General features: G+C 60.8%; 95 protein-coding genes and 6 tRNA genes (1 of these 101 running past the window's edge). 32 read left to right on the top strand and 69 right to left on the bottom strand.

The window, feature by feature from the left end:
- The 16 genes from rpoC to rsmD form a co-directional block, all read right to left on the bottom strand.
- Positions 1 to 941 carry the start of a DNA-directed RNA polymerase subunit beta' gene (rpoC, locus tag PQU96_RS10095; protein ID WP_272772218.1) on the bottom strand. Its footprint begins 3,253 nt before the window's first position, so the window shows 941 of its 4,194 coding nt (coding positions 1-941); its start codon is at positions 939 to 941; its stop codon lies beyond the left edge, outside the window.
- A 58-nt stretch (positions 942 to 999) separates the two neighbouring features.
- Entirely contained in the window at positions 1,000 to 5,175 is a 4,176-nt protein-coding gene (rpoB, locus tag PQU96_RS10090) for a DNA-directed RNA polymerase subunit beta (protein ID WP_272772216.1), read from the bottom strand.
- Between the two features lie 150 nt (positions 5,176 to 5,325).
- Positions 5,326 to 5,697, bottom strand: a complete 372-nt coding sequence (gene rplL, locus PQU96_RS10085; protein WP_047968372.1) for a 50S ribosomal protein L7/L12 — start codon at positions 5,695 to 5,697, stop codon at positions 5,326 to 5,328.
- A gap of 36 nt (positions 5,698 to 5,733) precedes the next feature.
- On the bottom strand, positions 5,734 to 6,231 hold the full coding sequence (gene rplJ / locus PQU96_RS10080) for a 50S ribosomal protein L10 (protein ID WP_272766814.1): 498 nt from the start codon (positions 6,229 to 6,231) through the stop codon (positions 5,734 to 5,736).
- Between the two features lie 83 nt (positions 6,232 to 6,314).
- Positions 6,315 to 6,389, bottom strand: a tRNA-Thr gene (locus PQU96_RS10075).
- 146 nt (positions 6,390 to 6,535) lie between these two features.
- The gene (rplA, locus tag PQU96_RS10070) at positions 6,536 to 7,231 is read right to left on the bottom strand and encodes a 50S ribosomal protein L1 (RefSeq protein WP_047968374.1); all 696 of its coding nucleotides are present in this window, start codon (positions 7,229 to 7,231) and stop codon (positions 6,536 to 6,538) included.
- Position 7,232: 1 nt separating this feature from the next.
- Entirely contained in the window at positions 7,233 to 7,664 is a 432-nt protein-coding gene (rplK, locus tag PQU96_RS10065; RefSeq protein ID WP_047968375.1) for a 50S ribosomal protein L11, read from the bottom strand.
- A 91-nt stretch (positions 7,665 to 7,755) separates the two neighbouring features.
- Complete coding sequence (gene nusG / locus PQU96_RS10060) at positions 7,756 to 8,289, bottom strand: transcription termination/antitermination protein NusG (protein WP_189375622.1); 534 nt, start codon at positions 8,287 to 8,289, stop codon at positions 7,756 to 7,758.
- 2 nt (positions 8,290 to 8,291) lie between these two features.
- Entirely contained in the window at positions 8,292 to 8,645 is a 354-nt protein-coding gene (gene secE, locus PQU96_RS10055) for a preprotein translocase subunit SecE (protein ID WP_272772215.1), read from the bottom strand.
- 67 nt (positions 8,646 to 8,712) lie between these two features.
- Positions 8,713 to 8,788 (bottom strand) — tRNA-Trp (locus PQU96_RS10050).
- Positions 8,789 to 8,800: 12 nt separating this feature from the next.
- On the bottom strand, positions 8,801 to 9,991 hold the full coding sequence (gene tuf, locus PQU96_RS10045) for an elongation factor Tu (RefSeq protein ID WP_272772214.1): 1,191 nt from the start codon (positions 9,989 to 9,991) through the stop codon (positions 8,801 to 8,803).
- 31 nt (positions 9,992 to 10,022) lie between these two features.
- A tRNA-Thr gene (locus tag PQU96_RS10040) sits at positions 10,023 to 10,097 on the bottom strand.
- A gap of 26 nt (positions 10,098 to 10,123) precedes the next feature.
- Positions 10,124 to 10,197: transfer RNA gene (locus tag PQU96_RS10035), tRNA-Gly, on the bottom strand.
- Positions 10,198 to 10,250: 53 nt separating this feature from the next.
- A tRNA-Tyr gene (locus tag PQU96_RS10030) sits at positions 10,251 to 10,335 on the bottom strand.
- Between the two features lie 138 nt (positions 10,336 to 10,473).
- A complete protein-coding gene (locus PQU96_RS10025; protein WP_189375302.1) occupies positions 10,474 to 10,725 on the bottom strand; it encodes a YfhL family 4Fe-4S dicluster ferredoxin in 252 nt (83 codons plus the stop codon).
- A gap of 76 nt (positions 10,726 to 10,801) precedes the next feature.
- Positions 10,802 to 11,353: a 16S rRNA (guanine(966)-N(2))-methyltransferase RsmD gene (gene rsmD, locus PQU96_RS10020; protein ID WP_272772212.1), complete on the bottom strand. Its 552-nt coding sequence runs from the start codon at positions 11,351 to 11,353 to the stop codon at positions 10,802 to 10,804.
- Between the two features lie 177 nt (positions 11,354 to 11,530).
- Between rsmD and ftsY the strand changes: the two genes are divergently transcribed.
- The 4 genes from ftsY to rpoH all read left to right on the top strand — a co-directional run bounded on the left by ftsY (position 11,531) and on the right by rpoH (position 15,206).
- Complete coding sequence (gene ftsY, locus PQU96_RS10015) at positions 11,531 to 12,607, top strand: signal recognition particle-docking protein FtsY (protein WP_272772210.1); 1,077 nt, start codon at positions 11,531 to 11,533, stop codon at positions 12,605 to 12,607.
- A gap of 61 nt (positions 12,608 to 12,668) precedes the next feature.
- Entirely contained in the window at positions 12,669 to 13,322 is a 654-nt protein-coding gene (gene ftsE, locus PQU96_RS10010) for a cell division ATP-binding protein FtsE (protein ID WP_120812561.1), read from the top strand.
- Positions 13,319 to 14,227 carry a permease-like cell division protein FtsX gene (gene ftsX, locus PQU96_RS10005; RefSeq protein WP_272772209.1) on the top strand — a complete coding sequence of 303 codons (909 nt, stop codon included), beginning with the start codon at positions 13,319 to 13,321 and terminating at the stop codon, positions 14,225 to 14,227. Before ftsE ends, ftsX begins: the two co-directional genes overlap by 4 nt.
- A gap of 118 nt (positions 14,228 to 14,345) precedes the next feature.
- A complete protein-coding gene (gene rpoH, locus PQU96_RS10000; protein WP_272772208.1) occupies positions 14,346 to 15,206 on the top strand; it encodes an RNA polymerase sigma factor RpoH in 861 nt (286 codons plus the stop codon).
- Positions 15,207 to 15,275: 69 nt separating this feature from the next.
- Here rpoH and PQU96_RS09995 read toward each other — a convergent pair whose 3' ends face one another.
- The 3 genes from PQU96_RS09995 to PQU96_RS09985 all read right to left on the bottom strand — a co-directional run bounded on the left by PQU96_RS09995 (position 15,276) and on the right by PQU96_RS09985 (position 19,392).
- Complete coding sequence (locus tag PQU96_RS09995) at positions 15,276 to 17,012, bottom strand: PglL family O-oligosaccharyltransferase (protein ID WP_272772207.1); 1,737 nt, start codon at positions 17,010 to 17,012, stop codon at positions 15,276 to 15,278.
- Positions 17,013 to 17,086: 74 nt separating this feature from the next.
- A complete protein-coding gene (locus PQU96_RS09990; RefSeq protein ID WP_272772206.1) occupies positions 17,087 to 19,027 on the bottom strand; it encodes a PglL family O-oligosaccharyltransferase in 1,941 nt (646 codons plus the stop codon).
- Complete coding sequence (locus tag PQU96_RS09985; protein WP_272772204.1) at positions 18,967 to 19,392, bottom strand: pilin; 426 nt, start codon at positions 19,390 to 19,392, stop codon at positions 18,967 to 18,969. The genes PQU96_RS09990 and PQU96_RS09985 overlap by 61 nt, the downstream gene beginning before the upstream one ends.
- Before the next feature lie 348 nt (positions 19,393 to 19,740).
- Between PQU96_RS09985 and PQU96_RS09980 the strand changes: the two genes are divergently transcribed.
- A complete protein-coding gene (locus tag PQU96_RS09980) occupies positions 19,741 to 21,099 on the top strand; it encodes an adenosylmethionine--8-amino-7-oxononanoate transaminase (protein ID WP_272772202.1) in 1,359 nt (452 codons plus the stop codon).
- An 81-nt stretch (positions 21,100 to 21,180) separates the two neighbouring features.
- Positions 21,181 to 22,299 carry a glutamate 5-kinase gene (proB, locus tag PQU96_RS09975; RefSeq protein ID WP_272772200.1) on the top strand — a complete coding sequence of 373 codons (1,119 nt, stop codon included), beginning with the start codon at positions 21,181 to 21,183 and terminating at the stop codon, positions 22,297 to 22,299.
- Between the two features lie 222 nt (positions 22,300 to 22,521).
- Here proB and PQU96_RS09970 read toward each other — a convergent pair whose 3' ends face one another.
- The 8 genes from PQU96_RS09970 to PQU96_RS09935 all read right to left on the bottom strand — a co-directional run bounded on the left by PQU96_RS09970 (position 22,522) and on the right by PQU96_RS09935 (position 28,664).
- A complete protein-coding gene (locus tag PQU96_RS09970) occupies positions 22,522 to 22,926 on the bottom strand; it encodes a hypothetical protein (RefSeq protein WP_047968027.1) in 405 nt (134 codons plus the stop codon).
- A 65-nt stretch (positions 22,927 to 22,991) separates the two neighbouring features.
- Entirely contained in the window at positions 22,992 to 23,714 is a 723-nt protein-coding gene (locus tag PQU96_RS09965) for a glutamine amidotransferase (RefSeq protein ID WP_272772198.1), read from the bottom strand.
- Between the two features lie 29 nt (positions 23,715 to 23,743).
- Positions 23,744 to 24,778, bottom strand: coding sequence for a Holliday junction branch migration DNA helicase RuvB (gene ruvB / locus PQU96_RS09960; RefSeq protein WP_047968029.1), 1,035 nt, complete (start codon positions 24,776 to 24,778; stop codon positions 23,744 to 23,746).
- 193 nt (positions 24,779 to 24,971) lie between these two features.
- Positions 24,972 to 25,754, bottom strand: coding sequence for an NYN domain-containing protein (locus tag PQU96_RS09955; protein WP_272772196.1), 783 nt, complete (start codon positions 25,752 to 25,754; stop codon positions 24,972 to 24,974).
- A gap of 33 nt (positions 25,755 to 25,787) precedes the next feature.
- Complete coding sequence (locus tag PQU96_RS09950) at positions 25,788 to 26,534, bottom strand: SDR family oxidoreductase (RefSeq protein WP_272772195.1); 747 nt, start codon at positions 26,532 to 26,534, stop codon at positions 25,788 to 25,790.
- A 3-nt stretch (positions 26,535 to 26,537) separates the two neighbouring features.
- Positions 26,538 to 27,131: a Holliday junction branch migration protein RuvA gene (gene ruvA / locus PQU96_RS09945; protein WP_047968033.1), complete on the bottom strand. Its 594-nt coding sequence runs from the start codon at positions 27,129 to 27,131 to the stop codon at positions 26,538 to 26,540.
- A 36-nt stretch (positions 27,132 to 27,167) separates the two neighbouring features.
- Positions 27,168 to 28,142, bottom strand: a complete 975-nt coding sequence (locus tag PQU96_RS09940; RefSeq protein ID WP_272772194.1) for a prenyltransferase — start codon at positions 28,140 to 28,142, stop codon at positions 27,168 to 27,170.
- A 48-nt stretch (positions 28,143 to 28,190) separates the two neighbouring features.
- Complete coding sequence (locus PQU96_RS09935) at positions 28,191 to 28,664, bottom strand: hypothetical protein (RefSeq protein WP_272772193.1); 474 nt, start codon at positions 28,662 to 28,664, stop codon at positions 28,191 to 28,193.
- A 218-nt stretch (positions 28,665 to 28,882) separates the two neighbouring features.
- On the opposite strand from PQU96_RS09935, the gene PQU96_RS09930 reads away from it, so the two are divergent.
- A complete protein-coding gene (locus tag PQU96_RS09930; protein WP_272772192.1) occupies positions 28,883 to 29,926 on the top strand; it encodes a GGDEF domain-containing protein in 1,044 nt (347 codons plus the stop codon).
- Between the two features lie 128 nt (positions 29,927 to 30,054).
- On the opposite strand, the gene ruvC is transcribed toward PQU96_RS09930, so the two are convergent.
- The 3 genes from ruvC to amgK form a co-directional block, all read right to left on the bottom strand.
- Entirely contained in the window at positions 30,055 to 30,585 is a 531-nt protein-coding gene (gene ruvC / locus PQU96_RS09925) for a crossover junction endodeoxyribonuclease RuvC (protein WP_272772191.1), read from the bottom strand.
- On the bottom strand, positions 30,582 to 31,283 hold the full coding sequence (murU, locus tag PQU96_RS09920; protein ID WP_272772189.1) for an N-acetylmuramate alpha-1-phosphate uridylyltransferase MurU: 702 nt from the start codon (positions 31,281 to 31,283) through the stop codon (positions 30,582 to 30,584). Before murU ends, ruvC begins: the two co-directional genes overlap by 4 nt.
- 144 nt (positions 31,284 to 31,427) lie before the next feature.
- Positions 31,428 to 32,474 carry an N-acetylmuramate/N-acetylglucosamine kinase AmgK gene (amgK, locus tag PQU96_RS09915; RefSeq protein ID WP_272772188.1) on the bottom strand — a complete coding sequence of 349 codons (1,047 nt, stop codon included), beginning with the start codon at positions 32,472 to 32,474 and terminating at the stop codon, positions 31,428 to 31,430.
- 86 nt (positions 32,475 to 32,560) lie between these two features.
- On the opposite strand from amgK, the gene PQU96_RS09910 reads away from it, so the two are divergent.
- From PQU96_RS09910 to PQU96_RS09880, 7 genes are all read left to right on the top strand, one after another.
- Positions 32,561 to 34,753: an LPS-assembly protein LptD gene (locus PQU96_RS09910; protein WP_272772186.1), complete on the top strand. Its 2,193-nt coding sequence runs from the start codon at positions 32,561 to 32,563 to the stop codon at positions 34,751 to 34,753.
- A complete protein-coding gene (locus PQU96_RS09905) occupies positions 34,753 to 36,033 on the top strand; it encodes a peptidylprolyl isomerase (protein ID WP_272772185.1) in 1,281 nt (426 codons plus the stop codon). Before PQU96_RS09910 ends, PQU96_RS09905 begins: the two co-directional genes overlap by 1 nt.
- 63 nt (positions 36,034 to 36,096) lie before the next feature.
- Complete coding sequence (pdxA, locus tag PQU96_RS09900) at positions 36,097 to 37,071, top strand: 4-hydroxythreonine-4-phosphate dehydrogenase PdxA (protein WP_272772184.1); 975 nt, start codon at positions 36,097 to 36,099, stop codon at positions 37,069 to 37,071.
- 240 nt (positions 37,072 to 37,311) lie between these two features.
- Complete coding sequence (locus tag PQU96_RS09895; protein WP_272772183.1) at positions 37,312 to 41,157, top strand: DUF3683 domain-containing protein; 3,846 nt, start codon at positions 37,312 to 37,314, stop codon at positions 41,155 to 41,157.
- Positions 41,158 to 41,307: 150 nt separating this feature from the next.
- Positions 41,308 to 41,784 (top strand): GyrI-like domain-containing protein, encoded by a 477-nt coding sequence (locus tag PQU96_RS09890; protein ID WP_272772182.1) that lies wholly within the window; start codon positions 41,308 to 41,310, stop codon positions 41,782 to 41,784.
- A 120-nt stretch (positions 41,785 to 41,904) separates the two neighbouring features.
- Entirely contained in the window at positions 41,905 to 42,450 is a 546-nt protein-coding gene (locus PQU96_RS09885) for a cysteine hydrolase family protein (RefSeq protein WP_272772181.1), read from the top strand.
- Complete coding sequence (locus PQU96_RS09880) at positions 42,440 to 43,069, top strand: VC0807 family protein (RefSeq protein ID WP_272772179.1); 630 nt, start codon at positions 42,440 to 42,442, stop codon at positions 43,067 to 43,069. Before PQU96_RS09885 ends, PQU96_RS09880 begins: the two co-directional genes overlap by 11 nt.
- A 60-nt stretch (positions 43,070 to 43,129) precedes the next feature.
- Here PQU96_RS09880 and PQU96_RS09875 read toward each other — a convergent pair whose 3' ends face one another.
- The 3 genes from PQU96_RS09875 to PQU96_RS09865 form a co-directional block, all read right to left on the bottom strand.
- Positions 43,130 to 44,515, bottom strand: a complete 1,386-nt coding sequence (locus tag PQU96_RS09875; protein ID WP_272772178.1) for a nicotinate phosphoribosyltransferase — start codon at positions 44,513 to 44,515, stop codon at positions 43,130 to 43,132.
- A gap of 54 nt (positions 44,516 to 44,569) precedes the next feature.
- Positions 44,570 to 46,303 carry a diguanylate cyclase domain-containing protein gene (locus PQU96_RS09870; protein ID WP_272772177.1) on the bottom strand — a complete coding sequence of 578 codons (1,734 nt, stop codon included), beginning with the start codon at positions 46,301 to 46,303 and terminating at the stop codon, positions 44,570 to 44,572.
- Positions 46,304 to 46,552: 249 nt separating this feature from the next.
- Positions 46,553 to 47,434, bottom strand: coding sequence for a helix-turn-helix transcriptional regulator (locus PQU96_RS09865; RefSeq protein ID WP_272772176.1), 882 nt, complete (start codon positions 47,432 to 47,434; stop codon positions 46,553 to 46,555).
- Between the two features lie 235 nt (positions 47,435 to 47,669).
- Between PQU96_RS09865 and PQU96_RS09860 the strand changes: the two genes are divergently transcribed.
- Positions 47,670 to 48,479 carry a ThuA domain-containing protein gene (locus tag PQU96_RS09860; protein WP_272772175.1) on the top strand — a complete coding sequence of 270 codons (810 nt, stop codon included), beginning with the start codon at positions 47,670 to 47,672 and terminating at the stop codon, positions 48,477 to 48,479.
- On the top strand, positions 48,476 to 49,564 hold the full coding sequence (locus PQU96_RS09855) for a Gfo/Idh/MocA family protein (protein WP_272772173.1): 1,089 nt from the start codon (positions 48,476 to 48,478) through the stop codon (positions 49,562 to 49,564). Before PQU96_RS09860 ends, PQU96_RS09855 begins: the two co-directional genes overlap by 4 nt.
- Before the next feature lie 112 nt (positions 49,565 to 49,676).
- Here PQU96_RS09855 and PQU96_RS09850 read toward each other — a convergent pair whose 3' ends face one another.
- A complete protein-coding gene (locus PQU96_RS09850; protein ID WP_272772172.1) occupies positions 49,677 to 50,153 on the bottom strand; it encodes an FKBP-type peptidyl-prolyl cis-trans isomerase in 477 nt (158 codons plus the stop codon).
- A gap of 1,061 nt (positions 50,154 to 51,214) precedes the next feature.
- On the opposite strand from PQU96_RS09850, the gene PQU96_RS09845 reads away from it, so the two are divergent.
- Entirely contained in the window at positions 51,215 to 53,461 is a 2,247-nt protein-coding gene (locus tag PQU96_RS09845) for an ankyrin repeat domain-containing protein (protein ID WP_272772171.1), read from the top strand.
- Between the two features lie 201 nt (positions 53,462 to 53,662).
- Here the strand turns inward: PQU96_RS09845 and PQU96_RS09840 are convergent, their stop codons facing one another.
- The 7 genes from PQU96_RS09840 to PQU96_RS09810 form a co-directional block, all read right to left on the bottom strand.
- On the bottom strand, positions 53,663 to 55,942 hold the full coding sequence (locus tag PQU96_RS09840) for an nSTAND3 domain-containing NTPase (RefSeq protein WP_272772169.1): 2,280 nt from the start codon (positions 55,940 to 55,942) through the stop codon (positions 53,663 to 53,665).
- Positions 55,943 to 56,074: 132 nt separating this feature from the next.
- Positions 56,075 to 56,413 carry a hypothetical protein gene (locus PQU96_RS09835; RefSeq protein WP_272772167.1) on the bottom strand — a complete coding sequence of 113 codons (339 nt, stop codon included), beginning with the start codon at positions 56,411 to 56,413 and terminating at the stop codon, positions 56,075 to 56,077.
- A gap of 130 nt (positions 56,414 to 56,543) precedes the next feature.
- Entirely contained in the window at positions 56,544 to 56,903 is a 360-nt protein-coding gene (locus tag PQU96_RS09830) for a hypothetical protein (protein WP_272772166.1), read from the bottom strand.
- A 63-nt stretch (positions 56,904 to 56,966) separates the two neighbouring features.
- The gene (locus PQU96_RS09825) at positions 56,967 to 58,349 is read right to left on the bottom strand and encodes a hypothetical protein (protein ID WP_272772164.1); all 1,383 of its coding nucleotides are present in this window, start codon (positions 58,347 to 58,349) and stop codon (positions 56,967 to 56,969) included.
- Between the two features lie 25 nt (positions 58,350 to 58,374).
- Entirely contained in the window at positions 58,375 to 61,665 is a 3,291-nt protein-coding gene (locus tag PQU96_RS09820; RefSeq protein ID WP_272772163.1) for a hypothetical protein, read from the bottom strand.
- Positions 61,666 to 61,871: 206 nt separating this feature from the next.
- Positions 61,872 to 63,638: an ATP-binding protein gene (locus tag PQU96_RS09815; protein WP_272772162.1), complete on the bottom strand. Its 1,767-nt coding sequence runs from the start codon at positions 63,636 to 63,638 to the stop codon at positions 61,872 to 61,874.
- A 9-nt stretch (positions 63,639 to 63,647) separates the two neighbouring features.
- Entirely contained in the window at positions 63,648 to 64,574 is a 927-nt protein-coding gene (locus PQU96_RS09810; RefSeq protein WP_272772268.1) for an SIR2 family protein, read from the bottom strand.
- 355 nt (positions 64,575 to 64,929) lie between these two features.
- Here PQU96_RS09810 and PQU96_RS09805 point away from each other — a divergent pair, with 355 nt between their 5' ends.
- Positions 64,930 to 65,841, top strand: coding sequence for a TniQ family protein (locus PQU96_RS09805; RefSeq protein WP_272772161.1), 912 nt, complete (start codon positions 64,930 to 64,932; stop codon positions 65,839 to 65,841).
- A 271-nt stretch (positions 65,842 to 66,112) separates the two neighbouring features.
- Here the strand turns inward: PQU96_RS09805 and PQU96_RS09800 are convergent, their stop codons facing one another.
- From PQU96_RS09800 to PQU96_RS15960, 5 genes are all read right to left on the bottom strand, one after another.
- Positions 66,113 to 67,822 carry a TnsD family Tn7-like transposition protein gene (locus tag PQU96_RS09800; protein ID WP_272772159.1) on the bottom strand — a complete coding sequence of 570 codons (1,710 nt, stop codon included), beginning with the start codon at positions 67,820 to 67,822 and terminating at the stop codon, positions 66,113 to 66,115.
- Complete coding sequence (locus PQU96_RS09795) at positions 67,806 to 69,248, bottom strand: hypothetical protein (protein WP_272772158.1); 1,443 nt, start codon at positions 69,246 to 69,248, stop codon at positions 67,806 to 67,808. Before PQU96_RS09795 ends, PQU96_RS09800 begins: the two co-directional genes overlap by 17 nt.
- Positions 69,245 to 71,377, bottom strand: a complete 2,133-nt coding sequence (locus PQU96_RS09790; RefSeq protein ID WP_272772157.1) for a TnsB C-terminal domain-containing protein — start codon at positions 71,375 to 71,377, stop codon at positions 69,245 to 69,247. The genes PQU96_RS09795 and PQU96_RS09790 overlap by 4 nt, the downstream gene beginning before the upstream one ends.
- Before the next feature lie 9 nt (positions 71,378 to 71,386).
- Positions 71,387 to 72,373 carry a PDDEXK family nuclease gene (locus PQU96_RS09785; protein ID WP_272772156.1) on the bottom strand — a complete coding sequence of 329 codons (987 nt, stop codon included), beginning with the start codon at positions 72,371 to 72,373 and terminating at the stop codon, positions 71,387 to 71,389.
- Between the two features lie 310 nt (positions 72,374 to 72,683).
- Positions 72,684 to 72,821, bottom strand: a complete 138-nt coding sequence (locus PQU96_RS15960) for a FitA-like ribbon-helix-helix domain-containing protein (protein ID WP_373316289.1) — start codon at positions 72,819 to 72,821, stop codon at positions 72,684 to 72,686.
- Positions 72,822 to 72,991: 170 nt separating this feature from the next.
- On the opposite strand from PQU96_RS15960, the gene PQU96_RS09780 reads away from it, so the two are divergent.
- The 6 genes from PQU96_RS09780 to PQU96_RS09760 all read left to right on the top strand — a co-directional run bounded on the left by PQU96_RS09780 (position 72,992) and on the right by PQU96_RS09760 (position 79,378).
- Positions 72,992 to 73,771: an Arc family DNA-binding protein gene (locus PQU96_RS09780; protein ID WP_272772155.1), complete on the top strand. Its 780-nt coding sequence runs from the start codon at positions 72,992 to 72,994 to the stop codon at positions 73,769 to 73,771.
- Between the two features lie 46 nt (positions 73,772 to 73,817).
- On the top strand, positions 73,818 to 73,883 hold the full coding sequence (locus PQU96_RS15930; RefSeq protein ID WP_308446624.1) for a DUF4113 domain-containing protein: 66 nt from the start codon (positions 73,818 to 73,820) through the stop codon (positions 73,881 to 73,883).
- A gap of 455 nt (positions 73,884 to 74,338) precedes the next feature.
- Positions 74,339 to 75,076: a hypothetical protein gene (locus PQU96_RS09775; protein WP_272772154.1), complete on the top strand. Its 738-nt coding sequence runs from the start codon at positions 74,339 to 74,341 to the stop codon at positions 75,074 to 75,076.
- On the top strand, positions 75,073 to 75,885 hold the full coding sequence (locus PQU96_RS09770; RefSeq protein ID WP_272772153.1) for a hypothetical protein: 813 nt from the start codon (positions 75,073 to 75,075) through the stop codon (positions 75,883 to 75,885). The genes PQU96_RS09775 and PQU96_RS09770 overlap by 4 nt, the downstream gene beginning before the upstream one ends.
- An 89-nt stretch (positions 75,886 to 75,974) precedes the next feature.
- Positions 75,975 to 76,868, top strand: a complete 894-nt coding sequence (locus PQU96_RS09765; RefSeq protein WP_272772152.1) for a hypothetical protein — start codon at positions 75,975 to 75,977, stop codon at positions 76,866 to 76,868.
- Between the two features lie 545 nt (positions 76,869 to 77,413).
- Entirely contained in the window at positions 77,414 to 79,378 is a 1,965-nt protein-coding gene (locus tag PQU96_RS09760; RefSeq protein ID WP_272772151.1) for a hypothetical protein, read from the top strand.
- Between the two features lie 263 nt (positions 79,379 to 79,641).
- Here the strand turns inward: PQU96_RS09760 and glmS are convergent, their stop codons facing one another.
- The 16 genes from glmS to mnmG all read right to left on the bottom strand — a co-directional run bounded on the left by glmS (position 79,642) and on the right by mnmG (position 95,228).
- Entirely contained in the window at positions 79,642 to 81,471 is a 1,830-nt protein-coding gene (glmS, locus tag PQU96_RS09755) for a glutamine--fructose-6-phosphate transaminase (isomerizing) (RefSeq protein ID WP_272772150.1), read from the bottom strand.
- A 3-nt stretch (positions 81,472 to 81,474) separates the two neighbouring features.
- Entirely contained in the window at positions 81,475 to 82,275 is an 801-nt protein-coding gene (locus PQU96_RS09750; RefSeq protein ID WP_272772148.1) for a DeoR/GlpR family DNA-binding transcription regulator, read from the bottom strand.
- Positions 82,276 to 82,449: 174 nt separating this feature from the next.
- Positions 82,450 to 83,814, bottom strand: coding sequence for a bifunctional UDP-N-acetylglucosamine diphosphorylase/glucosamine-1-phosphate N-acetyltransferase GlmU (gene glmU / locus PQU96_RS09745; RefSeq protein ID WP_272772147.1), 1,365 nt, complete (start codon positions 83,812 to 83,814; stop codon positions 82,450 to 82,452).
- Positions 83,815 to 83,926: 112 nt separating this feature from the next.
- Entirely contained in the window at positions 83,927 to 84,349 is a 423-nt protein-coding gene (locus PQU96_RS09740; RefSeq protein ID WP_047968188.1) for a F0F1 ATP synthase subunit epsilon, read from the bottom strand.
- 15 nt (positions 84,350 to 84,364) lie between these two features.
- On the bottom strand, positions 84,365 to 85,759 hold the full coding sequence (atpD, locus tag PQU96_RS09735) for a F0F1 ATP synthase subunit beta (RefSeq protein WP_047968189.1): 1,395 nt from the start codon (positions 85,757 to 85,759) through the stop codon (positions 84,365 to 84,367).
- A 42-nt stretch (positions 85,760 to 85,801) separates the two neighbouring features.
- Positions 85,802 to 86,668: a F0F1 ATP synthase subunit gamma gene (gene atpG, locus PQU96_RS09730; protein WP_047968190.1), complete on the bottom strand. Its 867-nt coding sequence runs from the start codon at positions 86,666 to 86,668 to the stop codon at positions 85,802 to 85,804.
- Positions 86,669 to 86,712: 44 nt separating this feature from the next.
- Complete coding sequence (gene atpA, locus PQU96_RS09725) at positions 86,713 to 88,254, bottom strand: F0F1 ATP synthase subunit alpha (RefSeq protein ID WP_272772146.1); 1,542 nt, start codon at positions 88,252 to 88,254, stop codon at positions 86,713 to 86,715.
- A gap of 8 nt (positions 88,255 to 88,262) precedes the next feature.
- The gene (locus PQU96_RS09720) at positions 88,263 to 88,799 is read right to left on the bottom strand and encodes a F0F1 ATP synthase subunit delta (protein WP_272772145.1); all 537 of its coding nucleotides are present in this window, start codon (positions 88,797 to 88,799) and stop codon (positions 88,263 to 88,265) included.
- A 7-nt stretch (positions 88,800 to 88,806) separates the two neighbouring features.
- Positions 88,807 to 89,277: a F0F1 ATP synthase subunit B gene (locus PQU96_RS09715; protein ID WP_272772143.1), complete on the bottom strand. Its 471-nt coding sequence runs from the start codon at positions 89,275 to 89,277 to the stop codon at positions 88,807 to 88,809.
- Positions 89,278 to 89,326: 49 nt separating this feature from the next.
- Positions 89,327 to 89,614, bottom strand: a complete 288-nt coding sequence (gene atpE / locus PQU96_RS09710; RefSeq protein WP_047968194.1) for a F0F1 ATP synthase subunit C — start codon at positions 89,612 to 89,614, stop codon at positions 89,327 to 89,329.
- A gap of 63 nt (positions 89,615 to 89,677) precedes the next feature.
- The gene (gene atpB / locus PQU96_RS09705) at positions 89,678 to 90,490 is read right to left on the bottom strand and encodes a F0F1 ATP synthase subunit A (RefSeq protein WP_272772142.1); all 813 of its coding nucleotides are present in this window, start codon (positions 90,488 to 90,490) and stop codon (positions 89,678 to 89,680) included.
- 10 nt (positions 90,491 to 90,500) lie between these two features.
- Positions 90,501 to 91,004, bottom strand: coding sequence for an ATP synthase subunit I (locus PQU96_RS09700; RefSeq protein WP_272772141.1), 504 nt, complete (start codon positions 91,002 to 91,004; stop codon positions 90,501 to 90,503).
- Positions 90,955 to 91,812 carry a ParB/RepB/Spo0J family partition protein gene (locus PQU96_RS09695; RefSeq protein WP_272772140.1) on the bottom strand — a complete coding sequence of 286 codons (858 nt, stop codon included), beginning with the start codon at positions 91,810 to 91,812 and terminating at the stop codon, positions 90,955 to 90,957. The genes PQU96_RS09700 and PQU96_RS09695 overlap by 50 nt, the downstream gene beginning before the upstream one ends.
- A 2-nt stretch (positions 91,813 to 91,814) precedes the next feature.
- Positions 91,815 to 92,606: a ParA family protein gene (locus PQU96_RS09690; RefSeq protein WP_272772139.1), complete on the bottom strand. Its 792-nt coding sequence runs from the start codon at positions 92,604 to 92,606 to the stop codon at positions 91,815 to 91,817.
- A complete protein-coding gene (gene rsmG, locus PQU96_RS09685; RefSeq protein WP_272772138.1) occupies positions 92,603 to 93,229 on the bottom strand; it encodes a 16S rRNA (guanine(527)-N(7))-methyltransferase RsmG in 627 nt (208 codons plus the stop codon). The genes PQU96_RS09690 and rsmG overlap by 4 nt, the downstream gene beginning before the upstream one ends.
- A 106-nt stretch (positions 93,230 to 93,335) precedes the next feature.
- Positions 93,336 to 95,228: a tRNA uridine-5-carboxymethylaminomethyl(34) synthesis enzyme MnmG gene (mnmG, locus tag PQU96_RS09680; protein ID WP_272772137.1), complete on the bottom strand. Its 1,893-nt coding sequence runs from the start codon at positions 95,226 to 95,228 to the stop codon at positions 93,336 to 93,338.
- 268 nt (positions 95,229 to 95,496) lie between these two features.
- Here mnmG and PQU96_RS09675 point away from each other — a divergent pair, with 268 nt between their 5' ends.
- The 3 genes from PQU96_RS09675 to PQU96_RS09665 all read left to right on the top strand — a co-directional run bounded on the left by PQU96_RS09675 (position 95,497) and on the right by PQU96_RS09665 (position 97,991).
- Positions 95,497 to 96,249: a GNAT family N-acetyltransferase gene (locus tag PQU96_RS09675; protein WP_272772135.1), complete on the top strand. Its 753-nt coding sequence runs from the start codon at positions 95,497 to 95,499 to the stop codon at positions 96,247 to 96,249.
- A 68-nt stretch (positions 96,250 to 96,317) separates the two neighbouring features.
- A complete protein-coding gene (tsaA, locus tag PQU96_RS09670; protein ID WP_272772134.1) occupies positions 96,318 to 97,019 on the top strand; it encodes a tRNA (N6-threonylcarbamoyladenosine(37)-N6)-methyltransferase TrmO in 702 nt (233 codons plus the stop codon).
- A 249-nt stretch (positions 97,020 to 97,268) separates the two neighbouring features.
- The gene (locus tag PQU96_RS09665) at positions 97,269 to 97,991 is read left to right on the top strand and encodes a Tim44 domain-containing protein (RefSeq protein ID WP_272772133.1); all 723 of its coding nucleotides are present in this window, start codon (positions 97,269 to 97,271) and stop codon (positions 97,989 to 97,991) included.
- Between the two features lie 148 nt (positions 97,992 to 98,139).
- Here PQU96_RS09665 and PQU96_RS09660 read toward each other — a convergent pair whose 3' ends face one another.
- Both PQU96_RS09660 and PQU96_RS09655 read right to left on the bottom strand, forming a co-directional pair.
- Positions 98,140 to 100,053 carry a bifunctional diguanylate cyclase/phosphodiesterase gene (locus PQU96_RS09660; protein ID WP_272772132.1) on the bottom strand — a complete coding sequence of 638 codons (1,914 nt, stop codon included), beginning with the start codon at positions 100,051 to 100,053 and terminating at the stop codon, positions 98,140 to 98,142.
- A gap of 11 nt (positions 100,054 to 100,064) precedes the next feature.
- A complete protein-coding gene (locus tag PQU96_RS09655) occupies positions 100,065 to 100,691 on the bottom strand; it encodes a transglutaminase-like cysteine peptidase (RefSeq protein ID WP_272772267.1) in 627 nt (208 codons plus the stop codon).
- A gap of 285 nt (positions 100,692 to 100,976) precedes the next feature.
- Here PQU96_RS09655 and PQU96_RS09650 point away from each other — a divergent pair, with 285 nt between their 5' ends.
- A complete protein-coding gene (locus PQU96_RS09650) occupies positions 100,977 to 102,785 on the top strand; it encodes a TolC family outer membrane protein (RefSeq protein ID WP_272772131.1) in 1,809 nt (602 codons plus the stop codon).
- Positions 102,786 to 102,864: 79 nt separating this feature from the next.
- On the opposite strand, the gene PQU96_RS09645 is transcribed toward PQU96_RS09650, so the two are convergent.
- From PQU96_RS09645 to rsmI, 3 genes are all read right to left on the bottom strand, one after another.
- Positions 102,865 to 103,635, bottom strand: a complete 771-nt coding sequence (locus PQU96_RS09645) for a TatD family hydrolase (protein WP_272772130.1) — start codon at positions 103,633 to 103,635, stop codon at positions 102,865 to 102,867.
- Positions 103,636 to 103,870: 235 nt separating this feature from the next.
- Positions 103,871 to 103,955: transfer RNA gene (locus PQU96_RS09640), tRNA-Leu, on the bottom strand.
- A 50-nt stretch (positions 103,956 to 104,005) separates the two neighbouring features.
- The gene (rsmI, locus tag PQU96_RS09635) at positions 104,006 to 104,893 is read right to left on the bottom strand and encodes a 16S rRNA (cytidine(1402)-2'-O)-methyltransferase (protein WP_373316287.1); all 888 of its coding nucleotides are present in this window, start codon (positions 104,891 to 104,893) and stop codon (positions 104,006 to 104,008) included.
- A gap of 45 nt (positions 104,894 to 104,938) precedes the next feature.
- On the opposite strand from rsmI, the gene PQU96_RS09630 reads away from it, so the two are divergent.
- Genes PQU96_RS09630 through PQU96_RS09615 form a run of 4 tightly spaced genes read left to right on the top strand, consistent with a single transcriptional unit; the run spans position 104,939 to position 107,563 of the window.
- A complete protein-coding gene (locus PQU96_RS09630; protein WP_272772128.1) occupies positions 104,939 to 106,012 on the top strand; it encodes a penicillin-binding protein activator in 1,074 nt (357 codons plus the stop codon).
- Positions 106,009 to 106,347, top strand: a complete 339-nt coding sequence (locus tag PQU96_RS09625; RefSeq protein ID WP_272772127.1) for a YraN family protein — start codon at positions 106,009 to 106,011, stop codon at positions 106,345 to 106,347. Before PQU96_RS09630 ends, PQU96_RS09625 begins: the two co-directional genes overlap by 4 nt.
- A 23-nt stretch (positions 106,348 to 106,370) precedes the next feature.
- The gene (locus PQU96_RS09620; RefSeq protein ID WP_189375420.1) at positions 106,371 to 106,961 is read left to right on the top strand and encodes a phosphoheptose isomerase; all 591 of its coding nucleotides are present in this window, start codon (positions 106,371 to 106,373) and stop codon (positions 106,959 to 106,961) included.
- On the top strand, positions 106,958 to 107,563 hold the full coding sequence (locus tag PQU96_RS09615) for a BON domain-containing protein (protein WP_272772125.1): 606 nt from the start codon (positions 106,958 to 106,960) through the stop codon (positions 107,561 to 107,563). Before PQU96_RS09620 ends, PQU96_RS09615 begins: the two co-directional genes overlap by 4 nt.
- Before the next feature lie 63 nt (positions 107,564 to 107,626).
- Here the strand turns inward: PQU96_RS09615 and PQU96_RS09610 are convergent, their stop codons facing one another.
- On the bottom strand, positions 107,627 to 108,817 hold the full coding sequence (locus PQU96_RS09610; protein ID WP_272772124.1) for a sensor domain-containing phosphodiesterase: 1,191 nt from the start codon (positions 108,815 to 108,817) through the stop codon (positions 107,627 to 107,629).
- A 172-nt stretch (positions 108,818 to 108,989) separates the two neighbouring features.
- Positions 108,990 to 115,343: type I secretion C-terminal target domain-containing protein (locus PQU96_RS09605; protein ID WP_272772123.1), on the bottom strand; the 6,354-nt coding region annotated here is incomplete at its 5' end.

The following is a 115,343-nucleotide window of genomic DNA, read 5'->3' as shown; positions in this document are numbered from 1 at the left end:
TTGCCACGACGGCCGTTATCCAGCAGCGAGTCAACCGATTCCTGCAGCATGCGCTTCTCGTTGCGCACAATGATGTCCGGTGCACGCAGTTCCAGCAGGCGCTTCAGACGGTTGTTACGGTTGATGACGCGGCGGTACAGGTCGTTCAGGTCGGAGGTCGCGAAGCGGCCACCGTCCAGCGGTACCAGCGGACGCAGCTCCGGCGGCAGCACCGGCAGCACTTCCATGATCATCCATTCCGGCTTCATGCCGGAACGCTGGAATGCCTCCAGCACCTTCAGGCGCTTGGCGATCTTCTTGATCTTGGTATCGGAGCTAGTGGATTGCAGCTCGCTGCGCAGGGTTTCGACTTCGGAAGTCAGGTCCAGACGCTTGAGCAGTTCGCGAACGGCCTCGGCACCCATCAGGGCGACGAATTCTTCACCGTACTCGTCCAGCTTGTCGAGGTAGTCTTCCTCGGTCAGCAGCTGACGTGGCTGCAGGCTGGTCAGGCCAGGCTCGGTTACCACGAAGGCTTCGAAGTACAGTACGCGTTCGATATCGCGCAGGGTCATGTCCAGCACCATGCCCAGACGGGATGGCAGCGACTTCAGGAACCAGATATGCGCAACCGGCGACGCCAGTTCGATATGGCCCATGCGCTCGCGACGCACCTTGGACAGGGTAACTTCAACGCCGCACTTCTCGCAGATCACGCCGCGATGCTTCAGGCGCTTGTACTTGCCGCACAGGCACTCGTAGTCTTTTACCGGCCCGAAAATACGGGCGCAGAACAGGCCATCACGCTCCGGCTTGAATGTCCGGTAGTTGATGGTTTCCGGTTTCTTGACTTCACCGAACGACCAGGAACGGATCTTGTCCGGGGAGGCGATGCCGATCTTAATCGCATCAAACTCTTCTTCTTGCGTAACTTGCTTAAAGAGATCGAGCAGAGCTTTCATTGCGTCTCCATTCAGGAGGAGCCTGCGGCCAACGTTGGCCGCAGGCAACCTTGCCTAATTAATAACGTTCCAGGTCGATATCCAGGCCCAGCGAGCGGATTTCTTTAACGAGTACGTTAAAGGATTCCGGCATGCCGGCGTCGATCTTGTGTTCGCCCTTGACGATGTTTTCGTAAATCTTGGTACGGCCGGTGACATCGTCCGACTTCACGGTCAGCATTTCCTGCAGCGTGTAGGCGGCGCCGTAGGCTTCCAGTGCCCACACTTCCATCTCACCGAAACGCTGGCCACCGAACTGCGCCTTACCACCCAGCGGCTGCTGGGTAACCAGCGAGTACGGACCGGTGGAACGGGCGTGCATCTTGTCGTCAACCAAGTGATGCAGCTTCAGGTAGTGCATCACGCCGACGGTGACGCGGCGGTCGAAGGCTTCGCCGGAGCGGCCATCGTACAGCGTCATCTGCGTCTTGCTGCCATTGAAGCCCAGTTGCGCGGTGTGCTCGTCTTCATCCGGGTATGCCAGTTGCAGCATGTGCATGATTTCGGATTCTTTCGCACCGTCGAATACCGGCGTCGCGAACGGCATGCCCTTGCGCAGGTTTTGCGCCAAGGTCAGGATCTCGTCATCCGACATCTCCGCCAACGATTCCTGCTTGCCGGTATCGTTGTAGATGCGCTCCAGGTAGGCACGCAGCTCGCCGATGCCCTGCTGCTGCTTCAGCATGCGGTCGATACGCTCGCCGATACCCTTCGCCGCCCAGCCCAGATGCACTTCCAGAATCTGACCGATGTTCATACGCGACGGAACGCCCAGCGGGTTCAGCACGATGTCGACCGGACGACCGTCGGCCATGTACGGCATGTCTTCCACCGGCAGGATGCGCGATACCACACCCTTGTTACCGTGACGACCGGCCATCTTGTCACCGGCCTGCAGACGGCGCTTCACGGCGATGTAGACCTTGACCATCTTCTGCACGCCAGGCGGCAGTTCGTCGCCCTGGGTCAGCTTGCGCTTCTTGTCTTCGAACTTGAGGTCGAATTCTTCACGCTTCTGCGCCAGACTTTCCTTGATCAGTTCCAGCTGCTTGGCGATGTCTTCATCGGCCATGCGGATGTCGAACCATTCGTGCTTGGACGGCAGGCCGTCCAGGTAGGCGACGTCGATCTCGGTGCCCTTGGCCAGACGCTTAGGACCGCCGTTGGCAACCTTGCCCAGAATCAGGCGTTCGATACGGCTGAAGGCATCGTTTTCGAAAATACGCAGCTGGTCGTTCAGGTCCAGACGATAGCGCTTCAGTTCGGCATCGATGATGGACTGGGCACGCTTGTCGCGCTCGATACCCTCGCGGGTGAACACCTGCACGTCGATCACGGTGCCGACCATGCCGGTCGGTACGCGCAGCGAGGTGTCTTTCACGTCGGACGCTTTTTCACCGAAGATCGCGCGCAGCAGCTTCTCTTCCGGCGTCAGCTGGGTTTCGCCCTTCGGCGTCACCTTGCCGACCAGCACGTCACCGGCGGTCACTTCGGCGCCGATGTAGACGATGCCGGAGTCATCCAGACGGTTGGACATGCGCTCGGACAGGTTCGGGATATCGCGGGAGATTTCTTCCGGCCCCAGCTTGGTGTCACGGGCAACGACCGACAATTCTTCGATGTGGATCGAGGTGTAGCGATCGTCGGCTACCACCTTCTCCGAGATCAGGATCGAGTCCTCGAAGTTGTAGCCGTTCCACGGCATGAAGGCGATGGTCATGTTCTGACCCAGCGCCAGCTCGCCCATATCGGTCGAGGCACCATCCGCCACCACGTCACCGCGGGCGATATGGTCACCAACGCTGACTACCGGGCGCTGGTTGATGTTGGTGTTCTGGTTGGAACGGGTGAACTTGGTCAGGTTGTAGATATCGACACCGACTTCACCGGCCAGCGCTTCTTCGTCGTTGACGCGCACCACGACACGGGTTGCGTCGACGTAATCCACCACACCGCCACGGCGAGCCACTACGGTGGTGCCGGAGTCGGTCGCCACGGCGCGCTCGATACCGGTACCGACGAAGGATTTCTCCGGACGCAGGCAAGGTACCGCCTGACGTTGCATGTTGGCACCCATCAAGGCACGGTTCGCGTCATCGTGTTCCAGGAACGGAATCAGCGAGGCCGCCACCGACACCACCTGACCGGTCGCCACATCCATGTACTGCACGCGGTCCGGCGTCGACAGGATGGTTTCGCCTTTTTCACGGCAGGTCACCAGCTCGTCGATCAGGCTGCCATCTTCCGCCAGCTCGGCGTTGGCCTGGGCGATGATGTAGCGGCCTTCTTCGATCGCGGACAGGTAGTCGATCTCGTTGGTCACCTTGCCGTCGATCACCTTGCGGTACGGCGTCTCGAGGAAGCCGTACTCGTTGGTGCGGGCATACACCGACAGCGAGTTGATCAGACCGATGTTCGGACCTTCCGGCGTTTCGATCGGGCACACGCGGCCGTAGTGGGTCGGGTGTACGTCACGCACTTCGAAGCCGGCGCGTTCGCGGGTCAGACCGCCCGGGCCCAGGGCCGATACGCGGCGCTTGTGGGTCACTTCGGACAGCGGGTTGGTCTGGTCCATGAACTGCGACAGCTGGCTGGAGCCGAAGAATTCCTTGATCGCGGCCGATACCGGCTTGGCATTGATCAGGTCGTGCGGCATCAGGTTGTCGGATTCGGCCTGGTTCAGGCGTTCCTTCACCGCGCGCTCGACGCGCACCAGACCGGCACGGAACTGGTTCTCGGCCAGTTCGCCGACGGAACGGACACGACGGTTACCCAGGTGATCGATATCGTCCACTTCGCCACGGCCGTTGCGCAGCTCGACCAGGATGGCGATCACGGACACGATGTCTTCAGTCGACAGCACGCCGTCCATCACGTCGCGGCGATGCGCGAAGGTTTCGGACAGCATGGTCTTGAACCACTCCGGCGACTTGTCGTCCAGCTTGTACTGGTAAGTGCGGGTGTTGAACTTCATGCGGCCAACACGGGACAGGTCGTAGCTGTCCTCGTTGAAGAACAGGCGCTGGAACAGTTGCTCGACAGCGTCTTCTGTTGGCGGCTCGCCTGGGCGCATCATGCGGTAGATGGCTACGCGTGCCTGCAGCTGGTCGGCGATGTCGTCGCCGCGCAGGGTGTGCGCGATGTAGCCGCCGTGGTCCAGGTCGTTGATGAACAGCACGTCGACTTCGGCGACGTCATGGATGTCCATCTTGGCCAGCAGGTCGTCGGTGATTTCCTCATTGGCGCGCGCGATCACTTCGCCGGTTTCAGGGGCGATTACGTTGCGGGCCAGGATCTTGCCCACCAGCACGTCGAACGGCACTTCGATACGGTCAAGGTTGGCCGCAGCGATGTCACGGATGTGCTTGGCAGTAATACGCTTGTCCTTGGCGACGATCAGCTTGCCGTCTTCGCCAACGATGTCCAGCTTGGCCACTTCGCCCTTCAGGCGGTCGGCAACCACTTTCTGGAAAACGCCGTTCTTGGTCAGGTAGAAGGTGTCGCAGCTGTAGAACTCGGACAGGATCCGCTCGCTGGTATAACCCAGTGCCTTCAGCAGGATCGACACCGGCATCTTGCGACGGCGGTCGATACGGAAGAACAGCTGGTCCTTGGCGTCGAACTCGAAGTCCAGCCAGGAGCCGCGGTAAGGAATCACGCGGGCGGAGAACAGCAGCTTGCCGGAAGAGTGGGTCTTGCCGCGATCGTGCTCGAAGAACACGCCTGGCGAACGGTGCAGCTGGGAAACGATGACGCGCTCGGTACCGTTGATGATGAACGAACCGTTCGAGGTCATCAGCGGGATTTCACCCATGTAGACTTCGTTCTCGCGCACTTCCTTCACCACCGGCTTGGAAGACTCGCGATCGAGAATGGTCAAACGGATTCGTGCACGCAGGGGCGATGCGAAGGTAATGCCGCGCAGCTGACATTCCTGAACGTCAAACGGTGGCTCACCCAGGACATAGTGTACAAAGTCGAGGCGGGCAAAGCCGTTGTGACTTACGATCGGGAAAATCGACTTGAATGCAGCCTGCAGGCCCGCATCCTTACGCTGATCGTACGGCACACCCAACTGGAGGAACTCAGTGTACGAATCAATCTGCGTTGCCAACAGGAATGGGACGTCGAGAACGGTTTGACGCTTCGCAAAGCTTTTACGAATACGTTTTTTCTCAGTAAACGAATAACTCATAGAGTCTCCATTGTGGGGGGTGGCGCAAGAAACCAAACGTCAGCAGCCACAAAACTTGAATGCTGACCTTTAGCGACTTGTTAGAGCATTACAAGCGCAACAAGGCTGGCGGATTTCTCCACCAGCCTCACTAATCTTCCCTAGGGAAGATTATTTTACTTCAGCCTTGGCACCAGCTTCGATCAGCTGCTTGGCAACGTCGTCAGCTTCAGCTTTGGACACGCCTTCTTTAACAGCTTTAGGAGCGCCGTCTACCAGGTCTTTGGCTTCTTTCAGGCCCAGACCGGTGATTGCACGAACAACCTTGATCACGTTAACTTTGCTTTCGCCAGCAGCAGTCAGGATCACGTCGAATTCGGTTTGCTCTTCAGCAGCAGCAGCGCCAGCGCCGGCAGGGCCAGCAACAGCAACAGCAGCGGCGGAAACGCCGAACTTCTCTTCGAACGCCTTAACCAGGTCGTTCAGTTCCATAACAGTCAGACCAGCAACTGCGTCGAGGATATCTTCTTTGGTGATAGCCATTTGTAAAACTCCTGAATACGGTATGAATCGAATAAATTAAGCGGCTTCGGCTTGCTTCTGCTCGGCCAGAGCGGCCAGAGCGCGAGCGAAACCAGATACCGGAGCCTGCATAACGTAGAGCAGCTTGGACAGCAGCTCTTCGCGGCTCGGGATAGAAGCCAGTTCGGCTACTTCGGCAGCACTCAGTACTTTGCCGTTGTAGGAACCTGCCTTGACAACGATTTTGCTGTCGTCTTTGGCAAATTGTTGCAGCACCTTGGCAGCAGCTACCGGATCAGCAGATACAGCGTAAACCAGCGGGCCAACCATTTGGTCAGCCAGTGCTTCGAACGATGTACCAGCAACGGCGCGACGTACCAGAGTGTTCTTCAGAACACGCAGGTACACGCCGTTCTCACGCGCCTTGGCGCGGAGTTTGGTCATGCTACTAACCTCGATGCCCCGATATTCAGCGATAACGAGAGTCTGTGCATCTGCCAGTTGGGCAGATACCGCAGCTACAACCGCCTTTTTATCTTCAATATTGAGACTCAAGGTCCACCTCCTAGACTGAAATGAAGCAGGATATTCTGCTTCGCTTTGCAGCGGCGACCTAATCAGGAGACATAACAAACGGATGGTGCTCATGGGCGGAATTGAACCGCCGACCTCTCCCTTACCAAGGGAGTGCTCTACCCCTGAGCTACATGAGCCAAATACGTTGAAAGCCTTCTAAGGGTTCACCATCTGCGTAGGCTACTCTTGCGAGCATTAAGTCAATCGACACCTACGGTCTTTGACAATCTGGCAGGCAAAGCCTGCCAGCCCAAAGCCTTTGCGAAACTGCTAAACCAGCGAATTAAACGCCAGTAGTTGCAGTGTCAACGCGCACACCAACACCCATGGTGCTGGATACGGCGATTTTCTTCAGGTATACGCCTTTGGATGCAGCTGGCTTGGCTTTAACCAGAGCGTCAACCAGAGCAACAAAGTTCTCGCGCAGGGCTTCAACTTCGAACGAAGCACGGCCCAGAGTGGCGTGAATGATACCAGCCTTGTCGGTACGGTACTGAACCTGACCGGCCTTGGCGTTCTTCACGGCTTCGGCAACGTTAGGGGTAACGGTACCAACCTTCGGGTTAGGCATCAGGCCACGTGGACCCAGAATCTGACCCAGTTGACCAACAACGCGCATTGCATCCGGGGAAGCAATCACAACGTCGAAGTCCAGGTTACCGGCCTTGACTTGCTCGGCCAGATCTTCGAAACCAACCACTTCTGCACCGGCAGCCTTGGCGGCTTCGGCGTTTGCACCTTGTGCAAACACGGCAACGCGTACCGACTTGCCGGTACCACGTGGCAGCACAACCGAACCACGGACAACCTGGTCGGATTTACGTGGATCCACGCCCAGATTCACGGCAACGTCGATGGACTCATCGAATTTTGCAGTAGCAGCACCCTTAACCAGAGCGATGGCTTCTTCAACAGCGTACAGCTTGTTACGATCAACCTGAGCTTTCAGGGCTTGAACGCGCTTGGACAGTTTTGCCATGTTACACACCCTCCACTTCCAGACCCATGGAGCGGGCGGAACCAGCAATCGTACGAACGGCAGCGTCAAGGTCAGCAGCGGTCAGATCCGGCTGCTTGGCTTTGGCGATGTCTTCCAGTTGTGCACGGGTCACTTTGCCGACTTTGTCAGCGTGAGCCTTGGCGCTACCCTTCTGGATACCAGCTGCTTTTTTCAGCAGGATGGTAGCAGGAGGCGTCTTCATCACGAAGGTGAAGGACTTGTCTGCGTAAGCAGTGATCACCACCGGAATCGGCAGACCTGGCTCGACGCCTTGAGTCTGGGCGTTGAACGCCTTGCAGAATTCCATGATGTTCAGACCGCGCTGACCCAGCGCTGGACCGATAGGAGGCGATGGGTTGGCTTTACCAGCTGGCACTTGCAGCTTGATGTAGCCGATGATTTTCTTTGCCACGATGTAGACTCCGTGTATGGGTTAAGCGCGGACTAACCGCTCCCCAAGTGAAAGGAGCAAGATTATACCTGCCCCACAAAAAAACAACAACTTAAAGTTTTTCGACCTGACTGAACTCAAGTTCAACCGGGGTATCACGACCGAAAATCTGCACCGAAACGCGCAGCTTGTTACGCTCGTAATTGACTTCATCGACGGTGCCGTTGAAATCATTGAACGGACCTTCGTTGACGCGAACGCGCTCACCCACCTCGAACAGCACCTTAGGCTTGGGTTTCTCCACCCCTTCCTGCATCTGCTGCATGATGGACTCGACCTCTTTCACCGAGATCGGCGCCGGGCGGTTAGCGGTACCACCCACGAAACCGGTCACCTTGGGCGTACTCTTCACCAGGTGCCATGTCTCATCGGTCATTTCCATCTCGACCAGCACATAACCAGGGAAGAACTTGCGCTCGGTAATGGAGCGGCGACCATTCTTGATATCAACCACTTCTTCAACCGGCACCAACACCTGGCCGAACAAATCCTGCAAGCCGTCGCGCTCGATGCGCTCACGCAGCGCTTTTTGCACACTCTTCTCGAAACCGGAGTACGCGTGCACCACATACCAACGCTTTGCCATGATTAACCTCTATTAAGCAATACGTCGTAGAACAGCCACGACAGGGAGGAGTCAACCAGCCACATGAACAAGGAGAGCACCAGCACGAAGACAAAAACCATCAACGTCATCTGGGTCGCTTCTTTTCTTGTCGGCCACACCACCTTTTTAGCTTCGACGAGCGACTCTTGGGCGTAAAGCACAAACTGCTTGCCCGGCGTCGACAACCACACCACGCCGGCCGCAATCGCAATCGAGACGACAAAAAGCAGCGCGCGCAGCACACCCTGGTCTGCCGGCAACAGGTAGAAACCAACCACCCCTGCCACCAACACCAGAATTGCCGCAACCAGCTTCAGCCTATCTTGCATTTCCATCTGTCGTTTCCACCATTTACATGCGTCAAAAAGACTAACCGGCGCATAAGCGCCGGTTAGTCTTAATTGGCAGGCCAGGAGGGTCTCGAACCCCCAACCCTCGGTTTTGGAGACCGATACTCTACCAATTGAGCTACTGGCCTAAAACCTATTTATCAGGCGATGATTTTTGCAACCACGCCAGCACCAACGGTGCGACCACCTTCACGGATGGCGAAACGCAGACCTTCTTCCATCGCGATCGGAGCAATCAGCTCAACCTTGATTTCCACGTTATCGCCTGGCATAACCATTTCCACGCCTTCTGGCAGGCTAACCGCGCCAGTCACGTCAGTCGTACGGAAGTAGAACTGTGGACGGTAGTTAGCGAAGAATGGAGTGTGACGACCGCCTTCTTCTTTGGACAGAACGTACACGGAACCGGTGAAGGTGGTGTGCGGCTTGATCGAGCCCGGCTTAACCAGAACCTGACCACGCTCAACGTCTTCACGCTTGGTACCGCGCAGCAGCACGCCCACGTTGTCGCCAGCCTGACCTTGGTCCAGCAGCTTACGGAACATTTCCACGCCGGTGCAAGTAGTCTTGGCAGTAGCCTTCAGGCCAACGATTTCCAGTTCTTCACCAACTTTAACGATACCGCGCTCTACACGACCGGTCACAACAGTACCACGGCCGGAGATCGAGAATACGTCTTCGATTGGCAGCAGGAACGGCTTGTCAACAGCACGCTCCGGAGTCGGGATGTAGCTGTCCAGCGCGTCGGCCAGACGGAAGATTGCTGGCTCACCGTATTCGGACTGGTCACCTTCCAGCGCCAGACGAGCGGAACCGGTGATGATCGGAGTGTCATCGCCCGGGAAGTCGTAGGACGACAGCAGGTCACGCACTTCCATTTCAACCAATTCCAGCAGCTCAGCGTCGTCAACCAGGTCAGCCTTGTTCAGGAAGACGATGATGTACGGCACGCCAACCTGACGGGACAGCAGGATGTGTTCGCGAGTCTGTGGCATTGGGCCGTCAGCTGCGGAGCAAACCAGGATCGCGCCGTCCATCTGCGCAGCACCAGTAATCATGTTCTTCACGTAGTCAGCGTGACCTGGGCAGTCAACGTGAGCGTAGTGACGAGTTTCGGTCTCGTACTCTACGTGAGCAGTGTTAATGGTGATACCACGTGCTTTTTCTTCTGGCGCGCTGTCGATCTGCGAGTAATCTTTCGCTTCGCCACCGAACTTCTTCGACAGAATGGTGGTGATCGCTGCAGTCAGAGTGGTTTTACCATGGTCCACGTGACCGATGGTACCAACGTTTACGTGCGGCTTGGTCCGCGCAAACTTTTCCTTAGCCATGGCAAATTCCCTGAATACAATAAAATGAGTTTGGTGCTCATGGGCGGAATTGAACCGCCGACCTCTCCCTTACCAAGGGAGTGCTCTACCCCTGAGCTACATGAGCCAAAAAACTTTACAACTTGCTGCACTTGGAGCGGGTGAAGGGAATCGAACCCTCGTCGTAAGCTTGGAAGGCTTCTGCTCTACCATTGAGCTACACCCGCCTTACGATCCCGGCCAACTCTAACTGCTTTCGCCGCCAAGATGCTGGTAACTTTGGTGGGGGGAGAAGGATTCGAACCTTCGAAGGCTGAGCCGTCAGATTTACAGTCTGATCCCTTTGACCGCTCGGGAATCCCCCCTGAAGAAGCCCGAATATTATAGACAGATCTGGCGACCGTCAACAGCTTTTCCGCATTTTTTTGGTTTTTCTGCGGCCAAAATACAAACGGCCGCCACACTACGTGGCGGCCGTCCGGCAAATCAAGCACTTAGCCCGATCAGGCCTTGCCGGTGATCACCAGGTACTTCTGATACAGCTGGTCGTGAGTCTCCGGATTGGAGGCATCCAGCGGGATGCAGTCTACCGGACAGACTTGCTGACACTGCGGCTCGTCGTAGTGGCCGACACACTGGGTGCACAGGTTAGGGTCGATCTCGTAGATCTCTTCACCTTGCGAAATGGCGTTGTTCGGGCACTCCGGCTCACAGACATCGCAGTTGATGCATTCGTCGGTAATGATCAAAGACATAGTAATTTCCTCAGGTATTTCACTAGTGAATTCTGGCACCGCCGGCACACCATCGCAAGCCCATGCCGTTATATGTTTATTCGCTGGACCCGGCCACCAGCAGCGCAAAGCGCACCGCCCCCGCCTTGCCCTCTTTCAGCACCTGCCAACCGGCAAACTGCTCCGGCCGATCTGATTCTATATATATGCATCCGCCCGCCTTCAGCATGCGGCCAACCTTGGGCAGCAATGCCGGCAGCAGGTTCAGCGCATATGGCGGATCGAGGAAGATCAGGTCGAAGCGCTCCGCGCTACGCGCCAGGTAGTCCTCTGCGGCACCGGAATGCAGCTGCACCTCCGCAGCCCCCAGTAAAGTCTTGCTGTCGCGCAGGCATTGCAATGCCGTGCGGCTTTTCTCGACCAGCACCACCTTGCGCGCACCGCGCGATGCCGCCTCGAAGCCCATCGCCCCGCTGCCGGCGAACAGATCAAGACAGTCGGCGCTCTCGACGCGATCGGCCAGCCAGTTGAAAACGGTTTCGCGCACCCGGTCTGGGGTTGGCCGCAAGCCTTCGGCATCCGGGAAAGGCAGCAGGCGCCGGCGGTACTTGCCGGCGATGATCCGCACCCTGTTGCGTTGCTGCGCCATGCCATGTCCTGCCTTGTTCAAAGAAGGGCAGGATTTTACTCCATTTCCCGCCCTGTAACTTCTGTCATGAATCAATCCGTTAACGCCATGTCGCGCTTTATACTCAGGTTTGCCCCCGCTCCGGCTTTTGCCGGTACAATCCAGCGCTAATCACTTACTTCGACTCAGCCATTTCGCATGTTCAGCTTTTTCAAGAAAAAACCCGCTCCCGAGACTACTCCGACCCCGCCGACCGCCCCCGTCGCGCCGGTAGCCGACACCCCTGTCGTGCCGGCGACAAGCACCAGCCCGGCCCCTGAAGCCCCGGCCATCTCCACGCCGGCAAGCAGCAATGCCGCACCGGCAAAGCCGAGCTGGGCCGAGCGCCTGAAATCCGGCCTCGCCAAAACCCGCGACAAGCTGGGCAAGCAGCTGGCCGGCCTGTTCGGCGGCGGCAAGATCGACGAAGACCTGTACGAAGAGCTGGAGTCGGTACTGCTGACCTCGGACATGGGCATGGACGCCACCAGCCACCTGCTGCGCGACGTGCGTGAGCGGGTATCGCTGAAAGGCCTGAAAGACGCCAGCGAACTGAAGGGCGCGCTGAAGGAAGCGCTGGTCGAACTGATCCAGCCGCTGGAGCAGCCGCTGCAGACCCATGGCAAGAAGCCTTACGTGATCATGCTCGCCGGCGTCAACGGCGCCGGCAAGACCACCTCGATCGGCAAGCTGGCCAAGTACTTCCAGAGCCAGGGCAAGTCGGTGCTGCTCGCCGCCGGCGACACCTTCCGTGCCGCCGCGCGCGAACAGCTGATCGCCTGGGGCGAGCGCAACAACGTCACCGTGATCGCGCAGCAAAGCGGCGATGCCGCCGCCGTCTGCTACGACGCGCTGCAGGCCGCCATGGCTCGCGGCATCGACATCGTGATTGCCGATACTGCCGGCCGCCTGCCGACGCAGCTGCACTTGATGGAAGAAATCAAGAAGGTGAAGCGCGTGATCCAGAAGGCGATTCCGGACGCCCCGCACGAGGTGGTGCTGGTACTGGACGCCAACATCGGCCAGAACGCGATCAACCAGGTGCTCGCCTTCGATCAGGCGCTGGGCCTCACCGGCCTGATCCTCACCAAGCTGGACGGCACGGCCAAGGGTGGCGTCATCGCCGGCATCGCCAAACAGCATCCGGTGCCGCTGCGCTTCATCGGCGTTGGCGAAGGTATCGACGACCTGCGTCCGTTCTCGACCCGCGACTTTGTCGACGCGCTGTTCGACTGAGCAACTGATCCACTTGCGGTCACAGTACTTGCGGCCAACCTTTAGTGCGGAATGATTGCCGATGATCCGATTTGACCAAGTCACCAAGCGCTACCCCGGCGGACACGAGGCCTTGCGCAACCTGTCCTTCACCGTGGAAAGCGGCGAGATGGTGTTCCTTGCCGGTCACTCCGGCGCCGGGAAAAGCACGCTGCTGAAACTGGTTTCCGGTATCGAGCGCGCCACCAGCGGCAACGTACTGGTCAACAACCAGAACCTGAGCAAGCTGCGCGCCAGCCAGCTGCCCTACGTCCGTCAGCACATCGGCGTGGTGTTCCAGGATCACAAGATCCTGTTCGACCGCACGGTATTCGACAACGTGATGCTGCCGCTGGACATCATCGGTTTCGACCGCCGCGATGCGCAACGCCGCGTGCGGGCGGCCCTGGACAAGGTTGGCCTCGCCGGCAAGGAAAAGGTGATGCCGATCCGCCTGTCCGGCGGCGAACAGCAACGGCTGTGCATTGCCCGTGCCGTGGTGCACCGCCCCAGCATCCTGCTGGCGGATGAGCCGTCGGCCAACCTCGACCGTGCCTACGCGCTGGACATCATGGAGCTGTTCAAGTCCTTCCACCAGGTTGGCGTCACGGTGCTGATCTCGGCCCACGACGAAACGCTGATGGAAGACTACGGCCGCCGTATCATCCGGCTTCGTGAAGGACAATTCGCCGCATGAAACACTACCTCTACCTGCACGCGCAGAGCGCCCGCAGCGCGCTGCTGAAGATCCTGCGCCAGCCGTTCGGCAACTTGCTCAACCTGCTGATGCTGGCCATCGCGCTAGCGCTGCCGGTGTCGCTGTACCTCGGCGTCAGCAGCTTGCAGCAGTGGACCGCCAGACTGAACACCACGCCGCAGATCACGCTGTTCATGGAACTGTCCAGCGAACAGGCCGATCTGGCCGCGGTAGAGAGCAGCCTCAAGCACCATCCGCGGGTCGCCTCCTTCCGCTTCGTGCACAAGGACGCCGCGCTGAAAGAGCTGGAGCAGCGCAGCGGCCTGAATGCGATCAGCGAGGGCCTCGGCAGCAATCCGCTGCCGCACGCCTTCATCGTCACCCCGCAAGCGCTGGAGCCGGCGATGCTCGACCTGCTGCAGAAGGAGCTGTCCGGCCTGCCGATGGTGGAACTGGCGCAGTTCGATGCCGCCTGGGCGCGCAAGCTGCACGCGATGATCACCCTCGCCGGCCAGCTCGCCTGGCTTCTGGCGGTGGTGTTTGCGTTGGCGATGGTGCTGATCAACCACAACACCATCCGCATGCAGATCCTGGCGCGCCAGGAAGAAATCGCGGTCTCGAAACTGATCGGCGCCACCGACAGCTTCATTCGCCGCCCCTTCCTCTATCACGCGGCGTGGCAGGGCGGGCTGTCGGCGCTGCTGTGCTGGGGTCTGAGCAGCTGGCTGGCCTACCAGGCCAATCCGGCGCTGGCCGAGTTCGCCAGCCTGTACGGCATCGACGCCCAGTTGCGCAGCCTGCAGCCGCTGGAGGTGCTGGCCATGCTGCTGGGCGCCATGCTGCTGAGCATGCTCGGCGCAAGGTTGGCCGCAGACCATCATCTGCGCAAAAGCCAGCCAGCCTGACATCGGGCGAGACAATCGGTCTGATTGAAATTTGCCATTGGCAGGAACTCCTGTCGTCTGGCACTCTCATAATCCGAGTGCTAAGATAAGTCGGTCCATCTAGGAGGATTGCGAATACATGTCCACTTTTGCCCTGCCCGTGCTTTCTTCCAACGGTAGCCTGGAACAATACATCCAGACCGTTAACAGCATCCCGATGCTGACCCAGGAAGAGGAGATCGAGCTTGCCACGCGTCATCAGCAACACGAAGACCTGGAAGCGGCAAAACGCCTGGTGATGTCTCACCTGCGCGTGGTGGTATCCATCGCCCGCGGTTATGCCGGTTACGGCCTGCCACAGGCCGACCTGATCCAGGAAGGCAATATCGGCCTGATGAAGGCGGTCAAGCGCTTCGAGCCGAACCGCGGCGTGCGCCTGTTCTCGTTCGCGGTGCACTGGATCAAGGCCGAGATGCATGAATTCATCCTGCGCAACTGGCGCCTGGTGCGCATCGCCACCACCAAACCGCAGCGCAAGCTGTTTTTCAACCTGCGCAGCATGAAGAAGGGCTTTGCCGCGCTCAGCGACAGCGAAGCCCGCGCCATCGCCGAGGATCTCGGTGTCAAGCCGGAAGAAGTACGCGAAATGGAAACGCGCATGAGCGGCCAGGACGTGTCGCTGCTGGCCGACGACAACGACGACGACGCCTACGCCCCGATCGACTGGCTGGCCGATGCCCACAACGAGCCGACCGTGACGCTGGAGCGCCGCGCGGTGGATCGCCTGCAGAGCGAAGGCCTGCTGGAAGCGTTGTCGACACTCGACCCGCGCAGCCGCCGCATCATCGAAGCGCGCTGGCTGGCCGACGACAGCGGCGCCACGCTGCATGACCTGGCTGCCGAGTTCGGCGTCTCCGCCGAGCGCATCCGCCAGATCGAAGCCAAGGCGCTGAGCAAGATGAAGGCGGCGCTGCACAGCGGCGTGGTCATCGACGGCTGAACCATCTGCGCCGGCCTCCAGACACAAAAAATCCCTGCCAAGCGCAGGGATTTTTCATTGCCGCATCAATCATTCACGGCTTGCCATCGCCGCCTCCACCTGCTGCCGCAGCGGCTGCCATGCCGGCTCTTCCGGCGACAGCGCGCGCAGGAAGAACGGCGCGTAGGTCGGGAACGAGCCCAGCGCCAGCCGCATGGTGTAGGCGGCCTCCTGCGGGCGCCCTTCCAGCGCCAGGAACTGCGCTTCCTTGCGCAATACATCCGGATACGGCCGCATCTTCGCCAGCTGTGCGACCCACTGCCGCTGCACTGGCGGTGTATCACGGCCCGGCGTCACCACATCATCCAGCAGACCCAGCGCGTGGAAGGCAAACAGCGGCTCATTGCGCATGATCTGCTGCAGCCTCTGCTGTTGCTGCGCGGTGCGCGGGCTGTACAGGCCCTGCATCTCGACGTAGCGATAGCTGCCATACCCCGCCAGCAACAGCATCAGCAGCGCGCCGAACTGTACCGGCCGGAACGGGCGACGCTTGCCGCCCTCCGCCACCGGCGCCAGCGCCAGCAGCATCACCAGTACCGCAGGGAAATACAGGTACCACAGCGGGTACTCCAGCATGCTGTGCAACAGCGAGATGGCCAGCATGGCCAGCGGCAGCAGATGCACCGCCCGCGCCTGCCGGCCGCACCATGGCAGCAGCAACCACACCAGCCCCAGCAGTACCGCCAGGGTGCCGATCAGGCCGACCTCGGCCAGCAGCTGGAACACCAGATTATGCGCATTGCTGAACAGGCCGCTGTTGACACCGCTATCGGCAAACTGCGGCAGCAGTTGCAGCTGCACGCTGTGGTACGCGTACTGCGACCAGCCGGCACCGAACCAGGGCGCCTCGCGGAACACCAGCCACGCCTTGCCCCACTCCGCCAGCCGGCGGGCGCCCATGCCGTCGGAGTTGGCCGCCAGCCGCTCGACACCACTGGCCACCAGCTCACCATGCAGTAGCGGCCGCAGCAGCCACTCGCCCAGCGGCAACGCGAACTGCATCAGCAGCAGCAAGCCCGCCGCCAGCATCAGCCACTGCATCAGGCGCTTGCTGGCCTCGTCGCGCACGTGCCAGTACCAGGCCGGTGCCAGCAGCAGCAAGGCGGCCGCGTACAGCAACACGGTGCGGGAGCCGGCAAAGGCGATCGACAGCGCCAGCCACAAAAGCACGACGATGGCCACGCCACGCGACAGTACACGCGCAACGGCCAGCCAGCTGACCGCCACCAGCCCCCAGCTCAGGTAGTGCGCATACTGGTTGCGCTGCCCGATGTGACCGAAAATATTGGAAGTCGGATGCGCGCCATCGTAGAACAGCACGCCACCCAGCAGCGGCGCCAGGCCGGTGAGCTGCGCCAGCCCGATCAGCGACTGCAGCAGCGCACCGACCAGCAGCCCTTTGGCCAGCACCGTCATCACCGTTTCGGCGTCGCTCAGCGCCTGCCAGCGCGCGACGGCCAGCGCCAGCAGCGCCAGGGCGAGAAAGGCCAGCCCCGTCGCCGCATTGAGGCCGGGAAACAGCAGTTCGACAAACCATGGCTGGCTCAGCCACAGCAGCGCCAGCAGCACCAGCCACGGCACCACACGCGGCAGCCGCAGACTGCCCTGCGGCAGGCACAGGCAGGCCAGCGCGCCGAGCACCACGGCCGTGATCTCGCCCCACCACTGCGGTAGCGGCAGGTAGTGGAACGGCGACAGGAAGGGCAGGACGGTTACTGCCGCCAGCAGCAATGCGGCCAACCTTGGCCGCGCAAGAGAAGCAAACATCATCAATCCGCGTTTCGGCAAAGGCGGAAGCATACCGCACCGCCGCTTTGGCTGTCAGATCGGGAGCCCAATGCTCAGTCCCGTGGCGTAGCCAGCACGCTGGCAGCGGCGGCTTCCGCACCACCGTTACGACTGGCTTGCAATGCCGCATTGGCGATCGTCTGCAGCGGCCGCAGCTCCGGATCGTGGCGCGACATCAACTCGGCGGTAAAAGCCGGCGTATAAGCCGGATAAGCGGCGATGGCAAAGCGTAGCGCCTGTTCCGCATCAACACGATCACCATCCAGCGCCCGCAGGATCGCGACATTGATCAGCATGCTGGCATGCGGCCGATATTCGGTCAGGCGCTCGAACAGTGCCCGCTTCTCCTGCAGCTGGCGTTTGTCCACGATCAGGTAGTTGGCCAACACCATGTCGGCCTCATAAGTCCACAGCGGATTACGCGCGATATGCCAGATTTCCTCGACATGCTTCACATTCTCCTGTGGATTTGGACCCGGCATATACCAGCGCGCCAGTTTGTGATAACTCTGTAGCCCCGCCAGTGACTGCCACAGCAGCAGTGCACAAAAGCCCCACGTCAGCACGCGCCGCATCGACAGGCGGATATCCAGCACGAAACGACGCGCCGGCGACAGCCCCAAAAGAACGGCAAACAGGCTGAGAAAAGTCATGTACCACAGCGGATATTCGACCATGCTGTGCAGCAGCAGCACCATCGCCAGCAACACCACCAGCAGCGAGTGCACATCGGCCTGCTGCTTGCGGAAAAACGGCAGGAATGCCCAGCCCAAGCCGGCCACCACCACCGCAGTGCCAAGCAACCCCGTTTCCGCCAGCAACTGCAGGATCAGGTTATGACAATGTGCAAACAGCCAGCTCTCCGACCACTGTCCGGCAAAACCCATCGCCACTTCCAGGCGCACGCTCTCTGCCGCATAGCCGCCCAGCCCGACACCGAATAACGGGTGATCCAGGAACACCTGCCACGCCTTCTGCCACTCCACCCAGCGTCGGGCACCGAAACCGCCGGCCAGCATACGGTCGACACCGGAACCGATATCACCCAGCGGCAGGCCCAGCCAGGACAGCAGCGCGACCAGCTCCTTGTTGAACAACTGACAGCACACCAGCCAGCACGTCGCCAGCGCCAAAGCCATAGCCAGACGCCCGGTCTCGGCCTGCCGGCCACTGCGCCGGTAAAACAGCCACGCCAGCACCATGGCGGCGCCGGCATAGCCGATCGCCAGCCGCGAACCGGACCAGCTGATGAGCAAGCCGAACACCAGTACCAACGGCAACAGCAGCCAGCCACGTAACTTGCCGACGGCAAACAGGTAGCAGCCAGCAAATAGCGACAGCGTCAGATAATTGGCGTACTGGTTACGCTGCGCGATCTGGCCGAACAGATTGGCCGGATTGGTCTTGTCGTAGAACACCCACCACCACTGCACGGTCAACACCCACTGCGTCACCTGCAGCACGCCGACCAGCGCCTGCACCACCCCGCCCAACAACAGTCCCCAGGCCAGCGTCGTCAGTACCTCGGTGCGCTGATAGCCAGAGATGACATGGGCCAGAACCAGAGACAGCAGTATGGCCATACTGGCCGCCAGTCCCTGCCCCGGATACGGAGACGTCAGGGCGGTGACCAAAGTGAGCAGTGGCAGCAAGGTCAGCAGCAATACCGGGCCACCAGCTTCTACATCGCGCCGTCTTGCCGGCGACAGCAGCAAGACTGCCACCGCCAGCAATACCGCAACGGCACTGCTGACGTAATCTCCGGATGGCTGAAAACGCACCCAGTTGAGAAAAGGCATGGTCACCAGCAAAAACAGCATGTTCAGTGCCAAACGTTCCATGGCGATGATTCTTCTCGTTCCGCTTGCAAAAATAAAAAGCCCTTGCTGGGCAAGGGCTGGGTGAGACATCCAACTAACTGTAAGCCATACAGTTACGAGCAATTCTTCGGCAGGTAGTCTGTGGAGACGGCACTCGCAGCCGGCACTGTGCATGTCCATGTTGTGGAGTTGGAACCAAATGCTGGCACCAGCGTTACAGAGCGACCTTGCAATTCGGCATGAGCCTTAGAACCAAATGTTGCCGTGATAGTACAACCTGCCTCAACCGTGGCGCCGGAACCAGTGACTGCAATGTTTGCATAAGTACCGGAAGCAGCCAGTGCAGTACAAGTACCGGTTTCACCCTGCGTTTCCGCTACCTTCACCTTGATACCATCCGCCAGCGAGAACGCTTCCGAAACCTGCGCGCGCTTGGTGTAGTTGGAGTACGCCGGGATCGCGATCGCGGCCAGAATGCCGATGATCGCGACCACGATCATCAGTTCGATCAGGGTAAAACCTTGTTGTGCACGTTTCATGTGTAGCGCTCCTGTTTGAAAATAAAAACGGCAAACGACCAGTGTCGGGTAACAATCCGCTTGCGGTCTGCTGCCGCTGCACGCCTTGATGGCAGTTGCCGCGAGAATAACCGACCGTGCCGTGGCGCGTCTTGATTGCCGACAACACCCAGCAAGAACAGCGCCAGCGCGTGCCTGCCGCGCATTCTCTCCGCATAGCGCCAGCGCTGGCAAACTTTCCGTGCGATGGCGGGCTGTTGCGCACGGCGCGCGTCGGCGCAAAATCGGCATACTACTGACAATTTTCGTCACTCTTGCGCGGTGCGGCGCCATGTTACGATGCCCGCCTTGCCTTACGGAGCACTCGCCATGCATGACTCGCAAGCACAACACTGGCTGGCGCGCAGCCGCGCCTCGGTGTGGCACCCCTGCACCCAGATGAAGCGCCACGAAACCCTGCCCATCATCCCGATTGCCCGCGCCGACGGCATCTGGCTAGAGGATTTCGACGGCCAGCGCTACATCGACGGCGTCAGCTCGTGGTGGGTGAACCTGTTCGGCCACAACCAGCCGCGCATCAAGCAGGCGTTGAAGGATCAGCTCGACACCCTGGAGCACGTGATCCTCGCCGGCTTCACCCACCAGCCGGTGGTGGAGCTGTCGGAAAGGTTGGCCGCACTCACCGGCCTCGGCCACGCCTTCTACGGCTCGGACGGCGCCAGCGCCACCGAGATCGCGCTGAAAATGAGCTTCCACTACTGGCGCAACCACGGCCAGACGCAGAAGACCCGCTTCCTCAGTCTGGAAAACAGCTACCACGGCGAAACCGTCGGCGCGCTGGCGGTCACCGACGTGCCGCTGTTCTCCGACACCTACGCGCCGCTGCTCCAGCACAACCTGCGCGCGCCCAGCCCCGACGCCCGTCTCGCCGCAGCGGGGGAGACGGCCGCCGATGTCGCGCGCCGCGCCGCTGCCGCGCTGGAGACCCTGCTGCAACAGCACGGCCACGAGATTGCCGCCTTCATCATCGAACCGCTGGTGCAAGGCGCCGCCGGTATGGTGATGTACGACCCGCTGTATCTGGCCGAAGCGCGCCGCCTGTGCGACCAGTACCAGGTGCACCTGATCGCCGACGAGATCGCGGTCGGCTTCGGCCGCACCGGCACGCTGTTCGCCTGCGAACAGGCGGCGATCCGCGCCGACTTCCTGTGCCTGTCAAAAGGCATCACCGGCGGCTACCTGCCGCTGTCCTGCGTGCTGACCACCGACGACATCTACGCCGCGTTCTACGACGACGACGTCAGCCGCGGCTTCCTTCACTCGCACAGCTACACCGGCAACGCACTGGCCTGCCGCGCGGCGCTGACCGTGCTCGACATCTTCGAGGACGAACAGGTGATTGCGGCCAACCTTGCCACCGCCGCGCTGTTCAGCCGCCACCTGGCCGAGATCGCCGCTCACCCGGCGGTGCGCCACTTCCGCCAGCGCGGCATGATCTGGGCGTTCGACGTCGACTGCCAGCGCGCCGACTTTGGCCCCGCCTTCTTCAGCCTGATGCTGCAGCAGGGCTGCCTGGTGCGCCCGATCGGCAAGACGGTGTACTTCATGCCGCCCTACATCATCGAGGAAAGCCACATGCGGCAGCTGGTCGACGCCACGCTCATGGCGCTGACGCAACTGCTGGCCGGCGACCGGCCATCGTCGCGGCCGGAAACCGCGCTGCCGTAAGCCCCCCGCCGCGTGACGCACTGCGGCATGGCGGCGGAATCGGGTAAACTGACGGCTTTGCTTCTGACGGGATTCGGCGACATGCAATCGGTGATTCACAACGCCACGCGCATCGTGGTGAAAGTAGGCTCCAGCCTGGTGACCAATGACGGCAAGGGCCTGGACATGGGCGCGCTGGCGCGCTGGGCCGCCGAGATCGCCGACCTGAAACGCCGCGGCAAGCAGGTGGTTCTGGTCTCCAGCGGCGCCATCGCCGAAGGCTGCCAGCGCCTGGGCTGGGCCAAACGGCCGAAGGCGGTGCACGAGCTGCAGGCCGCCGCCGCCGTCGGCCAGATGGGGCTGTGCCAGGCGTACGAGAGCGCCTTTCGCGAACACGGCCTGCAGACCGCGCAGGTGCTGCTGACCCACGAAGACCTGTCCGACCGCCTGCGCTACCTCAACGCCCGTACCACGCTGTCGACGCTGCTGGCGCTGAACGTGGTGCCCATCATCAACGAGAACGACACCGTGGTCACCGACGAGATCCGCTTCGGAGACAACGACACCCTCGGCGCGCTGGTGACCAACCTGATCGAGGCCGACAGCCTGGTGATCCTCACCGACCAGCAGGGCCTTTACACCGCCGACCCGCGCAGGCACCCCGACGCCGCCTTCGTGCACGAGGCCGAGGCTGGCGACAGCAAGCTGGAAGAAATGGCCGGCGGTGCCGGCTCCAGTGTCGGCACCGGCGGCATGTACACCAAGATCATCGCCGCCAAGCGCGCCGCGCGCAGCGGTGCCGCCACCGTGATCGCCTGCGGTCGCGAGACCAACGTGCTGTCGCGGCTGGCCGACGGCGAGGCGATCGGCACCCAGCTCAATGCGCCGACCACCAGGTTGGCCGCACGCAAGCAGTGGCTGGCCGATCACCTGCAGCTGTCCGGCAAGGTGGTGCTGGACGCCGGCGCCGCGCTGGCGGTACGAGAAAAAGGCACCAGCCTGCTGCCGATCGGCGTCATCGCGGTGGAAGGCAGCTTCCTGCGCGGCGACGCGGTGGTCTGCGTCGACGAACAGCACGTCGAGGTGGCGCGCGGGCTGGTCAACTACAGCTCGGAAGAGGCGCGGCTGATCATGCGCAAGGCCACCCGCGACATCGAGGGTGTGCTCGGCTACCTGATCGAGCCGGAACTGATCCACCGCGACAATATGGTCGCGCTGTAAGAACCTGTTCACGATCTGCTGCGCTTCGGCGATACCGCGTTAAAAACGGCTTCGGAATGCTCATTTACCCCATGTAAATTCCGCTTTCTCAGCCGTTTTCGCCTTGTCTCGCGTGAGCGGGCGGGATCGTGAAGACGTTCTAAACGGCGCATACAAAACAACAGGGCTGCCGCGGCAGCCCTGTTTGCATGATGGCCCGACCCGAACGGCCGGAACGAACGCTTACTCCGGCGCCTTGCCGCCGCGCTCGCTGGCGCGAGCCTCCACCGCGCGCATGATCACGTAGGCGACCATGGTGCACAGGAAGAACAGCAGCATCACCCACGCGATCTGCGACAGGGTGTCGATCACGGTGCGGTAGATCTGGATGGTCCAGCGCACGCCGTTCAGCTCCAGCGCCGATTCGCGGCCGTTGGGCACGAACTTCTCCAGATCCCAGATGCGCACACCGCCGGACACGCCGACCACCACGATGGCGAAGCTCATGTACTTGCGCCAGGCCTCGGCCAGATCATCGCCGACGATGCGCGACAGGATTTTCTTGACTGCCTCGTTGAAAAAACGGACCACCAGTATCGAGGTCACCAGGGCGACCGCCAGTGTCACCAGCAAAATGGCGTAAAACATGCCTGCATACTCCCTGAGCAATCATGAGCAAATAAAACATCCGGCGCGCATTGTACGCCGGGTAGTCAGCCTTGCGCAGCCACCGGCAGCAAGGCGGCGAAACGCTGCAATAAAGCCGCCGCATGTGGTGTCGCCGCAACATTCTGCTGCAGCACCGGCAAGGACAGCTGCGCCCGTGCCAGCGGCTCGGCCAGCTGTGCGAGGTAGCGCGTCATCGCCTCGGCGTTGAATTCCGGGTGGAACTGCACGCCCCACGCCGAACCATGGCGGAAGGCGTGATGCGGCTCGAAGGCGTTGTGCGCCAGGCACACCGCGCCCGGCGGCAGCCGCTGCACGCTCTGCCAGTGGATCACGTTGGCGGCAAAGCTCTCCGGCAACGCCGACAACAGCGGGTCGCTGGCGGCAGCAGCGGTGGTCTGCACCGTCACCGTGCCGGCCTCCGGCCCCTGCGGGTGGTAGTCCACCTCGCCGCCCAGCGCCGATGCCAGCAGCTGGTGGCCGAAGCAGATGCCCAAGAGCGGCACGTTGGCCGCATGCGCGCTGCGCAGCCAGGCTGCGGTGGCCTCACTCCACGGCGCGCGCTCGCTGACCATCGCCGCCGACCCGGTAATCACCGCGCCGGCCACCTCTGTCACCGCCGGTAGCGCCTCGCCGGCCTGCACGTCGATCACCTGCCAGCGCTCGCCACCGGCGCCCAGCTCGCGGCGGATCCAGTCGTCAAAATCGCCCAGCTCGCTACGCAACTCGGCATAGACGCGGCCGGTACGGATAATCAGCTTTTTCTGCATCGTGTTCGCTCGTGAATCGGTGCCGCCGCTTACTCCCGGGTCGGCAGCCCGAAGTGGGTATAGGCCAGCGCCGTCGCCATCCGCCCGCGCGGCGTGCGCTGCAGATAGCCCTGCTGGATCAGGAACGGTTCGATCACGTCCTCGATGGTGTCGGTCGACTCGCCGATGGCGGCGCCGACGTTGTCCAGCCCCACCGGGCCGCCACCGAACTTGTCCAGGATGGCCTGAAGCAATTTGCGGTCCATCACGTCCAGGCCGGCCGGGTCCACGTCCAGCATCGCCAGCGCGGCGTCGGCCACCGCCGCCGTCACCGTGCCGTCGGCACGCACCTCGGCGTAGTCGCGCACGCGGCGCAGCAGGCGGTTGGCGATGCGCGGCGTGCCGCGCGAACGGCGCGCGACTTCAAACGCGCCATCGTCGGCCAGCGGCACGTTCAGCAGGCCGGCGGAGCGCACCACGATGCGCTGCAGCTCCTCGGGGGTGTAGAACTCCAGCCGCGCGACAATCCCGAACCTATCCCGCAGCGGGTTGGTCAGCATGCCGGCGCGGGTGGTGGCGCCCACCAGCGTGAACGGCGGCAGGTCGATCTTCACCGAGCGCGCCGCTGGCCCCTCGCCGATCATGATGTCGATCTGGTAGTCCTCCAGAGCCGGGTAGAGGATCTCCTCCACCACCGGCGACAGGCGGTGGATCTCGTCGATGAACAGCACGTCGTGCGGCTCCAGGTTGGTCAAGAGCGCGGCCAGGTCGCCGGCGCGCTCCAGCACCGGGCCGGAAGTCTGGCGCAGGTTGACGCCCATCTCGCGCGCCACGATGTGCGCCAGCGTGGTCTTGCCGAGGCCCGGCGGGCCGAACAGCAGCACGTGGTCCAGCGCCTCGCCGCGCTTTTTGGCCGCCTCGATGAAGATCTCCAGCTGCTCACGCGCCTTTTTCTGGCCGACGTACTCGTCCAGCTGCTTCGGCCGCAGCGCGCGCTCCAGCGCCTCCTCCTGCTGCGACAGGCTTTGCTGGGTGACGATGCGGCGCTCAGGCGCGCCGCCTATCAGGTTGTCGGTCTGGATCATGTCGCTATCACTCGGAATCAATCGCCCGATGTTACCACTTGCGCCCGGCACCCGCCCCGGATGCACCGGCAATCGCTTGCGGCCAACCCTGGCCATCCACGTTGGCCGCAAACAAAAACCGCAGCGCCTACTCCATATCATGAGCACGCTGCGGTTTTTTCCGGTTGGCGCCGGCGCGGTGCCGGCAAGCGCCCTACTTGGCCGCTTTGCGCCCACCGCCGTTGCCCGGTTTGAGGCGGATCGACACCCCGCCGCGGCCGCTGCTGGCCTTGCGCACCTCGAACCAGCCCGACTTCAGCACCAGCTCGGACAGCTTGGCAAAGCCGTAATTGCGCGGATCGAAGTCCGGCATCCACTGGCCGAGCAGGCTGCCGACGCCGCCGAGGTCGGCCCAGCCCTCGTCATCGTCCATGCTCTCGATGCCCTTCTGGAATTGTGCGCGCAGCTTCTTGTCCAGCGGCCGCAGCACCCGCGCCGCCGGCACCGGTTTGCCGCCGCCGCGCGCGCCGTCGCCCTCCTTGGCCGCGCTCTCCTCCGCCTTGGCCTCGTCGCTCAGCGCCAGCACTTCCACGTACACGAACTTGCTGCAGGCGTTGACGAAGGCCGACGGCGTCTTCTCCTCGCCGAAGCCCCACACCTCCAGCCCGTCCTCGCGCAGCCGCGTCGCCAGCCGCGAAAAGTCGCTGTCGCTGGAGACCAGGCAGAAGCTGTGATAGCGGCCGGAGTGCAGCATGTCCATGGCGTCGATCACCAGCGTGATGTCGGACGCGTTCTTGCCCTTGGTGTTCGGGAACTGCTGGATCGGGTGGATGGCGAAGCGCGCGCACAGGTCGCGCCACGCCTTGTCGTGACGGCTGAAGTCGCCGTATACGCGCTTGAGTGCCAGCACGCCCAGCTTGCCGGCTTCTTCCAGTACGTCCTCGATCCAGCCCGGCGACACGTTGTCCGCGTCGATCAGTACCGCTACGTTGGCCATTGTTTTCCCCTTGTTGACGATGCCGCGGCGCGCTCAGCGGCCGCCGGCGACATCGATGAAACTGCCGGTGGTGAACGAGGCGGCGTCGGACAGCAGCCACAGGATCGCCGCCGCCACCTCCTGCGGCTGACCGCCGCGCTGCAGCGGCACCGCGCTCTTGACGCGGTCGACGCGGCCCGGCTCGCCGCCGTCGGCGTGCATGTCGGTGTAGATGAAGCCGGGGCGCACCGCGTTGACGCGGATGCCTTCGGCGGCGACCTCTTTTGCCAGGCCCACGGTCAGCGTGTCCAGCGCGCCCTTGCTGGCGGCGTAGTCCACGTATTCACCGCCCGACCCCAGCCGCGCGGCGGCGGACGACACGTTGACGATGGCACCGCCCGACCCACCGTGGCGGGTGGACAGCCGCTTCACCGCCTCGCGGCAGCACAGCAGCGGGCCGATGACGTTGGCGCCCAGGATGCGCTGCCAGCGCGCCATGCTCATTTCGTCCAGCCGCATCTGCGGCTCCAGCACGCCGGCGTTGTTGACCAGCGCCGACAGCGGCCCGAGCGCCGCCTCGCACTCGGCGAACAGGCGCAGCACGTCCACCTCGTCCGCCACGTTGGCCGCAATCGCCACCGCGCGACCGCCCGCAGCATGAATGTCGGCCACCACCGCCTGCGCGGCGGCCTGGTTGCGGTGGTAGTTCACCGCCACCGCCCAGCCCTGCTGCGCAGCCAGCCGCGCGGTGGCGGCGCCGATGCCACGGCTGGCGCCGGTGACCAGCAGCACCTTGTCCATGTCTCAGCCTTTCATCAGGTTCTTCAGCGCCAGCCGCACGCCGTCGCTGACGGTCACGTCCGCCGGCAGGCCCTTGGTGGCGGCGGCGGCCTCTTTTTCGTTGTAGCCCAGCGCCAGCAGCGCGTTGACGATGTCGCTCTTTTCGTCCGGGGTGGCGGCAAACGGCAGGCCGCCGGGCACGGTGAGGTTGCCGCCGGTGGCCAGCTTGCCGCGCAGCTCCAGCACCAGCCGCTCGGCGGTTTTCTTGCCGATGCCGGGCACGCTGGACAGGCGCTTGATGTCTTCGCTGGCCACCGCGATCGCCAGCTCGTCGGCGGTCATGCCGGACAGGATGGCCAGCGCGATCTTGGCGCCGACGCCGGTGATCTTGATCAGCTGGCGGAAGGTTTCGCGCTCGTCACGGCTACCGAAGCCGTACAGCAGGTGGGCGTCCTCGCGCACCACCAGGTGGGTGAACAGCGTGGTCTTCTGCCCCAGCGCCGGCAGCTGGTAGAAGGTGGTCATGGTCACGTCCACGTCGTAGCCGACGCCGTTGACGTCGACGGTGATTTGCGGGGGCAGTTTTTCGAGCAGGGTGCCGGTGAGTCGTCCGATCATTTCGGGGCTTTCAAAAGGTTGGCCGCAGCGCGGCGCTTAACAGGACAGGATGGCAGCCAGCGCCAGCGGATACAGGTTGGCCGCGGCGATGGTCTGGATCAGGGCGGGCCGCAGCCGCGCCGGTTGCGCCGCATTGTGCCACAGCGTGACCGCCGCCCGTGCCGGCAGCAGCCACAGCGGCAACAGCAGCATGGCACGCAGCGGCAGCAGACCGGCGGCAATCGCCGCCAGCAAACTCAGCAGAGCCAGCGTCACCAACAGCAGGTAGCCGTAGCGCGCCTGCTGCGGCGCCAGCCGCACCACCCAGTGGCGTTTGCCGGCCAGCGCGTCGGCGTCGCGATCCGGGAACTGGTTGATGTACAGCAGCGCGGCCGCCAGCAAGCCGTAGGGCAAGGCGGCGGCCAGCATGGCCAGCGATGGCGTGCCGCTGAGCAATACCTGCGCGCCCAGCGGCAGCAGGGTGAAACACAGCAGCACGCACAGCTCACCCAGGCCGCGGCTGTTCAGCTGCAGCGGCGGTGCCGAGTAGCCCCAACCCAGCACCACGCCGATCACGCCGATGGCCAGCAGCCACGGCCCGCTCAGCCACACCAGCAGCAGGCCGCCGGCGATCACCAGCGCAAACAGCCCCTGTGCCAGCCGCACCATGTCGCGGCGGCTGAGCAGCGCGTTCTGGATCACGCGGCTGCCGCCGGTAAACGGAAACTGCCGCGCCACGTTGGCCGCATCGCTGCCGTTGTCGTGGTCGGCCACGTCGTTGATCACGTTGACCGCCGCGTGACACAGCAAGGCCAGCAGCAGCGCCAGCGCCGCTTGCGGCCAACGTTGCCACAGCGCGTCGCCGCCGCTGCCGGCGATGCCGAGCAGCACGCCGCCGAGGGTCAGGGTCAGGAAGGCCGGGCGGGTGGCCAGCAGCCAGCGCGCGGCACGGCCGTCAGGGCGGGAGCGGTCGGGTGGCGGCGGGCAGGTGGTGGCAGGCATGGTGTCGAGCGTGGAGGACAGATCCAGCAAGCATAACGCAAAGCCGGCGCGCGGCCGCTGCCGGCAAGCGATAACGCGTCAGAAGCGCCAGCCGCCGTGGGCGCCGACCACGCCGGCCAGCAGTGCGCTCAGCGTCAGCGCCAGCAGCCCGACATGCAGCCGCTGCAACAGGCGCATGGTGCCGGCCGGGTCGCGCTGCGCGCGCCGCTTCAGCCAGTGGTGCACGACAAGCGGCTCCAGCACGAACAGCATCAGGAAGAACGGCAGCCAGGCGGCCAGCATCAGGTGCAGCCAGCCGGTATCGCGCAGCCTCGCCCAGCCGTCGGTGCTGTGCAGCATCCAGCCGGCGCTGGCCAGCGCCAGCAACACCCAGAAACGGGCCTGCGCGCCGAAGCGGTGCTCCACGTCCTCGAACATCGCGTACTGCTGCGCCGGGGGGAAACGGCGGCGGATCGCCGGAATCAGCACGGTGGTGACGAAACCGACGCCACCGACCCACATCACGATGGCCAGCACGTGCAGCGCGCGGGCGATGGCATAGTCATTCCACATCGCAGGCTCCAGACAGAAAGGTTGGCCGCAGTGTGCCATGCGGCGGGGCGGCCGGCCTTGGGCTGGCGCAATAAAAAGCGGCGCCGCCCCTATCCCGCACGGCGCCTGTGGTCCCTGCCGCGGTGCACGCAACAAGCCGCGCCTGACTGGACGCTATATTTCAATCGCATGTTCCGCTACAGTGCGCAGCCATCGCAACTTCGGGAAAACCGTCCGCCATGGACCCGATCCTCTCGCAACTCTCGCTGTCCCTGAAGACGGCCAGGACCATCGACCAGCTGATCCGCCCCGTGCTCGAGATGCTGGGCAACATCACCGGCATGGAGTCCACCTACCTCACCAGCATCGAACTGGGACCGGGTGTCCAGCATGTGCGCTATGCGCGCAACAGCGGCGACATGCAGATCCCGGAAGGGCTGAGCGTGCCGTGGGAAGACACCCTGTGCAAGCGTTCGCTGGACATGGGCATCCTGTCCACCGACCAGGTGAGCACGCTGTGGGGCGACTCCGACGCCGCGCGCCAGCTCGGCATCAAGACCTATATCAGCGCACCGGTACGCAGTGGCGACGGCGGCCTGCTGGGCACGCTGTGCGCCGCCAGCGCCCGCTCGGTGACGATCAGCGGCGAGACCGAAACGCTGCTGCAGCTGTTTGCCAACATCGTGGCCAATTTCATCGAGCGGGAAATGCTGCTGGACGAGCTGCAGCACGCCAACGCCAGGCTGGCCGCCCACGCGCTGGCCGATCCGCTGACCGGGCTGCCCAACCGCCGTGCGCTGTTCGACGAGCTGGAACGCCTGCTGGCGCAGGCGGTACGCACCGGCAGCAGCGTCCTGGTCGGGGTGATCGATCTGGACGGCTTCAAGCAGATCAACGACCGCCATGGCCACCAGGCCGGCGACGACTTCCTGCAGGCGGTCGCACAGCGCCTGCAGTCCGGCCTGCGCGCGACGGAAATGCTGGGACGGATGGGCGGGGACGAGTTCCTGTTCATCGGGCCGGGGCCGGCATGGCCAAAGGGCGCGCTGCCGGGGGCGCTGATCACGGAGGGCGAACCGGCCAGTGCGGCGCACGCGCTGCAACAGCGGCTGTCGGCGCTGACGACGGGCGACTACCCGCTGGCCGGCCACCGCATCGCCTACGGCGGAGGCAGTGTCGGCGTCGTGGCGCTGGCGCCGTTCGGGCTGCACAGTGCCGACGCCATCCATCTGGCCGACAGCGAAATGTACGTGGTGAAGCAGGCCAGGAAACGGCACGCCTGAGACTGTGCCCATCGGGCACGTCACCGCTCGGCGCGATCAGCCGCGACACGGGTGAGCGATGCGACGCTGGCGATGCGCCGATACCCCGCCTGCGGCCAGGCTTGGCTGCGGACAGGAACACCGGGCCGCTACACCAGCCGGCCGCCGCGCACCTTGTAACCCAGACTGGCCAGCTTGCCGATGGCGCCGCCGCTGTGGTTGGCGTGGGTCAGCGCCACCGCCAGCGCGTCGGCGGCGTCGGCCTGCGGCGTGCCGGACAGGTTCAGCATGGTCACCACCATGAACTGCACCTGCTCCTTCGGCGCCTTGCCCTGCCCCACCACCGACTGCTTGACCTGCAGTGCGGTGTACTCGGCCACCGGCAGATCCTTCATCACCAGCGCCGTCATGCAGGCGCCGCGCGCCTGGCCCAGCATCAGCGTCGCCGCCGGGTTAACGTTGACGAACACCTGCTCCAGCGCCGACTCGGTCGGCTGGTAGGTGGCGATCACGTCGTGGATGCCATGCACCAGCACCTTGATGCGCTCGGCGAGGCTGGCGCCCTGCGGCGTGCGGATGGCGCCGGAGGCGACGTACAGCCGCTGGTTGCCGACGATGTCGATCACGCCGAAGCCGGTGATGCGGCTGCCGGGGTCGATGCCGAGAATGCGGCGTTTCACGCTTGCGGCCAACCCTTGGCGATGGCGTCGGCCTCCGCCAGCCGCTCCGGCGTCCCCACATCCAGCCACAGCCCGTCGTGGCGCGCGCCGCTTACCTGCCCGTGCGCCATCGCCGCGCGCAGCAACGGCGCCAGCTTGGCCGGCTGGTGGGCCGGAATGCCGGCAAACAGCGCCGGGTGATACAGGCCGATACCGGAGAAGGTCAGGCCGATGCCGTCGCTGGCATTGCCCGCCAGCTTGCCGTCCGGCAGCAGGCCGAAGTCGCCGCCCGGATGGTGTGGCGGATTGGCCACCAGCAGCAGGTGCGCGAGGTGCCGCTCGCCATCCAGTGCCGCCAACGTTGGCCGCAAGCTGGCGAAATCGACATCGGTGAGCACGTCGCCGTTCACCACCACGAACGGGGCATCACCCAGCAGCGGCAGCGCAGTGGCAATACCGCCGGCGGTTTCCAGCGCGCTCTTCTCGCGCGAGTAGGCCAGACGCACGCCGTAACGGCTGCCGTCGCCCAGCGTGGCTTCGATCCGGTCGCCCAGCCAGGCGTGATTGATAACGATGTCGCTGAAGCCGGCGGCGGCCAGGTGCCGGATGTGCCAGACGATCAGCGGCTGGCCACCGACATCCAGCAACGGTTTCGGGGTGTGGTCGGTCAGCGGCCGCATGCGTTGGCCGCGGCCGGCGGCGAGAATCATTGCTTTCATTTATCTGGCTTTTCTATTGCCACAGAAGCCACAAAAACCACGGACGAGGTGGCCCTCCTGCTGAAGCGGGGGGGGTATCCCGCCATCAGCCGAGCCGTTACCGCTCAGTGCGCTGTCTGTGGATTCCTTGGCAAAGGTTCGGGTTTACTGGTCCGACGCCAGCCGGGTGGCGCTGAACACCGACTGGATGCTGTCGTCATTGTCATCCTCGTCGAGGCCGACCAGCTCCACCAGCAGCTGGAACAGCGGCGCCAGCTCGCTGTAGCGGCGGCTGGTCTTCTTCAGGTACTTGATGAAGCGCGGGATCTCGGCGCGGTACTTGTCCTTGCCGTCGCGGTGGTACAGGCGGGCGAAGATGCCGGCCACTTTCAGATGGCGCTGCACGCCCATCCACTCGAAGTCGCGGTAGAACTCGTCGATGCTGTCGGCCACCGGCAGGGCGGCGGCGCGCGCCTTTTCCCAGTAGCGGATGGCGATGTCGAGCACGAATTCCTCGTCCCAGCCGATGAAGGCGTCACGCAGCAGCGACACGATGTCGTAGCTGACCGGGCCGTACACCGCGTCCTGGAAGTCGAGCACGCCCGGACGGCCCGGCGTCAGCATCAGGTTGCGCACGATGAAATCGCGGTGCACGTAGACCTTGCCCTGTGCCTCGATGCGCGGCAGCAGCGCCTGCAGCGCCGCGTCCCACAGCTTGCGCTGGGCGAAGGTCAGCGGCTTGCCCAGCTCCTTGGCCACGTACCACTCCGGGAACAGGTTCAGCTCGCGGGTCAGCAGCGCGTGGTCGTAGTCCGGCAGCACGCCGGGTTGGCTGATCTTCTGGATCTCGATCAGGGTATCGACCGCTTCCAGCAGCAGGTGCTTGTGCACCATGTCGCGCTCGTCGTGCTGCAGCGCCGCCAGCAGGGTGACGGTGCCGAGGTCTTCCAGCAGCATGAAGCCCTGCTCGCGGTCGCGCAGCAGGATGGCCGGCACGTTGGCCGCCGGCGCGAACAGCTCGCGCACGCTGACGTAGGCGTCGGTGTTCATCTTTTCCGGCGGCGCATCCATCACGATGCGGGTCGTGCCATCGGGGAAGGTGGCACGGAAGTAACGGCGGAAATCGGCATCGGCGGCGGCAAAGGCCACGGCGATGTCTTGATCGGGAAACTGCGTGGCCAGCCACGCTTTCAGGGCTTCGAGTCGCTGCATAGTCGCGTATATCGGCAAATTGGGTACAATGACGCGATTGTAACCGCTTTGACCGCGCCCCAACATGGCCGGCCCGACTTCTTCCGATGCAGACACGCTTCCGTTTGACGCCCGTGATGGCGGCCTTGCTCCCCCTGTTCCTGCTGCCGACGGCGCAGGCGGACTCCCTGCCGGCGGGCACGCTGAGTGTCGAATCCGACACGCTGGACGGCCAGATGGACGTCGAGCTGAAGGCCAGCGGCCAGGTGAAGGCCAGCCGCGATGACCAGACCGTCGAGGCCGACTGGCTGGAATACTTCGTGCAGCGGCAGCAGCTGCGCGCCGGCGAGCGGGTGCGGCTGACGCAGGCGGACGGCCAGATCGAGGCGGAACAGCTCGACTACCTGCTGGGCGAGCGCAGCGGCAGCGCCAGCAACGCGAGCTTCAGCTTCGGCCGCGACGGCAAGACGCTGCGCGGCAATGCCGGCAAGCTCGCATTCCAGGGCAAGGACCACTACCGCCTGCAGAGTGCACGCGCCAACACCTGTGACCCCAACGACGACTCCTGGTACCTGAAGGCCAGCACCATCGACCTCGACTACGGTCGCAACGTCGGCGTGGCGCGCAATGCACGGGTGGAATTTCAGGGTGTGCCCATCCTGTACACGCCGTGGATCGACTTCCCGCTGGACGGCGGCCGCAAGAGCGGCCTGCTGTTCCCCACCATCAGCACCGGCAGCGACGGCCTGCAGGTATCGCTGCCCTACTACTGGAACATCGCGCCGAACTACGACGCCACCATCACCCCGCGCTATATCAGCCAGCGCGGCATGATGCTGGGGCTGGAAGGCCGCTACCTGCTGCCGGAAGCCCGGGGCCAGCTGTATACCGAGCAGCTGCCCAATGACAGGAAAAGCGAGCGCAGCCGCTTCCTGTGGAAGGGTGAACACGTGCAGCAGCTGGCACCGGCACTGGGTGCGGGAGCCAACGGTGTGTACGTGTCCGATGACAACTATTTCGAAGATTTCGGCGACCGTGTCAGCAGTGCGGCCAACGTCAACCTCAAGCGCGAGGCCTGGCTCAGCTATCAACCGGAGTGGGGATCGGTGACGCTGAAGGCGCAGCGCTACCTGACGCTGCAGGATGACAGCGGCACGGTGGAAGAACCGTACGCACGCCTGCCGCAGCTGAGCCTCAACGCCCGCCAGCAGTTCGCCGGCTTCAGCAGCAACCTCGAAAGCGAGCTGACCCGCTTCAGCCACAGCAGCAAGCAGGAAGGCACGCGTCTGGTGGCCTACCCCAGCCTGAGCTATGCCATCGAGCGGCCATGGGGCTTCCTGCGTCCGAAAGTCGGCGTCCACTTTACCCGTTACGAACTGGACAACGGCAACAGCCACCAGGCGGTACGCAGCGACGAGCGCACGCTCCCCATCGTCAGCCTCGACAGCGGCCTGTACTTCGAACGCGACAGCACGCTGTTCGGCCGTGACATGAACCAGACGCTGGAGCCGCGCCTGTTCTACGTGAAAATCCCGAAGGTCGATCAGTCCAATCTGCCGAACTTCGACACCTCGGAAAACGACTTCAACTTCGCGCAGCTGTTCACCGAGAATCGCTTCTCCGGCCACGATCGCATCAACGCGGCCAACCAGGTCACCGCGGCGCTGACCAGCCGCTACCTGGACAAGGAAAACGGGCTGGAACGCCTGCGCGTCGCCATCGGCCAGCGCTTCTACCTGAGCCGCGACGACATCCGCCTCGACGGCAGCAGCAGCGAGCGCAGCGAAGCCGGCTCCGACCTGCTGATGACCGTCGGCGGCGACCTCAGCCACAGCCTGCGCCTGGACGGCTCCTACCAGTACAACCAGGCGCTGTCCAAGACCGAACGCTACAATGCGCAGCTGCGCTACAACCCGGCACCGGGCAAGACCGTCAGCGTGCGCTACCGCTACGGCCGCGACGAGCTGATCGGCAGCGGCAGCGAGCGCGACACCCTGCGCCAGGTCGATGTCGCCGGCCAGTGGCCGATCGCGCCGCGCTGGTACGCGGTGGCGCGGCAGAACTACTCGCTGCGCGACAAAAAAGCGTTGGAGCAACTGGCCGGGGTGGAGTACAACGATGGCTGCTGGAGCATGCGCGTGGTCGGCCAGCGCTACGTCACCGACCTCGACAAGACCAAGAATGCCGTGTTCCTGCAGCTGGAGCTGAAAGACTTCAGCAGCGTCGGCAGCAATCCGCTCAATGCCCTGCGACTAGCCATTCCGGGCTACAGCCCAATCAACGAGACAACAGGTAACTGATGAAACAGCTCCTTCTTGCCGCGACCCTCGCCCTCAGCCTGGCCACCCCGGCCAGCGCTGCCGTGCAGACCGCCGACCGCATCGTCGCCGTGATCAACAACGGCGTGATCACGCTGAGCGAACTGCAACAGCGCGAAGCCGAAATCACCGCCAGCCTGAAACGGCAGAACGTGGCGCTGCCGCCGGCCAGCGTGCTGTCGCGGCAGGTGCTGGACCTGATGGTCAACGAGCAGCTGCAACTGCAGTACGCCGCCAGCAACGGCCTGCGCGTCAGCGAAAGCGAAATCGACCAGACCCTGCAACGGCTGGCGGCACAGAACAAGACCGACCTGCAGGGCCTGTACGCCCGCCTGCAGCAGGACGGCCTGTCGCTGGAGCAGTTCCGCAAGAGCCTGCGCAAGGACCTGCTGCTGGACCGCATCAAGGAACGCGAGATCGCCGGCCGCGTCAATGTCACCGACAGCGAAGTGGAACAGGTGCTGAAGAGCACCCAGGGCCTGTCCAACGCCGAGTACCGGCTGGCGATGATCCAGCTCAACGTGCCGGAACGCGCCGATGCCGCGCAGATCGAGAAACTGCGCCTGCGGCTGCAGGAAGCGCAGCAGGCGATCCGTAACGGCCAGCCCTTCGCCGAAGTGGCCGCCCGCTACTCCGAAGCCGCCACCGCGCTCAGCGGCGGCGACATGGGCTGGAAAGGCGCCAGCGCGCTGCCGCCGGACTTCATCCAGCTGCTGGACAGCATGAAGGTCGGCGATGTCACCGACATCGTGCGCGCCAACGGCAGCCTGTTCCTGTTCAAGCTCACCGACAAGCGCGACAGCGCCGGCCAGCAGCTGGTGCAACAGCACAAGGTGCGCCACATCCTGATCAAGACCAACGAAGCCACCTCCGAAGCGGAAGCCAAGGCCCGCATCCTGCAGGTGCAGGACCGCCTGCAGCGCGGCGCCAGCTTCGAGGCGCTGGCACGCCAGTTCTCCGAGGACGGCAGCGCCTCGCTCGGCGGCGACCTGGGCTGGCTCAACCCCGGCGACACGGTGCCGGAATTCGAGCGCGCGTTCACCGCACTGCAACCCGGCCACAACAGCGAACCGGTACGCAGCCCGTTCGGCTGGCACCTGATCCGGCTGGAAGAAGTACGCAGCCAGGACGTGTCCGGCGAACGCGCCAAGCTGGCGATCAAGCAGCAGATTCGCCAGCGCAAGGCGGAGCAGAACTACAACGACTGGTTGCAGCAGCTGCGCGCCTCGGCCTTCATCGATGACCGGCTGATCGAAAAATAATTCTCAAGGCCGATGCTCGCATCGGCCTTTTTTATTGCCGCCCTTTTATTGCTGAAAGCCGCCATGTCCACCCCGCTCCCCCTCCTCGCCGTTACCGCCGGCGAACCGGCCGGCATCGGCCCCGACCTGGTGCTGCGCCTGCCCGAGCTCGCGCTGCCGGCGCGCTGTGTCGTCATCGCCGACAAGACCCTGCTGCAACAGCGCGCCGCCGCGCTGGGGCTGGACGTGCCGCTGCTCGACTACCGGCATGACGTGCCGGCGCCGGCCAGGGGGCTGGAGGTGTGGCACGTACCGCTGGCCGCGCCCTGCCGCCCGGGCGTGCTGGATGCGGCCAACGGCCGCTACGTACTGGCCACGCTGGACGTCGCCATCGCCGGCTGCCTGCGCGGCGAGTTTGCCGCCATGGTCACCGCGCCGGTACACAAGGGGGTAATCAACGACGCCGGGGTGGCGTTCTCCGGCCATACCGAGTACCTCGCCGAGCACACCGCCACGCCGCGGGTGGTGATGATGCTGGCCGGCGCCGGCATGCGCGTGGCGCTAGCCACCACCCACCTGCCGCTGCGCGCCGTGCCGGACGCCATCACCCGCGACAGCCTCGGCGAAGTCATCCGCATCCTGCACGCCGATCTGGTCGGCAAGTTCGGCATCGCCGCGCCGCGCATCCTGGTGGCCGGCCTCAACCCGCACGCCGGCGAGGGCGGCCACATGGGGCGCGAGGAAATCGACGTGATCGAGCCAACGTTGGCCGCACTGCGCAGCGAGGGCATGAACCTGATCGGCCCACTGCCGGCCGACACCCTGTTCAACCCGGACAAGCTGGCGCAGGGCGACGCGGTGCTGGCGATGTACCACGACCAGGGCCTGCCGGTGCTCAAGCACGCAAGCTTCGGCGCCGGCATCAACATCACGCTGGGCCTGCCCATCATCCGTACCTCGGTCGATCACGGCACCGCGCTGGATCTCGCCGCCACCGGCCGCGCCGACCCCGGCAGCCTGTTCGAGGCGGTGGGGCTGGCGGCCCAGCTCGCACGCTGACCTCCCCCCGTTTTCACGCGCCCGTCTTGCCTCTTTGTTTCGTCCTGCCGGCGGCCACCCTGGCCGCCGTTTGCTCTGCCGCACCCGCCGGAAAACAGCCTGCGTTATTTGCATAATGGCGACAATATCCAATTACTAACGGTTATATCAGCCTGACGTGAGCGGCATTTTTCGCGGCGCAGCAATTGCGGTAAAATCGCGGCAACTCTCCACACATCATCGCCGAAGTTCAGGGACATAATGAGCGCCACCACTCACACACGCGTGCGGGAAATCCCGTACAACTACACCTCATATTCGGATCGCGAGATCATCATTCGCCTGTTGGGCGAACCGATGTGGCAATTACTCGAAGAGCTGCGGGCAGAACGGAAAACAGGCCGTTCTGCCCGTATGCTTTTCGAGGTGCTGGGCGACATCTGGGTGGTGGACCGCAACCCCTATCTGGTCGATGACCTGCTGGACAACCCGCAGCGCCTGACCGCGCTGGTCGGCGCGCTGCGCCACCGCCTGGGCGAAGTGGAAAAACGCCGCGACGGCAACGACAAGGTTGGCCGCATGATCGCCGCCGCCTACACCGCGGTGGACAGCTTCGAGCAGCAGTTCGGCGAGACGCGCGAACTGCGCGCTGCCATCCTCAAGCGCCTGGGCAAGCTCACCCGCCGCGACAACATCCTGTTCGACGGTCTGGCGCGCGTGTCGCACGTGACCGACGCCACCGACTGGCGCGTCGAATACCCGTTCGTGGTGCTGTGCCCGGACACCGAGGCCGAGATCGCGCCCCTGGTGCGCGCCTGTATCGAGCTGGAGCTGACCATCATTCCGCGCGGCGGCGGCACCGGCTACACCGGCGGCGCCGTGCCGCTGGACAAGCGCAGCGCGGTGATCAACACCGAGAAGCTCGACCGCCACGTCGGCGTCGAGTACATCGCGCTACCGGGCCTGGACGGCAAGCGCGCCACCATCCAGTGCGGCGCCGGCGTGGTTACCGCGCGCGTGTCGGAGGCGGCCAGCGCCGCCGGCCTGGTGTTCGCGGTCGATCCGACCTCCGCCGAGGCGTCCTGTATCGGCGGTAACGTGGCGATGAACGCCGGCGGCAAGAAGGCCGTGCTGTGGGGCACCGCGCTGGACAACCTCGCCAGCTGGAAGATGGTCGATCCGGACGGCAACTGGCTGTTCGTGGAGCGTATCAACCACAACTACGGCAAGATCCACGACGTGGACGTCGCCAGCTTCCGCGTCAGCCGCCTGCAGGACGACGGCAAGACCGTGATCTCCAGCGAGCAGCTGGACATCCCCGGCCGCACCTTCCGCAAGGTCGGCCTCGGCAAGGACGTGACAGACAAGTTCCTCGCCGGCCTGCCCGGCGTGCAGAAGGAAGGCACCGACGGTATCATCACCAGCGCGCGCTTCGTGCTGCACAAAATGCCGGCGCACACCCGCACCGTGTGCCTGGAGTTCTTCGGCACCGTGGCCGAAGCCACCCCCGCCATCGTCGAGATCACCGACTACTTCAAACCAAACGGCGCCGGCGTGCTGGCCGGCGTGCAGCTGGCCGGTCTGGAACACCTGGACTGGCGCTATGTGCGCGCCGTCGGCTACGCCACCAAGGCCAAGTCCAAGGGCCGGCCGAAGATGGTGCTGATCGCCGACATCGTGTCCGACAACGAAAACGCGGTGGCCGAGGCCGCGAGCCAGGTGGTGCGCTACGCCAACGCCCGTCACGGCGAAGGCTTCATCGCCGTCACCCCGGAGGCGCGCAAGACCTTCTGGCTGGACCGTTCGCGCACCGCCGCCATCGCCCGCCACACCAACGCCTTCAAGATCAACGAAGACGTGGTGATCCCGCTGGATCGCCTGGGCGACTACAGCGACGGCATCGAGCGCATCAACATCGAGCTGTCCATCGCCAGCAAGATCAAGCTCTTGGGCCAGCTGGCCGAGTTCTTCCACGGCCGCCTGCCGGTGGATACCGAAGGCGGTACCCTGTCCGCCGACGAGCTGATCGGCGACCGTCGCGAGACCGCGCTGGAGCTGATCGGCAACGTACAGCAGCGCTGGCAGTGGCTGCTGGACAACCTCGACACGCCGCTCGCCAGCTACACCGGACGTTGGCCGCAGGCGCCGCTGGAAGACGCGGCGGCCAACCTTGAGGCCAGCGTGTTCATCGCCATGCGCGACTTCAAGTTGCGCGTCAGCTGGAAGCGCGAGCTGCAGGCCGATCTGGAAGCGCTGTTCGCCGGCAAGGCCGACAGCACCATCATCGAAGCCATCCGCCTGATCCAGCAGAAAGTGCTGCGCGGCCGCGCCTTCGTCGCGCTGCACATGCACGCCGGCGACGGTAACGTGCACACCAACATCCCGGTCAACTCCGACGACTACGAGATGTTGCAGACCGCGCACCGCGCGGTGGAGCGCATCATGAAGCTGGCGCGCAGCCTGAACGGCGTGATTTCCGGCGAGCACGGCATCGGCATCACCAAGCTGGAATTCCTGACTGAAGAGGAAATCCAGCCATTCCGCGACTACAAGGCGCGCGTCGACCCGAACGGCCACTTCAACAAGGGCAAGCTGCTGCCGGGCGCCGACCTGGCGATGGCCTACACGCCGTCGTTCTCGCTGCTGGGCGCCGAATCGCTGATCCTGGAGCAGTCCGACATCGGCCAGATTTCCGATTCGGTGAAAGACTGCCTGCGCTGCGGCAAGTGCAAGCCGGTGTGCTCCACCCACGTGCCGCGCGCCAACCTGCTGTACTCGCCGCGCAACAAGATCCTCGGCGTCGGCCTCTTGACCGAAGCCTTCCTGTACGAAGAACAGACCCGCCGCGGCGTATCGCTGAAGCACTTCGAGGAGCTGTCCGACGTCGCCGACCACTGCACCGTGTGCCACCGCTGCGTGAAGCCGTGCCCGGTGAAGATCGACTTCGGTGATGTATCGGTCGCCATGCGCAACTTCCTGCGCAAGACCGGCAACAAGAAGTTCAACCCCGGCACTACGCTGGGCATGGCCTTCCTCACCGCCAAGGACCCGGCCACCATCAAGGGCATCCGCAGCGGCCTGGTCGGCGGCGCCTACAAGCTGCAGCGCCTGGGCAACCGTCTCGGCAAGAAGCTGGGCCTGACCGGCACGCAGACCGCGCAGCCGCCGGCCACGCTGGGCAAGGCGCCGATCAAGGCGCAGGTGATCCACTTCATCAACAAGCCGATGCCGGGCGGGTTGCCGAAGAAGACCGCGCGCGCGCTCCTGGACGTGGAAGACGCCAACGTGATCCCGGTGATCCGCAATCCTAAGGTCAGCGAAGAGGCGGAAGCGGTGTTCTACTTCCCGGGCTGCGGCTCGGAGCGCCTGTTCAGCCAGGTCGGCCTCGCCACCCAGGCGATGCTGTGGCACGTCGGCACCCAGACCGTGCTGCCGCCGGGCTATCTGTGCTGCGGCTACCCGCAGACCAGCGCCGGCTACAAGGACAAGGGCGACGAGATCACCACCGAGAACCGCGTGCTGTTCCACCGCATGGCCAACACGCTGAACTACCTCGACATCAAGACCGTGGTGGTCAGCTGTGGCACCTGTTACGACCAGCTGGCCAACTACCGCTTCGAGGAGATCTTCCCGGGCTGTCGCATCATCGACATCCACGAATACCTGATGGAAAAAGGGCTGAAGCTGGACGGCGTCGGCGGCCAGAAGTACATGTACCACGACCCGTGCCACACGCCGATGAAGGCCTACCAGCCGATCAAGGTGGTCAACGAGCTGCTCGGCGGCGGCGTGGTGCAGAACGACCGCTGCTGCGGCGAATCCGGCACCTTTGCCGCCAGCCGCCCGGACATCGCCACCCAGGTGCGCTTCCGCAAGGAAGAGGAGATCAACAAAGACCTGATCAAGCTCGGGGACGCCGACAAGCCGGTGAAGATCCTGACCTCCTGCCCGTCCTGCCTGCAGGGCCTGTCCCGCTACAGCGACGACACCGGCACCCAGGCCGACTACATCGTGGTGGAAATGGCCAAGCACCTGCTGGGCGACAACTGGATGAAGGACTACGTCGACAACGCCCGCAACGGCGGCATCGAGCGCGTGCTGCTGTAACAGCTGCGCCACGGTGACAAAGGTTGGCCGCAAGCCTGGCAACGGGCTGGCGGCCAATTTTTTGTCGGTGCGCCGCTGGCGAAACGGCAGACTCGACACTACCCTCATAGCAGCCTACCCTGCGCACACATCTTGATAACGGAGTCCACCATGCCAACCCCTTCCCTGGTCACCCGCCCCGCCTTCCGCGTCATCGGCCTGCAATGGCAGCAGGACGACGGCGGCACCATCGCCCAGCTGTGGGCGCGCTTCGTACCGCGCATCCCGGAAATCCAGGGCGTGCAGTCGGCCAACAGCTACGGCGTGTGCGATGCGCACCCGGACGGCAGCTGGCGCTACATCGCCGGCGTGGAAGTGGCCGCCGGGTCGCCGGTGCCGGCCGGCATGGTGGCGATCGACATCCCTGCGCAGCACTACGCGGTGGTGGAACACCACGGCCCGGTGCAGGGCCTGCCGGATACCTTCTGCGCCGCCTACGACGAGTGGCTGCCGGAAGCCGGGCTGGTGGCGGTGCCCGGCATCGAGTTCGAGCTGGTGGACGCCCGCTTCCTCGGGCCGGACCATCCGGACAGCGTGGTCGAGCTGTACATCCCGGTGAACCTGGACGCGACCGACGACGACGCCTGACAAGGTTGGCCGCAACAGTCCCGTCCCAGGCGGGAGTGGCCCTGTTGCGTGCGGCGGATTTGCTGCTAGCATGCGGCTTCCCCGGCTGGCTACCGCCGGCCGGGCCCACCGGAGACTGCCATGAGCAACACCGCCCTGCTTGTCATCGATTTCCAGTACGGCCTGATCGACATGGAACCGCGCGCCACGCGCGGCGCCGAAACCCTGGCCAACCTCAACCGGCTGATAGACCACGCCCGCGACTGCGGCCACCGTGTGCTGTTCATCCAGCACCACGCCGCCGACCTGCCGCGCGGCAGCAAGGCATGGCAGCTGCACCCCAGCCTGCAGCGCCTGCCCGGCGACTCGGTGATCGAGAAGACCGCCTGCGACAGCTTCCTTGACACCAGCCTGCGCCAGTACCTGGACAGCGAGGAAATCGAAAACCTGTGGGTGGGCGGCTACGCCAGCGACTTCTGCGTCGACACCACCGTGCGCCGCGCCGCCTCGCTCGGCTACGCCGTCACCGTGGTGGCCGACGCCCACACCTGCAAGAACCGCCCGCACGCCAGCGGCGAGACGCTGGTCGCGCACCTGAACTGGCTGTGGGCGAACATGGACGTGCCCGGCAACCCTATCCGCGTGCTGCCGCTGGCAGAGTTGCAGAGCGGAGCCGATGAAAGCTGACTGGCGCATGCGAATCACGCTGCTGGCGGACCTCGTCGTCAACCTGCTGCTGCCGTGGCTGGTCTATGACCAGACCGTGGCCGGCTGGGGCGAGCGCGGCGCGCTACTGTGGTCGGCCGTGCCACCCACGCTGTGGAGCCTGTGGGAGCTGTACCGCCACCGCCGGCTGGATGCGATGAGCGTGCTGGTGCTGGCCGGCATCGCGCTGTCGCTGCTGGCCATGCTGGGCGATGGCGACAGCCGCTGGCTGCTGGTGCGCGAATCGCTGGTGACCGGCGCGGTGGGCCTGGTGTTCGTGCTCAGCTTGCTGTGGCGCCAGCCGCTGATCAGCCGCCTGGCCTTGGCGGCAGCCGCGCGGCAATCGTCGCAGCAACGCGATGCGCTACAGGCCCGGTTGGCGCTGCCGGCGGTACAGCGGGTGATGCGCGGCATGACGCTGCTGTGGGGTGGCGGCCTGCTGGCGGAATGCACCGGCCGTATCTGGCTGGCCTTTCACTGGCCGGTAGCGCGCGCGGTGGCCATCGGGCCGTGGATCAGCTACGGCATCATGGCCCTGCTGGCGGCCGCCACCTGGCTGTGGCGGCGTCGCCTGCAGCAGCACCCGTTACAAGCCGCATGAAATAAAAAAAGGTTGGCCGCATGCGGCCAACCTTTTGCGTATTAAAGCAAGCAAGCATGCTCAATGCTCCAGGTGCGCCGCAGCGCGGGCGCGGATGGTGGCGAAATCCTCGTCCAGCAGCAGCTTGCCGTTTTCCCACACCACCCGCATCTGCAGGTCGGCGTCGCTCACCCGCTCCAGGGTGTTGACGCCCCAGGCGCCGCGGCTGTCACGCGCCGCCACCACGCGCCCGCCCAGCGAGCGTTTGCCGGGGTCGGTGACCGGGTCCTTGAACACGTCGCGCCACTGGCCGCCGATGCGGATCGCCGAGCACTTCAGCGCCATCTTGTGGGTGTCTCGGTCCAGCTTCTGCAGCAGCTCGGCGCCCATGCCGAAGGCGACGTTGTCGGCGCTGTAGCCGAGCTTGGCCAGCCGGGACAGGATGGCGTCGATGCTGGCGAGGTTCACGCCGTCGCCCTGGATCACGCGCACGTGGTTCAGCACGCGGTAGCCCTTGCCGTTCAGCGTGGTGCCAAAGCTTGCGGCCAACCTTTCCACCACCTCGGCCACCACCTGCACCGGCTCGCCGGAATCGGGGCGGATCACCACGGTGGCGCCGCTGTCGATCACCTGCTGGCGCAGCCGTTCGCCCCACAACTCGCTGACGGCGTGGAACACGTCGTAGCTGTCGCTGACCACCGCCAGCAGCGCACCAGGTTTGGCGAAGTGCGTAAGCATGTTGCCGAAGGCCTCGCCCTCCTGCGGGCGGCCCCAGGCGGTGATGGTGGAATGCTCGGCCGCCGGGATCGAGAACGCCGCGCACGGCTCGTGGTAGTGGCGGCGCGCGGCGACCAACGCCGCCAGCGTGTCGCTGCCCATGAAGTTCACCAGGTGGGCGAGGCCGCCGATTTCCGAACTCTCGTAGCTGGACACACCGCGCGCGCCGAAATCGTGCAACTTGAACGGCAGGCCGGACAGGTCGTCGGCGGTCTGCTGCAGGTAGCGGCGGATGATCTCCTTGGCGCGGAAGCTGCGCGTGGCGACCGAGATCGGGTACCAGACGCGCAGCAGCGCGGTCTCCAGGAAGGACACCACCCAGAACAGCTCCGGGTCGGTGGACTCGATGGTGAGCATCGGCACCCCGGTCGGGATCAGCTCGCCCTCGGCCACCGCGCGGATGCGCACCGGCCAGTAGCCGTGGTGCTTCTTGACGATGCGCTCGAAGCCGGCGCGGTTGAACGGCAGGCCGTGCAGTGCGGCCAGCGCCTCGGCCTCGTCGATATGCGCCGGGGTGATGCGCTGGCTGAGGTAGTCCTTCAGCAGCGCCTGCAGGCCGAAGAACAGCACGTGCGAGGCGGTGCCGCCGCGCGCGGCCACGTAGGAATACATGCCGTCGGTGCCGGGCGGATACTGCACCCAGTGACTGAGCTTGTAGGAATCGCTATTGAGTATGGGATTGACGGTCATGGCGGCACACACACGGGACAGGAGACAACAGCATACCCGCCCCGCCCGCGTCTGTCATAACGTGGCCGGCATGCCGGTGGCCACGGCGAACGGCTGCAGCACCTCGCCGTCGTGCAGCCACACCGCGCCGCCGCCCTGCGACTTGGCGCGGTACATCGCCTGGTCGGCCTGCGCCAGCAGCGCCGTGGCCGTCATCGGTGCAGCACCGTGGCAACAGGCGACGCCGAAGCTGGCACCGACCGCCAGCGGCACCCCGTCCGGCAGCGGATAGGTGATGCTCACCGCCTGCTGCAGGCGTTGCAGCAAGGCGGCCAGCGCCGCCGCGTCGCCGCAGGCCGGCAGCAGGATCGCGAACTCGTCGCCGCCCCAGCGCCCGACCAGGTCGCCACTGCGCACCGCGCGGCTCAGCCGCGTGGCGATGCGACACAGCACTTCGTCGCCGGCCTGGTGCCCCAGCTGGTCGTTGATCTGCTTGAAGCCGTTCAGGTCGGCGAACACCAGCGCCAGCGGCGTGCCGGCCACGCGGCCGCCCTGCAGCGCGCGCTCCAGCTGCTGGTTGAACAGCGTGCGGTTGGCCACCCCGGTCAGGCCGTCGAAAAAGGCCAGCTTCCGCAGCTGGCGCTCCGACTCCTTGATGCGGCTGATGTCGGTAAACACCCACACCGTTTCCGCGCCGCCGCCGGTGTCCTGCACGCGCGATACCGACGCCAGCACCGGCAAGGGCATCGCGCCGTCACGGGCGATGCGCAACTCGCCCTGCCAGTGACGACGCTCGCCGAGCAGGCTCAGCAGGTCGCGGCCGCGCAGGGCGGTATCCGCGCCCGGCAGCAGGAAGGACGGCGGCGCGGCCAGCATCGCCGCCTCGTCGCGGCCGGCGATGCGGCACAGCGCCGGATTCACGTACAGCCAGCGCATGCCGCCATCGGCAATCGCCACCGCCTCGGAGCTGTGCTCGACCGCCAGCTGCGCCAGTTGCAGCTGGCGCTGCAGCTGCTTGTGCTGGGTCATGTCGATCACCGTGCCCCACAGGTGGTCGATGGTGCCGTCCGGCAGGCAGTGGATATGGTTGCGCTCCAGCAGGTCACGGATGTCGCCATCCGGGCGGACGATACGGTATTCGATATCGAAGGGCTGCAACAGCGCCACCTTGGCGTCCAGCTCCGCGCGCACCCGCGCCCGGTCATCCGGATGCACGCACTCGAAATAGGCGCGCTCGGTGGCGCGGAAGGTGGCCGGGTCGGTGCCGAAGATGCGGTGCACCTCGCGGCTCCAGTCCAGCCGGCCGGTGGCCATCTGCAACACCCACGAGCCGATACCGGCGTCGGCCTCCGCCGTTTGCAGCAGCTTTTGCGCCAGATAGTGGTGTGGCTGGTCGGTGTTCTGCCGCGACGGCGGCCGCAGTGTCAGCATTACCAGCGCGTCCTCCGGCAAGGCGGCGGCGTCGATCACCATGCGCTCCATCCCGTCGCGGTAGCGCACCTGGCGCAGGCCCAGGCTGCCGACCAGGCGCGCGTGGCGGCCGGAAAACAGCGTCGCCCACACCGGGCCGTAGCCGTCGCTGTCCGGCAGCACGATCTGCTCCAGCCGCAGGCGCCGCACCCCGGCCGCCGGCAGCGCCAGCAGCTGGCACAGCTGGCGGTTGGCGAAGCGGATGCGGCCGTTGCGCTCGACCAGCAGTACCGGGTCGGCGGCGCCGTCCAGCCAGCGCCGGTGACGCCGCAGCTGCCGGCTGCACCATAGCGCCCAGGCCGCCAGCATCAGCACCGCCATCACGGCCACTATCTGCATGATGAAGCCCTCTTCCCTGCCGAAAAGGCTTATTAAAACACATCATGACGCAACAATATTGCATTGCCATGCGGCAACGGGCACAGCGCATGGCCGCCCGCAACGACAAGGTTGGCCGCAAACCGGCAACGAACTGCGGCCAACCCTGGGCCTGACGCCGCAATCCGCCGGCCTTTTGCCCGCCGGCCACTATCCGCTGTTGCCAGCCAGGCCATTCCCCACACAGATCCGGGCAGGACAAGGTGGCGGCTATCCCGGTCCGCTTTCCCCTCCCTGCTCCCGCCCGCTTCGCCAGGCCTTGGGCGTGATGCCGAAATGTTCGCGGAAGGTACGGATGAAGTAGCTCTGCGAGGCAAAGCCGCACGCCCACGCCACCTCCTTGCCGGCCAGCGCGCTCTCGCGCAGCAGTCGCGTCGCGCGCGCCATGCGCAGGCGGTTGAGATACGCCACCAGATGCTCGCCGCTGGTCTGGTGGAACAGGTGCGACAGGTAGTCCGCGGTGCAGCCGCACTGTCCGGCCAGGCGCCGCACGCTGAGCGTATGGTCGCCCAGCTGGTTTTCTATCAATACCCGCACCTGCGCCACCAGCGGCGGCTCGGGACGCGCCTCCGCCAGCGCGTCGTCCAGCGCGCGCAGCACCCCGGCGCAGGCCGCGGTCAGTAGCGCACGCGACTGGGCGGCGGCTAGGGCGGCATCCGGCCCGCCGGCCTGGCCGAAGCGCGCCGCGTCGAGCAGCCAGTCGTGCAGGTGCTGTCCCGCCGGGGTCTGGCGCGCCTCCAGGTGCAGGATGTGCGGCTCGCCCGGCGCCGCCTCGTGCGCCAGATGACAGGTGAGCGCAGCGTCGGCGGCGTAGATCACGATATTGCTGAACGGCGTGCCGTCCGGCCCGGCCCCGACCTGCTCGGCATGCCGCAGCTTGGGCGGCAGCAGCAGCGCCTCGCCCGGTGCCAGCAACAGCTCGTCGTGCGGGAAGCGGAAGCGGGTCCAACCACCCAGTTGCAGGAACAGTTCCGGCGCCAGGTGGAAGTGCCCGTCGCCGCGCGCCAGCCCGTCGCCGGTCGGGCTTGGCAGGTGCAGCGATTGCGTGCCGCTGGCCAGCCGCTGCAGAAACGCGCCGATCTGGCCGCGCATGTGTCGCGCCAGATCGGGTGCCGCCTGGAGCGGGTTGGCGCAGCGGTCTGGCACGCAGAGCGGCGTGAATTCAGAATCCGGGTTTTTTGACATTATTCGCGGTTTTGTTGCAGTGATTCCGATTGAGGGCAAGACAGTCCGGCAGCTACGCTTGTTTCTGACGGCGCGCTGAAAGCTTTACATTTTCAAAGCCTTATCAGCCATGCGTCAAGTCTGAAAACTCATGGAGAGCATTGTGAACAAAACCAAGATTTCTGTCATTGTCTGGAACGAATTCCAGCACGAACGCGAAAATGCCGCGATACGCGAGATCTATCCGGACGGGCTGCACTCGGTGATCGCCGCGGCACTGGCCGAAACCCCGGCGCTGAATCCGGGTGCGCTCCCGCTGGAGATTGCAACCGCTACGCTCGACCAGCCGGAGCACGGCCTCAGCGAGGAGCGCCTGGCCGGCTGCGACGTGCTGCTGTGGTGGGGCCACAAGGCGCACAACCAGGTATCCGACGCCGTGGTGGAGCGCGTGCAGCGCCGCGTGCTGGAAGGCATGGGGCTGATCGTGCTGCACTCCGGCCACTTCGCCAAGATTTTCCGCCGCCTGCTGGGCACCAACTGCTCGCTGAAGTGGCGCGAGGCGGACGAGAAGGAACGCGTGTGGGTGGTCGAGCCGTCGCACCCGATCGCCGCCGGCCTCGGCGAGTACTTCGAGCTGCCGAACGAGGAGATGTACGGCGAGCGCTTCGACATTCCGCAGCCGGACAGCACCGTGTTCATCTCGTGGTTCGAGGGTGGCGAGGTGTTCCGCTCCGGCTGCTGCTGGGAGCGCGGCCACGGTCGCATCTTCTACTTCCGCCCCGGCCACGAGGCCTACCCGACCTACTACGACGCCAACGTGCAGCGCGTAATGGCCAACGCGGTGCAGTGGGCGGCGCCGCGCGTCAACATCGTCGATAGCTGCCCGATGTCGCCGCCGCTGGAGAAGCTCAGCGCCAAGAGCGTGCAGTTCGGCAAGGTCGGCATCCTGCAGGGCAAGGGAGACCTGGCATGAAAGACGAATACAAGGTGGAACTGAAGGACACCGCACGCAATGACGACGGCCGCCGCCTGCGCGTCGGGGTGATCGGCCTCGGCATCGGCCGGCTGCATATCGAGGGCTGGCGCGAGCACCCGCAGGTGGAGCTGGTGGCGCTGGCCGACCCGGACAGCGAGCGGCTGGCCAAAGTGGGCGAGCAATACGGCATCGCCGCGCGCTACACCAGCGCGGAAGCAATGCTGGCCGCGGAGAAACTCGATGTCGTCAGCGTGTGCACCCCGAACAAGTTTCACAAGGCGCTGACGCTGGCGGCGTTCGCAGCCGGCTGCCACGTGCTGTGCGAGAAGCCGATGGCACTCAACGCCGCCGAGGGGCGCGAGATGCTGGCCGCGGCCAGACAGGCCGGCAAGCGGCTGATGATCAACTTCTCGTACCGCTTCAGCGCGCAGTCGCGCGCGCTGAAGGCGCAGGTGGAGGCCGGCCGCTTCGGCGATTTCTACTTCGGGCGCAGCGTGTGGCATCGCCGGCGCGGCATGCCCGGCTTCGGCGGCTGGTTCGGCAGCAAGGCGCTGGCCGGTGGCGGCCCGCTGATCGACCTCGGCGTGCATCGCCTCGATCTGGCGCTGTGGCTGATGGGCTACCCCAAGCCGAGCTGGGTGCTCGGCGGCAGCTACGACCACATCGCGCGACCGCTGGCCGATGCCGCCGGCAAGGCGTTCGACGTGGAAGACCTGGCGTGCGCGCTGATCCGCTTCGACAACGGCGCCACGCTGGCGCTGGAGGCGTCGTGGGCGGCCAACATTCAGGAGGCGGAGCTGATGGAAACGCGCCTGCTGGGCACCAGGGCCGGCTTGCTGCAGCACAACCTGAACGAGGGCTACACCTTCGACGCGCACATCTTCACCGAGCAGGACGGCGCCCAGTTCAATATGCAGCTCAATCCGTCGACCGGACAGGCCCGCTCGGCGATGCACGACTACGCCGACGCCATCCTGAACGAACAGCCACACCCGGCACCGGGCGAAGAGGGCCTGATCGTGATGGAGCTGCTGGACGCGATCTACGAGAGTGCCCGCACCGGCGCGCCGGTCAAGCTGTAGAGATTGCCGCTGGCCGGCGAGCAAACCCGCGGTGCCACATTATCGCTGAAGCCCAGGCAAGACAAAGCCCTCCCGCTTCGGGAGGGCTTTGTTTGTGCGGAGCGGGCCAATATCAGTGCTGATGCCCGTGCTCGCCGTGTACATGCTGGTGGGCGATTTCCTCGGCCGTTGCCGCGCGCACATCCACGACCGTGAGGGCGAAGCGCAGGGTTTTGCCGCACAGCGGGTGGTTGCCGTCCAGCAGTACGGTCGGGCCCTTGATCTTGGTGACGAAGTAGTAGCGCGGCTCGCCGTCCGGGCCGATGCGCTGGATCTGGCCGCCGACCTTGATGCCGGGCGGGAAATCGGCCTTGGGCATGGTGGTGACCAGCGCTTCGTCGCGTTCGCCGAAGGTGTCTTCGGTGGCGAGTTCCAGCGTGGTTTTAAAGCCGGCTTCCTGACCTTCCAGTGCGGCTTCCAGCTTGGGGAACAGGTTGTCGTAATCGCCGTGCAGATAGGCGACCGGGTTCTTGCCATCGTCGTAAACCAGCCCCTGGCTGTCTGTGACTTTCATGCGCAGGGTGACGGCGGTGTTTTGGGTGATTTTCATGGCGGGCAATGGCTAATAAATTGAGGCGGGAAGAGTCGCAGTTCGGCGGGGGCGTGTCAACTGGCTGGCGAGCCACCTCGCTCATGTCCGCTGCCGGGCATGTCCGGAAGGCGGTGTAAACCAGTTGTCGGCGATCAGGCTGACGGCCGCCGGCCAAGGCCGGAAAGCAGCTCATCGGCCACGGTTGGCCGCACAGTTCCGGTGCCGTCGGCAGTCAAACAAAGCAGAAGGGGCCAACGGCCCCTTCCCTTTACTCAGCCTGCGACGGACTTGATCCGGCTCCGACAGACTTTATTTGCGCTAGTCAGCTGACTACACCGAATAAAGTCCGTCGAAGCATGGCAACATAAGTACTTGATTTTACGTTACCGGCTTATCGTCCGAAAGTTCGTCGCAACTAGCCCCCAATACCATCTCATCTCTCGATGTCGGAATAAAGTTCGTCGAACAATCAGTACGTATGCATCATGGACGCAACGGTACAAGGCAGAGTTCGAGCGGTTGCGGATGGACCCTACATTACGGTCATTGGGCATTTTTTCGAAAACTTTGACGCACTACGCGGCAGACGCTTAGACACCTAACATCTACGATTCGCTCCGTTGCCGACGTGGCAACTCAACTGGAGATTTGAATCATGTCTAAAAAGCCTGCATCCACCCCTCATACCCCTATGACTCCGAGCGCCGCAGCCCGCATCCAATCTGCTGAAGCCCGTGCTGGTAACGGTCAAGTATCCTCAGGTAGCTTTGCTGCACGTGCTCAGCGCACAGTAGCAAATCATGCAGTTCCCAAGAAGCCATAACCGAATCGGCCTGGGCTGGAACAATCTGCCCAGGCCTATTAACACGAAAAATAACAATGAAATACTGCAACAATAAAGACTTTGCAGAGTTCATCAGATCACTGGTCAGACAAGGTTGGCAATTCTGTCGAGGCCGCAGGCATGGAACGCTTACCTCACCAACGGGACGGCGCATCCCTGTGCCCTGCACCCCAAGTGATCATAGGGCTCTCAGAAACTTTCAACGTGATATTCGTAAGTTAGAGCAACTCGTCTGATGACTACCAAACTAACAGTAGCCACAACCCCATACCCCCGTCTGGGTGAAATATACAGCGCCCTAGCACAAGCCTTCGACACCAAGTCCAAGAACCGAGATGTTGAGCGATTATCAAGAGATGGGGACTTTGACTGGTCCCTACTGTCGGGATTACGTGAGGATCTCATTCTCGCCCCCTTGCGCCGGTACGTCGCTGACGAAGCGTTCATCGATAAACTGGATCAATTCATCCAGTATGTCCATGCCACCTACCTGAAAATCGTTTCAAGCATTTCCTTGGACAGCATGAGCCGGAATGAGGCCTTACCGATTTTAATCAGGCATTACTTCGCACATCATGCCATTGGATTTTTTGGAAGTATCTGGACGAAAGAGGCTCCTAATGCGGTCGCGTTCCTGAATCCCGAAAACTACCCGTTGGAAGTCGTTTTCAACTGGGCAGATCCAGGCGGCAGCCATTTGCTTGCCAAGGCAGCGTTCCCAGACACCTCTGACGTAGCACTCGATAATCGGGAAAAGGTGATTCGTTGGGCGGATGGTACCCAGCTACCTGACCTGGCAAGTCTCAAACTCTTCGTTGACGCATTAGCGAAGAATGGGAGTGACGAACATAAAGTGAAGGCATCTGGGTTACTCAAGTGGTTGCTCCTCGCGCGTGCTTTGACCTGGTTTGAGCGTAAAGCCAGCCCCTTACACTTGAGACGGATATTGATATGGCATGCCACCCAGGAAAATCGAGAATGGGATATAGCTGGAATCCTGTCGCTGGCAGCAATCAAATCCGGAAAAAAACGTGAAGCATTGTTGGAGCCGTTTGGAAAGCTCTTGAGTTGCCTCGATCGGACCGAGCCAAAGACTGATGGAGGACGCATGGAAGCAGAGAACGTGCTTGCTGACTTTGCTCAGCAACTCAAAATGCATGATCCAGAAGGGCTAGTCAGCTATGCCCTCGAATGGTTCCGAGGGCGCTGGCATGTACTTTCCGGTGAATACGAAGAGGCGCTTAAGTGCTATCAGCTGGCAGTTGCTCATTCGGAGTATAGAGCGGGTGAGAATTGGACGCGGATCGTCGCCGAAGCGTTGGCTCTCACAGCTTACCTTGGTAACGCCAAACCTTTTCTTAAACAACTGAAGCATCGAGCAATTGCTTTGGGACTGATTGCTCAGCCCAGAATAAACGACGATGTTGTTGAAGACTGGGAGATCGAAGAACTACGAAAACAGTTTCATCATCTTTTCCCTGGGCAAGGGCGTTTTGTTGAGGTTGAGCAACCAGATGATGATGTTGGCGCATTACCCTTCCTAATGTATGACCCCGAGTCTCTTGCAAACCGGCAGCCAAATTATCGTAAGCCAGATCAAATCGTAACGATCCGTACTATCGACAACCAAGTTCGGCGCTGGAGCCAGTTGTTTCTCTACGTGACGCTTGGCAGCGTTAATGTCGTTAAGACTCTGCTAGAAAAAGGTGCATCCGTTGACGCATTAAATGATTCTGACGGCTCGGCGTTACTAAGTGCTATTCAGAGAGCTACGGATAGCAACAACCGTGAGGCTCTCGACTTGCTGTTGAACTATCCGCATAGCAAGGAGACACTTAATCAACCTACAAAAAGAAAGCGGCTGACGCCATTGATCAGCGCTGTCGATTATGGCGAACCCGATGTCGTTTGGAAGCTCCTTTCCATGGGGGCAAACGCAAACTTACGCGGTCATGTTGATGATCAAACACCGCTGTATCTGTGTATCCGAAACATGGGGGGATTGCGGGTGGCCAGTTCACTTCGGCAAAGGCTTTCCCAACTCATTTCATCCGATAACGACTTAGTACTGCGCGAGACTATGCGCCGTTATGGTGTAGGAATGGCCGGCGTCTTCGGCGACAAGAGAGCATTGTTCGACGCAATGAGGAACTCGGCCAAGGTCGAGATTTTCAATACAGTTGTAGATTTGATCGTCGATGACTTCCTTGGTAGATATACCGTAGAGAAGCAGCTTGAGATCGCGAAGCACCTACTGGCGCATGGAGCCAACCCTAACGCCAGCCATAGCTATCCCGCTGCAGGACGAACGCCGCTTATGCTGGCTGTCGAGATCGACTCACCCGAAGCCGTTAGTCTATTGATGCGGAGAGGGGGAGATCCTTTTATTCGAGATAGTTCCGGACACGACTGTCGGGTCATAGCAACAGCATTCCGATCAAGGAATGTAATAAATCATTTCCGTAAAATTGGTGTGATGTGAATAGCTTCTGCATCTGTTAAATGGGACAGTCACTGCGCTATCACCGGCTGACATGCTCGGAGCTTTTGCGGGCCAAAGTCCGTCGGACTCACTCGCTGTAATCGCTGTGCCTCAAGGCATTGAACTAAGTCAGTCGGCGCAACAAGGACAGCACACAGATCCACGGTAAAGCGCCCTCCGACGAACGGGGGCGCGTCAGACTTACTCGTCCACGTCATCAAAGATGCTACGTGCGTTCTGTTGCACGTCCGCGTCATCTAGAGTCCCAAGTTTGCCGGGACTAAAGCTATCATGCGATTCGCCCTCCTGCTCCGACACCCATTCCAAGAGGCGTAGACGCTCCTTTCTTACCGCAGCCAACACCTTCGAGTCATCTGGGAAACACTGTTCTAAGATATCCAACGTGCGCTCGTATGGCGCAATAAGCTCGTTCGGATCTTCATTGTCATAGTGGTAGCCCGAAGTGAATCTACGGCGCACGAAGCTCAGCCTGGGCACAAGCTGCTGTTCAACCTGTTGTATCACCCAAAGGTACTCTCCTTCCGTAAAGACAGAACGGAGGTCCGCATCGTCTAGCACGCTGAGATCCTCTCCTTGAACCGCGTACTCCGACAATTTCTCAACGAACCTTAGTCGTGACTCAGCCGGAAGTAATCCTGTTTTATGCAGCCGAACAGCCACCATAGTTTCCGACACCGCATCAAGATACAAACCGGGCGAATCGACCTGGGAAGGCAGTTCTGGATGCCGTGCCATGTATTCCTGAAGAAAAGGCTTTGCGCATCGATGTACTAGGAAATTGTGCAAGTTTGTCTTGGCTTCCCAATACACCTTCCTCATGCCTGCTTCGAGCATATACTCATCAAGCCTGTCAACCATGAGGGAGTACATCGACGACGGCAGCACAACAGTGTTCTTGAGACCCACATCACCACAGGTCACTTGCCGCAACAGATGGTCGACAGCAGTTCCTCGTACATAGATGTCCAACAAGTCGACGTGCTGTCGCACAAGCGACGCAAAGGCATCGCCAATCGTCGGATGTCGGAACCGCCAAGAGGGTTCACCATCAAAAAGCGTTTGCACCACCAAACTGCCCTTCAGCGCCTCCAAGGCATTAAGGCATGCCCCTAAACTGCTTCCCATCCGCGACAGTGCTTCGCGCTCAGAATCATTCGGTGTGACGGGACTTCGAAGATCATCCTTTCGCATGTAAATAAGCGCGAGCGCAGCTCGACTGTGGGAATCGAGCCCTTCAATAACCTCAACGAGTAACTGCTCACGCTTTTCTATAAATTCTCCGATACCCGAGGATGACAGCAACAGTGACTTGGTAAAGAGCGGGTCGGAAAGCCTTCTGGCCATCTCGGGGATGAAACGCGGATGCGTAGCCACATCTTCCAGGAAGGGTTTAAGCTCACGGAGATACTTCTTCGACTGGGCACCAAACTTCAAGTGGTTGTAGAGAATCTGCTGCTTTTCTGCAAGGGCCAGGGCGTGCACATCTACTACTACCTGACTTTCATTCAGCAGAGGGAAGGCGCTGACTTTGAGGTCTCGCCTCGCGGCATTGTAGATGTAGTCCCGCGAGGTCAACACAATCTTCGCGCCACCTTTGAGAGCCGCTCGTATCTCTTGAACCTTTGAATTCCACTCCAATGCCAAATTACTTTCGTACTGTAAGCTACCGAAAGCATCATCGACCCAAAAGAACTGGCTGCATTCTGCCGTGTTCCATCGGTCCACTAGTACTTCGGCTCGGCTTGCCTTGATCACAGAGGCTTCGTACCTATCGGCTGCGGCCATGGCTAGCATCGCAGCGATGGTCGACTTACCTGCTGCGGGCTCGCCAACGAGCAACACGAAACCGTGCGTGTCGAGGGCCTTCGCCGCCTTAGTGTAAGCTTCTGTGATAACGACCTTGGCAAGCTCCTCGTGCATACTGTCAAGAACAGCCTTCGCCTGCTTGTACGCTCTGTCGTCAAGAATTTGCGAAAGATCACCAAGGCCGTAGATACGCGGAACTAGCATACGCAGTCGCTTGTTGCCATTGATCTGTTCTTCAAGCCAGTTCGACCCGTACGTTACAACCTGTTTAACTCCAGCCTTCTTTAGCTTGGCATGAATCTTCTCGTCCGTCGCCCCCGAAATGCCTGCATTCGTGATGAGGACATAAACATCACAAAGTCCCTTAGCGACCAAAGCCTCGACCTTCTCGAACTCCTCCGATAGTTCGGACAGGACTAGTGTGTGGCCCACACGGCTCGTGAACTTGCACTGGATGACGAACATCCCAGCTAAAGTTTCACCATGGTGCATCTCCCAGGTACCAGTAAATGCACCGTCTCGACCACCGTCGTTCACATCAAGAAAAGACTGAACAGTCTGGCCAAGAATCTCGCGTACGGCGGTTAGGCAAAGCCGTTGAAACGCATGCCATCCCAGCCTGTGCAAATCGAAGGTTGATTGAGTTGTGGCCATGTTCGAGCGCGATATCCCTTAATCTCGATTAGAGTTCGAGCGGTTATACGTGTCCGTCAAAAATCTGGTCCTCAGAGTACAGGCGACGGGAATGAAGACCGATCACGGTCGGCATGGGTTTCCCTTTTCTAGTCAATAGTCTATGAATCCGACCATCAGGTGCGTGCCAGTATCGAACACACGCCCCACGACTAGCGGCTTTCCAGCCTCCTTCAACTCTTTGAGCGCTTCAGCCAAGGTACGAAAGGTCAACGCGTCCTCCGGGGTTGCACAATAAGCCCGGAAGGTCCTGGTCGTAGTACGGTCGATGTGGGCGACAAAGTCGTCGTTTTCCTCACTGTGCAGCACATACCCCTTAAATCTGGTATCGGTTGGCAACCCTAACTCGGCCAATACTTCGGCTAAGGGGCGCTCGGAAGTGGCCTGTGCCATACGTTGCTCAGCACTCCCTCGGCGTTTTGCTTCGCCCATTTTTCACTCCTCTTTTCATGTGCGTTCCGCCACTGACGTCAGCGTGGGATAGCGGCTCTTCCATCTAACCGTCAGACGTGGTTTCGCTACGTTTAAACCAGAGCCGGAGTATGGACAGAATATAAATGAACTACCCATACCGCTTTGCCTTGTACTTCGCATGGTAAGCAGCCAGACCGTCGGAAACAAAATTGGTTACGTTGCCTTGAACGAGTTGCCCGTGCTCGTATCGCCGAATGGCCTGCGTTTCGAGTGCCTTCGCCCACCATTTTGGGTCGGCCAACTTTCGCGCAGCAGCATTTCGAAGCCTTTGAGCGTTCTCAGTCGTTGCGGTGAGCGAGCATTGAGGTGGGTCGATTGAAAGTTCATTGCACACTGCAATTGCGGCTGCGAGATCGCAGCCTGAAATAAATTGCTCGCAACGCTCCGCGTAGTTCACTGCGTTTGCGCGAGCCTCCTCGACTTGCCTTTCAAGAATCTCTAGTGTCATGGCTAATTCGGATTGAATTCGAAGATACCTACAGGGTTTATACTGATAGTCCAATGGAAAAACCTAATTCCACGCATAAGTTTTGTCTTTCTCCCAAAAGACACATTCAACCCCCCGTGCAATTGCTTCAGCGGCAGTGATGGTAAGAGCTTGCTCGAAAAACATGGGTTTATTAGTCCAGACTTCGTCGATATGATCGCTCCCGTCTGGAAGGACCCAGACCTCAGCAAGATGGGAGACGTCGAAAGCCAGGTCTTGCCCGATTTCCTCAGTAATGAGCAGCATGTACCGGCGTGGGAAAACAGAATCGTCAGTCCGCTCTCGGGCACCGTCGATGACGCCTAGAATTTTCTGCTGAAACAAATCATTGGCATATCGATGCACCGAAACACGGGTCTCCTGGGGTTGATTTCGTGCCCACTCCCACCATCCCGCGTACGTGACGGGAATCGTGATAAATGGCTTCAAGTTACATTTAGAACTTGCTAGTGCCTCTTTCATCTTCCATTCGTTGTAGTCAGCAGATGAGACCACATGGGTGTGATGGCGTTTAAACTCGGTCCACTCTTGGTGGCTGAGACCAGCAAATATCGTTGCAACAGGTGGCGAGGATGTGATGCCAGTGGAGTTATTGCGGGGCCTTCCGTTGGTGAAGAAACCGGACTCACGCCCCATCGGTGGGGCGGGCATCACATAGGTCACCCCCTCCAACTGAAACGAAATGTCTACGACAGGTCCTTTGGTTTCCTCGGATGCCGCAGGCTCCCGCAGAAGAGCAGTCATGCGATCCATGGCGAACTCGTTCCAAGCATCCCTCAGCGCCTCAAAGTCTTGGAAGGGCTTATCCGGGTGAATGGAGGTGCAATCGATGGGCCAAAGAAAGAAGCTGTCGAACGTGTCGCTGTAGAAGTAGGCGCCGGACACAACTACGGCATCAATGTCGCTGGAGTCATTTCTCGCGCGTCTGGCCACCAATTCCATCAGTGCGCTGTGGCTTAAAGACGAGTAGCCATTATTGATGACCCAAAGCACAGTGCTCGTGGCGGTGTACTCGAGCCGGGATTGCTGGAGTTGCTGCCGTGCCGAACTGACAGCAGTCTTCACCGGGCCCTCGACAATCCGGTCGTAGGTGCGTTGACCTTGTGCGTCGAGCAAGCCTCGGTCAAGTACGACGGTGGGGCGGGCGGGAAACCGTTCTCGGAAAAGCTTCGCAAGTTTCTGTTGTCGCTCCGGCTTATCCAGGCCCTCGTCTTCCAGAATTTTCAGCTCGATCACGCTGGAGCCGAGGACAAAATCAGCCCCCCTCAGGTTTCGTCTGTCCGCATCTGGGTGCGCGCGCGTTCCTCCTGCACTGGTGACAACAGTCTCAATCTCAGCTTCCGAAAGGTGCCGAATCCGGAAAGATGGTAGACCTGATGTCGGTTGACTACGAGTTGCTTGATTCATTTTGAGTCTGGTTAGTTCTGGTAGATTAGGATGTGCGGCGCTGCTTCATCTCGTCCAGGCGTCGTCGGACTTCTGCAAATGGCGGGGCTGTGACGTCTGCGGGGATGAATGGATTCTCGATACCACTCATGGCGGCGATCAGTGGTGAACTGGCGTCAACCTGCCAAGCGGGTATAACCGTAAGGTGCATCAGTTCAATTCCCAACATGAGGTCCACGTCGCCCACCAAGATACCCGCCTGTGCTGCTTTGAAGGAACATGGCTGGAGAATGACTCGCCCAGTCCGTGAGTATAAGTCGAGCAGAAAATCCAAGTTTCGACCAGACATTGGTTCCATATCGTGCATCCTGTACACCATGGTCAGGAGCCGCATCTGCCCAGACATCTGGCAACGCATGTACTGTTCGCCAACGCCGATAGCGACACGGTAGTCCAACGGGCGGTCACTGTGGATTCCGGTAATCACGGTAACTCCAATCCACCCCCTACGATCGACTTGCCCTACCTTCTTTTGCCATCCTCTGAAAATCTTGCGCCCTGCATCAATATTTTCGAACGCGATAGCCATGAGAGGAGGGGAAATCTCATCAGGAGTCCCACCGACACCTATGCCTTTCCAACCAGCCCGGTCCCAAAGAGGCAGGTTGATGGGGGACAAGACCCCTATGTCTTGATGCTTGATGGCATCAGTTCCAAATAGGCGCTCAGGCGGGCTGCTTGCCGCAAAGGTCGGCTTATCATCGGGAGTGGTCCGGACCTCAACCTCCGCGGTAGGGAGCGGCAACCAAGGAGTGTCCCGCAACAGTGCGTATTCGCCTAATGCGGGATCCTGCACCCAGTCTCCCGCCCGACCGGGGGGAGACTCGCCCAAGATGTTCGCCACGGCGATGATGGAACGAGCGACGTGGAAAGCTCGGTCCTGAGCCCGGTGCTTGGCAAACAGATCCTCCAAGACTTGCGTATCGAAGCCGATCTGCAATTCGGCTGTGACACGTGCGAACAGCTCCAGAATTGCCTTTTCAAAACCGGCACCCATCAGGTCGGCGGTTGGCCCAATCGGGTGGGTCACGACTAACTTCGTTTCACCACAGTCGTTCTCCACGGCCCGATGCGAGAATGGACCTTTGGCTCCATCCGACTGCCGTACTTCTATAAGGAGTTCCTCTCGTGGTGAAATCAGAGCTCTTGATTGAAGTGCTGTGGAGTAGAAGGCCTCCAAGAACGCGATGATGCTTTCGCCAAGAAGTGCAGAGGTGATGCCGCCTCGGGCGGTGACATCGATTCGACAGCCCAAGACAACAGTGGTCATGGTCGTTATTCCAACGTGCCAAGACGGTCGTTCAGGAAGGTCTTCAGCCGCCGGAACTGTCACCCAATCACTAAAAAACTTCTGGAGGCCGTCATCACCCGTGTTGTAGTCACTCCTGACAGTGTCTTCATGACCCAGCATGAACAGGGAGGCGGCGCGGGACATTTCCAGGCCCAGCGAATGCAACAGGTCTGGCAGCCGAGTTAGCTGTGCCCATTCCTCATGCGACGTCTTCAGAATGAGGATGCCCAACACGCGGTCGATAGCCTGCACTTCCTCAGCGATTTCGTCGGCTTCCTCATCACTCAGGCTGAGGGCTACCTGCATTGGCGGCATCCACTTCACCCATGCCAACGCATAGGGGATTCGACCGAGCTGAAGCTCAAGCCAGGTGAGTTTCCTCAGAAGAGGCAGTGCTCGGGCGTCAACAGCCCCTTCCTTGAAGTAGGAGTAGAGGCACCGGTCCAGTGCAGTGACTAGATTGGCACGAGCAGCAAATAATAGCCCTGCCGACTCGTAGGCGAGGCCTGTGCCCGAGAGCGCGGCAACAAACTGTCCTCGCCGCTCTTCTTGGGCGAGCAGGAACTGGGCCTTGGCCAAGTCGTCAATCGCCTCATATGGCTTCTTGCGGGAGAGCTTCTGGAAGCCGCGCTCCAGGCGCATTTCACCCGCAGCACGGTCGCCGTGCCTCTCGCGTTCAATCTCAATTACGCTGTCCAGCAGTTCGTCGTACGCAGGAGAGTCGCCAATGGTGTCAGCAAGCTCCCGCACAAGGCGAACCACGGGCTCCACCGGAAACTCAACCTGTTTGCGAACCTCTGCTAGGGTCTCCCGTAGAGACTTGAAAGTCGCGTTGAGGGATTGGTCAGTGTGCAAGCCAGTAACCAGGTCCATGAGGAGCTGTTGAGTGCGAGCCCAAAGCGAGCTGGTCTCTTTGGTGTGGTCGTTCGCATGTCGCTGGAGTGCAGCGCTTAGCGCGGCTGTACGGCTGGCCTCCGGCAGCTGACCGGCATGAAGGGCCAGCCAGAGATTGACCAGTTCCTCCAGATCCCAAATCCACTCCGACTGGAGTATCTCGGCTGCCAGAAGGTCATAGAGCCGGCGGGCCTCCGTGGGGTCGTTGAACCACCAAATGGCTGTCCACGCCCGTTGGTACCAGATTCGGTGCTGTTGCCTACTGCTTGCGATGCCACGAGCCAGTCGCTCAGCGCGTTCAAATCGACCGTCGACCTCCATCCGGGGCTTGTCCAGGCTCCTGGCAAGGAGAGCCGACTGCAGGCTTTCTTCAACCAGTTCGAAGGTAACCCGGTCGCCTGCTGCATCCTCAATTTTTTTGTCCAAAGCATCCAAGTCCCGCATACGCTCTGCATCCAAGGGGCCTGGAACCGCCTTCATGGTGCGCGGCAGCTCAAACTGGAGCGTGTCGGCTACAAGCTGCCAGCGTTTGTGGCAGCAGACCTTCTCAACAATCCACGAGCGGTCAAGAATACGGACCTCAATACCGTATTTCGCCTTCAGTTTGTCTTCTGTATCGGCACGATCTTTATCGCGGATTGCCTGGTTGGAGATAAAGTAGGCAAGGGTGTATGGACGCCCCGTAGCAACGATCTTCTCAACGTCAGAGTCTATCTTGGGCTTCCATTTTGCCTTGGCACTCACTGCAAAGGCCCATCTCTCGGCGGTCGATCTCGACGGGTCCCCTTCGTACCAGAGCGTGGCGATTGACGCGGCGACAGGGTAGGTCTCGGTGTCGACTTTGCTATCCCCGCCTCCTGTGGGCCCGGTCTGTGGAATGAGATTGGGGCACAGCTCTCTTTCAGCCAAGGCACGGGCAAAGTTTTCGAATGCCGTTTCCTCTTTGCGGCTAGTCAGACTGTGCAGATGGAACTCGAACTGGCGCCTGTCCATCTCGCTTTCTTCGACATTCAGCGTATCAGAGTAGAGCTCTGGGCGCCGCGCACGCATAAACTCACGATAACTTGGCTTACCAGGTTTATTCTCAGTCATCGGCAGCCTTTACTCTCACGTGTGTGCGATTCTCAGTATTTGTAGATCGCGATAGTTTTGTTGATCAGTCTAACCGTCCTGGTCAGTCAAAGAGCGCTCTCTGCCAGAGTTGTATACCAGTCAGTGGTTGCCACAAACGGTATTCGTCTACCCATTTAAAGCGGTAGCCTTCAACGGTTCTTGCGTAGGAGCAACGGCTGTCCTCATCAAATGGGAGTTTGAATTCGCTGCTTCCGCCAACTTTCAACAGCTGCATCGTGTCCACCAATCGCGTCATCATTTGCCCAGCGATCCCAAAAGTCGATCGTACCGCTATTAGGCGGCTGCTTCGGCGGCGCCATGCGGATGCGGGCCGGCAGCAGACTAGCATCGCCTACGACGAGAGCCTCACCCGTGTCGAGAACTGGAAGCAGCTCACCAAAGCCGCCGAGACTGTCAGGTAGGAGGCGACGCACTACAGCCTGATCGTCGCCGTTCGTGAGGCGCATCGCCATCAGGTTGTTGCACTGACTGAGGACTGTCCGATTGACTTCGGATGGTCGTTGGCTGACGACGACAAGGCCCAAACCGTATTTACGTCCCTCCTTCGCGATGCGCTCGAAGATTGCGACCGAGATGTCATCTGCACCTACACTCCCGCTTCGCTCAGGAATATACAGATGAGCTTCATCGCAGATGATCGAGATCGGGTGTCGCCTCCCTGGAGGCGTCCACTGTTGTACAGAGAATATGAGGCGAGCAACCAAGCTCACCATCAACGGCAAGACATCAGACGGTACCTCTGAGAAATCAATTACCTTGACCCCCCCTTTTGCCGTTGGCTGATCTCTCCGCCCCGCCATCAGTAGCACTACTAAGCGCTCCAGCCATTCGTACTGCATCGTCTCTGCCGTACCCTGGAACAGGAAGCCCAGCCTTCGATCAGATCGTTTGCTTTCAAGACGCTGGATCAGCCGACTGAGCTTGCCATTGAACTCACCTTGTTTCTCTGCACGAGCACCTGGGACCATCTGCTCATTCAGTTCCCTCAACTCACCGAGCACAGCTTCAAGATCGAACGGCACGGGACTATCGATGGTGAAGTTCGCCAGTACGTCGGCTCTTGAGCCGGACTCAAGATATGCACGCTTTGCATTAAGGATGGCACGTGACATGACCATCGCTTGGTTCGGCGCATTCTGATCGGACCTGTCAACGAACATAGAGGTCAACGCCTCGTAGCCGAGTAGCCAGTACGGTAAGAAGAGGACCCCTTGGTCCAGAGTGGCGCCGGAATCGAGATCGGCCGGCCCGGCAATCCGCAAATGCCGGAAGCCATCACCACTCAGCGTTGCGTATTCCCCATGGATGTCCAGCATTACAGCATTTGCATTGGGCAGTTCGGCGACCTGCTCAAGCACGCGAGCAGTTGTCCAGGATTTACCCGAGCCGGTGCTGCCGACAATGACTGCGTGACGCTGGAAAAACCGATTTCCATTGAGGTAGGCATCGGCAGCTTCATCGAGAGTGTAGTGTCCCAATGAAAGCCGTTGTCCATCGCCAGCAATATTCGCGATGACGCGCATGAACGCCGTCAAGCGAGGACCTTCGAGTGCAAAGCAATTGGCATCGATCTCAGGGACCGTCTCCAGCGTCCTCACGAACACATTTTCTTTCTGTCCGATGCGATCAATGAGAGTGCCAATCAGTGCGATACGTACAATGTTAATCTCATCACCAAGATCGTCGTCATCTGGTCCTTCCGCTGCATCGTTCCTGTCTGCACGGGGCCCTCCATCCGAAGCGTTACGCGTGATCTTCTGAATGATGCCGACTAGGTGTTGGCCTGGCCGACTACTCTGCAGAGCAGCCAATCGATTTACCTGCAACTTACGAAGACGGGCAACGTCTTCTACAGCTACAGTCACGTTGGCAGTATCTACCGCTCGAACACGCCCGAGGGCTTCTTCATCTTGGTAGTCGAGAATAGGCATCAGAAACTCCTATATCGTGTGATCCAGAAATTGGTCCAGTCGCCAGAGCGGAGCACCTGGAATTTCCACTCCATCTGGTATTTCGTTTGCGAATACTCGAATTCCGACAGGGCTCTCTTCCAGTGCCAAATAACGGGCACAGCGACCACTATCAAAAATTTGGCGCGCAGTTGGGCTGATCTCCTTCGTGATCAGCACCAATGGGATGTCAGGATTAGCGCAGCGCTCGGTTAGTAATGGCTGCAAATGGGGATCATTAAATCCGAATCCTACGCAGAGAAATCCCGCTGCTTTCCTTACAGCTTCATCCGCGCTATGCATTGCACTACGGAATGGTTCGTCGTGCGTCCTCCGATACTTTTCAATCCCAGGCGTAACGATCGACGGCGTCATGCCCGTTGGAGGTTCTGCCATGGGCGGCAATGAAACGACACTACCAAAGGCATCGGCAAACCAGCCGAAAGAACCGTGAACTTTCCAAATGTTCACTGTCCGCATTTGTCTACGTCCGATGTGCACGCGTGCCGGTGGATCTCCTACTCGGGCCCCCAAGAGGCCGAACCCAAACCCTGTGTAGGCACAGAGACCTGCGGCCTCTGCTGCGTACTCGGCAATCCGATCGTAGTTAGGTGTTACGACATCGATGCTGGTGGCTGTGCTACGGAATAAATGCGCGAATAGCCGCGAAAGGGGAAGGTACCGACGGTCCGCTACAACGCGTTGAAAAACAGAGATATCTGCTGAATTGAGGAAGCGCCATGTAGTGTTTACGATGTGCGACAAGACAGATGGTGTGACTTGTACGTCGGACAGTGCTGACTCCAAGTCCTGGACTCGTATCCGTTCGAGGAATTGCAACCAAGCCTGTTGGTCAGCTTCACTCTGACAATTCGGAGGTAACTCCGAACCAGCTAAGTGTTGGCCAAGCGGCCCCATGCCAGGAATGCCATGTGGCACCGACGCACCACTCCCAAGAATGATTGTGGGGGTCTGCCGCAAGCATGCCTGGGCAAGTTCGATAACTTTCCTGATATCCATAGTTCTTAAGCCTCCCTGCTTAGTGAGCAGCTTAGGGTTAAGTACTAGCTCTCCGGCCATCCAGGCACAGAGAGTGCTTTAGCAATCAGGAACTATTTTATCACAAAGTCATAATGTTATGCGATGGTCAATGGGGAGCCGTTCAACTGGACAAGTTGATAAGTGTATTTCGGCATAGCAACGCTAGAGGACTTCAGCGAATAATGGCAGCATCCTTGCCTGACAACTGCCACCAACGTATCTGGAAAACTGGATGCAAACCGAACAGCCAACGACCCACAGCGTACCGTACCCTCTCCAAGACGAACTAGCTCAAGGGCTGTTAGGGCGACTTGCCCGTCTCAACGGCCTATCGTCTTTCAACACTGTAAGCAAACTACTTACTGAATACAGCCATAGGGGAAATAGCATCCCACAACTATGGCAGCTCGCCGAAATATGTCGAATGGATTTCTTTATATTCACTGCCAACCATTCGATGCTTCCCATCCTTTCACCCTTAACTGAAAAAGACTGTAGTTTTGAAGAAATTCACAATCGCAATCAAAATATACTTTGCAATGGGCTGAGCATTCCAAAAAAACAGCTGCGCTGGTGCAAAACATGCTCACACTTGGATATTAAAAAGCGAGGATTCAGTTATTGGCGACGCCAACACCAGATTAATGGAGTAGATTGGTGCATAGAACATCAACATCCGTTGGTTTGTACATCCGTCGAATCAGCAATTCATTCCCCAGGACATACAACAACATATGGATTAGAAGAGTTGAATCAAACCATCATCACTGAAGAAACTAAATATCCAGCAATACAACGTCTGCAAAATATTATGTTAGGGTTGCTACATAGGCCCATCCCTATACGTTTTAGAGCTTGGTCTGAGGCTATTGCCAATAGAATCAGCTTACGAATTAGCATCAGTAAAGAAAAAATATTAGTCAGTAATCTTATCAGGGAGGCATTTCCAGCAACCTGGCTACTTAGGCACTTTCCCGATATTTCAGGCAAGGACCCTAAAACCCGTATCTCTGGAATTGATACTGCTTATATGGATATCTACAGAAAACACCTCTCCTCCTTGCGCTGCGCGGCAATTTTAGCGGTTTTGTTTGACTCTGCTGAACATGCCATGGAAGCATTGGAGGCTGCCGAAAGTAAGTAGCTGCTCTAGACTCGGTCGAGGTCCCGACAATCAGTGTATTGACTGCATTTCTTGCAGGTCAAAATTTGCATGAGGCTTGTGAGAAATTCGACGCCAATATTGAGAATATTGAAGTAAATTTGTGGCGGCGCATCAGAATGCAAACAGGTTTATTCTAAATAACCCCCCTTTTTTTAACACATTCAGAGCATCGATACGCTTCGCCCAACTACATACACTCTCATACCAACTGATTCAACTTGTGGTTTCTGACTGGCCTCACCAGGTTTTCTCAAATGGTAAGAATGCGCCCTAAGGCATTGATGGTACGCGGCCACCTCTCTGGAGAACGTATGGCCTTTTCGATTCTGGGAATTGATATTTTAAGTGCTTCCAATGTCCAACGCTGCTGAGCGGAGTTGCGATTAGCCAGCTTTTTCAGCGCAAGCGCCATGCGTCCGTCTGCATTCTCAATACGCATAGTGGAGTGGTTGCCATCAACACTTCTCCGTAACGAGCGAGAAGAAGCCTTAAGCCAGTCACGATCATTCCGATAGAGCCAAGCATAAGCTGCCGGCTGCAGGCGTCTTAGCGCCTTGCTCCCCATATAGACATGTAGGCCTGAAATCTGCTCCCAAGCATAGCGGGCAGCCGTGCGGCGTTGCTCATGTCTCACTATGTGCCAGTGCTCCTGTAACCCGGGAACCGTCCGGAGAACCCTGGTCACAGTGGCAATTGAAACGTTATATGCCAGCGCTACCGCTTCTTTATTTACCCCACTCTGTAATTCGATCACCATATGATCCCACATAGATGGGGACACCTTCTTAGGGCGTCGTGAAATTTCGCCCCCTTGGCGACTGACCCAGAATGCCATCGTCGCGTAGCTTACCTCGGCCTGCTTGGCGGCCGCAGTTAGGCTGAGACTCCCGCGACTCGCTTGAAGCACAATCAATTGCTGCTGTTCACTAGGCCCATAGGAAGGCGGCGTCACAGCCTCAGTTCTTAATCGATCTTCCTTCCCGTGAGCAACCTGCACTTCGGAATATGCCAAATGAAAATCAGCCAAATCATCAAACCAACTCGCTATCCAGAGTAGATACCGTAGGGGGTGAGTCAAAGCACGGCCGGACAGTAAGCGCAGGAGTTGACTCCGCAGTAGCTCAGGGTCTGACTGGTGGCTGAGTTCCGGCAAACAGACCATGTCCATTGCCATCCGAATCAGGACAGGTTCAACCATTGACCAACGGATGCGGCCCGTTGAATATGCCATGCCCCACGCGCGCAAGCGGTCTCTGACTGCTTGGCTAATCCGTGCTGGATCATCAAACTGACCAGGAACGCAATCGAGCAGCGCTGTGCTTAATGTACCCAACTTGAGTAGCCATGCTGTCTGGCCAGCGTTCAGCCCCTCCAAACATGGGACCGGCGCACAACAGCCCTGCGTTGGCAGCACCCATAAAAATCGGGCAGCCTGATCCAGCTTGAGTGGTGACACCTGTAACGGTTCGTGATGTCGTGGGCACAACCAGACACCTGGCAACTGGTGACTCCGCCGCCAGTATGCCCAGCCATGTAGGGCCAAATCCTCCCTAACGCATGATGCACAGGCCTTCAGTGGGTGTGCGGCCCCCAAGCCACTGGAGAGCAGTCCAAGCCGGTATTTAAGGTGTCCGATGCCCTGGCCACACAGAGCCTGTTCAGCCTGCCGCCCCAGAGCCTCCGGTCGGAATGGCAGGTAGAACGGCAACAAAGTACGTTGCTGGATGATTTCAGAAGCCGTTCCCAAAGCCCCCCTCGTTTCACGTACAAAAACACCCACCCGAGCAGGGAAATCATGGGCCGTTCCTGTCCGGTGATGACCGAAGAGCTGCAAGCAGGTATTTCGGTCTAGCCCATTGACGGTGAGCAGGTGGTACCGGCTGCACCAGCTGAACAAGGTTTCGCCCGGCAAAGGATCCTGCCAAACTGAAAACCCTTCAAACTCAGCTTGCCGTGTCATCACCACTGTCCTGTGGAGCCCGTGGTTGCTTGGTGACGGAATGAGAAGGCTTCAGGACATCGCGTAACACCTGCGCTCCCAAGTGCAACGACTGTGCTGTAACTGGCGTACGCTTCGGTAATCGCGTTACAGCAGCAGTTGTCCGCTCTTCGGATGGCTGGTTGGCGACTTCCCGTAAATCACGCAGCGTTGCTTTTGCACTCGCACTGATGGTGCTTTCAATCAACGCGGCAGGGACATCCGGTGGTGAGCACAACGTCTGTGGCTGTTGTGGAGCAGTGGGTTTCGCTACCTTGCCCGCTATCTGTACCTCAATGAATGGGCAGACCAAATCAGGGCGCTTTTCTGCCATCTGACTGGAGATTGACAGGGAGGCCAAGTCCTCGACATCCTTACGATGGCTGCTGTAAGCACGACTACCGTAGGCCAGTTTGACCTCCTCCAGGGTCACCACGTCCTTGTCTTGCGCCCGCGCCTCCCGATAGGCTTGGAGCAGTAACTGCCGCAATGCTCTGAACAGTCCTGCGGTGTAGTGGTGCAGGACCGCCGCATGGCTGACCGCATCAAGCCTGAAGGTATCTGATGACACGGCCAAGTATTCTCTAATCGCGTCGCTCCACCATTGGTCATCAGCTGCTGGCGGATCCAATACCATAGGAGCCGCCAGGAGGCGGTCTCTTTCCTCTTGCGGCCGTAGCATGAGCTTTTTGACCAGTGAGAAATTGGCCACATACACCAATGGCGGCCCCAAGTTGGCCAAAGTCATGATGAGATGAGAGGTCTTGGTACTGGCCGAACTACTTTGCGTAAAAAATTGCATCTCATCGACCACCAGTGTGCTGGTAGCCGTGGCCATGAACCAATCGCCCACATGTGCCATCAGGCCAGTCATCCCCGTCATTCTCCGTCCCGCCAATGCAACCGGATTGCTCATCCCTTGAAGAATCCCTACTACGGAGGGTTGACCATTGATCTTCACGTAACGCACGGGATAGAGCATTAAGCGCTGCCCCTCTGTCTGGAATTCGGCAGTTGGTTGCAACCGGCAAATGCGTTCAAATGCCTGGATCAAAGATGATTTGCTCACCCCAGCCAGTCCAGTCAAACAACGAATTGGTTGAGGGGCACTTGCTCCTTGCATATAAGAGCACCGCCGCCGGTTGTAATCTTTTACCGTCGGGTAACTGGAGCTGGCAAAGCCGCGTGCCTGCTCCAGTAGGCAGCGCAGTAGCTCCACATGCTGTGGACCAGGCACAAAGATAGCTTTCCAAGCTTGATCCAGCTTTTGACAGGCCTCTTCAACCGACAAGTGTGCCAAGTTCTGGACCAGAACACCGGGAAGGTATGCCGCGAGACGAATGGATTCGTCCGTATCAAACCGGTCGAACCAGCCCAGCCATTCATGCTGTTTGTAGCTCTCGGTCATTTCCGACCTCCAGCAGCACGTAGGTAATCCATGATTTCTTGGCGCTCTTTCACCGAATTCGCTTTGGAACGCCGAGAACGGCCCGATTTAAATGTCGCCTGATCAAAAACCTGACCCGTATGTTTCTCAAACACTGCTTCGTACCCGGATCTGGCCGCCATTCGGTGGGTTTTGAGCTCCAGCTTTGCATCCCGCCTGATTTGTTGCAGCTGCTCGATCTCCAGCACGGAGATATAGAGTTGCTCCTGGCCATCTCGGATTCCGAGCATTGCATCAACCCGAACCAGTTCGGTTCCGATCTCCACCCACAAATGACGTACACAGACACTCAGCATGTAGCCCTGAAGCGTATAGCGTCCCAAGTCATGGGCTTTTTGCAGGGCTCCTGAACGTTTGAGCGCATCCGACTCGAAACGAGCATCTTTGAAATACACCGCATCATCCCGAACAGTAAGCTCAATCGGGTCAAGGTAAGCCCGGACAGCCTCCTCAAACCGCATAGTGATTGCATGGCTTCTCCCCCGCCGGTCCAGGTAGCTCCATAGGGCAGCAGGCGTCGGGAATACTCGATCATTGAGTGCTTCGTTGTTGAGCCTATCCACAACGTCGGTGCAGTCGTTATCTTCTACCGCCCGCTGGATTTCCTGTACCGCTAACTGCGGAATGGTAAGCCGTGTTTCCTTATACTGTGGTTGACCCTCCTGCTTGACCGGTTTGGGATGCATTGTCTCCACCGAAGCTTTGGATTGCCCCGCTTGGCTTGGTGTCCCTTCCTTGATAAGAGGCATGTATGTCGCAATGACTGGATCGGCTTTTGCTGTGGAGCCCGGCCCCCGGTCATTGATAGGATAGGGAGAGATACCTATGCTGGGCCAATCTTCCGGTTGAAGTTCCAGCCCAAACAGGTTGGCAAATTGGACCTTATCGATAGCCGCACAAAACAGAGCCATGCGGTACGCCGCTGCCAGCTCTTCGCCAATTGAAAAACCAATACCGACAATCATTCCCGAGGCGATGCAGCGGATACGTACGACCCACAATGCTGGAAGATGGCTACCTGGCAGATAACCGATCGCCACCTGGTCGCAACAATAAGCATCCTGCTCGGTGCGCTCCATCAAGTTACCGACACTCTCGGCAAAACGGCCTTGCGAGTGCGTCATGCGATTGCGCACCCGCGCATGACCATACTTGTGGGTCTGTCGTGCATCCAGCGGAAACGCCTGTGCTACTCGGTAAGCAAACTGCCCCAGAGAGGGAAACGGCCGGCCTGCAGGATGGACGAAGGTCTTACGCCCTGTTGGATCGGTTTGTGGGACACAGCCGAATACCTTGGTGAGCGTTCGGCGGTAGATTTTGCTCAAGTGCTGCCCCGGCCCGGCAAACCGCCGATAGCCTTCCAGGATGCACTCAATCATCTCGGGATCATTGGTCCCATAGCCGTGATAGGCACCGTATATGCGCGATGGCCGGCCAAGTTTGCGCTCGCGACCCATGCGATCCCAGCGACCTATGCAATGCACAGCGTAATGCAGGGCCCAGCGACTGAAGCCGTAGCAGATATAGGCATAGAACGCTGTCCGGAGTCGGGTTTCGTTCTGGATCGGGCGACAAGCTCGGGCATGGGCATTAATCACCGCATCCGGTGACTCTGCAGCCAAGACCTGATCAAGGTTTTGAACCAATGGCCACAAGTGCAGCAAGATCCGATCAATTCGTTCCTCATGACTTTTCTTGCGCCCTGGCCGGGGCTGTGCGTAATGAGACAACTCATTGATGGACAGTCCAGTGAACCAGGGAGGCAATTCTTCCTGTGACTCACAGGGACCGATCAACCCGTCACTCAGCCCTTGTTCGAACCGATGACGCGACAAATAGTGCAGTACTGGCCTGAAAGCATCGGGGGATCCGGTCTCTACTGAAGTCATGGAAGCGGAAGCCTCAGCCCCACCAGAAGAAGAACCGACATCTTTAACTCGAGTCTTGGCCTTGCGCCTTATCGGCTTACTTCTAAACTCCAGCAGTAAAACACGTTCTCGCACCGCATCACTGCGCAACAAGTGATACACCACGCCCTTGCGCAGCACGTCAAAGCCCTCAGGCGCACATAATTGGGTTCCAGTGTGCATACGGCCTCCTCACTTGGGTCGCCGTGCAAAACGGTCAGAAAAGACTTGCAGGGGATCTTTGCGTAGAGGTCGGAGCTCTCTGTCGATAAAAATTGGCTCGTCCATCAGCTCGGCACGCACGTCGCGTCGCCAAAGAGCCCGATAGAAGCAAGCCTTGACGAGATCTAGCGACAGATCGTGACGGTGAACGATCGATAGCAATACATCCAGAGGCCTTTGCCCGAGCTGGATACTTGCCTGGAGGCGATCACAAATTTCGGCATAGATACCTGCGTCCACTTCCACAGCACGATGCTGGCCAATCAAGAGACTGCACAGGTTCTGGATGAGCAACGCAGGAAGATCACTTCGAACGATTCGAATCGTAGGTATCCCCGCATCGGCATAGTAAAGCGCCTCAATGGCATGACGGCTACGCTCTGCTATGCCGTCCGCGCGCGGGTTTCTACTCGGCCGATCTCGAACAGGTTTTTTTTCAAAGTCGTCAGCAAACGCCTTGATGGTCCAGTTAACACAGTAAGGACCGTCCTGATCCTGCAGGAACAGCAGGAAATCACCGATGAACGGTGCTGGCACTGGCACGCGCCCACTACCATCAGGATGATCCACTTTGATCCAGAGATGTCGCTCGACCATATCGAGCCGGTCGCATACATCGATGGTGCCCCGCAGAGGAGGCAAGTCCATTCCCACAGCTAATGGATGGCCACTCAGCGGATGGGGGCGGGGCTCGGTGGAAAGCATGCGCTGTTCCTGCAGCTCAAACAGCGCGGGGTGAAACAGCGCCAATAACAGTGCGTCACGTTCGACAGACGACAGCGTGTGGCAATATCGCCCCAATCGCTGCGACCAGACTTGGGCGAATCGGCTACGTGCAGGGGCTTCCTCACGGGTCGCTCGAATAGCTGGGTCATAGTGCGCGCCCCACTGTGTAGGATCCTGGCGACGTAAAACTTCCCGAAGTCGTGCCAGTGTCAAGTTGATGGCTTTGGCCATGGGTTATCCTTTCCTGCCAGCTGAGCAGGCATGAAAAATCAACAGGAAAAGGAAGCCCTTGACTCGTCCGAGAGGGGCGAGTACATTCAAATTGCTAATCAAATCCGGGGCTTCCCTCGGTACGAAACGCCGTTGAGTTCGCACCTCAATGGCGTTTTTGTTTTCGCAGCTACATAGCATCCTCCTTACAGAGCATCACCGTGCTCAGTACTGTCACTGACGATCCTTTGGCCATCGCGACTAACCTTCATTGGCAGAGCCGCCACATACTGAAACTCTCCTAACCTCCAGGGTTGCCCCCCACTTGTAGCTAGACACGTCTATCATCCTCAGGATGCTTATTTGCCTCATCCTGCTGCATGGCAGCATGCAGGATTGCAATCAGCTCGGCATTCATACTCCGAAAATGTGTAGCCGCTTTCGACCTCAGCCAATTCGCAACTAGCATCGGCAGTCGATACTGTGACCTGTAAATCTTATTGTCCATACGTTTTACTTCCTGCCTGCTGAACATACTATTACTCTGGCGCAGTTGCAATTTAGTGGCAACCCCAAAGCTAAATTAAATTTATTTGATATCAAAGTGATATCATTATTTAGAGAAAAGTAGGCACAACCATGAAAAACAATATCAAACCTTTTCCACTTAGGATCCCCATTAGCTTGTATGAGCAGTTAGAGGCTGTTTCAGCTAAAAATGGAAGGTCAGTCAATCATGAGATTTTGCATCGACTAGAGGAATCACTCCCTTTGGGGGCGCAAAGGAATGTCGCAGCAATGCAACGTGAGCGACAAAAAGCGGAGCTAGCACTCACATTTGAAGTGTGGCAGCAAGATGTACGCTGGCCGCACGATGAGAGAAATGCGATCAGAGAGTACTGCCGACGCTATAAAGCAGCTGACCTTGCACAGGAGGAGGGAGAGGTTGAACGCGTTGCAGGGTTCGATGAAGTAGAACCATGGCACTTGAGCGGCATTCTTTTGGCTTTTCGTTGGTACGCCAGTCAGTCAGTACATGTTCAAAAATTTATAGACCCACTACGCCCGCAAAAGCTTGCACCTGAGCACAGTAAACGTAAGCTCGTGCTAGCTTATCTACATTGGTGTAGTACCACCTCTTCACAGCCGATGGCAGAGGAATCCGTGATGACATTCTGCGATAGATACAACAATAGCGAAGAAAATCTAATATTCGATATACAAGAGATTGCCGCAGGCTACTTATACGACCTTCTTAATGAATGGTTTTGTAATTTTCCTGTAATGGCAGCAGAAATATCTAGGATTGCAGAGTTCAAACGTGAATTACTAAAAGAAATGCATGAAGAGCAGCTTAAAAAGCTACAAGGAATCGAGGACGAAATAAATAAAACAAACGAATACACAACAAAAAAATAGCCACAACCTCCGACTAGGGAGTGAAGGCATCAGGAAAGACTGGGCGATGCGGCAAGAAAAAAGGTCGCCATGCTGGACGACCCGTTGGGATGAGCTCATCAGGGTTCGCTAGTTTTGCTTACTGAGGCGGGTTTTCGGCCGAAGCGGCCATTTTCTTTGGTCCGGGCTTCGGCTGCTTTCTCTTTGGAAGCCGCCGTGCATGTGTCTATACATGTTTGAGTGCGATTCACATCGACCTAGGCTTTGATCTCGAACGGAGCCAAGTCGAAGGCACGGGAGGCTTCAGTCACCATGCTCTTGTCCTGAATGATCTCTATCGCCTAGCGAACACGAGTCTACTTGTCTGTCAAGGTACGATACATCATGCGAATGTGCTAAAATTTTCATCATCGACAAAGAACAGAAGTTCTCCAGAAGCTTCTTCTGCTTGGTTCGTGCACGTTGAGAAGTCTTGATCTTTGATGTCATTTCGGTGGAGAGATAGCGATCATTCCCTGTCTCCCGTAGATTAAGATTTGATAATGTAAAAACTGGTTCGTTTTTTCCCTAATTGCCGTGTGAAAGGCTATGGTAATCATGCAGATTGAGCGCGCAACTCTTATCCCTGGGACAGAACAATGTCTTGGAGAAGGAAACAGCAAGCCATTCCGGGCTCAAGTCCGTTTATCAACGGGGGGAATCGCAACTGTCATCTGCAAGCGACTTGAACAGCACAAGATAGCCGCAGAGTGTTTCGCATCGCTCGTATTACGGGGATGGGGTATTTCAACGCCAGCCCCCTGTATTGTGCTTGCAGGGAGTGAAATTCTATATGGCTCACAGGATGCAGCTTACCCTAACCTCAAGCAGCGGTTAGGTTGGAGTGAGCATCTACCAGACCAGTACAAAGAAAAGCTGATCGTAGCAGCAGCTACCTTGCTAGCCAGTTGGTCCCAAACTGGGGTCGTTGTCGCAGCTGATGAGGCGATTCACAATGTGGATCGTCATATTGGCCAGGTCTTATGGGATGGAGGGGAGCCTGTGTGGGTAGATCACGACCAGTCTCTCGGGGTTTCTGACCTCCCAGACGGTAATAAGCTAGCTTTACTGCTTGGTGCTTGTGGCTTACACAACCAGGTCCAGACTAGTGCAGTTTCGCATGCACTTACGTTATCTGATAACGGTCTACTTGACGCGGCAGAGAGCGCTGCTGCGGCTGGCACTTACCAATTTGCTGAATTTGTCGCCAATAGGCTTCCATCTCTTGCATCACGAGTTGTTGCCCGTTTTCCTCAACCGAATGACTTGTTTGCGGGCCTGCAATGAAAGCCACTATTTTTCCCTTATTTTGGGAGCCTGTTGCTGGCACTGGAGAACGGTTAACAGCCGCCGCCATTATTTCAATGAATGGCGAGTCGACAGGACACATTCTTATCAGAGATGATGTACTGAATGCCATGTATGGCGAAGCTGCTGGCAAGCTGAAAACACTCTTTAGTGCTGCAATAGAAACTTACTTACAACTCATACCTCTTGCTGCCGTCGAACTACCCCCACTTATGGGGTTGGCACCTGGAAGAACCATTGAGACTGATGTCATGGATCGCAATGAGGCTCTTCGAATTTCCGCGCTGATGTACTCGAGTTTGGCAAATTTGGATGCATTAGATAGCGATAGTGAGGACCTAAGCTCCAATCAAGCGGAAGGAAACAAAAGATTTGCAACTCAGGTCCGGGAACAGGTAGTGGCCCGATATCCTGAACTTGATACATATTTTAATCGTACGGCTATACTCCTGAATGGTGGCGAGCCCGTCCGTTTTGGTTTCTCGTCCCCGAAAGCAATTTTACATTTTGGCATGTTGCACCCAGTTCGGCAGCCTTCAAGTGTCCGTGATGCACGTGCGAAGCTATGGGAACTTGCCCGTGCCAAAGATATTTCAGGGGTTACCTTGGCAGGGCTGATTATGGCTGTCCCCCCGGATACTGATCCAACGTTGGGAGATAAGCAACGTACCGCGTTGAAACGAAACCTAGATGAGATTGAGCGTGAGGCTGACAGTGTATCAATGAGGCTCTGGCCAGCCTCTAGCACTGCGACAGCAGCAGATAAGCTATGCGAGCTAGTGATTTGAAAAATAATTGGGTAGTCTACCTACAAGTTTAGGGGCAGTTTACATGAGCATTGCCTGTTTAACTGCCAGCCCAATTGAGGAGGGGGAGAATGACCGCTGAGGAGTATTTGGCAGACGCACAAATGATGATAAAGATGGCAGGCAAAGAAATTGCCGCGGACATGAGTGATCAGGGGGTAATTGCAGCAACCACGTTCTTCTCTCTCGGGGTTGAGCGCCTGCTAAAATTCATCCTTGCCGATGTGAACCCAGTTTTCGTGTTGAGCAACGGGGATTTCAAGAATGCTGCCCCTTGCTTATACAAGCACAAGTTCGTTAACGACGATCAGCACAAAGTGACGTCAAGCCAGCCGGACCATGATGTGGTCTCATTTAGGCTTGCCCTGCAACGAGCGCTGCTTTTCTCAAATGGGGTGAAGAACAACAGCCAGCTTTTGTACACCCTGGCCAACCATCGGGACATTCTGGCTCATCGCCCTTTGTCTGAATTGAATATCCCCAAGGCCAAACGCCTCCTCGCAAAAGATGCCTACAAGTTGTTGAACGATATTTGCTCCGAGCGCGCCATGCCGACAAATGGGTTTTTCGGAGAAAACAATCACCGTCTACAAATTTTGAGCAACAGACTGCAAAGAGAGGAAGTAATTACTCAAGAGATGACGGCACGGCTTGAACAGCATCGTGCTATTTGGGTTGAACGTTCTTCGAAGCCGGGGTTTGTCAGCCAGGCCGAGCATCAAACAGCAACATTGCTGCAACGGTCTGGTCAGGATTTCAGTTATGAGTCGATTGACTGCCCAGCATGCGCTCAGCAGGCCGTAGCAAGAATAGAGCCTGACTACGATTACGATCCGGCCGAGAGGATCTCTTTTGTGACGGGTGTTTTTGTCGACAGCATCAACTGCTACTTCTGCGATCTGACACTAACGGATTATGAAGAGTTGAACTATGTTGATGCCAACTCGATTCTTCATAGTGACTGACCATGCCAATCCTTAAGCGACAAAACAGAAGCACCATGCAGACTCTGGTAAGACTGGCCGACTATGCCGGTTGAAGCTGGCCATTAATAGCTACTGGCGCTAATTGTGGCCGCCAGAGAATCCGAAGTGCATCCTTATGCGGAGCTCCACATAAGGCCGAACTGCTGACGTGCCTTCAGCTCTGGAGAAAGTGGCCGGTCTGTGGCCAGAGCCGGTCAATTTTCATTGAGATCATCACCGACCGCTCAGGCCGACCTGCTGCCTTCCCATCTGGAGCAGCGGCAGGCCGTCGGCCAATCCAGTCATTGGCCCATAGGTCAGTGTCAGGCTGCAATTTGGTGCTTACTTGTCTTTCAGTGTCTGACTGCTTCGAACAGGGCACTACGGCATCGAGCGATTTAACTCCTATCCTGAGCAAACACCTTTGGTTTATTGTAATGTCTTAAATTCGGCGTGGAAAGCGATGCTCCGGCCGGCTACGTCTGAGCAATGATCGAGTGCACCGTATGGTGTGTGTTTTCAGCTAACAGAACTTGAGGACTCGCATGTACTTTTCCGGACTGCATCGCGCAATAAGAGACCTAGAAGAGAAGAAATTCTACGATATCGCACTACTATTTTTATCTTGTAAGGGCTACCAAGACCTTGCCATCATCGACGGAACTGGTGACGGTGGGCGAGACGTAACTTGTAGTTGGGGGCACCTTCGGATTCAGTTGAGCGTTCAGACGAAATGGGAAGCAAAGATCAACAAAGAGGCCGAAGCAACAAGGCTTGCAGGCAAAAAGCACTTCATTTATGTCACGAATCGAAGGGTTCGTGACAATGAATGGGAGGGATTTTTGCAGTCTCGGTATAAGCTGCACGGCGTTGTAGAGGTGACGCTTTTTGATCTTGATCGCATCGCTACAGCACTTGCACTCCCAGGGAGAATAGAAACTGCATACGAACGGCTTGGTTTCGTCATAAACAGGAAGTTGTCGGCGACCCCGCAGGAAGTCGCCCTAAGCAATACTTTGCTTTTCTCCAAGGAAGCGAAGGAGCTTCGTGACAACGTACTTGAGTCCAAACTAAAGTCTCATCTGTTCGCTGCGCCTGGCGCAACTGAAGCGGAGTTGCTCGGCAACATCACAAAGTCATACGAAAACCCTAATATCGCAGGTCCCGCCAATCGCGCTTTACAGCGACTTCGCACTTCCCGTGAGGTTGAAGCACGAGAAGGTCTCTTATATCTCAACGATAGTGCAGAAGCCGAGATCAGAGCCGCAATGGAAGATTTCTTGCAAGCCAAAAGTATCGACCTTAAGGGTATCTGCGAGAAATACAATTTAGCTGAACCAGTTGCTGATTCATTGATTTCAACGGCAGTGGAAATTCTCGCGAGACGCGGCGACTTCGAGGGTGACAAAGCGCATGAAGTCAATCTGAATCAAATTATCGCGGAGAATAGGCTCGGCCCTAGAAAGCCAGAGCTCTATCAAGACCTATCGCGCTTGACGTGCGCCAGGATTGCTCTTTATGGAGAGGCAATCGATCACGTCTTCAGTACAGACACATTTGATATTTTTCGCGTCCTCGGTCAATCCACCGAGATCACTGTGTTGCTCGATTCAAGTGTGGCGATGCCTCTTCTGTTTGGCCTCAGCTTCGCTAAGGCTAACTCGCGCTATGGCGTTGGCGCTTCCGCATTGCACGAACTATGCAAATCGCACAATATATCCATAAAGGTTCCCCAACCATATTTGAATGAGATAGCAAGCCACGGCAAAAAGGCAATCGAGTATTTAGCCATATATGACTTAATTGGTGAAGAGCCAAAAAATGTGTTGCGATCATCTGGCAATGCCTACATAAGTCACTATAGCCACATTCGTGATATCCCTGAGTTTTCCGGCAAGCTTAGCTTGAAGCAATTCCTTAAATATTTCGGAATCACTGAAGAAGCTGGATCATGGTCCATAGAGAACCGCATACAAAGCCTACTGGAGAGCTTCGGTATCGGGGTTGTATCCACGCCCGCGAGGGCAGAGGACATTCGAGAAAAGATAGCCCTCATGAAAAAGAACGATCCTCCAATCATCATCGACCATGATGCGTCCGTATGTACCTATTTAAAGCAGAAGACTGATGCAGGCTTCATTTTTGCGACGTGGGACTATGCACTTACAGCAATTGTCGAGAATATGAGCCGAATTTACGCTGACACACCCAGTCGCGTCGTAGATTTCTTGTCTATGTCTGGAAGTGCGGGGTACGAATCGGAAACGTCATTTAGTCTTTTGGACTCATTGATTTACTGTGATGAGCGTAAAACTGAAGCGCTTGCTCGTAGAATTGAAGCAATCCGTAGTTCCGAGCTTGCTTTCGAGTTACAGCAATTTTCCGATGAAGCACGTCGCACAAAGGGGGCGAATATTGATACGCACGAATTGCTGGAGCCATTCTTCTCGGATCGTATGCTATCAGGTGACCTCGCCCAACTGACCGCAACAGGCACGGAGCCGACGTAACCCAGCTATAGTAGCTGTCATCCGACGTCTCAAAATGGCAATGACCGGTCTGTATTCAGAACCGGCCATTTCCCATTGACGATGTCCCGGCAGCTTTGGCCGAAAAGCACTCTCCACACATGAGATCACCTCAGGTGCCTCGGCACGTCCGCCAGCTGAAAAAATAGAAGGGGCCAGCGGCCCCTTCTATTTGGTCAGACTCCGACGAACTTTATTCGGATCCGACGAACTTTATTCGGTGTAGTCACAGCTGCGGCCAACCTTTATTCCACGGTGACCGATTTTGCGAGGTTGCGTGGCTTATCCACGTCGGTACCGCGTGCCAGCGCGACGTGGTAGGCCAGCAGTTGCACCGGGATGGAGTGCACGATGGGGCTGAGGATGCCGACGTGGCGCGGGGTGCGGATCACGTGCACGCCGTCGGACTCGCTGAAGTGGCTGTCGGCATCGGCAAACACGAACAGCTCGCCGCCGCGGGCGCGCACTTCCTGCATATTGGATTTCACCTTCTCCAGCAGCGCGTCGTTGGGGGCGATCACCACTACCGGCATATTCTCGTCCACCAGTGCCAGCGGGCCGTGCTTGAGTTCACCAGCCGGGTAGGCTTCGGCGTGGATGTAGGAGATTTCCTTCAGCTTCAGCGCGCCTTCCAGCGCAATCGGGTAGTGCAGGCCACGACCGAGGAACAGTGCGTCGTTCTTGGCGGCGAACTGCTGCGACCAGGCGGTGATCTGCGGCTCCAGGTTCAGCGCGTGCTGCACGCTGCCCGGCAGACGGCGCAGTTCTTCCAGGTACTGTGCTTCCTGCTCGGCCGTTACGCGGCCGCGCACCTTGCCCAGGGTAACGGCCAGCGCGAACAGGCTGACCAGCTGGGTGGTAAAGGCCTTGGTGGAGGCGACGCCGATCTCGGCACCGGCACGGGTGTAGAACACCAGGTCGGATGCACGCGGAATGGCGGATTCGCGCACGTTGCAGATCGACAGTGCATGCTGGTGGCCCAGGCTGCGCGCGTATTTCAGCGCTTCCATGGTGTCCAGCGTCTCGCCGGATTGCGAGATGGTCACCACCAGGTGCTGCGGGTCGGCAAAGGCTGCGCGGTAGCGGTATTCGCTGGCGATTTCCACATCGCACACCACGCCGGCGATGCTTTCGATCCAGTACTTGGCGGTCAGACCAGCGTAGTAGCTGGTGCCGCAGGCCAGAATCTTCACGCCGGTGAGTGCCGGCAGCACGTTGGCCGCAGCGGCACCGAACAGCTCCGGCACAAAGCCGTCATCCAGCACCACTTCGATGGTGTCGGACAGTGCCTTGGGCTGTTCGTGGATTTCCTTCTGCATGAAGTGGCTGTACGGGCCCAGTTCCAGCGAAGCCAGCGATACGTCGGACACGTGCACCTTACGCTCTACAGGCTGATCGTCCTTATCGATCAGCTTTACGCCGTCACGAGTGAGGTGGCCGATGTCGCCCTCCTCCAGGAACAACACACGGCGCGTGGCGGTCAGGATGGCGGAAACGTCGGAAGCGATGAAGTTCTCGCCCTCCCCCAGGCCGATCAGCAGCGGGCAACCCATGCGCGCGCATACCAGCTCGTCCGGGCGATCCAGCGCGATGACGCCGATGGCGTAGGCGCCAGTCAGCTCGCGGGTGGCCTTGTGCACGGCACGGAACAGGTCTTTTTCCTGCAGGTAGTACTGGTGCACCAGGTGAGCGATCACCTCGGTGTCGGTCTGCGATTCGAACACGTAGCCGGCGGCTTTCAGTTCGGCACGCTTCTCTTCGTGGTTTTCGATGATGCCGTTATGCACCACGGCGATCAGCCCGTGCGACACATGCGGATGCGCATTGTATTCGGTCACGCCACCATGCGTGGCCCAACGGGTGTGGCCGATGCCAAGCTGGCCCTGCACGTTGTCGGCCTGTGCCGCAGCCTCCATTTCCGCCACGCGGCCAACCCGGCGCACGCGGGTGATCTGGCTGCCGGCGTGCACGGCAATGCCGGAAGAGTCATAGCCGCGGTATTCCAGGCGCTTGAGGCCTTCTACCAGTACGGAAACGATATTACGGTTGGCGATGGCGCCGACGATGCCGCACATGCTTTATCTCCTAACAGAATCTGTTTGCATTAGGTTTTGCGATGGGGCGCAGATCAGTGTCACCCCCTTGGCTTGAATACTGGCCTGGGCTTCCGGCGACAAGGCGTCGTCGGTCACCAGGGTCTGGATGCGCTCCCACGGCAGCTCCAGGTTGGGAATGCGGCGTCCGATCTTGTCAGACACCACCATCACCACCACTTCGCGCGCCACCTCGGCCATGACCCGCGACAGCCCCACCAGCTCGTTGAAGGTGGTGGTGCCACGTGCCAGATCGATGCCATCGGCACCGATGAACAGCTGATCGAAATCGTAGGAGCGCAGTACCTGCTCGGCCACCTGCCCCTGGAACGATTCGGAATGCGGGTCCCAGGTGCCGCCAGTCATCAGCAGCGTGGGTTCGTTTTCCAGCTCGCGCAGCGCACCGGCCACGTTCAGCGAGTTGGTCATCACGATCAGCCCGCGCTTGTGGCCCAGCAGCGGAATCATCGCACTGGTAGTGGTGCCGCTGTCGATGATGATGCGGTTGTGGTCGCGGATGCGCTCAGCAGCGGCGCGGGCAATGGCGAGCTTTCGTTGCGAAACCTTCAGCGGATCGCCGGTGTTGACCATTTCCGCCGGCAGCGACACCGCACCGCCGTAGCGGCGCAGCAGCAGACCACCGGTTTCCAGCAGCGCCAGATCCTTGCGGATGGTCACTTCGGAGGTGGCAAAGCTGCGGGTCAGCTCATCAACGCTGACTTCACCGCGCTCCTGCACCAGGGCAACGATAGCATGACGACGCTGCTGGGTATTTCGCTTGGTCATACAATGTTTCGTTTCGAAAGTTTTTCGAAATATATCAGCGAAAGTCACACAAAACAAGCGCCTTGCGGCCAGGCCCGACACCACATCGGCTTGCGGCCAACCTTGTCGCCTCGTACGCATGAAAAAACCGCCTTGCCGGATGGCCAAGGCGGTTTTCTGCTGCACGGAAACGCGTCAGTTTTTCTTCTGCGGACGCTGCCAGCCCGGCACCGTCAGCTGCTTGGCACGTGCCACGGTCAGCTGGCCGGCGGGGGCGGTCTTGGTGAGCACCGAGCCGGCGCCGATGGTGGCGCCCTCTTCCAGCGTCACCGGCGCGACCATCAGCGTGCCGGAGCCGACGAACACGCCGTCGCCGATCACGGTGCGATACTTGTTGACGCCGTCGTAGTTGCAGGTCACCGAGCCGGCACCGACATTGACCTTGCTGCCGATGTCGGCGTCGCCGATGTAGGTGAGGTGGTTGACCTTGGAGCCTTCGCCCACGGTCGCCTTCTTGATCTCGACAAAGTTGCCGACGTGCACGTGTGCGGCCAACCTTGCGCCCGGGCGCAGGCGGGCGTACGGCCCGATGCGGCAGCCTTCGCCCACCACCGCGTCTTCCAGGTGCGAATACGGCGCGATGCGGGTACCGGCGGCGACGGTGACGTTCTTCAGCACGCAGTAGGCGCCGATCTGCACCTTATCACCCAGGCTTACCTGGCCTTCGAACACGCAGCCGACATCGATACTGACGTCCATGCCGTGCTGCAGCTCGCCGCGCACGTCGATGCGCGCCGGATCGGCGAGGGTGACGCCGGCGGTGAGTAGCGCCCGTGCCTGGTTCAGCTGCAGCTGGCGCTCCAGCTCGGCCAGCTGCCACTTGTTGTTGACACCGGCGGCCTCCCACGAGGCGGCCACGGTGACGCCGGGCACCGCCAGGCCGTCGGCCACCGCCAGACCAATGACGTCGGTCAGGTAGTACTCGCCCTGCGCGTTGCCGTTCTTCAGCGCGCCGAGCCAGCCGTCGAGGCGCTCGTTGGGCAGCACCAGCATGCCGGTATTGATTTCGCGGATCGCCTTCTGCTGCGGGTTGCAGTCCTTGTCTTCCACGATGGCGACGATGTCGCCGGCGGCATTGCGCACGATGCGGCCGTAACCACTGGCATCCGGCAACACGTCGACCAGCAGCGCCATGCCCTGCTCCGCCGCGGCCAGCAATTGCTGCAGGGTCGCCAGCGTGGTCAGCGGCACGTCGCCGTACAGCACCAGCGTGCGGCCAACCTTGGGCAGGTGCGGCAGCGCCATCTTCAGCGCGTGGCCGGTGCCCAGCTGCTCGGCCTGCAACGCCCAGGCGATGTCCGGATCCTGGATCTGCTCGCGCACCTGTTCGCCGCCGTGACCGTACACCACCACGATCTTGGCCGGCTGCAACTGGCGGGCGGTCGCAATCACGCGCGCCAGCATCGGTTGGCCGCCGATCGGGTGCAATACCTTGGGCAAGGCCGAGTACATACGCTTGCCTTTGCCGGCAGCCAGAATGACAACGCTGAGAGAGTCCATGAACAGTCCAGATAATGACAATTGCGAGGCGGTGATTATGCCTGTCTTTCCATAAATGAAAAAGGCTGTCACCGGAGTGACAGCCTGAACTATACAGCAAACGCTGACGCGCTTAGTGCACGCGCTTGCGCAGATACTCCAGTGCCTTGAGCTGGGCAATCGCAGAAGCCAGAGCAGCTTGTGCTTTCGCCGTGTCTTGATCACTGGCCGCATGCTTGAGGGCATCCTCAGCAGTACGCTTGGCTTCTGCCGCACGCGCTTCGTCGAGATCCTCGCCGCGAATCGCCGTATCCGCAAGAACCGTGATGTGGTTAGGTTGCACTTCCATCATGCCACCCGATACCGCCACCAGCACTTCTTCCTTGGAACCAGGCACTGTCAAACGCAACAGGCCTGGTTTGATACGGGTCAACAGCGGCACGTGACGTGGATAGATACCGATCTCGCCTTCCTGAGCCGGTGCCACCAGAAATTCGGCTTCACCGGAGTAGATCTGCTGTTCGGTACTGACCACTTCCACATGCATCTTGGCCATTAGCCCTCTCCTTGATTAAAGGGTCTTGGCTTTCTCGACAGCTTCGTCGATGGAGCCGACCATGTAGAACGCCTGTTCCGGCAGATGGTCGTACTCGCCGCTGATAATTGCCTTGAAGCCCTTGATCGTTTCCTTCAGCGGAACGTATTTGCCCGGCGAGCCGGTAAACACTTCTGCCACGTGGAACGGCTGGGACAGGAAACGCTGGATCTTACGCGCACGGTATACGGTGAGCTTGTCTTCTTCAGACAGTTCGTCCATACCCAGAATCGCGATAATGTCACGCAGTTCCTTGTACTTCTGCAGGGTAGTCTGCACGCCGCGGGCAACGCTGTAGTGCTCGTCGCCAACAACCAGCGGATCCAGCTGACGGGAAGTCGAATCCAGTGGGTCTACCGCAGGGTAGATACCAAGGGAAGCGATGTCACGCGACAGCACCACGGTTGCGTCCAGGTGGGCAAACGTTGTGGCTGGAGACGGGTCGGTCAAGTCATCGGCTGGAACGTAAACGGCCTGGATGGAGGTAATCGAACCATCCTTGGTCGAGGTAATACGTTCTTGCAGACGGCCCATTTCTTCGGCCAGGGTCGGCTGGTAACCCACTGCGGAAGGCATACGGCCCAGCAGTGCGGATACTTCGGTACCGGCCAGTGTGTAACGGTAGATGTTGTCCACGAAGAACAGAACGTCACGGCCCTTGCCGTTTTCGTCCTTCTCGTCGCGGAAGTGCTCGGCCATGGTCAGACCGGTCAGCGCAACGCGCAGACGGTTGCCTGGCGGCTCGTTCATCTGGCCGTACACCATTGCCACTTTGTCCAGAACGTTGGAGTCCTTCATCTCGTGGTAGAAGTCGTTACCTTCACGAGTGCGCTCACCAACGCCGGCAAACACGGACAGACCCGAGTGTGCCTTGGCAATGTTGTTGATCAGTTCCATCATGTTAACGGTCTTGCCGACACCGGCACCACCGAACAGACCCACCTTACCGCCTTTGGCAAACGGGCACAGCAGGTCAATAACCTTGATGCCTGTTTCCAGCAGTTCAGTAGCGGAGGACAGTTCGTCGAACTTCGGCGCAGTCTGGTGAATGGCGCGAACGGATTCGCTAGCCACCGGACCTGCTTCGTCAACCGGATTGCCCAGTACATCCATGATACGACCGAGGGTGGCAGCGCCAACCGGTACCGAAATCGGTGCGCCGGTATTGGTGATCGCCATGCCACGCTTCAGGCCGTCAGAGCTACCCATCGCGATGGTACGCACTACGCCGTCGCCCAGCTGCTGCTGGACTTCAAGCGTCAGATCTGCGTCAACCAGCTTCAGGGCATCATAAATCTTTGGCATGGCGTCGCGTGGGAATTCCACGTCAACCACCGGGCCAATGATTTGTACGATTTTGCCTTGGCTCATTATCGGTTCCTAACTCAATAAACTTTTACAGTCCTGCGACGGTTATACCGCAGCGGCACCAGACACGATCTCGGACAGCTCTTTGGTAATTGCTGCCTGACGCGACTTGTTATACACAAGACGCAGTTGCTTGATCGCATTACCCGCGTTATCGGTTGCAGCCTTCATGGCGACCATACGGGCGGCTTGCTCGGAAGCAATGTTTTCCGCAACGGACTGGTACACCACGGACTCCAGATAACGCTTCACCAGGAACTCCATCACGTCGGTCGCATTCGGCTCGTAGAGGTAGTCCCACGAATGGGTGTGCTCCGATACCATATGCTCGTCGGTCAACGGCAACAGTTGTTCCAGGGCTGGCTCCTGTTTCATCGTGTTGATGAAACGGGAATACACGATATAAACCGCATCCAGTTCGCCTTCAGCATACTGTTTCAGCAGTACTGTAAGCGGGCCGATCAATTTTTCCAGCTTGGGCACATCGCCCAGCTGAACCGCACTTGCCACAACGTTCAGTTTGGCGCGCTGGCAGGCTGCAAGGCCTTTCTGGCCGATCGCGCAGACGTCAACTGCGACATCTTGCGCTTGCAGTTCGCTGACTTTGGCATAAAAGCGCTTCAGGGTATTGGCGTTCAAGCCACCGCAAAGGCCTTTGTCCGAAGTGATCAGCAGAATACCGGCACGCTTGATAACGTCACGACGTGCAAGCAGTGGGTGCTCCAGATCCGTGTTGGCCGAAGCCAGGTGCGCCATAACGGAGCGCACCTTCTCGGCGTAAGGACGGGCAGCGCGCATACGCTCTTGCGTTTTGCGCATCTTGGAGGTTGACACCATTTGCATAGCGCGGGTGATCTTCTGCGTGTTCTGCACGCTTCGGATCTTGGTGAGAATCTCTTTACCGACTGCCATATCCCGAACCTTTCTTTAACTCGAGGTTGTCCGAAAGACTCAGTTTAGAAACTGTAGCCAGCCTTGAACGACGCGATCGCCGAGGCCAGTACTTTTTCGTTGTCGGCAGACAGGTCACCGCTCGCATCCGTTGCAGTCAGTACGTCAGCATGGTTGGCGCGAACATAGGCCAGGAACGCGGCTTCGAAAGCCAACGCGCTCTTCACTGGCACATCTTCGTAGTAACCCTTGTTAACGGACCACAGTGTCAGCGCCATTTCGGCGGTCGACAGGGTCGAGAACTGCTTCTGCTTCATCAGTTCGGTAACCACTTCACCGTGCTGCAGCTGCTTGCGGGTTGCTTCGTCCAGGTCGGAAGCAAACTGCGAGAACGCAGCCAGTTCGCGGTACTGGGCCAGGGCCAGACGAATACCACCGCCCAGCTTCTTGATGACTTTGGTCTGGGCTGCACCACCCACGCGCGACACCGAAATACCGGCGTTGATCGCAGGACGGATACCGGCGTTGAACAGGTCGGTTTCCAGGAAGATCTGACCGTCGGTAATCGAAATCACGTTGGTCGGAACGAAGGCGGAAACGTCGCCAGCCTGGGTTTCGATGATCGGCAGTGCGGTCAGCGAGCCGGTTTTGCCTTTGACGGCGCCACCAGTCAGCTTCTCTACTTCGTCCTCGTTGATGCGGGAAGCGCGTTCCAGCAGACGGGAGTGCAGGTAGAATACGTCGCCAGGATAGGCTTCACGGCCCGGTGGGCGACGCAGCAGCAGCGAGATCTGACGGTAGGCAACAGCCTGTTTGGACAGGTCGTCGTATACGATCAGTGCATCTTCACCGATGTCGCGGAAGTATTCGCCCATTGCGCAACCGGAGTACGGGGCAATGAACTGCAGCGCGGCGGCTTCGGAAGCGGTCGCGGCAACAACGATGGTGTGACCCAGCGCACCGTGCTCTTCCAGCTTGCGTACCACGTTGGCGATCGACGATGCTTTCTGGCCTACGGCTACGTAGATGCAGACAACGCCGGTGCCTTTCTGGTTAACGATCGCGTCCAGTGCGACAGCGGTCTTGCCTGTCTGACGGTCGCCAATGATCAGCTCACGCTGGCCACGGCCAACCGGCACCATGGAGTCGATGGACTTCAGGCCGGTCTGCATAGGCTGCGAAACGGACTGACGGGCGATAACGCCCGGAGCAATCTTCTCGATCGGCGAGGACTTGGTCGCGTTGATCGGACCCTTGCCGTCGATCGGCTGACCCAGCGCGTTTACCACGCGGCCAACCAGCTCAGGACCAACCGGCACTTCCAGAATGCGACCGGTACACTTAACTTCCTGACCTTCGGAGATGTGCTCGTACTCGCCCAGGATCACGGCACCAACGGAGTCACGCTCCAGGTTCATGGCCAGGCCAAAGGTGTTGCCCGAGAACTCGAGCATTTCACCCTGCATCACGTCTGTCAGGCCATGGATACGAACAATACCGTCGGTTACGGAGATCACGGTACCTTTGGTACGCGTCTCTACGCCTTCGGACAGGTTCTGAATCTTCGCCTTGATCAGGTCACTGATTTCAGAGGGGTTCAACTGCATGATCTCTCCTAATTCTTGAGGCTTGCCGCCATTGCGTGCAGTTTGCCGCTCACAGACGCATCAATCACGTCATCACCGACCAGAATGCGTACGCCGCCGATAAGCTCGGCAGCTTCGCGCACTTCAATCCGTACGGTCTTGCCATACTTCTTGGTAAGCGCGGCAATCAGATCGGCTTGCTGAGCTTCGGTCAGCGGGAAAGCCGTTTCGACGACTGCGTCGATGACTCCCTCGGACTTGGCTCGCAGCTGTTCAAACTGGCTTGCAATTTCCGGTAACAATGTCAGACGGCGGTTTTCGATGAGGGTGACAACAAATTTCTTGATGTCGTCACTACCACGTTCACCCAACACGTCCAACAACAGCGCCTCAACCTCTTGCGCGGTATGTTTCGGGTTGGTGACCACCTGGGCCACGTCCGGGTTTGTCACCATGGCAGCCAGCCACGCGAGCGCTTCAGACCATTTGGCCTGCGACTGCTGCTCGGCGGCCAGGCTGTATACCGCTTCGGCATAGGGCCTTGCTACGGTAATAAGTTCTGCCATGAGTTGTTTAAAACTCCGCTTTGATGGAAGCTAACAGATCAGCGTGCTTGGCTGCATCGATCTCTTTGCGCAGGATCTTTTCCGCGCCGTTCACGGCCAGGGAGGCAACCTGCTCACGCAGCGACTCCTTGGCACGCAAAACTTCCTGATCGATCTGGGCCTTCGCGTCCGCCACCAGCTTTGCACCTTCGGTGCGAGCTGCGTCCTTGGCTTCATCCACGATCTGGTTGGCACGCTTTTCAGCGGCCAGGATCAGCTCGGTAGCTTGTTGTTTTGCCTGACGAAGTTCGTCAGCAACGCGCTTTTCGGCTGCTTCCAGATCCTGTTTGCCACGCTCTGCAGCGGCCAAGCCATCAGCAATACGCTTGGCACGCTCGTCCATCATGTTGGTAAGCGGAGGCCAAACAAACTTCATGGTGAACCATACCAGGATAGCGAAGGTGATCGCCTGGCCTAGTAGTGTTGCATTGAATTCCACGCTTGTTTTCCTCCAGTGGGGTTACGACAACAACCGCTTGCGTTAAAAATTAAGCGCCAGCTTTAACGGCAGCGATAGCTGCAGTCAGGAACGGGTTGTTGAAGGTGTACAGCATGGCAACACCCACACCGATCATGGAGATCGCGTCAAGCAGACCGGCGATAATGAACAGTTTGGTTTGCAGAACAGGGATCAGCTCAGGTTGACGAGCGGACGATTCCAGGAACTTACCGCCGAGGATGGCAAAACCCAGAGCAGTGCCAATCGCGCCAAGACCAATGATCAGGGCTGCGGCCAGAGCGGTCATCGACTGGATCTGAGATACGAGAGCTTCCATTTAAATCTCCTAAAGACTAAGTGCAAGGATGGTTTGAAAAAAGGTACTAAGAAAATCGTTGAATCAGTGCTTCTCTACCGCGAGGCTGAGATACACGATGGTCAGCATCATGAACACGAAGGCCTGCAGGGTGATCACCAGGATGTGGAAGATCGCCCATGGCGCGCCCAGAATCCACTGGAACGCAACTGGCAGCAGTGCAATCAGGATGAAGATCAGTTCGCCGGAGTACATGTTACCGAACAAACGAAGTGCGAGAGAGATCGGCTTGGCGGCCAGTTCAACCAGCTGGAACGCGAAGTTCACCGGCGCCAGGATGATGCTCATCACCAGGCCTTCGGCATGGAACGGCGCGGTGAACAGCTCCTTGATCCAGCCACCCAGGCCCTTGGCCGAGATGGAGAAGCCGATGATGCACAGCATGACCGACAGCGACATCGCGAAAGTGGCATTCACGTCAGCGGATGGCACGACACGGAAATAGGTGTGGTGAGGATCGGCACCGAAGAAGGTGTAACCAACCCACTGTGCCGCCATCGGAACCAGGTCAACCGGCAGCAAGTCCATGGTGTTCATCAGGAAAATCCAGACGAAAATGGTCAGTGCCAGCGGGGCGATGACTTTGCTCTTGGCATGAAAAATCTCTTTTACCTGGGTATCGACCATCTCGACGATGGTTTCGATGAACATCTGCAGGCGACCCGGGTTTTCCATCTTGGCGTTGCGTGCCACGGAGGCAAACACGGCCAGGAAAATGAAGCCAAGGATCAACGACACCGAGAAGGTATCGAGGTGCAGGGTCCAGAAGCCGCCTTCGTGCGATGATTTCCAGAACGTCAGGTGATGCTGGATATATTCAGTTGCGTTGCTTGCCATTGCTTTGGTCTCAATTTTTGATCAGAAGCCCGAACCAGTACGCGGAAGTGGCAGCGATAAAGCCACCAAACAATCCCGGCACCGATAAATCCTTGAAAAACACGAGCACACCACCAAATAGAAGCAGTGTCAGTATAAATTTTGCCGCGGCAGCGCGGTAATGGCTGCGCATGATGGCCGCAGGGTCGCCACGCTGCAGCGTGCCGGCGATGCGTATGTACACCAGCGCCGGGATGATGGCACACAAGCCACCCAACAATACAGACATGGCGGCATTCAGCGGTGCTTCGGCAGCCACCAGGCCAACCAACATGGCAAGCAGCGTCAGTCTGAGCTGGATGCGAACTACGCGTTTGGCGTCTGGATTAATCATGTCTGAATCGTAAAAAATCGGACGATTATAGGCTTGGCGTGACGAAAGCGTCAACTTTGCTTCGTTCCGCTGTTTATGGCCAGAATCAGGCTCACGACTTTGATTTTGCTTGCAGTTTTTCCAGCAGCCGGTCAAGTTCATCCAGATTTGCATATTCGATGATCAGCTTGCCGTTGCCGCGTGCCGCATTGCGCAAACTGACGCTCATGCCCAGCTGTTCGGACAGCGTTTCCGCCAGCCGGCGCACGTCGGCATCCTGCCGTGCCGGCACGGCAGGCTTGCGGCCAACCTTGGCATCCTGCTGTTGCGCTTTTTGTTCCACCTCGCGCACGGTCAGGCCGTCGGCGGCAATCTGTTGCGCCAGGCTGATCTGTTCCAGCACCGGCAGCGGCAGCAGCGCGCGGGCATGGCCCATTTCCAGGCGACCGTCGTGCAGCATCTGCTGCACCGGCTCCGGCAACGCCAGCAGCCGTAGCAGGTTGCTGACCGCGCTACGCGAACGGCCGACCGCCTCGGCGGCGGCCTCGTGGGTGAGGGCAAACTCGTCGATCAGCCGCTTCAGGCCACGCGCTTCCTCGATCGGGTCCAGCTCCTGGCGCTGGATGTTCTCGATCAGCCCCATTGCCAGCGCTGCCTCGTCGGACACGCTGCGGATCACCGCCGGGATCTCGGCCAGACCTGCCTTGCGGCTGGCGCGCCAGCGGCGCTCGCCGGCGATCAGCTCGTAGTCGCCGAGACCGACCTCGCGCACCACCACCGGCTGGATCACGCCCTGAGCGCGGATCGAGGCCGTCAGCTCTTCCAGTGCGACGTCGTCGATCTGGCTGCGCGGCTGGTACTTGCCGGGGCGGATGCGCTCGATCGCCAGTGCGGTCAGGCGGTCGTCAACGGATTCGACAGTGGAGAGCAGCGCGTCAAGACCGCGGCCCAGTCCTTTGAGTTTGGCCATCTTTATTGTTCTGCTGTGGTTGTTTGCGGTTCGAGACGGGCAGTCAGCTCCGCCGCGAGGGCGATGTAAGCCTGGGCACCGCGGGCGTTGCGATCGTAGATCAGTGCCGGCAGGCCGTGACTGGGCGCCTCCGCCAGGCGGATGTTGCGCGGGATGACGGTATCGAACACCTTGTCGCCGAAGTGGCGCGCCAGCTGTTCTGACACCTGTTGCGACAGGTTGCTGCGGGCATCAAACATGGTGCGCAGCAGGCCCATGATCTCGATCTTCGGATTGACCGCCAGCCGCACCTTGCGCAGGGTGTTGACCAGGTCGGTCAGCCCTTCCAGCGCGTAGTATTCGCACACCATCGGGATCAGCACGCCCTGCGCCGCCACCAGCCCGTTCAGCGTCAGCAGGTTCAGCGACGGCGGGCTGTCGATCAGGATGTAGTCATAGTTGGCCGCAACCTGCTCCAGCGCGTTCTTCAGCCGAGCCTCGCGTGCCAGTTCCTGCATCAGCTCGACCTCGGCCGCCGACAGGTCGCGGTTGGCCGGCAGCACATCGTAACCGCCCTGCTTCGCCGGCTGCAGCACTTCGCCGATATCGTGCTCGGCCAGCAGCACGTGATAGACCGAGCGCGACAGCGTGCTCTTGTCGATACCGCTGCCCATGGTGGCATTGCCCTGCGGGTCGAGATCGACGATCAACACCCGACGCCCCTGCTCGGCCAGGCTGGCCGCCAGGTTGACGACGGTGGTGGTTTTGCCGACGCCGCCCTTCTGGTTGGCGACCGCGATGATGCGTGCCGTCATTTGGCGACGACGCGCACGAGGTGACGCTCGGCATCAAGGCCGGGCACGGAGAGCGGCAACACTTCGGACACCGCGAAGTCTTCCGGCAGCTGCGCGATTTCTTCGTACGGGTACACCCCCTTCATCGCCACGAACTCGCCGCCGTCGGCCAGCAGGTGCTTGGACAGCTTGACGAACTCGGCCAGCTCGGAGAAGGCGCGGCTGGTGATGCGATCGAACTTCTGCGCCGGCTGGTAGGCCTCGACGCGCTCGGTGATCACTTCCACGTTCGGCAGCTTCAGCTCGATCACCGCCTGGCGCAGGAAGGTGGTCTTCTTGTGGTTGGCGTCCAGCACCACCACCTGCAGGTCCGGACGCGCGATCGCCGCCGGGATGCCGGGCATGCCGCCACCGGAGCCGACGTCGAGCAGGCGCGTGCCGCCGGCCAGGTGCGGCACCAGCGTCAGGCTGTCGAGCAGGTGGTAACTGACCATGCGCTCTTCCTCGCGGATGGCGGTCAGGTTGTAGGTCTGGTTCCATTTGGCCAGCAGGCCCAGATAGCCCTCCAGCAGAGTGATCTGCTCCGGCGTCAGCTCCAGGCCGATTGCGGCCAACCCTTGGGTAAGTTCTGCGTGGTGCGTCATGATGAAGTGGGCAATGATTGGAAACGAATAGCCCGATTGTAACGGGTATCAAAAACAAATGCGCCCCGAAGTCGGCACTCCGGAGCGCAGTGCAGCAATTTGGCGCTCAGGCGCCGTGACGGGCGTCGCTGAAGCCGCGCTTGAGGTGCACCAGCAGCAGCGCGATCGCCGCCGGGGTGATGCCCTGAATGCGCGAGGCCTGGCCCAGCGTCTCCGGGCGATGCTGGTTGAGTTTCTGCGACACTTCCTTCGACAGCCCCTTCACCAGCACGTAGTCGATGTCCAGCGGCAGCTTGACGTCGTCCAGCTGCTCGCGCTTGGCCACTTCCTCGTTCTGGCGGTCGATGTAGCCCTGGTACTTGACCTGGATCTCCACCTGCTCCGCCACCACCTCGTCAGCCACCCCCTCCCCCGCCTGTGACAGGGTCATCAGCTGGCGATAGTTGATGTTGGGGCGCTTCAGCAGGTCGTGCAGGCTGTACTCGCGCGCCAGCTTCTGGCCGAACATCGCCTCGTCCTCGCCCGGCTGCAGCTTGCCCGGATGCACGTAGTGCGTGGCCAGGCGCTGCTTTTCCGCCTCCACCGCGTCGCGCTTGCGGCAGAACGCGTCCCACTGCGCGTCACCGACCAGGCCCAGCTTGCGGCCAACCTCGGTCAGGCGCAGGTCGGCGTTGTCCTCGCGCAGCTGCAGGCGGAACTCGGCACGGCTGGTGAACATGCGGTATGGCTCGGACACGCCCATGGTGGACAGGTCGTCCACCAGCACGCCGAGGTAGGCCTCGTCGCGACGCGGGCACCAACCCGCCTGTTCGCGGGCGAAGAGGCCGGCGTTGAGGCCGGCGAGCAGACCCTGCGCCGCCGCTTCCTCGTAGCCGGTGGTGCCGTTGATCTGACCGGCAAAGAACAGGCCGTGGATGGCCTTGGTTTCCAGCGTCGACTTCAGCCCGCGCGGGTCGAAGTAGTCATACTCGATCGCGTAGCCGGGGCGCAAGATGTGCGCGTTTTCCAGGCCGGGAATGGAGCGCACCGCCGCCAGCTGGATGTCGAACGGCAGGCTGGTGGAAATCCCGTTCGGATAGTATTCGTGCGTGGTCAGGCCTTCCGGCTCCAGGAAGATCTGGTGGCTGTCCTTGTCGGCAAAGCGGTTGATCTTGTCCTCGATCGACGGGCAGTAGCGCGGGCCGACGCCTTCGATCACGCCGGTGAACATCGGGCTGCGCGCGAAACCGCTGCGGATGATGTCGTGGGTGCGTTCGTTGGTGTGGGTGATCCAGCACGGCAGCTGTTTCGGGTGCAGCGCGCGGCTGCCGCGATAGGAGAACACCGGCTCCGGGGTGTCGCCCGGCTGCGCTTCCATCACACTGAAGTCGATGCTGCGGCCGTCGATACGCGGCGGGGTGCCGGTCTTCAGGCGCCCCACCGGCAGGTTCAGTTCGCGCAGGCGCTCGCCCAGCGTCGACGCCGCGGCATCGCCGGCGCGACCGCCGCTGTAGTTTTCCAGCCCGACGTGGATCTTGCCGGACAGGAAGGTGCCGGCGGTGAGCACCACGCTCTTGCCGCGGAAGGTGATGCCGATGGCGGTGATGGCGCCAGTGACACGGTCGCCCTCGATCAAGAGGTCGTCCACCGGCTGCTGGAACAGCGTCAGGTTGGGCTGGTTTTCCAGCATCTCGCGGATGGCCGCTTTATATAGCACGCGGTCGGCCTGGGCGCGGGTGGCGCGCACCGCCGGGCCCTTGGAGGCGTTCAGGGTGCGGAACTGGATGCCGCCGATGTCGGTGGCCAGCGCCATGGCGCCGCCCAGCGCGTCCACTTCCTTGACCAGATGACCCTTGCCGATGCCTCCGATCGACGGGTTGCACGACATCTGCCCCAGCGTCTCGATATTGTGGGTCAGCAGCAAGGTGTTACAGCCCATGCGCGCAGCCGCCAGCGCGGCTTCGGTCCCGGCATGGCCGCCGCCCACCACGATCACGTCAAAGGTCGTCGGATAAATCATGAAATGCCCGCCTGCTAAATAAGACTGTGAGCCGTTGCCGCCGTGCCGCCACCGTATCAAGGTTGGCCGCAACCGGCAGCACCTGCCCGGCTATGGAAAGAACCGGACATTGTAACCGAAATCCGCCATCGCGCTAAGCCGTTGATTTTCATCATCCTGGCTGTCATCGGGGTTTCACCGGCCGGTCATGCGCCGTTCATGGTGTGGACACGGCGCCGTCAGAATCGCCGTTTAGCATGCAGCCATCGACCCCGCACAGGAATGCAGCATGCAATTGAGCGAACAACTGGCGGTCAGCACCGCCCCCCGGCTAAGCGTGCGACTGGCGCGCAGCGACAAGGACATCCGCCGCGCACAGAAGCTGCGCTACCAGGTGTTTGCCACCGAGATGGGCGCGCAACTGGCCTCCGCCGCCGAGGGCATCGACCGCGACGACTACGACGCCTTCTGCGACCACCTGCTGGTGGAGGACAACGCCAGCGGCAAGGTGGTCGGCACCTACCGCATGCTGCCACCACAGCGGGCGCGGCAGCTGTCGCAACTGTATTCCGAGCACGAGTTCGAGCTGTCGCGACTGGCCGGCATCCGCGACCACGTGATCGAGGTCGGCCGCTCCTGCGTGCACAAGGACTACCGCCGCGGCGCAGTCATCGCCATGCTGTGGGCCGGCCTCGCCGACTACGTGCGGCAGCAGGGCGGCCAGTACCTGGCCGGTTGCGCCAGCGTCAGCCTCGCTGACGGCGGTCATCAGGCGGTCAGCCTCTACCGCCAGCTGGAGGGCAAGCACCTGGCACCACCGGAGTGGCGGGTGACGCCGCACCTGCCCCTGCCGCTGTACCGGGTGCAGGACGACGCCGCACCGGCACCGCTGCCACCGCTGATCAAGGGCTATCTGCGAGCCGGTGCCTGGGTGTGCGGCGAGCCGGCGTGGGATCCGGATTTCAACTGTGCCGACTTCTTCATGCTGCTGCCGATGAGCCGCCTCGACCTGCGCCACCAGAAGCACTTCGCCGCCAGCTGAGCCGCACCGCCAGGTTGGCCGCCGCTGCACCTTGCGGCCAACCTTTGGCGCGCTGTTACAATCGCGGGATGGAATATTCAGTCACCCCCGTCGGCATCATCCGCTCGCCGTATCAGGAAAAATTCGGCATTCCGCGCCAGCCGGCACTGGCCCCGTCCGCCCCGGTCACGCTGGAACTGCTGCCGCCCTACAACCAGCCCGACTGCGTGCGCGGACTGGAAGACTTCTCCCACGTGTGGCTGACCTTCGTGTTCCACGACACGCTGGCGCGCGGCTGGCAGCCGCTGGTGCGCCCGCCGCGGCTGGGCGGCAACAGCAAGGTCGGCGTGTTCGCCAGCCGCGCCACCCACCGCCCCAACGGCCTCGGGCTGTCGCTGGTGGCACTGCAGGGCATCGACACCCGCCACGGTGTCACGCTGCAGCTGAGCGGCGCCGACCTGCTCGATGGCACGCCGGTGCTGGACATCAAGCCCTACATCCCGTTTGTGGAAGCCAAGCCCGACGCCCGCGGCGGCTTCGTCGACGGCCCGCCACCGCAGCTGACGGTACGCTGGAGCGAGAGCGCACGTACGCAGCTGCAAGCCTGGACGCAAGCCCCGACGTGGCTGCCGCAGCTGATTGAAGAAGTGCTGGCACAGGATCCGCGCCCCGCCTACCAGGATGACCCGCAGCGGCGCTACGGCATGCGTCTGGCCGGCTGCAACATCGTGTTCGGCATTGCCGATAATGTGGTGACGGTACTTGAAATAACGGCACCCACCCAGAACTAATCCGCGCGGCACCCGGTCGAACTGCGTCCGGACCTTCCGAACACGGATGTGCCGCTTACACTGGAGATTGACAACATGACTTCCCGAGCGAAGACCGCTTTGCTGGCCCTCTCACTCATTAGCGTACTGGCGGCGCCATTTGCCGACGCCGCGCGACTGGGGAAAGGCCGTAGTGCCGGCATGCAGCGTGCCACCCCGACCCAAAGTTACCAACAACCAAGCGCAGCACCGGCACAGCCTGCTGCGCCAATGGCACCCGCCGCCGCCGGCCAGCAAAAAGGCTCCGGTATTGGCGGCATGCTGGCTGCAGGCGCCGTCGGCGCCGCTGCCGGCTACATGTTGAGCTCCGCCTTTGGCGGCACCAACGGCGGCTTCCCGTGGATGGCCGTGATTGTCGGCGGTCTGGGCGGTCTGGCCCTGTTGTCGTTCTTCCGCAACCGTGCGGCCAACCGCCAGCGTCAGCAAGCGCCACGTCCGATGTCGATGCCGAACGCCAGCCGCTTCGAACCGGCCGCTGCCGGCCCCAACGGCGCCATTCCGCCGATCGGCTCCGGCATGCAGCCGCAGGGCGGCAGCGGACTGACCCCGCCACCGGCCAGCCTGCAGCGCCTGCCGGACGGAACCGAGATTCCGCACTTCCTGCGCCAGGCCAAGGCCACCTTCCTGCACCTGCAGAACCTGAACTCGGCGGAAAGCCTGGAAGAAGTACGCAAGTACATGACGCCGGATCTGTTCAACGCGCTGCGTGACGACATCAGCAGCAACAGTGAAGCGGCCGACTTCCCGCAGCTGGACTGCACCGTGATCGAAGCCGTCAACGAAGGCGGCCGCATGATCGCCAGCGTCCGCTTCAGCGGCACCGTCAGCGAAAGCGTCGGCAGCGCGCCGGTACCGTTCAGCGAGGTGTGGCACTACGTGAAAGACGACAGCAACAGCGCGAAGTGGCTGATCGCCGGCATTCAGCAGAGCTGATCCGCTAGCCGTGCATGCAATGCACAACGCCGCCCCATCGGGCGGCGTTTTTCATGGACAGCCGGCGACAAGCCGGCGCCGGGCATTGCGGCCAACCTTGCCGCACTCCTGCAGACAGACTCGGCGCTACGACTGGGGCAAGCAACCCTCAGCGGACCGCCGGGCCGGTGACGCCGTCAAAACCCAGTTCGAACAGCACCTGCTGCTCCTGTTCCTGCTTCACCCCTTCGGCGATCACGCCGAGGCCGATATTGTGCGCGATATTGCACACCCCCTTCAGGAACACCTGGTTGCCGGCGTGCTGATGGATGTCCTGCACGAAGCTGCCGTCGATCTTCAGGTAGTCGATGCCCAGGTCGTGCAGCTGGCCGATCAGGCTGAACTGGCGGCCAAAGTGTTCGATCCCCAGCTTGCACGGCAGCTCGGCCAGCGCCAGACACAGCGCGCGGAAGGCGTCGAAACGCGGCAGGATGCCGGCCTCCGGCATCTCCAGCCACAGCCGCGCGGCGCTGTGGCCATGCTCGCGGATCTGCGCCACCAGCTGGCGCAGGAAGTGCTCGCTGGCCAGCGATTCCGCCGCCAGGTTGACGGCGATACCCGGACAGTCCGGCTCTGCCGCCAGCTGCCGCAGCGCCATCGCCACCGCCGCCAGATCCAGCCCCGCCACGCGCCGGGTACGGATCGCCATCGGCATGAACTGGCCGGCCGGCAGCCACGCTTCGCCCTGGCGCAGGCGCAGCGGCGCCTCCTCGTGCAGCAGCGCCCCCTGACGGTCACGCACCGCGAAGCGCACCAGGCGCAGGCCCTCGTCCCGCAGCGCCTGATCGAGCATGCCGCCCCACACTTCCGCGGTTGGTGCCGGCGGCTTGTTGACGTTGCTGCCGGCCAGCTCGATGCGTACACCGGCGCCAAACTCGGACTGCGCGAGCGCCTGATCCAGCCGCGACATGATGTCGCGCACGGTATCGCCGTCGCGCAGGTCGGTAGCCGCCATCGCCAGTACGACCGGTTGCGCGGCAAAGCTGCTCAGCAACGCGTGCAGCTCGTCGTGCAGCTGTTGCAGGCTGGCGACCTCGGCCCGGCTCGCCGGCAACAGCAGCGCGAAATCGGCACCGTTGAGGCGCGCCGCCTGACTGTCGATACCGAAGCGTTGCGGATCGCGCAGCACGGCACCGAACTGGCCCAGCATTTCATCGGTCAGCGGACGGCCCAGCTTGCTGTTGATGTCGGCCAGCGCCTCGATGCGCATCAGCAGCAGCACGCTGCGCTCGTCTTCGCGCTCATGCAGGCCGGCGCCGAGACGGCCCATGAAGAATTGCCGGTTGGCCAGTCCGGTAACGCTGTCGAAGTTGACCTGGCGGCGCAACACCTCCAGCCGTGCGGCCTCTTCCTCGAACATCATCTTGACGCGGATCACCATCGCATTCATCGCCTGCGCCAGCCGCCCCATCTCCGGGCCGGACGGCTCGGGGATGGTGATGAAACGGCGCTGGGTAATCGCCTTGGCCTGGTTGACCACGCCCAGCAGCTGCTTGCGGATGGTGTTGACGCCGAAGGAACCGATGGCGCCCACCACCAGCCCGGCGATCAGCACCCAGAACGACACCTGCAGCGCGCCTTCCCACAGCGAGGCGTAAGCGTAGCCGGCTTCGCTTTCCACCTCGATGGTGCCGGCCTGCATCCAGCCGCTGCTGACCATCGCCCGCGCCGGCGTCGGCGCCAGGGTGAAAATGTTGCGAAACCACGCCGGTGCGCTGCCGGACTGGTAGGCATTGATGCGCTGCACCCGCGGCTTGCCGTCGGCGCCGATCCAGGAAATGCGGTGGAAGTGGCCCTGGTCGAAGGCAGCGTTGATCAGCGTCTCGCCCATCGCCGGGTCAGCCTGGTTCTGGGTGATCAGCAGTGCCAGCGAGTTGGCCGCATCGGCACTCTGCGCCGCGAGCTGCTGCTGCAGATAGTTGCGGGCGTTGAACAGGTTGGCGGTCAGGCTGCCCGCCGCCGCGAGCACCACCGCCGCCACCACCAGAAACCAGAGCTGTTGAATCAGGGAAACGCGTTTCATCGGTGCCGCTCTCAGTTAATAAAGCCTTCGGCCTTCATTTTGTCGATCAACTGTCGCCAGCGGGTCAGCCGGTCGACACTGGAGTTGGGGGCCGCGCCGGCGCCGACCCAGATACCGTCGGCGTTGAAGCTGAACACCGGCTGCAGGTCGCCACGCTGCGAGGCCGGCTTGATACTGGAAATCAGGTTGTCCAGCACCAGCGGCTCGGCGGTCGGCGTGGAATAATAGGCCAGTACCATGTGCGCCTGGGTGATGGGGCTGGCCGGGCCGCCGATGCGGGCACGGACATAGATCATGCGCAGTTTCTGCGGCGCGACGCCCAGCTCGCGCAGGGTGAAGTACTTGGCCAGCGCAAAATCCTCGCAGTCGCCGGCACCCTTGGCCATGCTTTCCAGCGGTGTTGCCCAGTAGTCCGCCTGTCGCCACAATTCCGCATCTTCAACATATTTCAATTTCTGATTAAAGAATTGATTGACATCGCGCACGCGGTTGTCTTCATTGCTGTCGCGCCGCAATTGCAATACCAGCTGCTGCCAGTCGCGGTAAACGCGCAGCGCCTGCACGCCGTACAGCTGCTGCACCCGCTCCGCACTCAGCTCCGCCAGCACCAGCCCGGTCAGAGCCAGCAGCAAAGGCACGGCCAGCAAGCCTCTCCGCCCACATCGGGGCAGCCAGACTGCGATCTTGTAAATGAAGCGCTTGCCAAGCATGCGGACCGTGACCTATCAAAATCTGCCTATCCATCTCGTCAACGGTGATCTATCTTTCCCTTGACACTTCTTAAATCACTTCCGACAATACATTGTCTTAATCTTGCATTTAATTACTTGCAACTGCCGATTAATAATTACTGGTTTGACGAGGCTATCATGAACTTCCGCCGCAAACACCTCTACGGTTGTACCCTGGCAGCATTATTGACCATGGTTATCCCTTCCGCATCCTTTGCGTTCGAATTGAAGGATGCGATCACGCAAACGGTGCAGAACAACGCGGAAGTCGGCATGAAGTGGTACAACTTCCGCGCCACCGCGGAAGAGAAAGGCGTCGCCAGTGCCGGTTTCTTCCCGACCGTCGACCTCAGCTACAGTACCGGTCGCGAACGCCTGCGCGAGCCGCAGACCGACGGCTCTGTCGTCAGCCGCACGTTCAACCGTCACGGCTACACCGCCACGCTGAACCAGAACCTGTTCCAGGGCTTCATGACCGTGAACCAGGTCAAGCAGCTGGACTATACCAGCCGTGCCCGCTATTTCGAGTATCTGGCCTCTGCCGAACAGCAGAGTCTGGAAGCCTCGCGCGCCTACATCGACGTGGTGCGCTACAGCAAGCTGGTCGAGATCGCCGAAGACAACTACGCCATCCACAAGGGCATCTACGAGCAGATCCTGCAACGCGTGACGCAAGGCGTCGGCCGCCGCGTGGATCTGGAGCAGATCAATGGCCGTCTCGGCCTCGCCGAATCCAACCTGATCAACGAAATCTCCAACCTGCACGATGTCTCGGCGCGTTACGCCCGCATCATCGGCGCGCCGCCTCCGGCAGAACTGAAACTGCCGGTGCTGGATCTGGGGCTGCTGCCTGCCGGTGACCAGCTGATGCCGCTGGCAGACAAACACAACCCGACGCTGCTGGCTGCCCGCTCCTTCTACCGCGCTGCCGAAGCTGACGTCAGCATGCGCCGCGGCGCGTTCTCGCCGACACTGGACCTACGTGCCACCAAGGAAGCCATCAATAACAAGGACGGTATCTCCGGCCGCAACTCACAGCAGGCGGTGGAACTGGTCCTGAACATGAACCTGTTCCGTGGCGGTGCCGACCGCGCCCGTCTCGCCTCCTCGGCCGAACGCCAGAACGAGGCCGAGGCCCTGGGCATCAAGGCCTGCCGCGACATGCGCCAACAGGTCAGCATCGCCTACAACGACGTATCCAAGCTGACCACCCAGCTCGACGCACTGCGCCAGCACCAACTGTCTACCGAAAAGGCACGCGATGCCTATCGCCGCCAGTTCGACATCGGCCAACGCACCCTGCTTGACCTGCTGGACAGCGAAAACGAACTGTTCGACGCCCGCCGCGAGCTGCTCAACGCCGAACTGAACCAGCAACTGGCGATCTACCGCGTGCTGGGCGAATCCGGCCGCCTGCTGGAAGCGCTGCAGATCAAGCCGCAGGACAGCTCGCTGGCCAGCGTCGACGACCTGACCGTGCCGGCCTGCCCGTCCGACTACACCCCGGCTTCGCCACTGGACAAGAGCAAGATCGCTGCCAAGTCCTTCAATGACGACACCATCGTCGCCAAGACCACCCCATCGGCCATCGAGCGCAATGTCTCGGTGAACGTGCAAGTCCAGTTTGACCTGGATTCGGCACGCATCCGTCCGGAAAGCAATGCGACCCTGGACCAGTTGGCCAGCACCCTGCTGATGCCGGAACTGGGCACCAAGCGCTTCGTGGTGGAAGGCCACACCGACACCACCGGCGGCCCCAGCCATAACCTGCCGCTGTCGCAGCGCCGGGCTGCCGCGGTACGCGACTACCTGATCACCAAGGGTGTACCGGCGGATCGTCTGGACAGCGTCGGCTACGGCAGCAGCAAGCTGCTGCCCAACTTGGCGCCGACCGACCCTAGCCATCGCCGCGTGGTGGTGACCTTCCAGGAACAGGCACCGATGGGCGCAGTGAAACCGAAAGCCGCCGTCAAACGCCGCGTCACCAAGCCGAAACCGTAAGCAGCCCCGCCCAACGCAAAGTGGCCGGTTAATCCGGCCACTTTTTTTACGTCCGCCGCCCGGGCGATCGGTACGGGCGTTACTGCAACCGCATGGCCGGGAACACCCGCGCCGCATTCGCTGCGGTGCTGGCAGCGATGTCGGCCGGCGGCACGCCGCGCAGCGCCGCCAGCACCGCGGCGATCCGGGGCAGATTGTCCGGCGTGTTCGGCTGCGCTGGCGCCCACTCCGGCGGGATGTCCGGCCCGTCGGTCTCCAGCACGATCGCCGACAGCGGCAGCGTTGCGGCCAACCTGCGGATACGTTGCGAGCCCTGATAGGTCATCGCGCCGCCAAAACCGAGGCAGAACCCCAGCTCGATGAAAGCATTCGCCTGCTGCACGCTGCCGTTGAACGCGTGCACCACGCCGCCGGGTACCTTATGCTGGCGCAGGTATTTGAGGATGCGGTCGTGCGAGCGGCGCGCGTGCAAAATCACCGGCAGCTCGAAGCGTCGTGCCAGCTTCAGCTGCGCCTGCAGCCAGTATTCCTGCTGCTGCGGATCCAGCCCCGGCACAAAGAAGTCCAGCCCGCACTCGCCAACCGCGACCGGGCGCTGTCGCGCCAGGTAGTCAGCCAGCCGCTCCAGATGCTCGTCCCGATGCCGCGCCAGGTACAGCGGATGCAGGCCGAAGGCGACATCGACGCCGAACTGCTCCCGCATCGCCAGCACCTCGTCAAAGGTATCCGCCATCACCGCCGGCACGATGGCATGGCTGACGCCACTGGCACGCGCCTGTTGCCACAGCTGCTCACGGTTGGCCGCAAACTCCGGCGCATCCAGATGCAAATGGGTATCGACAAGTGACATGGGGAATCCTGTTCCGGGTGGATAAGCACGCCACCGTGGCGACGTCCACAGCAAGACGCTCAGCCGCGAGGCCCCATCAAGGTGTGGCCGCAATCCGCACCCTGCGCTGTGTTTATAGCCGACCGTAAGCGGCCACATACTGAAGAAGGCCAGTACAGAACGGCAAAACGCGGACAACAAAAAACCCGCAGAGCCTGTGCTGTGCGGGTTTGATGCGGTGCTTCAGATTTTTTCGTGGTGCCCGGGGCCGGACTCGAACCGGCACACCTTGCGGCGGGGGATTTTGAGTCCCCTGCGTCTACCAATTTCGCCACCCGGGCGAAAAAATCCAAGACGCGCATTGTATAAGCGCCGTTACGCCTTGTAAAGCTCAGTCCGCCACTTTCAGCTGCAGCACGCGCTCGTACAGCTGCTTCTTGTTGAGGTCGTAATGCGTCGCCACGATCGCCGCCGCCTGCTTGGTCGGCAGCACCGCCGCCAGTTCGGCGAGCAGCGCCAGCGCAGGTGCCGGCAGGCTGTCCGCCGTCTGTGCCACCGGCGCGGCAGCATCGATGATCAGCACGCACTCGCCGCGCTGCTGGTTGCTGTCGCTGCGGATGCGCTCGGCCAGTTCAGCCGCCGGCAAGCGCAGGAAGGTCTCGAAGGTCTTGGTCAGCTCGCGCGCCAGGATCAGCGGCCGTTCGCCACCGAGGGTGGCGGCGACATCCTCCACGCACTCCAGGATGCGGTGCGGCGCCTCATAGCAGACCACCGCGTAGTCGGCGTCCTGCCATTGCTGCAGTGTCTTGCAACGTTGGCCGCGCTTGGGCGGCAAAAAGCCGTGAAACAGGAAGCGGGCGGTATCCAGCCCGCTGGCGGACAGGGCAGTGATCACCGCGGAGGCACCGGCCACCGGCACCACGCGCAGGCCGGCGGCCCACACCGCCTGCGCCAGGCGGGCGCCGGGATCGGAAATGCCCGGCGTGCCGGCGTCCGACACCTGCACCACGATCTTGCCCTCCTGCAGCCAGCGGATCACTCTGGCCGCCATCTCGCGCTCGTTGTGTTCGCGCAGGCTGACCAGTTTCTTGCTGATGCCGTAGGCGGCCAGCAGGCTGCCGGTGACGCGGGTATCTTCCGCCAGAACGATGTCCGCGGCGTGGAACCCGGCAATGGCGCGCAGTGTCACATCAGCCAGATTCCCAATCGGCGTGGCCAACACATATAATGACCCGTTGACAAACGTTTCCTGGGCAGAACTCATCAAGTGATCAAGCATTGTCTGCACGTTTTGGCTCCCTGGTTATCCGGCACAGCCGTTTTAATGGCGGCAAGTGTAGCCGCTGCCCAGTCGCCGGGCTATATCATTCAGCAAAATCAGCAAACGCTCCGCAATATCGGCGCCAATGCTGCCTCCGCGCCGCTGGCCACCCCGGCCGTCACGGCACCAGCCACGCCCGCCGCCAAGCTCAGCGACAACAAGCCGCGCCTGCATCTGGGGCTGCTGCTGCCGGTGGAGGCACCGCAGCTGGGGGACGCCGCCCAAGTGGTGAAGGCCGGTTTCGACGCCGCCGCGCAGCAGGACAGCAGTGTCCAGCTCAGCTTCGTCGCGCTGGCCAGCGAGAACGACGCGGTGAAGGGCTACCAGCAGCTGCTGGCGGCCGGCGCCAGCGTGATCGTCGGACCATTGACACGCGAGGGTGCGGCCAACGTTGCGGCACAGGCCAGCGTGCCGACGCTGGTACTGAATACCCTGAGCAAGGCGCCGGCCGGCGGCAAGGTGTGGAGCCTGTCGCTGGCGGTCGAAGGCGAGGCGCGCCAGATCGCGCGCCTGATGCGCGACGACGGCCGCAAGGCGCCGCTGGTGCTGTTCAATAACGATGCGCTGTCGGCGCGCCTGCGTGCCGCCTTCGCCGAGAGCTGGGCACAGCGCCATCCGGGCGCGCCGCTGGAACTGAACATGACGCAACCGGACGGCGCGCAGCTGAGCACGCTGCTGGCCGGTGCCGACAGCGTGTTCCTGGCGCTGGACGACAAGGAAGCCGAGGGCAGCCGCGCGCTGCTGCCGGCCGAGCTGCCCGCCTACGCCACCTCGCTGATCAATACCCGGCAAGCGGCGCCGGCACTGGACGGCGTGCGCTTCGTCGACATGCCGTGGTTCCTGATGCCCAACCACCCGGACGCCGCCGGCATCGCCCGCCCGGCGACACCGCTGACCAAGGCCACCGAACGCCTGTACGCACTGGGAGTGGACGCCTTCCGTCTCGGCAAGGCGCTGGGGCAGAACCGCAATCCGGCCAGCATCCGTCTGCGCGGCGTCACCGGCGACCTGCAAGTGGGCAAGGACTGGGTGATCCAGCGCGAGCTGCCGACCGCCATTCGCGGCGAGTCGCAATGAGCAAGGCCAGCGGCGACCACTACGAAACCCTCGCCTGCCGCTTCCTGCAGCAGCAGGGGCTGACGCTGGTGGAGCGCAACTGGCACTGCCGACAGGGCGAACTGGATCTGGTGATGCGCGACGGCGCCTACTGGGTATTCGTCGAAGTGCGCGCCCGGCAATCGGCCCACTTCGGCGGTGCCGCCGCCAGCATCAATACCGCCAAGCAGCACAGGCTGCACACTGCGGCCAACCTTTACCTCAGCAGCAAACGCATTGACGCCCCCTGCCGTTTCGACGCTGTACTGTTCGATGGCGGCGAACAGGCGCAGTGGCTGAAGAACATTTTCGCTTAAGCGCCACCGACCAAAGGAATCACATGGATTTGATCGAACGTGTCAGCGGACACTTCCTTGAAAGCATCGCCATCAAGCAGCAGGTGATGGACGAGCTGTCGCCGGCCGTGGCGCTGGCCGCCGAGCGCATGGTCAGCAGCCTGATGAACGAGGGCAAGATCCTCGCCTGCGGCAACGGCGGTTCCGCCGCCGACGCGCAGCACTTTGCCGCGGAGATGGTGGGCCGCTTCGAGAAGGAGCGTCCGGGCTTGGCGGCGATGTCGCTGGCGACCGACAGCTCGGTGCTCAGCGCCATCGGCAACGACTACGATTTCGACATGATCTTTTCCAAGCAGGTGCGGGCGCTGGGCCACCACAACGACCTGCTGCTGGCGATTTCCACCTCCGGCAACTCCGCCAACGTCATTGAGGCGATCTATGCCGCGCACGAACGCGGCATGGGCGTGATCGCGCTCACCGGCAAGGACGGCGGCCAGATCGCGGAAATCCTGTCACCGGAAGACATCCACCTGAATGTACCCAGCCTGCGCACCGCACGCATCCAGGAAGTCCATATCCTGTTGATCCATGCGCTGTGCGATGCCATCGATTGCATGCTGCTCGGAGGAGAATGATGAAAAACCGTTTGCTCGCGCTGCTGCTGGCCAGCAGCGCCGCCGCCAGTCTCAGTGCCTGCTTCCCGCTGGTTGCCGGTGGCGTGGCCGCCGGTGCGCTGGTGGCCACCGACCGCCGCACCAGCGGCGCCTATGTCGAGGACCAGGCCATCGAGCTGAAATCGCTACGCCAGACCAGTGAGCGCTTTGCCGGCGCCCGCATCAGCATCACCAGCTACAACCGCGCGGTGCTGATCAGTGGCGAGGCGCTGAACGAGGCGCAACGCCAGGAAATCGAGATGATGGTGCGCGGCACCCCGAACGTGCAGCGCGTCTACAACCACCTGGTGGTCGCACCGGTGGCGACGCTGGCGCAGAAGAACAACGACCTGTGGATCACCACCAAGGTGCGCACCCGCCTGCTGGAAGGCAAGGGCTACCCGCCGCAAGCCATCAAGGTGGTGACTGATCGCGGCGTGGTCTACCTGCTCGGCCTGGTCACCGCCAACGAAGGCGCCGCCGCCGCCGATGTCGCCAGCCGTACCACCGGCGTGCAGCAGGTGGTCACCCTGTTCGAGACGCTGGCCGAGACCCCGGCGGCCAGCATCCAGCCCGGTAACTGAGCGACACCACAGCAAACAAAAAGGCGACCCGCGGGTCGCCTTTTTGCTGTCCAGCAGCCGTAGCTACAGGCCATGCCCTGCCCCCGGCATCAGCACGTCGCTGCACAGCACGTGCTGCACCTCGTCGATCTCGATTGCCATCGACAGGGTGACGCAGATACGGGTATCGGTCATCGACAGATAGGGTTCGCTCATGTACAGCACGCCGGGCTGGTCGATCGCGTGCTGGAAATAGGCGCGCCGCGACCACACCGCACCGGTGGTGTCCTCCAGCGGGGAAAAGCGCAGATTGTCCCCGTTGCCGTTGCGCTTCGCGTTGAGGTTGCGCCCCTGCTGGCGTCCCTCCTGATCCAGCAAGAAGCAGCGGATCACGTCCGGCAGCTGCAGCATCGGCATCGCCGCCAGCTCGAACTCGCGGCCCTGCATCAACGCAATCGCCGTCTGCACGAAGGCCTGACGCGACAACTCCAGCTGGCGGCGGTTGAGCTTGCGCCGCAGCAGTTCGCGGTTCATCAGCTCGTCCCACTTGGCGTCGAGTCGCGGCGTAATCAGCTGGTCGCTATCCGGCACCGCGGCAGGGCGCGCCACGTAGTAGCCCTGCACCAGATCACAACCGGAATCCAGCGCCACCACCACGTCGGAGTCACTCTCTACCCCTTCCACCACCACCAGCGCACCGATTTCGTGCATCAGCCGCACCAGACGCGACAACAGAGTGCGCGTGCGCTGCTGCGTTACCGCGCTGCGCAGCAGGTGGCGGTCAAACTTGACGAAATCCGGCTCCAGGCTGCACACCCGATCGATATTGGAATGGCCGACGCCGAAATCGTCGATCGCCAGCAGGCAGCCCTGCTCCCGCAACAAGGCCACGCCCTCCAGCAAGCGGGCATCCAGCTCGATCGCCTGCTCCAGCACCTCCAGCACCACCAGCTGCGGCGGGATGCCGGACTCGGCAATGATTTGCCCAAGCTGGCTGGCACAGTCCGGATCGGACAGTGTCATGGCATCGACATTGAGGAACAGCCAGCGCTGGGCATGGCCGGCAGCGGCAAAGCGCTGGCAATGTGCGGCGCACACCGCCAGATCCATCGCCACCCGCTCGTCGCGGCGGATATAACGCTGGTACACCTCCAGCGGCGACAGCGAGACCTCGTTCTCCGACGCCCGCAACAACGCCTCCATGCCGACCGTGCGCCGGTGCGCCAGGCTGTAGATGGGCTGAAAGTGGGAGTTCAGTAACAGGGAATCCCGCATCGGTATGTTATTCACAGCAACGCTCCGGCAAAAGTTGTACGCAGACTAGCAATTGCTGTTCCAGTTTAAGTGAGGTTGGCCGCAAGCCCAACCTTTAGCCATGAAAAAGGCCAGTCGCCCTGTCAGTTATTAGCACTGACAGGCCTGACCGGCCCGATACCGCAACTGGCAATTAATCGGTATGCAGTTTTCCTGCCGCAAGCAGGTTCTTGATGATGTCAGCTTCGCTCAGGCTCTGCCCTTGCAGGTTATGCGTCAGGTCGACATTCTGCAGCACAATCTGCTGGGTCACACTCCCCTTGTCAGCTTTCACATCAATCACCGTATCGTTACCGACCTTGGCAAAATCGAGATAGCTCTCCAAGTTGCCAACATCAGTTCCGGAGTGGCTTTCTCCCTGCAACAGATCCTTCAGATCCAGAATGTCACCGTTATCACCTTGCTGGAAGTCCATCACAATATCCCGTGCTGGTGAGCTGCTCGTCCCCTGATCGCCCAGCTGCCACTTGAAGGTGTCGATACCGAGGTCGCCACGCAGCACATCGTTGCCCTGACCACCAACCAGCAGGTCGTCACCGGCACCGCCTCGCAGACCGTCATCGCCGCTCCCTCCCAGCAGGGTATCGTTGCCGCTGCCACCGTAGATCAGGTCCACGCCAGCCTGGCCATGGATCACGTCGTTGCCGCTGCCGCCATGCGCCAGATCCGCCCAGGCGATACCGGAGGTATTGGCCGCATGATCGTACGCCCGCGCGGCGGTGCTCAACGAGTTGTCAGAGGCATCGGTCACCAGGTCACTCAGGTTATCAATCGTCATCAGCCCCATCTTCAGCACATCTGCCTGTGTCGGCGCATGACCGGCAATGGTTTCGCTACCCGAATCACCCAGATAGATGATGTCGTTACCGGCACCGCCTTCCACGTAATCGTTCCCGCTCTTGCTGTCGATGATCTGGTTGGTGCTGGCGGTCTGTACCATCTGCGTACTTGCCCCGCTTGGTGGCTGGAGCTGCGCCCAGACATCGAGACCCGTGCCGGCTTCGCCGTAAAGTACCGTGATCTGGTCATTGCCACTGCTGCCCGCCACCTGCGCCATGTCCAGTGTCAACCTGGCCTTGTCGGTGTCGCCATCCGTATCCTTCATGCTGTACTCGATGCTAGCCGGCTTCAACAGCTCGGTATAAGACATCCCCTTCAGCAAGAAACCCTGGCTGTCGTCCTTACCTTTTCCGGTATCACTGCTGGTGCCCTCGTACGTCATGGCCATATAGGCAATGGCCGTGCCGTCCTTGCTGGTGGCGGTAAAGTCACCCGGTTTGCCGTTCTTGCCCACCTCGTCGCTGGTGATCGTGTCGTCCACCAGCACGACCTTGTTGCCTGCGGCATCGTAAGCCACCAGCCTTGCAGTGCCGGCATTCAGCTCGGCAATGGTCAGCGTGACCTGAGTCGCTATCCCGCCCAGCTTGACCAGCAGCGTTTCGCCACCATCCACGGTATGGCGTGAGTCATGCGCCGCATCCACCGACCAGCCTACCTTGCCGGAGGCAGCCCCCGAGCTGTTGTAGCCAAGATTCTGGCCGGCGCTGAAACTGGTGATGCGCTCTGGCGGCGCGCTGTTAAGGCCGGTCAGCTCAAAACTGCCGACCTTGCCGGAAGCCAGCTGCTGCTCGGTCGGTGCGACATTCAGCATTGCGGTAAGTGCTTTGAGCGTATAACTGCCATCGGTATTCAGGGTGAAACGGCCGTCGGCCGTCGTTTCGCCAGCGGCATAGTCTTTGCCCATATAGCTGAAGCCGGTCACCGACTTGTCGCTATCCACGGCCGCATCGTTGTCCAGCACATTACCGCTGAGCTTCGTGTCCGCCGCACTACCGGCGGCATAATCGTCCACCGCCACAGGATTGGTATCCAGCACTGCCACGCTCACGGCTGTCCATGCGGTTTCACCGTTGGCGGTCACCGCCTTGTAGCTGAAGCTGTCGCTTACCTTGTTGTCCGCGTCACCGGTGTGATCGACCACCTTGGCCACAAAGGTATAGCTGCCATCCGGCCGGATCGTCACCGTGCCGTGGCCGGTGTCGAGTTCCGTGCCGCCCGCGGCCACCTCGACCTTCGTGCTGCCACCATCCAGCGACACATACAATTTGGAAACCTCACCCGTGATGCCATCATTCGCCAGAATGCTGCCGTATGAAGTCGTCGAGCCTTCGATGACTGTCGAATCATCAGCCTGGCTTGGCAGGGTAGTTTCTACTGGTGCCACATTGAGCTTCAGCACCTCTACCGGCAGGGTGATTTCGCTTTCTTCAGTATCCAGCACCTTGCCGCTAGCATCGACTTCGGTTGCCGTTGCCTTCACCAGCAGATTGTATTGACCCGGCTCGTTCACCTTGATCTGCAGGGAAGACAGGCTCCAGCCACTGACATCGAGCGTGCCGTCAGGACCGACCGTCGCGCCATGGTTGGCCGCATCCTTCAGTACCGCCCCCGCTGGCAGGCCGCTGATCACCACAGACAGCGTTTCGGAGCCGTCGACATCGACCAGAGCCGCGTTAATGGCGCTGAGCTTGATGAAGCTATCCTCATAGCCCTTGTTGTCCACCGCCTGGAACTTGATATTGTCCAGAATGGCGCCGTAGGAATCGCCCGCATCTTTGGACTGGAAGATCAGACGATAGCCGCCGCTCTGCTCGATGCCGAGGCTAAGCTGCTGCCCCTTGGCCCAGCCAAGCTGCGTCGGGCTAAAGTCAAACAGCTCTTTTTGCGAGCCGGCAATCGGGTTGCCACCCGCATCCAGCTGTACCAGCAGGATCTTCATGCCGCAGGTCTCTACCGGCCTACCGCTACGGGCACCCACATCGAAGTTCAGCTGATAGAAACGCCCGGCCTCGCACTGGATGTCGGTGTAGATCTGGCTGACGCCCTTATCACCCTCGATCTCCAGTACCTGGTTAGTGCCGGAGCCACCAGGGATATACACCGACTCTTTGCCGACCTCGATCTTGCCCCAGCCATTCGCCTGCCATGTGCCGATCCCGCTGGCACCACCCACCGTGTTCAGGTCGATCGCACTGCTCCATGGCTCACCCGCCAGGTTCACGCCATCGAAGTCCATGGCCGCCAGACTCTGGTAAGCAGACAGCGACAACAGCGGCTTGTCGGCGACCGGCACCACGTCCACGGCCACCTCCTTGCCATGGGCAATTTCCACGTTATTTTTCAGCACATCAAACTTGATACTGCCCAGATCCTTGCCCTTATTACCGATACCCTGGTTGTCGCCATAAAGGTCGGCACCCGATACGTGCTCTTTGGGCACGAACTTGACCTTGCCCGCATCGATATCCGACTTGCTGAACGTCGAGGTCTCGTTCTGGCCGAGCACCTTGAACACCCCGTTCGCATCCTTGTACTGAATGGTACCGTTGCCGTTCTGGTTGCCGGACACGCGCACGGTTGCCCCGGCATCGGAAATACCGAGCACAGCCCAGTTCAGGGCAACATCCGTATCCTCCGTCGTCAGCAGGGCCGTAGGCGATACCGTGGTCGACTGCGTGCCATTGAGGGTCAGCGTCGCGGTATTGGACACGTCGCCATCATTGTCCTGCACCGTGTAGCTAAAGGTTTCCGTCACGGCGCCGTCTGCCGGCGTGTACTTGATGGAGTCGATCACATAACCGTTCTGGTTGCCGCTGTATCCCAGCACCACATACTTGAAGGCGGTCGTGGTGGAAATATTGAAGCTCTGCAAGCTGCCATTGCTGGAAGTCGAAACCAGCGTACCGGAGTCCACCAGATTGCCGTTCGCATCGTAGGCCTTCCAGCTTGCGTCACCCTGCCCCTTGTTCAGCTCATTGATACCGATCTGCACAAAACTGGACGCCACCTTCAGACCGATGACCAGTGTCTCGCCACCACCAATGTCATTGGTGCCGCTACCGCCCTGTGATACGCCGATACCCGGCTTGGCATTGCCGCCGCTGGTCCGCACATCGACCAGTGCGCTGGCATTCGCCGTCAGGCCGGAAAGGTTCAATCCGCCCCCTGTCTGCCACGAGCCATCCTGGAAGCCATACACACCAAAGCTTGCCTTCAGTGCCGCAGCACCTTCTGCAGCGCTAATGTCGGTATCCAGCTTGCTGGTATAGATGTAGCTGCCATCCGCCTTGACGGTCAGCTCGCCATACTTGCCGGCCACCGTCACCTCGCCATCGCTCAATGCCGTCGCTACCCCGTTTTCTCCGGTGACGGTGTAAACCTTGGCCGCGTTGGCCGCAGAGCTGTCCACCACGCTATCGTTGGCCAGCAGCTTGCTGGAACCGGCGGTCTGCACATTCAGGCCCGTGTTGACCGTGCCCGAATCGTTCGCGGCCAGCGGATTGGTATCCAGAATATTGATGGTGTAGGTCGCAGTAGAGCCATCGGCCTTGGTGTAGCTGAACGAGTCAACGTCGCTTGCCGAATCCGAGTGATCACGCACCGGGGCCTGGTAGACGTACTGCCCCGCCGCATTGAGCGAAACCGTCCCACCCAGCTGGGTTTGGCCAACAAACTCGACGCCACTGGCTACATTCAGCACATTGCCCGCACTGCCCTCGACCACTTCCTGCAAGGCCACGACGATGTCTTGATCGACGATGGTGGTCGTCACGGTGGCGCTGTTGTACTCCACCTTCTCGTAGTTGGCCGCCGCGCTATAGCTGCCGGCGTTCAGGCTGACCTGGAACTGCTCGCCGTTGTCGGCCAGCGCATCGTTCACCGCCTTGGCGCTGAACACTTCACCGACCGCTACCGTGGTCTTGCCGGCGCTGTAGTCGCTGCTGCTGGTGCTGCCGAGGTTGCCGAAGCTGACGCTGACAGTGCCGTCCGGCTGGGTGGTCAGCACCTTGCCCTGGGCATCGACAGCGCGCACCACGTAGTAGGCGCTGGTTTCGCCTTCTTCCGACACACTGGAGTCTCCCGACAGCAGACTGCCGTCTGCGTTGGCCGCAAACAGCTTGAGGCTGAAGGCGCTGTCGTTGTCGCCCGGAATCTCCGGGTCGTTGCCTGTTTCGTCGACGATGGTGGTAGTGACGCTGGACTGTGCCGGGTTGGCCGCAATCGCTTCGAAGCCACCACCCGTAGCCTGGCCCAGTGTCACGATGATGGTCTCGCCGTTATCGGCGATGGCGTCGTCCAGCGTGGACAGGTTGAATTCAGCGTGATCGGCACCTGCCGGGATCTTGACTTCGATCTGCTTGATGTAGTCGCTACCATCCGAGGCAGTACCGCTGTAGTTCAGCGTGACGGTAACGTCTGTTTCAGCCTTCTGGCTCAGGTTAATGCTGTAGCTGGCGGTAGCCTCGCCTTCCAGTACGCTGCCCGGACCGCTGAGGCTGATCAGCACGGTATCTTCCGGACCCGGAATCGCTTCGTCGGTCACCACGCTGCTGGCCGAGCCTTTGCTGTCGGAGATGTCGATTTGCTCGAAGGCGGTGTTGCTGGCCGCGCCGGTGATAGTCGCCACCAGGCCTTCGCTGCCTTCCTGCAGGTAGTCGTCCTTGGCGTCCACGCTGAAGCTGGCAGTGCCGTTGGCGCCAATGGTGACGGTCGCCGGCCGGCCGGCGGTATCGCCATCGTTGGCCGCCGCGCCGCTCCACGCCAGGTTCAGCGTCACTTCCTTGCCCTCTGGCAGGGTGACGGTCTTGCCGTCGCTGTCCACCAGACTGACGGTGTAGGTCAGCTGGCCGCCTTCGGCCACGTTAGCCTGGTCGACCAAGATCTGGGCGGTGACGCCGTCCAGCGGGTTCTGCGGGTCTTGCGGGTCGCCGCTTTCGTCGGTCACCACGCTGCTGGCCGAGCCTTTGCTGTCGGAGATGGCGATGGTTTCAAACGCGGTGTTGCTGGCCGCGCCGGTGAGGGTCGCCACCAGGCCTTCGCTGCCTTCCTGCAGGTAGTCGTCCTTGGCGTCCACGCTGAAGCTGGCAGTGCCGTTGGCGCCAATGGTGACGGTCGCCGGCCGGCCGGCGGTATCGCCATCGTTGGCCGCCGCGCCGCTCCACGCCAGGTTCAGCGTCACTTCCTTGCCCTCTGGCAGGGTGACGGTCTTGCCGTCGCTGTCCACCAGACTGACGGTGTAGGTCAGCTGGCCGCCTTCGGCCACGCTAGCCTGGTCGACCACGATCTGGGCGGTCACGCCGTCCAGCGGGTTCTGCGGGTCTTGCGGGTCGCCGCTTTCGTCGGTCACCACGCTGCTGGCCGAGCCTTTGCTGTCGGAGATGGCGATGGTTTCAAACGCGGTGTTGCTGGCCGCGCCGGTGAGGGTCGCCACCAGGCCTTCGCTGCCTTCCTGCAGGTAGTCGTCCTTGGCGTCCACGCTGAAGCTGGCCGTGCCGTCGGCACCGAGGGTGACGGTCGCCGGACGACCGCCGGTGTCGCCATCGTTGGCCGCCGCGCCGCTCCACGCCAGGTTCAGCGTCACTTCCTTGCCCGCCGGCAGAGCGACGGTCTTGCCGTCGCTGTCCACCAGACTGACGGTATAGGTCAG

The organism is Vogesella margarita, assembly GCF_028548475.1.
Classification (GTDB): Bacteria; Pseudomonadota; Gammaproteobacteria; order Burkholderiales; family Chromobacteriaceae; genus Vogesella; species Vogesella margarita.
Note: the sequence above shows the minus strand (reverse complement) of the source record. Positions and strands in the feature narration are given on the sequence as shown.

What these genes read in the sequence shown, in the direction of transcription:
- rsmG (WP_272772138.1), bottom strand. Translation starts at nt 93,229, where the DNA reads ATGACGCACCACGCAGAACTTACCCAAGGGTTGGCCGCAATCGGCCTG.
- PQU96_RS09875 (WP_272772178.1), bottom strand. Translation starts at nt 44,515, where the DNA reads ATGACCGTCAATCCCATACTCAATAGCGATTCCTACAAGCTCAGTCAC.
- rplL (WP_047968372.1), bottom strand. Translation starts at nt 5,697, where the DNA reads ATGGCTATCACCAAAGAAGATATCCTCGACGCAGTTGCTGGTCTGACT.
- PQU96_RS09795 (WP_272772158.1), bottom strand. Translation starts at nt 69,248, where the DNA reads ATGACCGAGAGCTACAAACAGCATGAATGGCTGGGCTGGTTCGACCGG.
- PQU96_RS09825 (WP_272772164.1), bottom strand. Translation starts at nt 58,349, where the DNA reads ATGAATCAAGCAACTCGTAGTCAACCGACATCAGGTCTACCATCTTTC.
- PQU96_RS09905 (WP_272772185.1), top strand. Translation starts at nt 34,753, where the DNA reads ATGAAACAGCTCCTTCTTGCCGCGACCCTCGCCCTCAGCCTGGCCACC.
- pdxA (WP_272772184.1), top strand. Translation starts at nt 36,097, where the DNA reads ATGTCCACCCCGCTCCCCCTCCTCGCCGTTACCGCCGGCGAACCGGCC.
- PQU96_RS09780 (WP_272772155.1), top strand. Translation starts at nt 72,992, where the DNA reads ATGAAAAACAATATCAAACCTTTTCCACTTAGGATCCCCATTAGCTTG.
- PQU96_RS09990 (WP_272772206.1), bottom strand. Translation starts at nt 19,027, where the DNA reads ATGCACAGTGCCGGCTGCGAGTGCCGTCTCCACAGACTACCTGCCGAA.
- PQU96_RS09965 (WP_272772198.1), bottom strand. Translation starts at nt 23,714, where the DNA reads ATGCAGAAAAAGCTGATTATCCGTACCGGCCGCGTCTATGCCGAGTTG.
- PQU96_RS09870 (WP_272772177.1), bottom strand. Translation starts at nt 46,303, where the DNA reads ATGCAGATAGTGGCCGTGATGGCGGTGCTGATGCTGGCGGCCTGGGCG.
- PQU96_RS09740 (WP_047968188.1), bottom strand. Translation starts at nt 84,349, where the DNA reads ATGGCCAAGATGCATGTGGAAGTGGTCAGTACCGAACAGCAGATCTAC.
- PQU96_RS09720 (WP_272772145.1), bottom strand. Translation starts at nt 88,799, where the DNA reads ATGGCAGAACTTATTACCGTAGCAAGGCCCTATGCCGAAGCGGTATAC.
- PQU96_RS09980 (WP_272772202.1), top strand. Translation starts at nt 19,741, where the DNA reads ATGCATGACTCGCAAGCACAACACTGGCTGGCGCGCAGCCGCGCCTCG.
- PQU96_RS09775 (WP_272772154.1), top strand. Translation starts at nt 74,339, where the DNA reads ATGGTAATCATGCAGATTGAGCGCGCAACTCTTATCCCTGGGACAGAA.
- tuf (WP_272772214.1), bottom strand. Translation starts at nt 9,991, where the DNA reads ATGGCTAAGGAAAAGTTTGCGCGGACCAAGCCGCACGTAAACGTTGGT.
- amgK (WP_272772188.1), bottom strand. Translation starts at nt 32,474, where the DNA reads ATGCAGCGACTCGAAGCCCTGAAAGCGTGGCTGGCCACGCAGTTTCCC.
- PQU96_RS09970 (WP_047968027.1), bottom strand. Translation starts at nt 22,926, where the DNA reads ATGTTTTACGCCATTTTGCTGGTGACACTGGCGGTCGCCCTGGTGACC.
- PQU96_RS09820 (WP_272772163.1), bottom strand. Translation starts at nt 61,665, where the DNA reads ATGACTGAGAATAAACCTGGTAAGCCAAGTTATCGTGAGTTTATGCGT.
- PQU96_RS09800 (WP_272772159.1), bottom strand. Translation starts at nt 67,822, where the DNA reads ATGACACGGCAAGCTGAGTTTGAAGGGTTTTCAGTTTGGCAGGATCCT.
- PQU96_RS09930 (WP_272772192.1), top strand. Translation starts at nt 28,883, where the DNA reads ATGGACCCGATCCTCTCGCAACTCTCGCTGTCCCTGAAGACGGCCAGG.
- PQU96_RS09910 (WP_272772186.1), top strand. Translation starts at nt 32,561, where the DNA reads ATGCAGACACGCTTCCGTTTGACGCCCGTGATGGCGGCCTTGCTCCCC.
- PQU96_RS09950 (WP_272772195.1), bottom strand. Translation starts at nt 26,534, where the DNA reads ATGGACAAGGTGCTGCTGGTCACCGGCGCCAGCCGTGGCATCGGCGCC.
- PQU96_RS09760 (WP_272772151.1), top strand. Translation starts at nt 77,414, where the DNA reads ATGTACTTTTCCGGACTGCATCGCGCAATAAGAGACCTAGAAGAGAAG.
- PQU96_RS09895 (WP_272772183.1), top strand. Translation starts at nt 37,312, where the DNA reads ATGAGCGCCACCACTCACACACGCGTGCGGGAAATCCCGTACAACTAC.
- mnmG (WP_272772137.1), bottom strand. Translation starts at nt 95,228, where the DNA reads ATGATTTATCCGACGACCTTTGACGTGATCGTGGTGGGCGGCGGCCAT.
- rpoH (WP_272772208.1), top strand. Translation starts at nt 14,346, where the DNA reads ATGTCCACTTTTGCCCTGCCCGTGCTTTCTTCCAACGGTAGCCTGGAA.
- rplA (WP_047968374.1), bottom strand. Translation starts at nt 7,231, where the DNA reads ATGGCAAAACTGTCCAAGCGCGTTCAAGCCCTGAAAGCTCAGGTTGAT.
- PQU96_RS09815 (WP_272772162.1), bottom strand. Translation starts at nt 63,638, where the DNA reads ATGCCTATTCTCGACTACCAAGATGAAGAAGCCCTCGGGCGTGTTCGA.
- ruvA (WP_047968033.1), bottom strand. Translation starts at nt 27,131, where the DNA reads ATGATCGGACGACTCACCGGCACCCTGCTCGAAAAACTGCCCCCGCAA.
- atpB (WP_272772142.1), bottom strand. Translation starts at nt 90,490, where the DNA reads ATGGCAAGCAACGCAACTGAATATATCCAGCATCACCTGACGTTCTGG.
- PQU96_RS09615 (WP_272772125.1), top strand. Translation starts at nt 106,958, where the DNA reads ATGATGAAAAACCGTTTGCTCGCGCTGCTGCTGGCCAGCAGCGCCGCC.
- PQU96_RS09995 (WP_272772207.1), bottom strand. Translation starts at nt 17,012, where the DNA reads ATGTTTGCTTCTCTTGCGCGGCCAAGGTTGGCCGCATTGCTGCTGGCG.
- PQU96_RS09810 (WP_272772268.1), bottom strand. Translation starts at nt 64,574, where the DNA reads ATGGGGCCGCTTGGCCAACACTTAGCTGGTTCGGAGTTACCTCCGAAT.
- ftsX (WP_272772209.1), top strand. Translation starts at nt 13,319, where the DNA reads ATGAAACACTACCTCTACCTGCACGCGCAGAGCGCCCGCAGCGCGCTG.
- PQU96_RS09885 (WP_272772181.1), top strand. Translation starts at nt 41,905, where the DNA reads ATGAGCAACACCGCCCTGCTTGTCATCGATTTCCAGTACGGCCTGATC.
- PQU96_RS09750 (WP_272772148.1), bottom strand. Translation starts at nt 82,275, where the DNA reads ATGACCAAGCGAAATACCCAGCAGCGTCGTCATGCTATCGTTGCCCTG.
- PQU96_RS09690 (WP_272772139.1), bottom strand. Translation starts at nt 92,606, where the DNA reads ATGACGGCACGCATCATCGCGGTCGCCAACCAGAAGGGCGGCGTCGGC.
- PQU96_RS09765 (WP_272772152.1), top strand. Translation starts at nt 75,975, where the DNA reads ATGACCGCTGAGGAGTATTTGGCAGACGCACAAATGATGATAAAGATG.
- PQU96_RS09955 (WP_272772196.1), bottom strand. Translation starts at nt 25,754, where the DNA reads ATGGCCAACGTAGCGGTACTGATCGACGCGGACAACGTGTCGCCGGGC.
- nusG (WP_189375622.1), bottom strand. Translation starts at nt 8,289, where the DNA reads ATGGCAAAGCGTTGGTATGTGGTGCACGCGTACTCCGGTTTCGAGAAG.
- PQU96_RS09610 (WP_272772124.1), bottom strand. Translation starts at nt 108,817, where the DNA reads ATGCGGGATTCCCTGTTACTGAACTCCCACTTTCAGCCCATCTACAGC.
- PQU96_RS09830 (WP_272772166.1), bottom strand. Translation starts at nt 56,903, where the DNA reads ATGACACTAGAGATTCTTGAAAGGCAAGTCGAGGAGGCTCGCGCAAAC.
- ruvB (WP_047968029.1), bottom strand. Translation starts at nt 24,778, where the DNA reads ATGATCCAGACCGACAACCTGATAGGCGGCGCGCCTGAGCGCCGCATC.
- PQU96_RS09700 (WP_272772141.1), bottom strand. Translation starts at nt 91,004, where the DNA reads ATGAACTTGACCGGCTGCTGGAAAAACTGCAAGCAAAATCAAAGTCGT.
- PQU96_RS09620 (WP_189375420.1), top strand. Translation starts at nt 106,371, where the DNA reads ATGGATTTGATCGAACGTGTCAGCGGACACTTCCTTGAAAGCATCGCC.
- PQU96_RS09785 (WP_272772156.1), bottom strand. Translation starts at nt 72,373, where the DNA reads ATGGCCAAAGCCATCAACTTGACACTGGCACGACTTCGGGAAGTTTTA.
- PQU96_RS09890 (WP_272772182.1), top strand. Translation starts at nt 41,308, where the DNA reads ATGCCAACCCCTTCCCTGGTCACCCGCCCCGCCTTCCGCGTCATCGGC.
- rsmI (WP_373316287.1), bottom strand. Translation starts at nt 104,893, where the DNA reads ATGCTTGATCACTTGATGAGTTCTGCCCAGGAAACGTTTGTCAACGGG.
- atpA (WP_272772146.1), bottom strand. Translation starts at nt 88,254, where the DNA reads ATGCAGTTGAACCCCTCTGAAATCAGTGACCTGATCAAGGCGAAGATT.
- PQU96_RS15960 (WP_373316289.1), bottom strand. Translation starts at nt 72,821, where the DNA reads ATGCTAGTTGCGAATTGGCTGAGGTCGAAAGCGGCTACACATTTTCGG.
- ftsE (WP_120812561.1), top strand. Translation starts at nt 12,669, where the DNA reads ATGATCCGATTTGACCAAGTCACCAAGCGCTACCCCGGCGGACACGAG.
- PQU96_RS09805 (WP_272772161.1), top strand. Translation starts at nt 64,930, where the DNA reads ATGCAAACCGAACAGCCAACGACCCACAGCGTACCGTACCCTCTCCAA.
- atpE (WP_047968194.1), bottom strand. Translation starts at nt 89,614, where the DNA reads ATGGAAGCTCTCGTATCTCAGATCCAGTCGATGACCGCTCTGGCCGCA.
- PQU96_RS09650 (WP_272772131.1), top strand. Translation starts at nt 100,977, where the DNA reads ATGGTTATCCCTTCCGCATCCTTTGCGTTCGAATTGAAGGATGCGATC.
- PQU96_RS09675 (WP_272772135.1), top strand. Translation starts at nt 95,497, where the DNA reads ATGCAATTGAGCGAACAACTGGCGGTCAGCACCGCCCCCCGGCTAAGC.
- PQU96_RS09790 (WP_272772157.1), bottom strand. Translation starts at nt 71,377, where the DNA reads ATGCACACTGGAACCCAATTATGTGCGCCTGAGGGCTTTGACGTGCTG.
- PQU96_RS09835 (WP_272772167.1), bottom strand. Translation starts at nt 56,413, where the DNA reads ATGGGCGAAGCAAAACGCCGAGGGAGTGCTGAGCAACGTATGGCACAG.
- PQU96_RS09660 (WP_272772132.1), bottom strand. Translation starts at nt 100,053, where the DNA reads ATGAAACGCGTTTCCCTGATTCAACAGCTCTGGTTTCTGGTGGTGGCG.
- PQU96_RS09850 (WP_272772172.1), bottom strand. Translation starts at nt 50,153, where the DNA reads ATGAAAATCACCCAAAACACCGCCGTCACCCTGCGCATGAAAGTCACA.
- ftsY (WP_272772210.1), top strand. Translation starts at nt 11,531, where the DNA reads ATGTTCAGCTTTTTCAAGAAAAAACCCGCTCCCGAGACTACTCCGACC.
- secE (WP_272772215.1), bottom strand. Translation starts at nt 8,645, where the DNA reads ATGGAAATGCAAGATAGGCTGAAGCTGGTTGCGGCAATTCTGGTGTTG.
- PQU96_RS09855 (WP_272772173.1), top strand. Translation starts at nt 48,476, where the DNA reads ATGAAAGACGAATACAAGGTGGAACTGAAGGACACCGCACGCAATGAC.
- atpG (WP_047968190.1), bottom strand. Translation starts at nt 86,668, where the DNA reads ATGGCAGTCGGTAAAGAGATTCTCACCAAGATCCGAAGCGTGCAGAAC.
- PQU96_RS09865 (WP_272772176.1), bottom strand. Translation starts at nt 47,434, where the DNA reads ATGCGCGGCCAGATCGGCGCGTTTCTGCAGCGGCTGGCCAGCGGCACG.
- proB (WP_272772200.1), top strand. Translation starts at nt 21,181, where the DNA reads ATGCAATCGGTGATTCACAACGCCACGCGCATCGTGGTGAAAGTAGGC.
- PQU96_RS09880 (WP_272772179.1), top strand. Translation starts at nt 42,440, where the DNA reads ATGAAAGCTGACTGGCGCATGCGAATCACGCTGCTGGCGGACCTCGTC.
- tsaA (WP_272772134.1), top strand. Translation starts at nt 96,318, where the DNA reads ATGGAATATTCAGTCACCCCCGTCGGCATCATCCGCTCGCCGTATCAG.
- glmS (WP_272772150.1), bottom strand. Translation starts at nt 81,471, where the DNA reads ATGTGCGGCATCGTCGGCGCCATCGCCAACCGTAATATCGTTTCCGTA.
- PQU96_RS09770 (WP_272772153.1), top strand. Translation starts at nt 75,073, where the DNA reads ATGAAAGCCACTATTTTTCCCTTATTTTGGGAGCCTGTTGCTGGCACT.
- PQU96_RS09625 (WP_272772127.1), top strand. Translation starts at nt 106,009, where the DNA reads ATGAGCAAGGCCAGCGGCGACCACTACGAAACCCTCGCCTGCCGCTTC.
- atpD (WP_047968189.1), bottom strand. Translation starts at nt 85,759, where the DNA reads ATGAGCCAAGGCAAAATCGTACAAATCATTGGCCCGGTGGTTGACGTG.
- PQU96_RS09935 (WP_272772193.1), bottom strand. Translation starts at nt 28,664, where the DNA reads ATGTGGAATGACTATGCCATCGCCCGCGCGCTGCACGTGCTGGCCATC.
- PQU96_RS09840 (WP_272772169.1), bottom strand. Translation starts at nt 55,942, where the DNA reads ATGGCCACAACTCAATCAACCTTCGATTTGCACAGGCTGGGATGGCAT.
- PQU96_RS09665 (WP_272772133.1), top strand. Translation starts at nt 97,269, where the DNA reads ATGGCACCCGCCGCCGCCGGCCAGCAAAAAGGCTCCGGTATTGGCGGC.
- rsmD (WP_272772212.1), bottom strand. Translation starts at nt 11,353, where the DNA reads ATGGCGCAGCAACGCAACAGGGTGCGGATCATCGCCGGCAAGTACCGC.
- murU (WP_272772189.1), bottom strand. Translation starts at nt 31,283, where the DNA reads ATGAAAGCAATGATTCTCGCCGCCGGCCGCGGCCAACGCATGCGGCCG.
- PQU96_RS09845 (WP_272772171.1), top strand. Translation starts at nt 51,215, where the DNA reads ATGACTACCAAACTAACAGTAGCCACAACCCCATACCCCCGTCTGGGT.
- PQU96_RS10025 (WP_189375302.1), bottom strand. Translation starts at nt 10,725, where the DNA reads ATGTCTTTGATCATTACCGACGAATGCATCAACTGCGATGTCTGTGAG.
- PQU96_RS09695 (WP_272772140.1), bottom strand. Translation starts at nt 91,812, where the DNA reads ATGGCCAAACTCAAAGGACTGGGCCGCGGTCTTGACGCGCTGCTCTCC.
- PQU96_RS09985 (WP_272772204.1), bottom strand. Translation starts at nt 19,392, where the DNA reads ATGAAACGTGCACAACAAGGTTTTACCCTGATCGAACTGATGATCGTG.
- rpoB (WP_272772216.1), bottom strand. Translation starts at nt 5,175, where the DNA reads ATGAGTTATTCGTTTACTGAGAAAAAACGTATTCGTAAAAGCTTTGCG.
- PQU96_RS09630 (WP_272772128.1), top strand. Translation starts at nt 104,939, where the DNA reads ATGGCGGCAAGTGTAGCCGCTGCCCAGTCGCCGGGCTATATCATTCAG.
- PQU96_RS09645 (WP_272772130.1), bottom strand. Translation starts at nt 103,635, where the DNA reads ATGTCACTTGTCGATACCCATTTGCATCTGGATGCGCCGGAGTTTGCG.
- glmU (WP_272772147.1), bottom strand. Translation starts at nt 83,814, where the DNA reads ATGGACTCTCTCAGCGTTGTCATTCTGGCTGCCGGCAAAGGCAAGCGT.